Origin of the sequence: Vreelandella sedimenti, assembly GCF_013416325.1 — a bacterium.
Classification (GTDB): domain Bacteria; phylum Pseudomonadota; class Gammaproteobacteria; order Pseudomonadales; family Halomonadaceae; genus Vreelandella; species Vreelandella sedimenti.
Map to the genome: position 1 here is coordinate 1 of NZ_JACCGK010000010.1, position 115,343 is coordinate 115,343.

The 115,343-nt window shown below is 54.3% G+C and carries 80 protein-coding genes (1 of these 80 running past the window's edge); 35 read left to right on the plus strand and 45 right to left on the minus strand.

Features of this window, described 5'->3' with window-relative positions; all coding sequences use genetic code 11:
* Positions 1–82 precede the first annotated feature (82 nt).
* The 4 genes from HZU72_RS12235 (at position 83) to HZU72_RS12250 (ending at position 3,196) form a co-directional block, all read left to right on the plus strand.
* Positions 83–295, plus strand: coding sequence for a hypothetical protein (locus HZU72_RS12235; protein ID WP_138799460.1), 213 nt, complete (start codon positions 83–85; stop codon positions 293–295).
* Positions 292–648 (plus strand): IS66 family insertion sequence element accessory protein TnpB, encoded by a 357-nt coding sequence (tnpB, locus tag HZU72_RS12240; protein WP_138799459.1) that lies wholly within the window; start codon positions 292–294, stop codon positions 646–648. Before HZU72_RS12235 ends, tnpB begins: the two co-directional genes overlap by 4 nt.
* A 45-nt stretch (positions 649–693) precedes the next feature.
* The gene (gene tnpC / locus HZU72_RS12245) at positions 694–2,274 is read left to right on the plus strand and encodes an IS66 family transposase (protein ID WP_180092307.1); all 1,581 of its coding nucleotides are present in this window, start codon (positions 694–696) and stop codon (positions 2,272–2,274) included.
* 418 nt (positions 2,275–2,692) lie between these two features.
* Positions 2,693–3,196 (plus strand): 3'-5' exonuclease, encoded by a 504-nt coding sequence (locus HZU72_RS12250; RefSeq protein ID WP_180092309.1) that lies wholly within the window; start codon positions 2,693–2,695, stop codon positions 3,194–3,196.
* Positions 3,197–3,366: 170 nt separating this feature from the next.
* Here the strand turns inward: HZU72_RS12250 and HZU72_RS24205 are convergent, their stop codons facing one another.
* Positions 3,367–3,768: an antitoxin Xre/MbcA/ParS toxin-binding domain-containing protein gene (locus HZU72_RS24205; protein WP_180092311.1), complete on the minus strand. Its 402-nt coding sequence runs from the start codon at positions 3,766–3,768 to the stop codon at positions 3,367–3,369.
* Positions 3,769–3,828: 60 nt separating this feature from the next.
* On the opposite strand from HZU72_RS24205, the gene HZU72_RS12260 reads away from it, so the two are divergent.
* Entirely contained in the window at positions 3,829–5,286 is a 1,458-nt protein-coding gene (locus tag HZU72_RS12260) for a methyl-accepting chemotaxis protein (protein ID WP_235976099.1), read from the plus strand.
* A 168-nt stretch (positions 5,287–5,454) separates the two neighbouring features.
* On the opposite strand, the gene HZU72_RS12265 is transcribed toward HZU72_RS12260, so the two are convergent.
* On the minus strand, positions 5,455–6,009 hold the full coding sequence (locus HZU72_RS12265; RefSeq protein WP_180092318.1) for a DUF1415 domain-containing protein: 555 nt from the start codon (positions 6,007–6,009) through the stop codon (positions 5,455–5,457).
* A 61-nt stretch (positions 6,010–6,070) separates the two neighbouring features.
* Entirely contained in the window at positions 6,071–6,766 is a 696-nt protein-coding gene (locus HZU72_RS12270; protein ID WP_180092320.1) for a GntR family transcriptional regulator, read from the minus strand.
* A gap of 181 nt (positions 6,767–6,947) precedes the next feature.
* Between HZU72_RS12270 and HZU72_RS12275 the strand changes: the two genes are divergently transcribed.
* The 9 genes from HZU72_RS12275 (at position 6,948) to HZU72_RS12315 (ending at position 17,970) form a co-directional block, all read left to right on the plus strand.
* Complete coding sequence (locus HZU72_RS12275) at positions 6,948–7,517, plus strand: chromate transporter (protein WP_180092323.1); 570 nt, start codon at positions 6,948–6,950, stop codon at positions 7,515–7,517.
* Positions 7,514–8,044, plus strand: coding sequence for a chromate transporter (locus tag HZU72_RS12280; RefSeq protein ID WP_180092326.1), 531 nt, complete (start codon positions 7,514–7,516; stop codon positions 8,042–8,044). Before HZU72_RS12275 ends, HZU72_RS12280 begins: the two co-directional genes overlap by 4 nt.
* Positions 8,045–8,131: 87 nt before the next feature.
* Positions 8,132–9,082 carry a Bug family tripartite tricarboxylate transporter substrate binding protein gene (locus HZU72_RS12285; RefSeq protein ID WP_180092329.1) on the plus strand — a complete coding sequence of 317 codons (951 nt, stop codon included), beginning with the start codon at positions 8,132–8,134 and terminating at the stop codon, positions 9,080–9,082.
* A 27-nt stretch (positions 9,083–9,109) separates the two neighbouring features.
* The gene (locus HZU72_RS12290; RefSeq protein WP_180092332.1) at positions 9,110–9,607 is read left to right on the plus strand and encodes a tripartite tricarboxylate transporter TctB family protein; all 498 of its coding nucleotides are present in this window, start codon (positions 9,110–9,112) and stop codon (positions 9,605–9,607) included.
* Between the two features lie 8 nt (positions 9,608–9,615).
* The gene (locus HZU72_RS12295; RefSeq protein ID WP_141439741.1) at positions 9,616–11,142 is read left to right on the plus strand and encodes a tripartite tricarboxylate transporter permease; all 1,527 of its coding nucleotides are present in this window, start codon (positions 9,616–9,618) and stop codon (positions 11,140–11,142) included.
* 8 nt (positions 11,143–11,150) lie between these two features.
* A complete protein-coding gene (locus HZU72_RS12300) occupies positions 11,151–12,758 on the plus strand; it encodes a gamma-glutamyltransferase family protein (protein WP_180092335.1) in 1,608 nt (535 codons plus the stop codon).
* Positions 12,759–12,886: 128 nt separating this feature from the next.
* Positions 12,887–14,749: an ABC transporter ATP-binding protein gene (locus HZU72_RS12305; RefSeq protein ID WP_180092338.1), complete on the plus strand. Its 1,863-nt coding sequence runs from the start codon at positions 12,887–12,889 to the stop codon at positions 14,747–14,749.
* Between the two features lie 165 nt (positions 14,750–14,914).
* Positions 14,915–16,585, plus strand: coding sequence for a methyl-accepting chemotaxis protein (locus HZU72_RS12310; protein ID WP_180092341.1), 1,671 nt, complete (start codon positions 14,915–14,917; stop codon positions 16,583–16,585).
* A gap of 137 nt (positions 16,586–16,722) precedes the next feature.
* Complete coding sequence (locus tag HZU72_RS12315; RefSeq protein ID WP_180092343.1) at positions 16,723–17,970, plus strand: EAL domain-containing response regulator; 1,248 nt, start codon at positions 16,723–16,725, stop codon at positions 17,968–17,970.
* Here the strand turns inward: HZU72_RS12315 and HZU72_RS12320 are convergent.
* Together HZU72_RS12320 and HZU72_RS12325 are read right to left on the minus strand one after the other, a co-directional pair.
* The gene (locus tag HZU72_RS12320; RefSeq protein ID WP_180092346.1) at positions 17,895–20,138 is read right to left on the minus strand and encodes a response regulator; all 2,244 of its coding nucleotides are present in this window, start codon (positions 20,136–20,138) and stop codon (positions 17,895–17,897) included. The two genes, HZU72_RS12315 and HZU72_RS12320, sit on opposite strands and share 76 nt — an antisense overlap.
* Before the next feature lie 18 nt (positions 20,139–20,156).
* Positions 20,157–20,675, minus strand: coding sequence for a putative pterin-binding protein (locus tag HZU72_RS12325; protein WP_180092349.1), 519 nt, complete (start codon positions 20,673–20,675; stop codon positions 20,157–20,159).
* A gap of 166 nt (positions 20,676–20,841) precedes the next feature.
* Between HZU72_RS12325 and HZU72_RS12330 the strand changes: the two genes are divergently transcribed.
* Positions 20,842–21,555, plus strand: a complete 714-nt coding sequence (locus HZU72_RS12330) for a response regulator transcription factor (protein ID WP_180092352.1) — start codon at positions 20,842–20,844, stop codon at positions 21,553–21,555.
* A gap of 296 nt (positions 21,556–21,851) precedes the next feature.
* Positions 21,852–22,100: a hypothetical protein gene (locus HZU72_RS12335; protein WP_180092355.1), complete on the plus strand. Its 249-nt coding sequence runs from the start codon at positions 21,852–21,854 to the stop codon at positions 22,098–22,100.
* Between the two features lie 106 nt (positions 22,101–22,206).
* Here HZU72_RS12335 and arfA read toward each other — a convergent pair whose 3' ends face one another.
* From arfA to HZU72_RS12365, 6 genes are all read right to left on the minus strand, one after another.
* Positions 22,207–22,380 carry an alternative ribosome rescue factor ArfA gene (gene arfA, locus HZU72_RS12340; RefSeq protein ID WP_180092368.1) on the minus strand — a complete coding sequence of 58 codons (174 nt, stop codon included), beginning with the start codon at positions 22,378–22,380 and terminating at the stop codon, positions 22,207–22,209.
* Between the two features lie 124 nt (positions 22,381–22,504).
* Positions 22,505–23,314 (minus strand): 2,5-didehydrogluconate reductase DkgB, encoded by an 810-nt coding sequence (gene dkgB / locus HZU72_RS12345; protein WP_180092371.1) that lies wholly within the window; start codon positions 23,312–23,314, stop codon positions 22,505–22,507.
* A gap of 102 nt (positions 23,315–23,416) precedes the next feature.
* Positions 23,417–25,132, minus strand: a complete 1,716-nt coding sequence (locus HZU72_RS12350; protein ID WP_180092374.1) for a bifunctional protein-serine/threonine kinase/phosphatase — start codon at positions 25,130–25,132, stop codon at positions 23,417–23,419.
* A 233-nt stretch (positions 25,133–25,365) separates the two neighbouring features.
* Positions 25,366–26,175: a formate/nitrite transporter family protein gene (locus tag HZU72_RS12355; protein WP_008957727.1), complete on the minus strand. Its 810-nt coding sequence runs from the start codon at positions 26,173–26,175 to the stop codon at positions 25,366–25,368.
* A gap of 67 nt (positions 26,176–26,242) precedes the next feature.
* Complete coding sequence (gene cobA, locus HZU72_RS12360; RefSeq protein WP_180092377.1) at positions 26,243–27,142, minus strand: uroporphyrinogen-III C-methyltransferase; 900 nt, start codon at positions 27,140–27,142, stop codon at positions 26,243–26,245.
* The gene (locus tag HZU72_RS12365; RefSeq protein ID WP_180092380.1) at positions 27,102–29,867 is read right to left on the minus strand and encodes a nitrate reductase; all 2,766 of its coding nucleotides are present in this window, start codon (positions 29,865–29,867) and stop codon (positions 27,102–27,104) included. Before HZU72_RS12365 ends, cobA begins: the two co-directional genes overlap by 41 nt.
* Before the next feature lie 760 nt (positions 29,868–30,627).
* Here HZU72_RS12365 and HZU72_RS12370 point away from each other — a divergent pair.
* The 3 genes from HZU72_RS12370 to nirD are packed head-to-tail and all read left to right on the plus strand — an operon-like array spanning position 30,628 to position 34,982.
* Positions 30,628–31,977: an NAD(P)/FAD-dependent oxidoreductase gene (locus HZU72_RS12370; protein WP_180092383.1), complete on the plus strand. Its 1,350-nt coding sequence runs from the start codon at positions 30,628–30,630 to the stop codon at positions 31,975–31,977.
* A complete protein-coding gene (gene nirB / locus HZU72_RS12375) occupies positions 31,978–34,485 on the plus strand; it encodes a nitrite reductase large subunit NirB (RefSeq protein WP_180092386.1) in 2,508 nt (835 codons plus the stop codon).
* A 59-nt stretch (positions 34,486–34,544) separates the two neighbouring features.
* Positions 34,545–34,982: a nitrite reductase small subunit NirD gene (nirD, locus tag HZU72_RS12380; RefSeq protein WP_180092388.1), complete on the plus strand. Its 438-nt coding sequence runs from the start codon at positions 34,545–34,547 to the stop codon at positions 34,980–34,982.
* 79 nt (positions 34,983–35,061) lie between these two features.
* Here nirD and HZU72_RS12385 read toward each other — a convergent pair whose 3' ends face one another.
* The gene (locus HZU72_RS12385) at positions 35,062–35,898 is read right to left on the minus strand and encodes an alpha/beta fold hydrolase (RefSeq protein ID WP_180092390.1); all 837 of its coding nucleotides are present in this window, start codon (positions 35,896–35,898) and stop codon (positions 35,062–35,064) included.
* Positions 35,899–36,066: 168 nt separating this feature from the next.
* Here HZU72_RS12385 and HZU72_RS12390 point away from each other — a divergent pair, with 168 nt between their 5' ends.
* Complete coding sequence (locus HZU72_RS12390) at positions 36,067–36,999, plus strand: cation diffusion facilitator family transporter (RefSeq protein ID WP_180092392.1); 933 nt, start codon at positions 36,067–36,069, stop codon at positions 36,997–36,999.
* 14 nt (positions 37,000–37,013) lie between these two features.
* On the opposite strand, the gene HZU72_RS12395 is transcribed toward HZU72_RS12390, so the two are convergent.
* Entirely contained in the window at positions 37,014–38,183 is a 1,170-nt protein-coding gene (locus HZU72_RS12395) for an MFS transporter (protein ID WP_180092394.1), read from the minus strand.
* A gap of 137 nt (positions 38,184–38,320) precedes the next feature.
* Here HZU72_RS12395 and HZU72_RS12400 point away from each other — a divergent pair, with 137 nt between their 5' ends.
* Positions 38,321–39,709 carry an aminotransferase-like domain-containing protein gene (locus tag HZU72_RS12400; protein ID WP_180092396.1) on the plus strand — a complete coding sequence of 463 codons (1,389 nt, stop codon included), beginning with the start codon at positions 38,321–38,323 and terminating at the stop codon, positions 39,707–39,709.
* Between the two features lie 233 nt (positions 39,710–39,942).
* Here the strand turns inward: HZU72_RS12400 and HZU72_RS12405 are convergent, their stop codons facing one another.
* From HZU72_RS12405 to HZU72_RS12470, 14 genes are all read right to left on the minus strand, one after another.
* Positions 39,943–40,890, minus strand: coding sequence for an AEC family transporter (locus HZU72_RS12405; RefSeq protein WP_180092398.1), 948 nt, complete (start codon positions 40,888–40,890; stop codon positions 39,943–39,945).
* 117 nt (positions 40,891–41,007) lie between these two features.
* Positions 41,008–42,021 (minus strand): Ldh family oxidoreductase, encoded by a 1,014-nt coding sequence (locus HZU72_RS12410; RefSeq protein ID WP_180092400.1) that lies wholly within the window; start codon positions 42,019–42,021, stop codon positions 41,008–41,010.
* A gap of 117 nt (positions 42,022–42,138) precedes the next feature.
* Positions 42,139–43,713: an aldehyde dehydrogenase (NADP(+)) gene (locus tag HZU72_RS12415; protein WP_180092402.1), complete on the minus strand. Its 1,575-nt coding sequence runs from the start codon at positions 43,711–43,713 to the stop codon at positions 42,139–42,141.
* Positions 43,714–43,785: 72 nt separating this feature from the next.
* Positions 43,786–44,541, minus strand: coding sequence for a FadR/GntR family transcriptional regulator (locus HZU72_RS12420; RefSeq protein WP_180092405.1), 756 nt, complete (start codon positions 44,539–44,541; stop codon positions 43,786–43,788).
* A 65-nt stretch (positions 44,542–44,606) separates the two neighbouring features.
* Positions 44,607–45,407 carry an NAD-dependent epimerase/dehydratase family protein gene (locus tag HZU72_RS12425; RefSeq protein ID WP_180092408.1) on the minus strand — a complete coding sequence of 267 codons (801 nt, stop codon included), beginning with the start codon at positions 45,405–45,407 and terminating at the stop codon, positions 44,607–44,609.
* Between the two features lie 46 nt (positions 45,408–45,453).
* Positions 45,454–46,317: an amidohydrolase family protein gene (locus tag HZU72_RS12430; RefSeq protein ID WP_180092411.1), complete on the minus strand. Its 864-nt coding sequence runs from the start codon at positions 46,315–46,317 to the stop codon at positions 45,454–45,456.
* Positions 46,317–47,453, minus strand: a complete 1,137-nt coding sequence (locus HZU72_RS12435) for a mandelate racemase/muconate lactonizing enzyme family protein (RefSeq protein ID WP_180092414.1) — start codon at positions 47,451–47,453, stop codon at positions 46,317–46,319. The genes HZU72_RS12430 and HZU72_RS12435 overlap by 1 nt, the downstream gene beginning before the upstream one ends.
* A 39-nt stretch (positions 47,454–47,492) precedes the next feature.
* Complete coding sequence (locus HZU72_RS12440; RefSeq protein WP_180092417.1) at positions 47,493–48,773, minus strand: TRAP transporter large permease; 1,281 nt, start codon at positions 48,771–48,773, stop codon at positions 47,493–47,495.
* Between the two features lie 3 nt (positions 48,774–48,776).
* On the minus strand, positions 48,777–49,313 hold the full coding sequence (locus HZU72_RS12445; protein ID WP_180092420.1) for a TRAP transporter small permease: 537 nt from the start codon (positions 49,311–49,313) through the stop codon (positions 48,777–48,779).
* A 62-nt stretch (positions 49,314–49,375) separates the two neighbouring features.
* Positions 49,376–50,392 (minus strand): TRAP transporter substrate-binding protein, encoded by a 1,017-nt coding sequence (locus HZU72_RS12450; protein WP_371829544.1) that lies wholly within the window; start codon positions 50,390–50,392, stop codon positions 49,376–49,378.
* Positions 50,393–50,445: 53 nt separating this feature from the next.
* The gene (kdgD, locus tag HZU72_RS12455) at positions 50,446–51,363 is read right to left on the minus strand and encodes a 5-dehydro-4-deoxyglucarate dehydratase (RefSeq protein WP_180092423.1); all 918 of its coding nucleotides are present in this window, start codon (positions 51,361–51,363) and stop codon (positions 50,446–50,448) included.
* Positions 51,364–51,581: 218 nt separating this feature from the next.
* Positions 51,582–52,343 (minus strand): metallophosphoesterase, encoded by a 762-nt coding sequence (locus tag HZU72_RS12460; RefSeq protein WP_180092426.1) that lies wholly within the window; start codon positions 52,341–52,343, stop codon positions 51,582–51,584.
* Between the two features lie 784 nt (positions 52,344–53,127).
* Positions 53,128–53,679: a spermidine N1-acetyltransferase gene (speG, locus tag HZU72_RS12465; RefSeq protein WP_180092429.1), complete on the minus strand. Its 552-nt coding sequence runs from the start codon at positions 53,677–53,679 to the stop codon at positions 53,128–53,130.
* A 75-nt stretch (positions 53,680–53,754) separates the two neighbouring features.
* The gene (locus HZU72_RS12470; RefSeq protein ID WP_180092432.1) at positions 53,755–54,975 is read right to left on the minus strand and encodes an NAD(P)/FAD-dependent oxidoreductase; all 1,221 of its coding nucleotides are present in this window, start codon (positions 54,973–54,975) and stop codon (positions 53,755–53,757) included.
* Positions 54,976–55,124: 149 nt separating this feature from the next.
* Between HZU72_RS12470 and ltaE the strand changes: the two genes are divergently transcribed.
* Positions 55,125–56,132: a low-specificity L-threonine aldolase gene (gene ltaE / locus HZU72_RS12475; RefSeq protein WP_180092435.1), complete on the plus strand. Its 1,008-nt coding sequence runs from the start codon at positions 55,125–55,127 to the stop codon at positions 56,130–56,132.
* A gap of 29 nt (positions 56,133–56,161) precedes the next feature.
* Here the strand turns inward: ltaE and HZU72_RS12480 are convergent, their stop codons facing one another.
* From HZU72_RS12480 to fhuB, 3 genes are all read right to left on the minus strand, one after another.
* Entirely contained in the window at positions 56,162–56,776 is a 615-nt protein-coding gene (locus tag HZU72_RS12480) for a LysE/ArgO family amino acid transporter (protein ID WP_180092438.1), read from the minus strand.
* A 218-nt stretch (positions 56,777–56,994) separates the two neighbouring features.
* Entirely contained in the window at positions 56,995–58,659 is a 1,665-nt protein-coding gene (locus HZU72_RS12485) for a multidrug ABC transporter permease/ATP-binding protein (RefSeq protein ID WP_180092441.1), read from the minus strand.
* A 52-nt stretch (positions 58,660–58,711) separates the two neighbouring features.
* Complete coding sequence (gene fhuB / locus HZU72_RS12490) at positions 58,712–60,712, minus strand: Fe(3+)-hydroxamate ABC transporter permease FhuB (protein WP_180092444.1); 2,001 nt, start codon at positions 60,710–60,712, stop codon at positions 58,712–58,714.
* A 187-nt stretch (positions 60,713–60,899) separates the two neighbouring features.
* Here fhuB and HZU72_RS12495 point away from each other — a divergent pair, with 187 nt between their 5' ends.
* Together HZU72_RS12495 and HZU72_RS12500 are read left to right on the plus strand one after the other, a co-directional pair.
* On the plus strand, positions 60,900–61,844 hold the full coding sequence (locus tag HZU72_RS12495) for a siderophore-interacting protein (RefSeq protein WP_180092446.1): 945 nt from the start codon (positions 60,900–60,902) through the stop codon (positions 61,842–61,844).
* Entirely contained in the window at positions 61,837–62,460 is a 624-nt protein-coding gene (locus HZU72_RS12500; protein WP_180092449.1) for a cytochrome b, read from the plus strand. Before HZU72_RS12495 ends, HZU72_RS12500 begins: the two co-directional genes overlap by 8 nt.
* Here HZU72_RS12500 and HZU72_RS12505 read toward each other — a convergent pair.
* Positions 62,446–64,092 (minus strand): cyclic peptide export ABC transporter, encoded by a 1,647-nt coding sequence (locus tag HZU72_RS12505; protein ID WP_180092452.1) that lies wholly within the window; start codon positions 64,090–64,092, stop codon positions 62,446–62,448. The genes HZU72_RS12500 and HZU72_RS12505 overlap by 15 nt on opposite strands.
* Positions 64,093–64,301: 209 nt before the next feature.
* On the opposite strand from HZU72_RS12505, the gene HZU72_RS12510 reads away from it, so the two are divergent.
* From HZU72_RS12510 to HZU72_RS12525, 4 genes are all read left to right on the plus strand, one after another.
* Positions 64,302–65,414, plus strand: coding sequence for a GNAT family N-acetyltransferase (locus HZU72_RS12510; protein ID WP_286902346.1), 1,113 nt, complete (start codon positions 64,302–64,304; stop codon positions 65,412–65,414).
* Between the two features lie 23 nt (positions 65,415–65,437).
* Positions 65,438–66,730, plus strand: coding sequence for a lysine N(6)-hydroxylase/L-ornithine N(5)-oxygenase family protein (locus HZU72_RS12515; protein ID WP_180092455.1), 1,293 nt, complete (start codon positions 65,438–65,440; stop codon positions 66,728–66,730).
* A 119-nt stretch (positions 66,731–66,849) separates the two neighbouring features.
* Complete coding sequence (locus HZU72_RS12520; protein ID WP_286902345.1) at positions 66,850–69,018, plus strand: TonB-dependent siderophore receptor; 2,169 nt, start codon at positions 66,850–66,852, stop codon at positions 69,016–69,018.
* Positions 69,019–69,180: 162 nt separating this feature from the next.
* A complete protein-coding gene (locus tag HZU72_RS12525) occupies positions 69,181–70,068 on the plus strand; it encodes an ABC transporter substrate-binding protein (RefSeq protein ID WP_180092458.1) in 888 nt (295 codons plus the stop codon).
* Between the two features lie 136 nt (positions 70,069–70,204).
* Here HZU72_RS12525 and HZU72_RS12530 read toward each other — a convergent pair whose 3' ends face one another.
* From HZU72_RS12530 to HZU72_RS12570, 9 genes are all read right to left on the minus strand, one after another.
* On the minus strand, positions 70,205–84,028 hold the full coding sequence (locus tag HZU72_RS12530; protein WP_180092461.1) for a non-ribosomal peptide synthetase: 13,824 nt from the start codon (positions 84,026–84,028) through the stop codon (positions 70,205–70,207).
* A complete protein-coding gene (locus HZU72_RS12535) occupies positions 84,025–90,540 on the minus strand; it encodes a non-ribosomal peptide synthetase (protein ID WP_180092466.1) in 6,516 nt (2,171 codons plus the stop codon). Before HZU72_RS12535 ends, HZU72_RS12530 begins: the two co-directional genes overlap by 4 nt.
* 58 nt (positions 90,541–90,598) lie before the next feature.
* Positions 90,599–93,787 carry a non-ribosomal peptide synthetase gene (locus HZU72_RS12540; protein ID WP_180092469.1) on the minus strand — a complete coding sequence of 1,063 codons (3,189 nt, stop codon included), beginning with the start codon at positions 93,785–93,787 and terminating at the stop codon, positions 90,599–90,601.
* Positions 93,788–93,812: 25 nt separating this feature from the next.
* Positions 93,813–98,420: a condensation domain-containing protein gene (locus tag HZU72_RS12545; RefSeq protein ID WP_180092472.1), complete on the minus strand. Its 4,608-nt coding sequence runs from the start codon at positions 98,418–98,420 to the stop codon at positions 93,813–93,815.
* Between the two features lie 11 nt (positions 98,421–98,431).
* Positions 98,432–99,208 (minus strand): 4'-phosphopantetheinyl transferase family protein, encoded by a 777-nt coding sequence (locus tag HZU72_RS12550; RefSeq protein ID WP_180092475.1) that lies wholly within the window; start codon positions 99,206–99,208, stop codon positions 98,432–98,434.
* The gene (locus HZU72_RS12555) at positions 99,186–99,926 is read right to left on the minus strand and encodes a thioesterase II family protein (RefSeq protein WP_180092478.1); all 741 of its coding nucleotides are present in this window, start codon (positions 99,924–99,926) and stop codon (positions 99,186–99,188) included. Before HZU72_RS12555 ends, HZU72_RS12550 begins: the two co-directional genes overlap by 23 nt.
* Positions 99,916–100,161 (minus strand): MbtH family protein, encoded by a 246-nt coding sequence (locus tag HZU72_RS12560; RefSeq protein ID WP_022522944.1) that lies wholly within the window; start codon positions 100,159–100,161, stop codon positions 99,916–99,918. The genes HZU72_RS12555 and HZU72_RS12560 overlap by 11 nt, the downstream gene beginning before the upstream one ends.
* Before the next feature lie 254 nt (positions 100,162–100,415).
* Positions 100,416–100,622 (minus strand): FecR/PupR family sigma factor regulator, encoded by a 207-nt coding sequence (locus HZU72_RS12565; RefSeq protein WP_022522945.1) that lies wholly within the window; start codon positions 100,620–100,622, stop codon positions 100,416–100,418.
* Positions 100,623–100,745: 123 nt separating this feature from the next.
* Positions 100,746–101,273 (minus strand): RNA polymerase factor sigma-70, encoded by a 528-nt coding sequence (locus HZU72_RS12570; RefSeq protein WP_286902343.1) that lies wholly within the window; start codon positions 101,271–101,273, stop codon positions 100,746–100,748.
* Between the two features lie 304 nt (positions 101,274–101,577).
* Here HZU72_RS12570 and HZU72_RS12575 point away from each other — a divergent pair, with 304 nt between their 5' ends.
* From HZU72_RS12575 to HZU72_RS12585, 3 genes are all read left to right on the plus strand, one after another.
* Positions 101,578–102,378, plus strand: a complete 801-nt coding sequence (locus tag HZU72_RS12575; protein ID WP_180092481.1) for an inositol monophosphatase family protein — start codon at positions 101,578–101,580, stop codon at positions 102,376–102,378.
* 196 nt (positions 102,379–102,574) lie between these two features.
* On the plus strand, positions 102,575–103,342 hold the full coding sequence (locus HZU72_RS12580) for an ABC transporter ATP-binding protein (protein WP_027957190.1): 768 nt from the start codon (positions 102,575–102,577) through the stop codon (positions 103,340–103,342).
* Positions 103,339–104,196, plus strand: a complete 858-nt coding sequence (locus HZU72_RS12585; protein ID WP_180092484.1) for an ABC transporter substrate-binding protein — start codon at positions 103,339–103,341, stop codon at positions 104,194–104,196. The genes HZU72_RS12580 and HZU72_RS12585 overlap by 4 nt, the downstream gene beginning before the upstream one ends.
* A 21-nt stretch (positions 104,197–104,217) precedes the next feature.
* Here HZU72_RS12585 and HZU72_RS12590 read toward each other — a convergent pair whose 3' ends face one another.
* On the minus strand, positions 104,218–106,386 hold the full coding sequence (locus HZU72_RS12590) for a TonB-dependent receptor (RefSeq protein WP_180092487.1): 2,169 nt from the start codon (positions 106,384–106,386) through the stop codon (positions 104,218–104,220).
* A gap of 231 nt (positions 106,387–106,617) precedes the next feature.
* Between HZU72_RS12590 and fhuF the strand changes: the two genes are divergently transcribed.
* Entirely contained in the window at positions 106,618–107,406 is a 789-nt protein-coding gene (fhuF, locus tag HZU72_RS12595) for a siderophore-iron reductase FhuF (protein WP_180092490.1), read from the plus strand.
* A 24-nt stretch (positions 107,407–107,430) separates the two neighbouring features.
* On the opposite strand, the gene HZU72_RS12600 is transcribed toward fhuF, so the two are convergent.
* Complete coding sequence (locus tag HZU72_RS12600; RefSeq protein WP_180092493.1) at positions 107,431–109,083, minus strand: multidrug ABC transporter permease/ATP-binding protein; 1,653 nt, start codon at positions 109,081–109,083, stop codon at positions 107,431–107,433.
* Between the two features lie 153 nt (positions 109,084–109,236).
* Here HZU72_RS12600 and HZU72_RS12605 point away from each other — a divergent pair, with 153 nt between their 5' ends.
* The gene (locus tag HZU72_RS12605) at positions 109,237–110,103 is read left to right on the plus strand and encodes a LysR family transcriptional regulator ArgP (protein WP_180092496.1); all 867 of its coding nucleotides are present in this window, start codon (positions 109,237–109,239) and stop codon (positions 110,101–110,103) included.
* Between the two features lie 206 nt (positions 110,104–110,309).
* Positions 110,310–112,115, plus strand: a complete 1,806-nt coding sequence (locus HZU72_RS12610) for a sensor domain-containing diguanylate cyclase (RefSeq protein ID WP_180092499.1) — start codon at positions 110,310–110,312, stop codon at positions 112,113–112,115.
* 22 nt (positions 112,116–112,137) lie between these two features.
* Here the strand turns inward: HZU72_RS12610 and HZU72_RS12615 are convergent, their stop codons facing one another.
* Entirely contained in the window at positions 112,138–112,695 is a 558-nt protein-coding gene (locus HZU72_RS12615) for a cytochrome b (RefSeq protein WP_180092502.1), read from the minus strand.
* Between the two features lie 129 nt (positions 112,696–112,824).
* Positions 112,825–113,697: a LysR substrate-binding domain-containing protein gene (locus HZU72_RS12620; protein WP_180092505.1), complete on the minus strand. Its 873-nt coding sequence runs from the start codon at positions 113,695–113,697 to the stop codon at positions 112,825–112,827.
* 101 nt (positions 113,698–113,798) lie between these two features.
* Here HZU72_RS12620 and HZU72_RS12625 point away from each other — a divergent pair, with 101 nt between their 5' ends.
* Positions 113,799–114,677 carry a DMT family transporter gene (locus tag HZU72_RS12625; protein WP_180092508.1) on the plus strand — a complete coding sequence of 293 codons (879 nt, stop codon included), beginning with the start codon at positions 113,799–113,801 and terminating at the stop codon, positions 114,675–114,677.
* 117 nt (positions 114,678–114,794) lie between these two features.
* Here HZU72_RS12625 and HZU72_RS12630 read toward each other — a convergent pair whose 3' ends face one another.
* A protein-coding gene (locus HZU72_RS12630) for a hypothetical protein (protein WP_180092511.1) crosses the window boundary here: on the minus strand, positions 114,795–115,343 show its 3' portion. It continues 897 nt past the right edge of the window; the window shows 549 of its 1,446 coding nt (coding positions 898–1,446); the start codon falls outside the window, past its right edge; its stop codon occupies positions 114,795–114,797.

Below are 115,343 nucleotides of genomic sequence, written 5' to 3' on the forward strand. Positions count from 1 at the left end.
GTAAGCGAGCCACCAAACCCATCTACTCAAGCTAATTACGCCTCTTCACACTAATGATCTCTTGTTGGTTTTGGAGATCACCATGACCTGTGAACTCAACCCTACCCGCGCCTTTTGGCTGGGTCATCTTTACTGTGCCTCAGCGCAGAACATGCCGTTAAGTGACTACGCCGCTTCCCAGGCGTTAAGCCTCGCTGACCTGCTGGCATGGGAGAGGCGGCTAAGTGTACAAGGGGTGCCGGTACCACCGCGTTGTCGTCCCGCGCGGTTTGTGACAGTGGAGGTGGCGACATGATCCGCCCGAGTGCTGACCTGAAGGTGTACTTATGCCGCGAACCCGTGGATATGCGTAAGCAAATCGATGGATTGGCCTTGCTGGTTCAAGAAGCCATGGCGCTAAATCCGTTCGATAAGGCGCTGTTTGTGTTCGGTAACCGTCAACGCGACAAGGTGAAGTTACTGTTCTGGGAACGTAACGGCTTTGTGGTGTGGTACAAGCGTCTGGAGCGCGAGCGATTTAAGTGGCCAACCCACCTGGAAGGCGACACCGTCACGTTAACTGGCCAGGAACTTAACTGGCTGCTGGATGGCGTTAACTTAAAGGCCATGCAGCCCCACAAAGCGTTGGACTTTCAGCAGGTTGGTTAACTTTCTTACTCCTATTCTGTCGGCGTTTTTGGTAAAATAGGCGGCATGAAAAACGCTGCTGCTTCCTCAAATGCCGTCTCTCAACTGCAACGCCAAGTACAGGCGCAGCAGGAAGAGATCGCGCAGCTTCACCGCCTGATGGAGAAAAAGGAAGCCCAGTGGGCAGCCACCAAACAATCACTGTATGAGCAGTTCCGGCTGGCCCTGGAGCGCACGTTCGGCCCCTCCACCGAGAAGTACCGCGTCGATCAGCGCGACCTACTGATCAATGAAGCCGAAGTGGCGGTTGACGAAGAAGACGGCGATACAGGCACAGCAGGCAATGATGAAGCTGAATCCGCTGCACCGCCGAAACGCAGTAAACGGGGTGGCCGGGTCGCATTGCCCCCTGAACTCCCACGGGTTGAGGTGGTGCATGAACTACCTGAAGAGGCCCGCCACTGCCAGGACGATGGCACCGCACTCACGATGATCGGCGAAGAGGTCAGCGAAGAACTTCACGTGGTACCCGCCCGGGTCGAGGTGATCCGTCATGTGCGACGCAAGTATGCGTGCCGAACCTGCGAAGACGGCGTCAAGATCGCCCCGGCACCCGCCAAGTTACTGCCTAAAAGCAATGCCAGCGCCACGCTGCTGGCCTATGTCGCCACCGCCAAGTACCAAGATGCCTTGCCACTGTATCGGCAGAGCCAGATTTTTGCCCGCCATGGCGCGGCGATTCCCCGCAACACCTTGGCCCGCTGGATGGTGCAAGCAGGCGAGCGTGTCGCTCCGCTGATCGATACATTACGCAGGCACCTGCTCAGCGCCCCCTTGGTTCACATGGATGAAACAACGCTCCAGGTCAATCAAGAAGCCGACCGTAAAGCCAGCGCCCCCTCGTACATGTGGGTACAACGCGGCGGGCCGCCGGGCCAACAGGTGGTCTTGTTCGATTATGATGCCAGCCGCGCCGGACGAGTGCCCGTGCGCTTGCTGGGCGACTATGCGGGTTGTTTGGTCACCGATGGCTATGAAGGCTACGCTGAGGTGGTGCGCCGCAATGGGATCACCCATGTGGGCTGTTGGGCGCATGCACGGCGTAAGTTCGTCGAGGCGCAAAAAGTGCAGCCTAAAGGTAAAACCGGCAAGGCAGACTGGGCGCTGAACCAGATCCGTAAGCTGTACGGCGTGGAAAAACAGGCGAAGGGCCTTGAGCCCGAAGCGCGTCATGCACTGCGTGAGCAGAAGAGCCGACTATTAATCGATCAACTGCGCACCTGGCTCGATAAGTCACTGGCCCAGGTACTGCCCAAAAGTGCTCTGGGGAAAGCCCTGCACTACCTGAACAACCAGTGGCCACGCCTGACTCGGTTCCTGGACGATGGCGTGATACCGTTGGATAACAATCTGGCCGAGAACGCCATCCGTCCGTTCGTGGTGGGGCGTAAAAACTGGCTGTTCAGTCACACACCGAGCGGCGCTCAGGCCAGTGCGGCGATCTACAGCCTGATCGAAACCGCCAAAGCCAATGGCCTCTCGCCCTACGACTACTTACAGCACGTCTTTGAGACGCTACCCTCTCTCAACGACGATGACCTCAACACGCTACTGCCCTGGCAGTGGAAAGAGACCTTACCGGTCTAGGCAATGACTGCCTAGATGGGGTTATTGGAGCGCTTACCAAGTGAGTGCTGCTAATCGTGCANGAAAAAAAAAATAAAGGTATAGCCAACACGAAACAAGTTTATTCAGACGCACCTGTCCTACTGAGTTAAGGTTTTAATGCTTCGGCATCTCATCGATAGTAGCGGTGCGCTATAACTGAATAGCTACATGGTATGGGCGGTCATGGCCGGTCCTCAAACACTATTTAGTTAAAACTCAGTATATACTGCAACGAAGAGCGTTTGAGAAAATGACTAGAATCGATAATGTACGCACAGTAAAATCAATATGAAGAGCACATAGGGTTTAAAGCGCGAATGAATGTCTTAAAATTCTCTTGCTAGATAAATACATTGACGTAAGTTTTTTAAACCGAGCAAGGAGCGATGCAAATATAATGGATATACTAAGCACTAACATTCCGTTCATTACTTTTTTAGATATCGAAGCGTCTGGTCTAGAACAGCCATCTAGTTATCCAATAGAAATTGGCTGGGCTGATACTTTTGGAAATAATGAAGGATTTCTCATACGTCCTTTTCGGGGTTGGGATCATTGGGATCCATTGGCTGAAGCTATACATGGTATCACTCGTGACGAAATTATAGAACATGGTTTACACATCATTGATGCTGCTGAAAAGCTGAATGATATGTTAGGATTTGAAACTGTATTTTGTGACGCATTAGATACAGATTATTTCTGGTTAAAAAAACTTTATGAGGCATCCGGTAAGGAACCTTCTTTTAAGTTGGCAGACATTTATCAATTACATAAAATACTAAGCGACGAGCATATGGCTTCTATGAAAACTATACTCAAAGACTTACCAATACCACATCGTGCTCAATCAGATGCGGCTCGCTATGCGGAGGCAGTGGTAAGTAGTTACCAAATATGACCAAAATAATGGTTATCAAGATTTATCTTATTATTACTTTTTATTTAAAGTGTTATTTTTTATTTCCTTGAAATGTATGCAGACATTGTTTATTAAATTATTTATAAATTAAAAATACAAAATCTCAGTTTGTTATGCTGTAATCTTATAACACCAAAGCTAGCTAATTATTAAGCGGCAAACCCGTGGCGAAGTCGTTCAAGTAATACCTCAACAGCTTGTAAGCCCGGCGTAGTCTCGGTAGCCTGCAGCGCAGTTCTTCCACGCAGCGCTTTTCGAGGTTTTAGAAGCCAAATGCTCGCTTTTTTTTGATTTCCGAATACATAATTTGCAAGTAGGATTGCTAAACTAGCGCGATAAAGATGATCCCCCTCGTTAATAGTAAGATTTCTACCTTGAGCTAATCTACGCTTAATAACACTTGAACTTACAATGCCAAGTTCTTCAGCGCTAAACCCGTAGGTTTCGAGTTTATCGAGCGCAGATAGTGGGAGTCCTTGTCTAATAATTACATCTAAACTTATTCTATCGCTAGCGCCTAGCCTGGATTTCTCATAGTACCTCAGCCNCAAGTGAGTGCTGCTAATCGTGCAGAAACAAATCTAATGGAAATGCGGGTCAGGCTAGAGCGCATGTCACAGCACTACCGCAATGGCAACGAAAACTACGCTGAGCAGGCGCTGGGAGACGCACTGGCGAGTTTGGAGAAATCTGACCAGCGTATTGCAGAGCTCTCTCGCCTTGAACTCCCGGCTGGTTCCGAGCGTCGCCCACTGATCGATGCAATTGTCGATAGTTACCACCTTATTGTCACTGACACCTTAAGAAGTGATTTAGCCAACGAGCGCTATGAGACGCTGGACGAATACCGTGATCCCATGAATCAGAAGTTCTCCGGCTTTAGCACTGCGATCAGTAATTTTAATAATTATGCACTGAGCAGAGGCAACCAGGTTCTCTCGGAAGCACAGCGCGACAGCATCATTTTTGGTATTACCGTAGGCGTTCTCATTTTAACCGCGATTGTGCTCTATATTGTGGTACAAATAATGATTAATCGGCTCGTCATCAGCCCCCTACAGCGGGCAGTCAGCATTTGCGAAAACATTGCAAAGGGGGATTTGACCAGTCATATCGACGACCTAGGGCGTAACGAGATCGGCCGTCTTTATGGTGCCATGGAGGATATGCAGGGGCGCCTGGAAGAGATGATCGGTACGCTCAATCAAAGTAGCGAAGCCGTCGCCTCTAGTTCAAAGCAAATTGCCAGCGGCAGCCAAGACCTCGCCTCACGCACAGAACAACAAGCCGCAGCTTTGCAGCAAACCGCCGCGAGCATGGATGAAATTTCATCGATTGTGCGGCAAAACGCAGACACTGCCGGTCAAGCACAGCAATTGACCCAGGACGCCGCGCAACAGGCGAATAGTGGTAAGCAGGCATCTGAACGCACCAGCCTACTGATGCGGGAATTAGAAGAGACCTCGCACAAAGTCCATGACATTATTCAGGTGATTGACTCGATCGCCTTTCAAACCAATATCCTGGCGTTGAATGCATCGGTAGAAGCTGCCCGGGCTGGCGAGCACGGCAGAGGCTTTGCGGTGGTGGCCAGCGAAGTTCGTTCATTAGCAACAAAGACCTCCACCTCATCGAAAGAAATACGCACCATGATTGAAGATATCTCACAGCGTATTGTTGTCGGTGCGGAACAAGCAGCGAAAAATGGCCATGATATGGCAGAGATCAACGAAGCTATTCGTAAAGTGACGGAAATGATGCAAGAGCTTGCTCTCGCCGCAAAGGAGCAGGAGTCGGGCATTAGCCAAGTCAGCACAGCCGTATCCCAGATGGACTCGGCGACCCAGGAAAATGTATCGCTGGTTGAAGAGACCAGCACCGCGTCAGCCTCACTCCAGGATGAAGCTACTCGTTTGGCCGAGTTAGTCACGACCTTCAAACTTAAGCGCGTAGCGCACGGTGGCTCGGAAACCCCCAGCGCCTCTTCATCACCGCAGGCACTTGCAGCGTCTAACGCTTATTCAGCTAGAAAACTGCCCAACGCCACACCTGATTGGGAAGAGTTTTAATTCACGCTTTTGGGCCAGCTTGGCTGGCCCTTTTTCCATTGGCCTTCCGCTCCATGTCATAAAAATTAGCGGCTCGTTAAATGCAAATATCGACAGAATACAACTTGCGAATGACGCCCTGTATGCAGCTAAAAGCAAAGGCAAACATCAGCGAGTGGTTCACAAGCCTTAGTCGCTCACGTCAAAACAGTGCTGCAACTGCTGCTCAACGGCGTCGCTGCCCATCGCCGTTAACTTAGCGACATTGCGCTCAGGAATCGCGTCGGTATCGCCATAAAACTCAATCGCCTTTTCAACACTCTCTTCACGTAGCAGATGCACCATGGCATAGGGAGAGCGGTTGGTATAGTTGGCAGCGTCATCGGGCTCAGCCCCGTCGAAGCAGTAATCGGGATGAAAGGTGGCGAGCTGATAGACTCCTTCATATCCCTGATCAACAAGAATGCTTTCAGCCAGCTCAACAAAATCCAGGTAGTGATCAAAGCTTTTAAAAAGCGTTGGAAATACCAGCAGCGTCGTTTCAGTTTCAGGGTGTTCATCCAGCCACTCTACCTCGACCATCAATTCTTCAAGCGCCACTTCAATTTTTTTAGAGCGCACAACTTCAACGCGGATGGCTTCACGCGCTAGCTCCCGCTGAGCGAACGGGCAAATATCGTGGGCGACAATGAAGGTGCGCACCCAGTTCAGCGTTTGCGCAACTATTTGGTTATCTGCGTACATAGCACCCTCTTTACTTATCGGGTCGGCGATGACCGACACACTGTGCGCAGCAGTTTACCAACTACATATGCTCTTGGTAGCGCTTCAAGGCGACTTCATAGGATTTATGGATATGGTCGTCCATTAATTCACGCGCTGCTTTAGCATCCCGCTGCAGCGCCAGCTCCACCAGTTGATGATGCTGCTCGTCCAGCTCTTGGCGTATCGTCGGCATTTTTGGCCCCAAACGTCGGTAGCGATCAAACTGGTCATGTAACTGCTCAATAAAACGCAATAACCAGACTGACCCACACGGCGCCACTAGGGTGCGGTGGAACTGAGTATGCAGATGCTCCCACTCTTCGCCTTTATCCAGGGTTATATCGGCCCGTTTCAGGCGATGCGCAGCGGCAAGCAAATCGGCCTCCCAAAGCGAGTCACCGTTGGCAATAGCTCGCTCTAGCGCCATCCCTTCCATTTCCAGGCGCATTTGAGCAATATCATCCAATTCATCCCGCGATAGCTTTGGCACCCGAAAGCCGCGCTGGTTCTCCTGCACTAGCAACCCATAAGCCGCCAATCTATTGAGCGCTTCTCGCAGTGGGCTCAAACCGACTTGATAGCGCTCTTTGAGCGCATTGATAGCGAGCTTTTCACCGGCCACAAAACGCCCACCCACCAAATCCTTGCGTAAATGATCAAACACACGACTTGATGCGGTACCTGCTGGCCCCACTGGCCCTACTGACTTGGCTGACGTAGGTAGATAATTATTCATCACGATGTCCTTTGTTCATCTCAGCTCCCGCTGTCCATTCTGTTTTGACTGTTGACGTTGGGTCGGGCACTACCTATATTCTATTTTAGACAAGATAATCGATTTTTTAACCTACAAACGATAAATAAGGTCTAGGTATGCTTCTGATCTCCTCCTCCTTGGCTTCGCGGGATATGCATCAATGACACCACCCGCCACCTCCTGGCAACTTTTCTGGGCCTTTTTCCGCGTCGGCATCTTTGGTTTCGGTGGCGGCCCCGCCATGATCCCATTAGTGCGCGCCGAGGTCGTCACCCGTCACCACTGGCTCACCGATGAGGAATTCGCCGATGTATTGGCGATTGGTAATACCTTACCCGGCCCCATTGCCACCAAGATGCCCGGCTATATTGGCTATCGTGTAGGTGGAGTCGTCGGATGTATTGCGGCCGTCATTGCTATTATTGTCCCGATGATTGTGGCGATGATTGTCATGTTAGGCATTTTCAGTCGCTACCGCGATGTGACTTGGATTCGCGGCATGGGCCAAGCCGTGGTGCCGGTGGTCATGGTGATGATGGCGCAGCTCACCTGGGACTTTTTTGATAAATCCCAGGCCGCTCTTGGCTGGCTGGTCAGCATTGCAATGGCCATCATTGCCGCCGGGCTAATCTACTGGCTTGGCATTCACCCAGGCTGGGTGATTGGCGCCATTCTACTTGCTGCCCTCCTGCGCCCTACCGGTAAGAAAAAAGCGGAGGGGACGGCATGATTTATTGGGATCTCTTCTTAGCCTTTTTTATCCCGAACATTATCGGCTATGGCGGCGGCCCGGCCATTATTCCACTGATTGAGGCCGAAGTGGTTGGCCGTTATGGTTGGATGACCGCACAAACCTTCGCGGAAACATTAGCCCTCGGCAATGCTTTACCTAGCCCTATTGCTACCAAAATGGCCGGCTATGTGGGCTATGAAGTAGCCGGTATTGGTGGTGCCTTCATCGCAGTGGCTGCCACAGTGATCCCTACGCTGCTACTCATGTTAGGCGCGTTAGGGTTGCTCTACCGTCATCGTGATTCCCCTCGGGTGAAGCGCATGAGCCAATGGGTGCGCCCAGTCATCGCCATGATGATGGCCTGGCTTACCTTGGGATTTCTGCTCGAAAGCCTTGATACCAGCGGAGCGATTCATACCCTGATCATTGGCACAGCCGCCGCTATAGCACTGATTCGCTTTAACACGCACCCCGCCTTTGTGGTTATGGGCGCCCTGGTTTATGGAGGGCTTATTATTCCGTAAAGATAACTCAAACTTTACAAAAACTTATAAGTAACACCACTCAACACGCCAAAACTCACAACAATTCATGGATCAATGGGGTAAACAATGACACTTAAATCGCTATTCACTACCACCGCCTTAGCAGCAGCACTTTCTATACCCGCCTTTGCAACAGCTGCTGATAATTATCCTGAAAAGCCAATCGAATTTATTGTGCCCTGGGGGCCAGGTGGCGGCAGCGACTTGCTAATGCGTTTGGTAAGCAAACATCTTGAAACAGAGTTAGGCCAAGCGGTGCCTGTGATTAATATGCCTGGAGCAAGTGGAACGGTAGGACTGCGTGAAGCCTCCCGCCGAGATAGCGATGGATACACTATTTCGCAAATACATGAAGGTTTGCTGATCGCGCATCATTCGGGGGTGACAGACCTCAACTGGGACGATTTTGATGTCGTTTCCATGATGACCAGCGATAACTCGGCCATCGTAGTAAATGCCGATACTGGTTGGGAAACACTCGATGACATGCTCGAAGATGTCACCTCAAACCCAGGTGAGTATCGGATGGGCGTTACATTAGGTGGTATCCCACACTTATGGGCAGTGCAATTTGAAGAATCCACGGGCACTCAGTTCGGCTATGTGGGGTATGAAGGGACTGGAGAGAGGTTACGTGCGCTCGCAGGTGGGCATATCACAGTGGCTATAGAGGACTATTACTCAGCACGCGCCTTCGTAGAAAATGGCGATTTGAACGTGTTAGCAGCGGCTACTTCTGAACGCATTGAAGAGCTGCCTGATACACCTACACTTAAAGAACTGGGGCATGATCTTGAGTTTTTAGTTACTCGTGGGGTTGTTGTGCCCAAAGGAACACCCGAGTCGGTCGTTTCAACACTGGAAAGTGCGCTTAAAAATGTCGCTAATAGTGAAGGATTTAAAACCGACATTGGGAATGTAGGCGGCACAGTGCGTTACCTTAACAGAGAAGACTATACCGCTTATTTAGAGCGTAATAATGAGTTCATTGAAAACAACGCCCACCTCCTTAATTAAGGTAACGTTGTGCTTTAGGAGGTTTTTATGGAGCGCAGAAGCGCAGAGACAGCTCTAATCCCGGCGTTACAAGTGCTGTCTTACCTTTTCATCGCCCTCGGTGCTTTATTCATGGCCTTCAAGGCCGGCTCATTGCCGGCCTCTCGTTGGGAACCCATGAGTGCAGGTACTTTCCCACAAATTATCTTTTTCAGTATTGCAATTTTATGCGGCATGGCAGTTATCTTTGAACTCTCCAAACACGGCTTACCGCGTACAACCTTTTGCATTGCCTGGAGAAGACTAACCGCACTTAAAGCCGTCATCATCAACCTGGTGCTATTTACTGTGTATATGATAGCAATGCCTATTGCTGGATTTATTATCAGCACTTTTGTGTATCTGCTTACTACACAGCTTTACCTAGCCCCCAGGAAGGCTACTACCGTAGTGCTTGCCATTTTCGTCGCCATTCTCTTTTCTGCTGGGCCTTACTATTTATTTTCTGAGGCCTTCAACATCTACCTTCCTCGTGCTCAATGGTAATGTGATCTATGACTGATGCTTTCCTCGTAGCGCTAGGGGGCGTGACCGAGCCCTATACGCTATTACTCATGGCAGTAGCGACTTTTGCAGGTATTGTTGCCGCCGCAATACCCGGCTTTACGATTACCATGGCCATAGTCCTTACGTTGCCTCTTACATTTGCCATGCCTCCCATGCAGGGCATTGCGGTCATGCTATCTGTCTACGTAGGTGGACTAAGCGGTGGCTTATTTAGTGCCGCTCTGCTGGGCATCCCAGGCACGCCCTCATCAGTTGCAACCACCTTTGATGCCTTCCCTATGGCTCGACAAGGTCATCCTGGGAAAGCACTATCCTTGGGATTATTTGCTTCATTCGTGGGCTCTATTATTTCTATTGCTGTGCTGATCGTGGCTGCGCCTCCACTCGCGCTTCTAGCGGTTAAGTTAGGACCCTGGGAATATTTTGCGCTTATTATTTTTGCTTTGACTGTCATAGCAAGCCTAGTGGGTGACTCTCTTATCAGGGGACTAATCGCGGGTCTAATCGGGATCGGCATCGCCACTATTGGGCCTGACCCACTCATGGGGCGCGAGCGTTTTACCTTTGGCTATGAAATCCTGACCGCGGGCATACCGTTCCTGGTTGTATTAATAGGCATGTACGCCATGAGCCAGCTACTCTCCGAATTAGAGCCTGCCGCCGGAGACAAACAGCCCTCTTCTGGCGCATTAATCAGTGGAGATATGCGCCCTCACCTTTGGCAAACCATAAAAGACATCTTATTGAAGCCCGCCAATGTTATACGCTCATCATTGCTCGGTGTGTTTATTGGTGCAGTACCCGGTGCAGGTAGCTCAATTTCTAATCTATTAGCTTACGACCAAGCTAAACGAGCGTCTAAGCACCCAGAAACTTTTGGTAAGGGTGAACCACAGGGCGTTGTTGCTTCTGAGTCAGGCAACTCATCAACGGTAGGCGGCAGCTTAATACCATTGATAGCGTTAGGCATACCAGGGTCTCCCGCCGATGCAGTTCTCATGGCAGCCATCATGGTACACGGCATCAGCATTGGCCCGCGCTTAATACTTGATCATCCCGACTTGGTTTACAGCATGTTTATTGCCATGGCGATAGCTTCTGTCTTCATGCTGTTAATAGGCGTTATTTTAATGAGGGCTTTTTTACGCCTACTAAATGTACCTAAGTATATTGTTGTTCCCGTTGTATTAGCCTGCTGTGCAATTGGTACTTACACCCTGAACAACCGCTTATCCGACCTTTATCTACTTGCCTGCATTGGTGCAGTGGGATATCTGCTTAAAAAACTGGATTATCCGCTAGCACCTCTTGTACTTGGCGTTGTATTGGGCCCTATAGCAGAAACCAACTTAAGACGGGCCTTCCAGACAAGCACTGACTGGACGCTCTTCTTCACTCGGCCAATATCAGCGCTGCTGCTTACACTGGCGGTTGTTTCTGTGATTTACAGTATTTATAGCTATATGAAACAGCGCCGCCTAATGGCTCACCGTCTAGATGCTACATCTAAATAGGAATCACAATGCATACTGACCCACACTATTACCCTTCCGCCTCACGCCGTATGGTCACGTTTGGAAAACGTGGAATGATCGCTACGTCTCAGTCGCTTGCTGCACAAGTCGGCATAGATATGTTACGAAAAGGTGGCAATGCCATTGATGCTGCCATTGCTACAGCTGCTGCTTTAACCGTCGTTGAGCCAACCTCTAATGGTATTGGTAGCGATGCTTTTGCTCTTGTGTGGGTAAAAGGTGAGCTACATGGCCTCAATGCTAGCGGCCCTGCGCCAAAGAGTATTTCATGTGATGCCGTCAAGGCCCTGGGTCATGAGGAAATGCCCGCCCATGGATTAGTGCCAGTCACAGTACCCGGTGCGCCAGGCGCCTGGGCAGCGCTTTCAAAGCGTTTTGGTAAACTGCCTTTTGAGCAGCTGTTAGCGCCAGCAATAGAATTAGCTGACGAAGGTTTTGCTGTATCAGCAGTAGCCAGCCAACTCTGGAAAAGTGCAGAAGAGCGTTATGGAAAATACGGGACAGATGAATTTTCCTCCTGGTTTACGCACTTCACTCCCAATGGGCAGGCTCCCAAAGCAGGCGATATTTGGCGCTCTCCTGATATGGCAAAAACGCTGCGTGAAATTGCCAATAGCCATGCGGATGCGTTTTATCAAGGCAGCCTAGCGAATGCGATGGATGCCTTTTCACGTCAGCATGGCGGCTTCTTACGCAAAGAAGATTTACAAGCTTTCACACCAGAATGGGTCAAACCCATAAGTGTCCGATATCGCGGCCATGATATTTGGGAAATTCCTCCCAACGGCAGCGGATTAATTGTGCTTCAAGCCTTGGGTATTCTTGAATCTTTAGGCGAACAGTCAAATGATCAGATAGACACTATCCACCGCCGGATAGAGGCTACAAAACTTGGTTACGTAGACGGCTTAAACTACATTACTGAACGCTCATCTATGCAACCGAGCGTTGAGCAGATGCTATCGAATGAGTACCTTTCGCAACGCGCAGAGCTTATTGGCCAAGACGCCATTGACCCCATTCATGGCAATCCATTAAAGGGGGGCACCGTTTACCTGGCAACCGCTGATGATGAAGGTAATATGGTGTCATTCATTCAAAGCAACTTTGAAGGCTTTGGCTCTGGCATCGTAGTGCCGGGTACTGGCATTAGCCTGCAAAACCGTGGCTGGTCGTTCTCCCTCGACCCGCAGCACCCCAACGCACTAGCCCCCGGCAAGCGCACCTACCACACCATCATCCCAGGCTTTATTACTAAAGATAACCAAGCCGTTGGGCCGTTTGGCGTGATGGGTGGCTATATGCAGCCCCAGGGCCATGTGCAGGTGGTAACGGCGATGCTTGAGGATCAACTGAATCCTCAGGCGGCGCTGGATATGCCGCGTTGGAAATGGACCAAAGGCAAAACCATCGAAGTTGAAGCCGACTTCCCCAATCACTTAGCGCTTGCCCTGGCACGCCGCGGCCACGACATCGTTAAAGTCGCCGATTCAATCAGCTTTGGCCGTGGCCAAATCATTCTGCGCGATCCTGACACCGGCGTACTCCAAGGGGGCACCGAGCCACGCACCGATGGGGCTGTGCTCCCCTGGTAATATCTCACCACTAAACTGGGTCTCCGTCGCGTTGCCGTTGAAGGCAACCGGCGGCTGAGCTGGCTATCCACGCTCAACCACCGCATCATGGCACTCTTTTTTCGTCGGTACTTTTTGCCAGCCTAACTATGTCTCCACCACCTTCTGAATCGACTTCCTCACCACTAAGCGGCTTTTTTGGCGTATTTCGCTATAGCCGACGTGCACTTAGCTTAGTCTGGGAAACCTCGCGCTGGATGATGCTTGGGCTGGCCCTGTGCACGCTGGTCGCAGGGGTTCTGCCTGCCGTGGCGGCCTGGGTGGGTCAATTGATTGTGGATGGGGTGGTAAGTGCTATGGAGGCCCATCGATCAGCCACTGATCCCAACCTACTAGTATCCATTACGCCAGTGCTAACGCTGGTGGGGTTCGAAGCCGTGATCATTGCGCTCATTGCTCTGGCCCAGCGTGGCCTTTCGGCCCAACAGTCACTGCTGCGTGCGCTGCTGGGGCAGAAGGTCAATGTGATGATCCTGGAAAAAGCGGGCACGCTGTCACTCAGTCAATTCGAAGACTCAGAGCTTTACGACCAGCTCACGCGAGCACGGCGTGAAGCGTCTACGCGCCCGCTTGCGCTGGTGAATAAAACCTTTGGGCTGCTGCAAAATGCAATCTCGCTGGGCAGTTTCGGCGTACTGCTGGTGCAGTTTTCCCCTTGGGCACTGCTGATTTTAGTTGCTGGCGCCCTGCCGGTCTTTATCTCGGAGGCCAAATTCTCGGGTGATGCCTTCCGGCTGTTTCGCTGGCGCTCACCGCAAACCCGTATGCAGATCTATTTAGAGACAGTACTGGCCAGGGAAGACAGCATTAAAGAGGTCAAACTGTTTGGCCTTGAGGGGCTGTTTCTCAAGCGCTACCGGGATATTTTTACCAAATTGTTTGCTGAGGATCGCCGCCTCACACTACGCCGGGAAAGCTGGGGGTTTCTGCTCGGTTTGCTGGGCACCTTAGCCTTTTACTTAGCCTACGGCTGGGTGGTGATTGAAACGATTGCCGGGGCGCTTACCCTGGGTCAGATGACCATGTACCTGATGGTCTTCAAGCAAGGACAGGCCGCGCTCTCCGCAAGCCTCACCGCGATCAGCGGCATGTACGAGGATAACCTCTACCTCTCCAATCTTTATGAGTATCTGGAGCAACCAGTGGAGGGAGAGAACGGTACGCTAACTCAGGGGGCACTGCCCGGTGACGGGTTACGCTTTGAACACGTTAGCTTCTCCTACCCTGGCGGCGACTCTGTTCTCCAAGATCCGGTTCTTCACGATATCTCGCTGCATCTCTGCCCTGGGCAAAGCCTGGCTTTGGTAGGCGAAAACGGCTCGGGTAAGACTACTCTTATCAAACTACTCACGCGGCTCTACCACCCGACCCAAGGCCGGATTCTGTTAGATGGTAGCGACCTGCGGGATTGGAGTACCCAAGCACTACGCGAACGCACCGGGGTGATTTTTCAGGACTTCGTGCGCTATCAGTTGCAGGTGGGCGAAAACCTTGGTGTCGGCGATACTCATGCCTTTAACGACCAAGAAAGATGGCAGAACGCCGCTCGTCACGGTATGGCGGATGAGTTTATTACACGCATGGCCAGCGGCTATCAAACCCAGCTGGGCCGCTGGTTTAAAAATGGCCAAGAGCTCTCCGGTGGCCAGTGGCAGAAAATTGCCCTCTCCCGAGCGTATATGCGCGAAAACGCGGACATTTTGGTACTGGATGAACCTACCGCTGCCATGGATGCCGCCGCTGAAGCCGAAATATTCGCCCGCTTTCGCGAGCACAGCCGTGATAAAATGGCGATATTGATCTCCCACCGTTTTTCCACAGTACGCAGCGCTGATCTCATTCTGGTTATTGATCAAGGACATATTATTGAACGCGGCACCCATGAAGAACTCCTGGCCACTGCAGGCCGCTATGCGAAGCTATTTCAGCTCCAGGCGGCGGGTTATAAATAGTCACTTAAATATTAACAATTCTTACTATAGTCATTCTTAAATTATTATTACGCTAATTAAAACCTCGAACGTGAACAAAAGTCACAAGCGTTACAAAGCCGTCGACCTTTCTAATGCTTTAAAGGTAATGTGCTCTCATGGTTTTACACTACAGGAGTGGCACATATGAACCGTCTTCATCAGATAAAAGTTAAGTATGCTCTTGCCTTTATCAGCGTTGCATTAGCACTACTGGTTATTGTGGTAGCCGATGCACTGCTGGTTAACATGGTAAAAAGCCGTTTGGATACGTTTATCACCAACTATATTCCAGCGACTTCAGCCACACTCAACGGCGACCGTGACCTTTATCAAGCACGCGTTGCTGAGATTGAGTATCTGTTATCTGACCCCAGCTCCGAGCAAGCAACAGCGCTAATCGCCGAGTTTGAAGAGAATGCTCAACAGGCTTATGACCACATGAGTCATTATGCCGAACTGATGCAGAATCACCCAGAGCTAACCACGCAACTAGCTAACTTTGAAACGCTGTATAGCGATTGGAAACAAGAGGCAACGCATGTTTTTGAGCTGCACCAAAGCGGCAATACCGCAGCAGCATTAACGATGCTATCCAGTTCATCATTAGACGACTTTAATGCACTGCGTGATATATATGATGTATCGGGAATAAATATTGAGAAAGCCACTTATCAAGCAGAAGCAGCGGTGGTTGATAGAATTCAAGTGCAGCAAACATCCACTATTATTGTTGCATTAATCATCTTTATTGCGGCAACGCTTACTGCACTATTAGGGCCGTTAATGATGTCGCGGGCTATCCGCCAAATCAGTGGGCGTATTAAAGAGATTACCGAAGGCGATGGTGATTTAACCGCACGGATTGAGAGCCAACGCCGTGATGAAATTGGTGAATTGGCACAACAGTTCAATGCCTTTATTAAGCGCATTGACGATACGCTTCAGTCAGTTAGCAGCAGTACGATGAGTCTTCAACATGCGTCAAGTGAAATTGCTAAAGGCAGTCAGGAACTAGCAGCACGCACGGAACAAGCTGCTGCGAATTTACAGCAAACCTCTGCTTCGATGGAGCAAATTGCAGCAGTGGTCAACAACGCCTCTGACTCTGCCCAGCAGGCTGACCAACTGGCGCTTTCAACCCGGGATCTCGCTCAACAGGGTTTGCACTCAATGCACAGCGTTGAGCAGACAATGGATACGATTAACGACTCTTCCTCTGAAATCAGTAACATCGTCAGCCTTATTGATAGCATCGCGTTTCAAACCAATATCCTGGCGCTGAATGCGTCTGTAGAAGCCGCCCGCGCAGGCGAGCATGGCCGAGGCTTTGCGGTAGTTGCCCAAGAGGTACGTATATTGGCCAGCCGCTCAAGTGATGCATCTAAAAACATTGCCACTCTGATCAATACGTCGTTAAGTCGCACCAAGGTAGGCGTTGACCAAGTGAAACAAACCGGCGTCACCATGCAGGAGATGGTAAAAAGCATCGAGCGTGTGGCTGACGTGATTGCTGAGATCAGTGCCGGTGCTAAAGAGCAGAGTGTGGGTATCGGCCAAGTAAATGATGCAGTCAACGAACTGGATAGCATGACCCAACACAACGCCTCCATGGTGGAAGAGTCCAGCGCTGCGGCGGCGGAACTAAGAGAACAAGCCGACCGACTGGGCGCGCTAGTGGGAGCTTTTAAGCTAAGCAATGCTAACGAGCAACCAGTGCTTGTCCGAACAGCACTGGACTCTACTGCGAATAAGCCCTCGCCTGCATCTCCACGTCGGCTGGCGAGTCCCCAGCAGCCTGAGTGGGAGTCGTTCTAAGTAGCCTGCCTCTATGCTTCCTTGGGCTTATATGGGCCCAAGGAATTTAACCACTTAGCTTTAAAGCAATGTCCTTTCGAACTATCGCGCAAATCGATAACTAATCGTTAAGAGTATGGGGCATCAAAGGAACCTCTATGCTGTCGAATGCTTTAATTATTGATGATGATCTTGATGTGCAATTGCTGGGTAAGATGTTATTACGCCAGCAGGGGTATGATGTCGTTACAGCAGGGAGCCTAGGGCAACTCGCGCGACAGCCAGCGCTACTGAATGCCGAACTCATCCTACTTGATTTTGGGCTTGGCGAATTTACGGGCCTGGATATTCTCAATTATCTATACGATTTGCACCTAAAAGCATCAATTCTATTGATCAGCAGTTGCTCGGAAGAGACCGCAGCAAGTGTCATTACAGCAGGTAAGGCAATGGGCTTTCACATGCTTGGCTTTCTGCCCAAAGCCAAGCTACTCAACGACCTAGTACTCTTCCTTGAACCGTTACAATCAGCCCATAAATCGCCCACAAGCCGTGACTTAGCGAAGGCTATACGTGAAAAACAGCTGTTTCTCGCCTTTCAGCCCCAAGTCGATCTTCAATCCGCGCCTCATCCAGGCCAGGTAATTGGCGTTGAAGCGCTAGTTCGCTGGCAAGACCCTGAGCGTGGAGTACTGTACCCGGATTGCTTTATCCCCTTGGCAGAGCAGAGTGGGCTGTTGATCCCACTCACTTGGTATGTCATAGACCTTGCCCTACAGCAACAAGCCCAATGGCTATCCCAGGGGTGGAACTTAAACCTCTCGATCAATATAACGGCGGCCTTTATTCAAGAAGAAGGCATGCTCGAAGTGTTTGATCAGATCACCCAACAGCATCAAGCCGTACTTAGCCGTATTACTCTAGAGCTGACTGAAACGGTAGGCGTAGAGTGTTTGGGCTACGCAAGCTATGTGCTTAAAGCATTGCGAGAAAGGGGCTGTAAACTGGCGTTAGATGATTTTGGCACCGGCCACTCTTCGTTGACACAACTCTATCGGTTGCCTTTCAGCGAGCTCAAACTTGACCGCAGTTTTGTCTCTCGAATCGACCAGGACAAAGACGCCCTTGCGATAACCATATCGATTATCGAATTAGGCAAGCGGCTTGGACTAACGGTAGTCGCCGAGGGGATCGAAACAGCGGCACAACATGACATGTTGGTCGAAGCAGGTTGCGCGGTGGGTCAGGGGTACTTTATTTCTCGGCCACTCACCGCGGGTGCCTTTAGCGCCTGGATGTGTGAGCGTTCACAAACCCACGTAATGTCTGCTCAGAATGAGAGCATGCTTGCTCGCTGTAACGCCTGCCGTGTCGAGGTTTGCAGTACCGCCAATCGTTCCACATAAATGACTAGCTCATTCATTGGCGCTGCTAGCGCTGTTTGCTCCAATTGGCTTGCTTGCTCAGCAATCGCAGCACAGCCTAGAGAGGAAGCGGCGCCTTTTAGTGAATGGGCTTCTTGGCACAAGGCTTTTCGATCCTCTGATTGCCAGTAGGCGTTAAGGCGAGCGATACGCTCATCAAGCCGTGTTAAAAACGTGGTCAGCAGCGTATCCAGTGCCTTAGGTTCAAAGGTACTTTGCAGCTCTTCGCAAAGACGCTTATCGAGCACCTGCACTGCCCCAGCGCTACCGCCCAGCGATTCGGGGCTCTTAATAGAAACGGTAGCGTGAATGCTGACAGATTCAACGCTTTCATCATTTAACAGATAGCGGCAAATCACCTGATGCAACTCATCGCGCGTAAACGGCTTATGGATCATATCGTCCATGCCGCTTTGCATGCAGCGTTCGCGGTGCTCAGGCATTACATTGGCGGTCATTGCCACTATGGGCAACTTAGGCAGTTGATGCACAGCTTCATAATCACGCCAGCGCTGGGTGGTTTCCGTGCCATCGAGCTTAGGCATCTGCATATCCATTAACACCAAATCAAATCGACCATGGTCTGCTTTCAACTGATCGAGCGCTTCCTGGCCGTTCTCTGCAACCGTCACCTGTTGACCAAGACGCTCAAGCATGACGCGTGCCACCGTTTGATTTAGCGGGTTATCCTCTACCACCAAGATATGGTGATGGGGGGTCATTGCTCGCTGGTGTTCACCGCTTTTATATACGGCCAAAGGTTCGGTTTCCGGCAGGCTAACGGTGAACCAGAATCGACTGCCGAGCCCCTGTTGGCTGTTAACGCCTATCTCGCCCTGCATGGCCCCGACCAACCGCTTACAGATTGCGAGCCCAAGCCCTGTGCCTTCATGACGGCGTGCCATAGAGGTATCCACTTGCGAGAATGCCGAGAACAGCTGTGCTTGATCCGTCTCCGCGATACCACAGCCGGTATCGTGTACCTCCATAAGAATCTTATCGTCCCCAAGAGGTTTTATCTGGCATTTGACGAACCCCTCTTCCGTGAACTTCAAGGCATTATTGATTAAGTTCATCATGACTTGGCGCAGCCGCGCGATATCTCCCCGGACATAACGGGGCAGCGCCGGGTCGATAGCGTAACTAAAGGTGACCTTCGTCTTCGGTACTCGGAGGGTATAGCTTTCACAAAGCTGGTCGATGCATTGGTGAAGATCAAACGGCTGAATATCCAGGTCGAGGCGCCCCGACTCAATTTTGGTGTAGTCGAGAATATCGTTGATCACCGCGCGTAGACTCTCCGCACTACGCTTAAGGGCGGCTAAATACGTCTCCGCACTTGTTGTTTTAACCTCCTCGCTTAACAAATCCGCCATCCCCACGACGCCATTTAACGGGGTTCGAATTTCATGGCTCATCACCGCCATAAACTCAGATTTTGCCAGGCTCGCTTTCTCTGCTTGCTTGGCTGCCTCATTCAGCTCTTTGCCCTTGGCTTCTAATGCCTGAGCCTTCCGATCACTCGAGCGTCCTGCCAGAATCAATGCGCGAACCAACATTCCTCCTGAAAACATGAGCAGCGTTATCAGCAGCAGTGCCAGACCGTATAAGTTCGTCAGTATCCGGCGCTCCGCGCTGCGCATGTGCGAGACGTGAGCGTTGGTTTCAATAAGGATGGTGCTGGTGGACTGCTGGAGGCTTGTCGACTTCTCCAAGAGGGTAGCTATCAAGGCGCTATTTAATTCAGAAGGGTTCTCCCAGAGCGGCTCTAGCAACGCTTCCATTTCTAAAATCAATACTTCGCTCTGTCGAGCGACCTCCTCAACGCCTTCCAGTTTAGCCACGACCTTGCCGATTTCACCTTGAAAGAAAAGTGATTGCCGGCTAAATAGGATTTCATATCGTAGTAGCATGTCATCAACGGTGGCATTATCAGATCTTGCTTCAAGCAGCGTTAACCGAAACTCGCGTACCTCACGATCAAACTGGTAACCGGCCCAAAGCAGGTTTTCGAGCAGTCGATTCTCCAGCGCATGTTGACGGTTATAAATAACCCCACCGGTGGTTAGCGCGGAAAGAAAAAAAAGGATCGCTGAGAATGTAGCGACCCTGGCGCTGCGGGAAAAATAGAACTTCAAGAAGGCCAGCATGGCAAGTATCCGGTTATTTTATTCAACGTCGATGCGAGCCACCTGCCACACCGAGCGCATAAGAATCTCTTCGTTCAAAAGTTCAGGGTGCTGGTCAAAAGGGTAAATAACGAATAGCGGCCCCTGATCGCGGACACGCAGTGCCTGGCCGTTCGCCTGCATAGCAAGAATGACATCGTAATTCTCAAAGTCACTGACGGGTATCGTCGACGCATACTCATTGAGAGCCACTACTCGAATACTTTCGCCCTCAGCACCAGCGGCTTCCAATATGGCTCGCCCCAATGGGCCAGAGAAGCTTACTGCGCCATCGTACCAGGGCGTATGAGTAATTGTTTCGTGCTGCGCCAAGGCCTCCAACATCGCTTTGTCAAAATGGGCCTCATCCCCCACATTTGCCTGGCCTACATTACCACTTACCACCAATATCACAGTGCCTTTAGGTGGCTCGAGGGCGATAGCGTGGGTCGACAGCCAGGCAAGCCCCGCCGCGACGATGAAGACCGCGAATTTATCTACCAGAAGACGACGTATCATGCTTCACCTCAGTGCTAATCGTTAAGAGTGCAAGCATTGTATATCGGCCATCGGTGGGTTAACTGTGAACCTTTGTGTCAACGCATCATCATCAACTAAACTTAACGTATGAGTTTGCCGCTTCTGCGCGTGTGACGTTTATAAGACGATAATACGGGAAACCACCATGCATATTGGCGTACTTGAAGATGACCTCGATCAACAGGCTTTTATTGAGCAGTGTCTACTTACAGCAGAGCACCAAGTCTCGCTGTTTAGTCGCTCCAGCGAGCTCCGCCGCGCGACGCAGCAGAGCTCCTTTGACCTGTTGATTATCGATTGGCGACTTCCCGACAGCGACGGTATGGATGTGATTGCTCATCTCCGGCAGCACGAAAGTTGGCGCGGCCCAATCCTGTTTGTTACCGCCAGTCAGGGCGAAGACGATGTTGTTAAAGCCCTGGAGCAAGGCGCCGATGATTTTCTCGCCAAGCCCCTTCGCCCCAGTGAACTGATTGCCAGAGTGAGTGCGTTAGGTAGGCGCTCTGGCTATGCCACACCGCGCCCAGCACCGGCTTGCCCCAACACCTTTAGCCTGCATACCGAAGAGCACTACATCAGCGTGGCGGGTAACGCCATTGATTTAACCGAACGGGAATATAGGTTAGCTGCGCTGTTTTTCTCTAAAATTGGTGAGCTAATTACCCGTGCGCACTTACTAGAGCTGGTGTGGGGTATTAAAGGGGATGTATCGACACGTACCGTGGATACGCATGTAAGCCGCCTACGCCGCAAGCTGGAACTGGATGGGCGTCATGGTCTGCGCCTGCGTAGCGTTTACCAATCGGGATATCGAATGGAAGCCTGCCAAATCACCACACCCAAGGAAACGGTTAAATAGGTTGACGCTCATATAAGCATCGGTTAAAACATAAAAGCTCCCCTTTAAGGGGCAGTTCTTTTTTATTAACGAAACATTTTCAGAGTTATTCTCATGCACTGGCAAATCCCCGCGAAACGAATGAATAAGCTGCATCGCATTATTAATAATGCGGTATCAGTTTTTTATTGTCGCGCGCCAGAGATGTAGAGAAAAAACTGGCCGCGGCAGGTGTCGCGGCCATGTTGTTTTATCGTTACCTTCGAGACTCCCTGATCGCGATGTTGCCCGGCCTCCTAACCCAGGAGACCGACCCCATGGCAATCGCAACCATTACCCGCAAACTACTCAGCGCTTTCACTCACTATCGTAACCAGCGGCGCTTTTACGAAGATCCGCGCTTTCATGACCCGCACCTGTTAAAAGATATCGGCTTACGCTGGGAGCAGGGCCAGCTGGTATCCATTCACGGCGTAGAGGAACCAAGTCAGCGCAACCAACGCCATCAGGCTGAAACCCGCGACGCCTACGAAACGTGTCCACACTGTGGGAGTAGTTTGGTATAGCCAACGCCCCGGCCATAGGCAGTGGTCGGGGCGTTTTATTGAATTCAGGGCTTATAAGAATGTAATGACAGAGATATAGCCAAGCTGTTGAGCACAAAAACGTGTCTCATGCGGCTTGGCTATATCCCTGCCTATTTCCAACGTTAGCTTCTTGCTTAGTGATACGTCCTTTACGGGAGTAGCTGCCTTTGCCTTTTTTAGGTGTTTGTTGCTGCATTTTAAACATTGGCGTCCGCAACTGCGCTTTTAACGCATTGTCTTTTATCTTGCGCGGTTTCATCGTTTTCTCCATTCTTTTAAAGATGCCTGCCCAGGCAGGCATCCACTATGACACATGCTATTATTTGAAGTTCATCTAATAGCGTCCATCGTTTAACGTTTCAAGCCCTGGTTATGCATTCCCTTTACTCATCCCAGGCAGGCGCAATTTCCGGGTTGGCGATACGGTCTTCACGATCCAGCTTGGCGATTTCAGCCATTTCACTGTCGCTTAGCACCAAATCAAAGGCGGCAATGTTGCTTTGAATATTACGCGCCTTGGTCGATGAAGGAATCGTAATCATATTGCGCTGTTTTACCCAAGCAAGGGCAATTTGCGCGGGCGTGACGTTATATGCGTCGGCGATCTGCTTAAGGGTCGGGTCATCCATTACCTTGCCCACGGCCAGGGGCATAAAGGCAGTAACCTGAATGCCATGCTGCTCGCAGTGCTCGGCTAGCTTACGGTTCTGTAAGAAAGGATGAACCTCGATCTGGTTGGTGAGAATCTCACCTTTGCCCAGAATGCTAACCGCTTCGTCAACCTGTGCGATGGTAAAGTTGGAAATGCCGATATTGCGCGCCTTACCTTCGGCTTTGACCTCTTTTAGCGCCGTTAAATAATCGACCATCGACACTTCATTGTCTGGCGACGGCCAGTGGATTAACACCAAGTCGATATAATCGGTGTCTAATTTCTGTAGACTTTCGTCCACGCTAGCTTTAAGTGTTGCGGGCTCCAACTTATCAAACCACACCTTGGTGGTTAGGAAAATATCGCTGCGTGGCACGCTGCTGTCGCGAATTGCCTCCCCAACCCCTTTTTCATTGCCATAAAACTGTGCCGTGTCGATGTGCCGATACCCGGCCTCAAGCGCTGCGTGGATACTCTGCTTGAGCGTATCGCCTTCCAGGCGAAAGGTACCAAAGCCAGGGTTAGGCATCACATTTTGCATCATTAACGTCCTTTTCTATTGATAGCGTGTTAACTAACATGGGGTGGAGACCGCCCCACTTCAACCCCGTTGTTTATTGTTCCCTGATCAACAGTAGTGCCATTAACGCAATAAAAGAGCGATAACCACTACCGCCAACACTAGCGACACCCCCTTCCAGAACAGCACCGGGTCGCGCTCTAGCAGCGGTAATTGGGCACGTTTTAGCATTTCTTGGCTTGGCGAGCGTAGTTCGAAGATAAACTCAGAAAGTGCCGAAAAACGTTTGTGGGGATTGGGATGTAGTGCCTTTTTGAGCACCTCATCTACCCAAGCGGGCAGTTCACGGTTCTCGCTAAGCGCCGATTGGTAGGCAAGCTTATGCTGCGCTGCCCGAGTGCGGGTTTTGGCCACCTCGGTGCCATAGGGCAGCGTGTCGGTTAGCATCTGATAGGTAATCACTGCCAGTGAGTACTGATCCGAACGGGGCGTGCCACCTTCACCCAGAAAATACTCCGGCGCGGTGTACTGGGCAGTACCTAGAATGTCGTCGCTAGTCGCATTGACCTCTTCGGCAAGACCCGCCACCTTGGCAGCGCCAAAATCGATCAGCTTCACCGTTCCGTGGTTATCGATCATGACGTTATCGGGGCGTAAATCCTGATGCAGCATTTCCAGACGATGAAAAGCGCGCAGCCCCTTGGCAATCTGCTCGACGATGGGACGAACGCTGGCTAATTCGGCGTTGGGGTGGTCGCGCATCCACTGGATCAGGGTTTGCCCTTCGATATACGCCAGCACGGTATAAAGGTAGTGGCGAGGGCGCTCTTGGGCGGGGGCTTTAAGCACGTGCTGATTATCGATGCGCCGTGCAATCCACTCTTCGCGCACAAACCGCTCGATACTCGCCGAATCTTGGCTTAACTCGGTTGAGAGGGTTTTTAGTGCCACCTTCTCGCCACTCGCTACCTCTTCCGCCAGGTAGACATGGCTGCGACTGCTGGCATGCAGTTGACGCACAATGCGGTAGCCGTCCAGCTCGCTTCCTACGCGCAATTCAGACGGTGAAGGCAGTGTGCTCAGCGCCGCGTAGAGCTCATTAGCGTGGCGCTCAGGCAGCGAATCTATGCGCACAATTTGCACGGTGAGGTTGTCATCGCTGCCATGATCGATGGCAGCCGCGATTAGCGCCTCAGCCGCCGCATCGAGATCGCCCCAATGAGCATGAATCAGCGCGGCCATTTCAGCGCCGGTTAGCCACTCATAAACACCGTCGGTAGTGAGTACAAATACATCGCCCACACTCAGCGTTACCGAGGAATAATCCAACTCCAGGTGCTGGCTGGCCCCCATGGCGCGGCTTAAATGACTGACTTCCCGGGATGCCCAAAAGCGATGATCCTCGGTCAGTGGCTCCAGCGTATTGCCGGCGAGCTGATAGATGCGGCTATCACCAACGTGAAACAGGTGCGCAGTGGTGGATTTAATCACCATCGCGCTCAGAGTACACACATAGCCACGATCCAGGTTATAGCGATACTGGCTCTGCCGGGTTTGGGCATAAAGCCATGCATTGGTGGCCTGCAGCACCCGCTGGGCAGAGGTTTTAACCGCCCAGGTGGCCGGGGTGGCGTAGTAGTCTGTTAAAAACCCGCCCACTGCCGCTTCGCTCGCTTCTCGGCTCACTTCACTGCTGCTGATCCCATCCGCTAACGCGATCGCAATGCCTTTGGTGGCGCGCTGTGGGTCGCTGGGTAGATAAGCGCCATAAAAATCCTGATTGCTTGGCTTGCGCCCTTTATCAGAGTGCTGGCCGAGCGAAATGGTCAGCGCTGCCATTATGCTTCCCCTAAAAAAAGCCTCCGCCGGAGCGAACATTGCAAACGGTCGGAACAACCCTGCGCGGGGGCGCTGTAGACCCATCCATGGGCGCTACTTTCGCCATCCATGGCGAAAGACCCCCGCTACGGGTTGCTTCCGACCTCGGCTAACAATAGCTCCGATGTTTATCATCAACCTAGGGCTTCACAGTAGCGAAAGCTTGGCATTTAGTTTCTGTCACTACTATTCATCTATAAAGCTTTCTGGGGCGCGGTACGCACGTGAGTGGTGTAGAGCGTGAGGCCCGTTAATGCCAAGCCACCGATCAAGTTACCCAGCACTACCGGAATTTCGTTCCAGATCAGGTAATCCATAATCGAGAAGTTACCGCCCATCATCAGCCCGGATGGGAATAGGAACATGTTAACCACCGAGTGCTCAAAGCCCATACCGAAGAACAGCATAATCGGCATCCACATGGCAATCACCTTACCGCTCACCGTAGTTGAGATCATTGCCCCCACTACCCCAAGCGAGACCATCCAGTTGCACAATATGCCGCGAATAAAAATCGTCGCCATGCCGCCAGCGCCATACTCTTTGTAACCGACGGTGCGCCCTTCACCTACTTCACCAATGACCCGCCCTACTTCACTGGGTTCGGTGCTAAAGCCGTAGGTGAACACAATCGCCATGAGAAAGGCGACCGTTAATGCCCCACCAAAATTACCGATAAACACAATGCCCCAGTGCTTGAGAATACGATTAATCGTCACCCCAGGCCGTTTATCCAGCCACGCCAGGGGCGTTAACACAAATACCCCGGTCAACAGATCAAAGCCCATTAGATAGAGTATCGAGAAGCCCACCGGAAATAGGATGGCGCCGATAATCGGGTAGCCGGTTTGCACCGCTACGGTCACTGCAAACACCGCCGCGATGGCCAAAATAGCCCCCGCCATAAAGGCGCGAATCAGCGCATCACGGGTAGACATGTGCAGTTTGGCTTCGCCAGCATCGACCATCTTGGTAGCAAATTCAGCAGGCAATAAGTAGGACATAGAGAGCGTTTCCTTTGTTGTGGGTTTCTAGGTCATAAGAGCAAAACGCGCACAGCAAACCCTGCCGTTAAGGCGTGGTTTGCTGTACAGAGCAAAAATTGGTGGCTAGGGCAGCGGGCGACGTGGCGACTCTTTGCACCACACTGCCCACCACAATCAAGCAGGGGGATGGCAAGGGTGTGGCAGAGAGTTTTTCGGGCATATCCGCCAGCGAGCCCACCAGCGACTGCTGCTCACTCTGGCTGGCGTTAGCCACCAGCATGATCGGCCACTCATCCGGTAGGCCTGCCTGACGCAGGCCGTGGCAAATTGCACTCACTTTTGAAAGGCCCATATAAAACACCAGTGTTTCATCCTTGCGTGCCAGCGATGCCCAATCCGGTGTACCGTCTTCGCGGCAGAGCTGGGCAGTCACAAAGCGCAGTTGCTGCGCATGGCCGCGATCGGTGAGCGGAATGCCCATGCAGGCAGCGGCGGCAGAGGCCGCGGTAATCCCTGGCACAATGGCAGCGGGGATCTCGGCAGTGGCCAGGGCATCCAGCTCTTCGCCCATCCGCGCAAATACCGCCGGGTCGCCACCTTTCAAGCGCACCACCGATTTACCTTCCCGGGCAAGTTTTGCCATCAGCTCGCCGATCTCCGCTTGGGGTACGCTGTGGTGGCCGCGGGCTTTGCCCACGTAGTAGCGCTCGCTGCCGCTAGGAATCAGCGCCAGCACGTCATCACCTACCAAGCGGTCATACACCACGGCGTCTGCCTGCATAAGTAAGCGTGCAGCCTTGAGGGTTAGCAGCTCTGCATCGCCACTGCCTGCGCCGACCAAGTAAACCTGCCCGGCGCGACACTCTCCACGCAATGGCAAACGTATGTCTGGAGCATGCTGAACCAACGGCGTTAGCGCGCGGTGCGACAACCGCATAAAGGCGTTAAACCACTTCAGTAGCAAGGGATTGCTTAGTGCGGGCATTGGGCCGCTCCTCTTCAATAAGTGATTTCAATTCTGGAATACAGCTACCGCACTGGGTGCCGCAGGCGAGCCTGGCGCCCAACGCTTCTACGCTGGTGTCGCCCTCTCGGATAGCGTTGACGATGGTGGTTTGGCCCACTTGGTGGCAACTACATACCACCGGGCCGGTATCCGCGGCGCCGTCATCGCAGCCCGCCAATAGGCGGCGGCGGTGGGTATCGCTCAGCGTCGCCTCGTTAAAACGCGCTTCCAGCCACGCTAACCCTGGCAACTCGTTGGGCGGGCCGACCATCAGCCACCAGCGCAACTGACCGTTTTCCACGCAGGCGGCGCGCAGCCGTCCGTTAGTCGGGTCTTGGCTGACGACCGATACATCGCCGGGCAACCACATTTTCAACTGCGCCAACCAGTCATTAACTGATTGCGTATTGGCCAACTGCCAGCGTTGGCAGCCGCGCATGGGAATACGTGTCCAGTAGGCGCTGGTGCACCAAGGGGTTAATTCCGTTGCCCCATCGGCGACTAATAGGGTGGCCTGCCAATCAGTAGCCAGAGGCGCCAGCGCCACGGCGCCGTGCTTCGATTCCGGCTGCCCAGAGAGCGGATCAGTAATGCTGTCAATTAGCGCACTGCTTCTGGCCTGCTGGGTGAAGCAGTCAGTCCAGTGGATGGGTACGAAGACCTCACCGCGGCGCTGGGCATTGGAGACCCGCACCCGAGCGCGAAATTCGCCTTTCGCGGCGGTTAACACTGCCAATCCCTGATCGATTAAACCGGCGTTGTGGGCGTCGTCCGGATGCACATCCATAAAGGGTTCGGCGCGGTGATTCATTAACCGCGGTGAGCGAGCGGTGCGGGTCATGGTGTGCCACTGATCACGAATCCGGCCGGTGTTCAGACGCAGTGGGTAGGCGGCACTCAGCGCCTGCTCAGGCCCTTGGGGCTTGATCGCCAGCAGCTTGGCGCGACCATTGGCGGTGGCAAACTCGCCATCCTCAAACAGCCGAGCAGTGCCATGGGGTGCGGCCTTTGTGACCGGCCATTGAATGGGGGCTAAGGCGTCGTAGCCATCCCGGCCCAGGCCCATCAAACCCGATATATCAAACAACCGCTGCGGGCTGCCGGGCAACGAGCTGTTATCAAAACCGTTTTCAAACCCTGAGAGACGAGCGTGCTCGTCGAAAATCTCCCAGGGGTGCGTATAGTTAAACGCCTCGGCAAACCCCAACCGTTTCGCCACCTCACACATTATCCACCAGTCGTGGTGGGCTTCACCTGGGGGCGGCAGCATGCCCCGCTGGCGAGAAATGCGCCGCTCGGAATTAGTCACGGTGCCATCTTTTTCCGACCACCCCGAGGCAGGCAGCACGATATCGGCATAAGGCAGTAGATCGGTATGGGCAGCGCACTCGGAAACAATCACCAGCGGGCATTTTTCCAACGCAGCACGCACCCGCGCAGCATCGGGCAGGCTGATGGCGGGATTGGTGGCCATCACCCAGAGCGCTTTTATTTCGCCACGCTCAATGGCCTCAAACAGCTCCACTGCTTTATAACCCGGCCCTTCCGGCAGGATAGGCGTCAAGCTGTCGGTGGCCCAGAAACGGCTGACCAAATCCAGGGCGCCTGGGGTGTGGTAATCCATATGCGCGGCTAACTGGTTGGCCAACCCGCCCACTTCACGGCCCCCCATGGCGTTGGGTTGGCCGGTAATCGAGAACGGCCCAGCCCCCGGCAAACCGATTTTGCCGCCAGCCAAGTGGCAGTTAATAATGGCGTTGCACTTATCGGTTCCGCTGGCGGATTGATTAACGCCTTGTGAGTAGAGGGTGACCACATGCAGCTGGCTGGCAAACCAGTAGTAGAAAGTTTCCAGTCGTTCGGGGTCGACATCACAGGCCGCCGCTACCTCCGCCACCGAACCTGCGGTTTGCTGGGCCGCCGCCAGGGCATCGTCAAACCCTTCGGTGTGGCGTTCAAGGTAGAGGGTATCGAGCTTGCGGCGCTTTGCCATCCACGCCAATAGTCCGTTAAACAGGTAAGCATCGCTGCCTGGCTTAATCCCCAGGTAGAGGTCAGCGATTTCACAGCTGTCTGTCACGCGGGGGTCGATCACCACCAAACGCATCAATGGATTGCGCTCTTTGGCCACTTTGATGCGCTGGTAAAGTACCGGGTGATTCCAAGCCAAGTTGGATCCCACCAACACGATCAGTTCCGCCTCTTCCAAATCCTCGTAGTTACATGGCACCGCATCGGCACCGAAGGCGCGCTTGTAACCAACCACCGCCGAGGCCATACACAGCCTCGAGTTAGTATCTAAATGGGGCGTGCCTAAAAAGCCTTTAAACAGCTTATTGGCCACGTAATAGTCTTCCGTCAGCAGCTGACCGGAGAGGTACGCTGCCACACTGTGGTTGCCATGCTCGGCCCGCAGGGTGTTTAAGCGTTCGGCAGTGGTGCTTAGGGCGGTGTCCCAGGAGGCCTCAACACCATCAACGCGAGGATGAGTCAGCCGCCCCTGTTGTCCCAAGGTTTCATGTAGCGCAGACCCTTTGACACACAGCCGCCCGAAGTTCGCCGGATGCTCGCGGTCGCCCTCTACAGCGCTCAGCGTGCCCGCTTCAACGGTTGCTGTCACGCCACAGCCAACGCCGCAGTAGGGGCATGTGGTTTTGGCTTGCTGCGTCGTTTTGGACTGCTGCCCTGCTTTTGCCCCGCGCATAACACCTCCTCGGGTCGAACCTGAACGCCGTATATATGTATATAAATGGCGGGCATAAAAAAACGCCCAGTCCCATTCTCTAATGCGCTATATAAACGCATTAAGAGAAGAGGGCTGGACGTCGTTGCCACAGCGCACCTTCATCGGTGCATTACTCTTTACAGTATTCTCTTCAAACAAATGAAGACTTTCTAACAGCTACACATTTTCTAACGGTTACTTATTTTTCTAACGGCTTTGGAATTATTCGCTGCCATCGCCAAACAATGAGCGCTTATCCCTTGTTAACTTACTTATTGCCCTGGTAGCTGCAAGAGCCAAGCCGACAACCACGAAATTTAAATTTAACCATTTAAAAACAAATATTTAAAAAATAAAAAATCATCACGCAACGCTCTTTTTCGCACTGTGTACACGCTAAATGGTGTTTGAGAGTGCAGAGCACCTCCCGTTTCGCACCATCACCGTGCAGTCTATCCGAAGAGCCTGGCCACAGCTCATCTATCACCTACACATAAGCAGCTGAAGTTATTTGAAAAAATATGCTATACGGCCAGTTGGCTAGCTCCTTGCTTATTACGGAGTAAGGTTTTTAATCAGTTGGCAACCAATGGCGGTTGTCGCGTTTTTAAAACGACGCTATCGGGCAACGACGCCCCTGTTACGCACGCTTTTGCGATTTGTTGCAAAAGAGGTGCGAGACAGGGGCGTTTTTTTTGTTTGATGCTCAAGCAGCCGCAAAGACACAGAGGAGCCACCCATGGAAACCACTTCCCGGTGCTCACCCAACGACGATCTCAATAACCAGCTCAACGACCATCTGGTGATCATTGGCAATGGCATGGCATGCCACCGCCTAATTGAGGCGTTGGTAAAACAGCCCACACGCCCCAAGCGCATCACGGTGATTGGCGCAGAGCCAACCCCTGCCTACAACCGTATTCTGCTTTCGCCACTGCTGGCCGGTGAGATGCAGCAGGAGGCGCTTACCCTGCGCGATACCCAGTGGTACGCCGAACAGGGCGTTACGCTGATACTGGGTGAAAAGGTCGAGACGCTTGATCGCTCACGCCAAACATTGACCACCGATAGCGGCCGATCACTTGATTACGATCATTTGGTCATCGCCGCCGGCTCGCGCCCAGCGCTGCCCAATGTTCCAGGGATTGAGCTTGAGGGCGTACATGGCTTTCGCGACCTGCAAGATGCCGAATCACTAGAAGCCATTGCTCAAAAGGGCGGTGACGCTGTCGTGATTGGTGGCGGCCTGCTGGGTCTTGAAGCGGCTGAGGGGTTACGTAAACGCGGTAGCGACATCAACGTAAGCGTGCTCCAGCGCAGCGAGCGGTTGATGAACCGTCAGTTGGATACCACCGCCGCCCACCTGCTTAAAGACACCCTCACTCAACGCGGTCTACAGATCATAACCGGCGCGCAGTTAGCGAGGCTAGAGAGTGACGCCCTGGGCCGGGTAGCTAAGGTGCATCTTGCCGATGGCCGCCAGTTGAACGCCTCCAGTGTGATCGTTGCCGCGGGCATTACCCCTAATGCGGAACTTGGCCGCCAGGCAGGTCTGCACACGGATCGAGCTATTGTGGTGGACGAATGGCTCACCACCAGCGACCCGGCGATCTCAGCACTGGGCGAGTGCTGCCAGTTCGATGGCACCACCTACGGCCTGGTGGAGCCGATCTGGCGTCAGGTAGAAGTGCTCGCCGCGACGCTGTGCGGCACGCATACCCAAGGCTACGCGGATGCCCCCAGCGCCACCAAACTCAAAATCAGTGGTGTAGCGCTCTACGCTTTTGGCCCCACCGAGGCCAGCGCCGAGCATGAAGTGCTGAATTACCACGACCTTGAGCGCGGCGACTACCGCCGCCTGCTGTTGCGCGACGGCCAGATTGAAGGCGCGGTGCTTTACGGCGACACCAGCCAAGGCCCCTGGTACTTCGAGCAGGCGCTCGCGGGCACCGATCTCAACGCTTACCGCCAAGCCTTGTTGTTTGGTGGTGCTGATGTCGAGGTGCTACGCGAAGCATCTCAACACAGCCCTGATTATTCTGAACTCTCTTCAAAACACTCTTCTTCTACAACGTCGGAGGCGGCTTAAATGTCTACCCAACAGCAGCTTATTATTATTGGTAACGGCATGGTCGGCCACCACCTGGTCGAACAGTTAGTCGATAACGGCGCCCTTGAGCGCTATCAGGTCACCGTGTTTGGCGAAGAGCGCCACCGCGCCTACGACCGGGTGCATCTCTCTGAATACTTCAGCGGCCGCGATGCCGATTCGCTAGCGCTTTGCGAAGCGGGTTACTACGCCACCAGCGGCGTTGAACTGCGCACAAGCGAAGCCGTCATTGAGATCGACCGCAACTCACAAGAGGTGGTCACCGAACAAGGCCGTTACCCTTACGACCGCCTGGTGCTGGCTACCGGCTCGTTCCCCTTCGTGCCGCCGATTCCCGGTAACGACCGCGATGGTTGCTTGGTTTACCGCACCCTGGACGATTTAGACGCCATCCAGGCGGCCGCCGAAAACGCTACCACCGGCGTGGTGGTGGGTGGCGGTCTGCTTGGTTTGGAAGCAGCGAATGCCCTGCGCGGATTAAACCTGGATACTGCCGTGGTGGAGTTCGCCTCACGCCTAATGCCGATGCAGGTGGATAACGAAGGCGGCGAGCTACTGCGGGAAAAAATCGAAGCGCTGGGCGTACAGGTGCTTCTTGAACGGGCCACACAGCGTATTGAAGATGGCGAGGCAAGCCGCCACCGCATGGTCTTCCAAGACGACAAAGTGCTGGAAACCGACCTGATTGTGTTCTCAGCAGGCATCCGCCCCCGCGACCAGTTGGCCCGTGATTGCGGCCTGGAGATTGGTGAACGCGGCGGCGTGGTGGTGGATAACCAGTGCCTCACCAGCGACCCGGCCATTCTCGCAATTGGCGAAGTCGCGCTATGGAACCAGAGCATTTTTGGCCTGGTCGCCCCCGGCTACCAAATGGCCAAAGCAGCATTTTCGACGCTAACCGAAGGCGACACCCAGTTTGGCGGCGCGGATATGAGCACCAAGCTCAAGCTGCTGGGCGTGGATGTGGGCTCGATTGGTGATGCCCACGGCAACCAAAACCCCAGCGCACGCATGTTCCGCTACCTAGATCCCATCAAGCAAGAGTACCGCAAGCTGGTGGTCTCCAGCGACGGTAAAAAACTGCTCGGCGCCATGCTGGTGGGCAATAACAGCGTTTACGACACGCTGCTGCAGTACTACTCCAACGGCATTGAGTTGCCCGACGAGCCCGCCTCATTGATTTTGCCCCAAAGCAGCGGCGCCGCGCCCACCCTCGGCCCCGGTGCGCTGCCGGAAACCGCCTCCATCTGCTCTTGCCACAACGTCACCAAGGGCGATATTTGCGCCACCATTGATGCTGGCGCAGTAGATCTAGGCGGTGTCAAAGCGGCTACCAAAGCCAGCACCGGTTGCGGCGGCTGCACAGCGCTGCTCAAAAGCGTGGTTGATCATGAGCTGGAAGCCCGCGGCGTCGAAGTCGATAAATCGATTTGCGAGCACTTCGCCCATACCCGCCAAGAGCTTTACGATATTGTGCGCGTTGAAGGTATTAAAACCTTCACTGACTTAATTGAAAAACACGGCAACGCCGACACCCACCGCCTGGGCTGTGATATCTGCAAACCCGCCGTGGCGTCCATTCTGGCCTCCTGCTTCAATGAGCCGATCACCGACGCAGCGCATATTCCCCTGCAGGATACCAACGATACCTTTATGGCCAACATGCAGAAAAACGGCACCTACTCAGTAGTGCCGCGTGTTGCCGGTGGCGAGATTACCCCCGACAAACTCATCGTGCTGGGTGAAGTGGCAAAAAAATACAGCCTCTACTCCAAGGTCACCGGCGGCCAGCGTATCGACCTGTTCGGCGCCCGCCTGGAAGACCTGCCGGATATCTGGGGCGAGCTGATTGCTGCAGGTTTCGAGACCGGCCACGCCTACGGTAAATCGCTGCGCACGGTGAAATCCTGCGTAGGCAGCACCTGGTGCCGCTACGGCGTGCAGGACAGCGTTGGCATGGCGATTCAGTTAGAGAACCGCTACAAGGGCCTGCGCTCACCGCACAAGATCAAGTTCGGCGTTTCCGGCTGCACCCGCGAGTGCGCCGAAGCCCAGAGCAAAGACATCGGCATTATCGCTACCGAAAACGGCTGGAACCTCTACGTGTGCGGTAACGGCGGCATGCGTCCCCGCCACGCCGAACTGTTCGCCACCGATCTGGACGACGAGCAGCTCTACCGCACCATTGACCGCTTTTTGATGTTCTACGTGCGCACTGCCGACCGTTTGCAACGCACCGCGGTGTGGCGCGAAAACCTCGACGGCGGCCTGGAATACCTCAAAGAGGTAATTCTGGAAGACAGCTTAGGCATCAACGACGAGCTAGAGCGCCAGATGCAAACCGTGGTGGATACTTACCAATGCGAATGGGCCGACGCGATCAGCGACCCAGAGAAACTCAAGCGCTTCCGCAGCTTCGTCAACGACGACCGCCCGGATCCGTCAATTATCATGACCTCCGAGCGCGGCCAGCTACGCCCCGCTTAAGCAACGCTGGGCCCTGACACTGACAACGACACCGACACTGAATAAAAACGAGGCAACCCATGACCGGAACGGCACTGAAAAAAGAGATGGATATGGCGGATATTCAAAACAGTGAGGCTTTTGAAAACCACGCTTCTGAAAACAACACGGCGTGGCAAAAAGTCTGTACCAAAGCTGATCTAGTCGCGTTCTCAGGCGTCGCAGCTTGGCTGGAAACCGCCGATGGGCCCGCCCAGGTCGCTATTTTCTATTTGCCAGGACTGGGACAAGGTAAGGGCGATGAGCTTTTCGCCCTCGACCACCATGACCCCTTCTCAAACGCCAACGTGATCGCCCGAGGCATCGTTGGCGACCTTAAAGGCGCGGCGGTCGTCGCCTCGCCTATCTATAAGCAGCACTTCCGTCTTGAAGACGGCCAGTGTTTAGAGGATGAGGACGTTAAGCTACGTACCTGGAAGGTTAAATTTAAAGGTGATGAAGTATGGGTTGAAGGGTAACCACATTAATTAGCCTTAAAAAATCGACAACGCCGCCATGAGGGCGGCGTTGTTGTTAGCAGTCAGTCACACTCAAACGTTATTCATCTAAAAAGCTAATCAACGCCTGATTAAACTCATCAGGATGGGTAGCATTGAGACCATGAGGCCCGCCCTTGATCACTTGCGTTTGCGCATTGGGCAGTAGCTCCTGAGCCCGCTTACCGCTGACTTCATAGGGCACGATACCATCTGCATCACCGTGGAGGACTAGCGTGGGGATATCGATGCTGGGTAGATCTTTGCGGAAATCGGTATAGCTAAACGCCTTGATGCAGTCGTAGGTCGCTTGGGGTGACGCAAAGGCGGCAATATCGCGATGATACTGGCGGTTCGGCTCGCTGACTAAGTCGCTGCGTTCACCTGCCGTAAAGAAGCTCTTGGTAAACTCTTCCAGGAAGGCAAGGCGGTCGTCTTTTACGTCCTCAAGGAACTGATTGATGGTGGCATCATCAAGACCGCCTTCAGGGTTATCATCGGCTTTATACAGGTAAGGGGGCACCGCCGCGGCAAAAACGGCTTTGTGAACACGACTGGTGCCGTAGCTGGAGAGGTAGCGCGCCACTTCACCGCCGCCCATGGAAAAGCCCACCAGGGTGGCATCGTGCAAATCCAGCGCTTCAATCAGTTTCTTGAGGTCTGACGCTAGGGTGTCGTAGTCGTAGCCGCCATCGGCCTGGGTTGACCCGCCAAAACCCCGGCGGTCATAGGTAATCACCTTATAACCCGCATCGACTAACGCAGGCACCTGCTTTTCCCACGAGCGGCCACTCAGCGGCCAACCGTGAATCAGCACCACGGGCTTGCCCGCCCCGCGCACTTCGTAATAAAGCTCAACCGGCGTGCCCTGTTCCGTTCCTACGCTCAGCATTGGCATCGTCTCACCCTCCTGTTTGGCTTAACGTGAATCAAACAAACGCTCCATTAGGTTAGTAGAACTTACGATGCTTTCCAAAAGTGCGTAATACGTTGGCATTCGATAATTTGCTAACAAAGTTGCTATGCTTATTGGCTATTTTGACTATGTACACTGGAAGAAACCTTCGTGAAGACAGAATCGAGCACTTTAGCGTTCTCCGCTATTATGGCGCTGTTAATTGGTTGTGCAGGCATCGTGGCCACACTCGCCTCCAACTCCCAAGCGATCCTGCTGGATGGGCTGTTCAATCTGATCTATTTCAGCGTTGCCCTGGTAACGATCAAGGTGAGCAAATTAGCCAGCCGCCCAGATAGCGAGTCCTACCCGTTCGGCTATAGCTACTTTGAGTCGCTAGTAAATCTGTGCAAAGGGCTGCTTATTTTAGGCGTGTCTATTTTTGCTTTGGTCGATGCCATTGCCGCCCTACTCACCGGCGGCCGTGAGATCGCGGCAGGCTTGGCGGTGCTGTACGCGCTATTCGCCACCGCGGCTTGTTCACTCACCGCTTGGGTGATGCACCGCAGCCAGCGCCACGTAAGCAGTCCACTGGTGGCGGCAGACAAACTCAACTGGCTAGTCAACAGCGTTATCTCTGCCGCTGTACTCGTCGCCTTCTGCCTGGTGATGCTGTTTGAGCGCCTAGGCTGGCAGACTATTCTGCCTTACGTGGATTCGGTGTTGGTCATTGCGGTGGTGTTGCTGTGTTTAGGCGTGCCGGTGCGGATGGCCTCCCAAGCCTTGAAGGAGCTGCTCAACAGAACCCCGGAAGAGGCTATCGCGGTGCCCGTTCGCCAAGCCGTGGCGAGTGCCCTGGCGGATACCGACACCCAAGAGGTGCGGGTGCGCATGGTTCGCCCTGGGCGCCTGCTATATGTGATAGTGCATGTGGTACTGCCCGACGCATCCGATGTTGCGGTCTCCACCCAGGATTTACTCAGGGCACGTGTCGATGACGAGGTGCGCCGCTACTACTCTCCCGTGGTGTGTGACGTGGTGTTTACTGCCAACACCCGCTGGGCAGCGCCCTCTTGTGGTCTATTGGTAGAGAAGCAACCATAGATCAGTTGTCCAAGTTACCGAGCCTTGCGCAATAGAACTAGCGTGGCGATCACGCCCACCAGTAGCGCAAGGCCAAATAGCGTTAACGCCAAGGTATGCCCTACAGCATCAATGAGTACCCCAGTAGTGATCACCGGGATACTGAAGCCCAGATAGGCCATCAGGAAATAGCCCGCGCTGGCTTGGGTGGCTTGTTGACTAGCCGAGCCGTCCGCAATCGCCAACACGCCGCTTAATCCCCCCAGGTAGATAAACCCATAGCAAGCGCTACTGGCTGCTACCGTGCCCAGCAGCACCGCCGCAAGATAACCATGAACCGCTCCCCAGGCGATCAACCCATAGGCAATCGGCAAAATCACCAGCCCCAGTCGGGTAGCGCTGCGCGGCGCAAGCCTTCTCGCCCAGGGCTGAAACAGCACACCGCAGCTGCAGATACCGAAGGTGGCAAAGCCACTCCAGGCGGATAAACCGTGTTGGCTTAATGCCGAAGGCAGAATCGCAATCACTAGCCCCACCAACGCCCAGGCCAACAAAATCGCCAACCCATAGGAGATAGCCCCTTGGGGATAGCTGGGCAAACGTAGCATAGGACTTTTAGTGGCGCTCGGTGCACGATCCTTAAGCGTGGTGACCACCACCAGCGCCAACGAAGCGGTAGCCAAATAAATCCACAGGCTAGGTGGCGATACGCTTGGGGTGTGGAAAACAAACAGGCTAGTCACCGCGGCCCCTAGCCCGAACCCGAGCGCGGTACTGGCCGTTACGTAGTTAGTCGCCACACGGTTATCCTCACCCCCCAACAGCATTTGCATATAAGCGGGAGCCACTGCAGACGTTAACCCCGTACTAATGCCCAGCAGAAAGCGTGCAACACCCAGCGCCAGCAAACCGGGCGCTATCAGGGTGATCCCGGTCGCCAAGAGACATAACAGCAGAGCACTCATAATTAATGGCTTGCGCCCTACCCGATCGGCCAAGCCATTTAACCCCAGCAACACCGGTATAATGCCCACCACATAGCAGGCAAAAGCGATGCTGGTGGCGCCAACGCCCAAGCTATCCCGCGCCGCCAGCGCATCGTAAAGTGGAGCCTGTAAATTAACCGCCGTGGTAATCGTACATAGCGCAAACGCCAGGCAGGCTGCGCTCCTTTTATTGTTAGCGCGATTGACAGTGCGGCTCATGGCTAAGTCCTAAATAAGTAAGTCATTGAACCGCTACCCTCCCACGCTTACTGCACAGCGGTAAGGTACACTTAACCTCCACTTTCCAGACACTGTTCCGCCTTTTTAGTGAACAGTTGAAAGCCATAGGGCACGTTATGAAACTAGAGGTTAATCGGCACGCCACAACGCCCATCGCCCAGCAGCTCGAAGCGGGTATTCGCGCTTGGATTGCAACTCACGGTGCAGGCGGAGGCCGTCGTTTACCCTCTATTCGTCGCTTAGCCGCCACCCACCACATCAGCCGTAATGCGGTGATTGAAGCCTACGAACGGCTTGTCGCTTCTGGCTTAGTGCGTTCACGCCCCGGTTCAGGTTTTTATGTGGCGGATAGCGCGGCAGCACTGGTATCACAACCCGCAGCTACGAGCGGATTGGAAGAGGTCACCAACGGGCTATGGGGGCTTTTCAGTGCCAATGAGCACACGCTCAAGCTGGGCTGCGGCTGGCTGCCCAGCAATTGGCGCGAAGGTGATGACCTAACTCACGCCATTCGCCAAGTGGCACGTAAAAGCCGTTCGGGAATTTTCGAGTACAGTACCCCTCAAGGGCCGCAGGATTTACGCGGTTTAATCCAGGAACGCCTGCGCCCACTGGCGATTACTGCGGACGCCCAACAGATCGTGATGACCGGTGGCGGTAGCCATTCGCTGGATCTACTGGTGCGGATGCTGCTTGAGCCTGGCGATGTGGTCTTCGTGGAATCACCGGGCTATTACAATCTGTTCGGCCTGCTGCACTTACAGCGAATCCGCGTAATTGGCGTGCCGCGATTAGCCGATGGGCCTGATATCGAGCGCTTGGAGGTGTTGTTGGCCGAGCACCGCCCAAAGCTGTTCTACATTAACAGCGTTTTTCACAACCCCACGGGCAGCACGCTCACCCCAGCGGTGGCGCACCGTGTGTTACAGCTCGCCGAGCAACACGATTTTCAGATTATTGAAGACGATATCTACGCGGATTTTCAGCACACCCCCACCACCCGCTTGGCAGCGCTAGACGGTTTGAGCCGGGTGTTCTACCTGGGCAGCTTTTCGAAAAGCCTCTCCTCTTCACTGCGAGTAGGCTTTGTCGCCGCCCCCGTGGCTTGGGTGCAGCGCCTTGTGGATATCAAGATGTTGACCAGCATCTCCGCTTCGCGGTTTGCCGAGCAAGTGGTTACGACCCTGCTGCAAAACGGCAGCTACCGGAAGCTTACCGAACGGCTGTGCATCAAGCTCGCCAATCAAATGGCAATGGCACTAACGATGCTGAAAAATGCCGGCTGGGAGGTGTATACCCAACCGGCTGGTGGGATGTTTGTGTGGGCAAAACCACCGGTTGCCATCGCCCCTGAAACCCTGAGTGAACTGGCTAACCGGTGGGAAATCACGCTATCGCCGGGGCATCTGTTTTTCGCCGATCACCAGCCAACGGCCTGGCTCCGGCTTAATGTAGCCTATATACAAGATCCAAGAGCGAAAGCGTTTATTGAAGCAGCGAGTTAAATATCCCCCCCTCTCTTAGGGCCTGTTGACGTTTCACTCACGGCCGCGCTGGTACCCGTTTTTATTCGCGGCCAGGCAGGAGGAGAGACGTTTGGTGATTCCAAATGAACGACGACTAACCCCGCCGCGGATAAAAACGGGCCCAGCCCTTCGGGTTGCACCACAAAGCGGTTCGCGATGAAACGTCAACAGGCCCTAACAAAAGGCTCAAAAAGCGACGATCAAGCGAGTAACTATGAGAACACTCCGAAATAGCTCATCAATCCGATCACCACACTAAACGTCACAAACGAGGCCAGTGTAGCGGCCATTAAAGCACCTGCGGCCACGTCTGCCATGCCGTAACGCTGGCCTAACAACGGATAGATACTCGCCATGGGAGCAGCAGCGAAAAGAATCGCTCCGGCAAGCAGCAGTGGATCTGACGTGGGCATGATTAAAAAAGCCAGCACGATGGCCAGCGGATGGAGAATGAGTTTACCCACCACGATTTGACTGACATCCATGATCACGCCGCGCACGCGAAGGCCGTAGATCGCGCCCCCGATGACAAACAGCGCTGCGGGCCCCGCTGCGTTCGCCACCATACCAATCGCCTTGGTGACTGGACCCGGCAAGCTTATCCCCGACATAGCGATCATGACCCCGATGAAAATGGCCATCAAGACAGGATTTTTTATCAGTCGGCTAGCCGTTTGCTTAAGCGTACTAGACAGACCACCACCCGACTGTCGCCCCATCTCCGCCAGTATCAACGCACCAGGTATGATCAGCAGGTTCTCAATAATCATACTTAAGGTCATAAAGGTGACTGCTGGCGGCCCCAATACCATCGCCGCAACAGGATAGCCAGTGAAGGCACTATTGGAGGCCGACATCCCCAGGGCAAACATAGCCCCGTTTTGCAGCGATTTTTTCTTGATAAAAACGGCTAGCCATAAGGCCAGTGAGAAGATGATCACCGACCCTAACCCATAGGCCAATAAATAGTCTACATTAAACACCTCTTCGAGAGGGTTTTGCGTCAGGGCACGAATCACTAGGGCAGGTAGCGCAAAGTACATCACGAAGCTGCCAACCCCCTGCATCTGCTCTCGGCTAACGATCCTCAAGCGCATAGCCACAAAGCCCATACCGATAATTAAAAAGATCGGCGTGGTGATGGCTAATATTTCAAGCATGCTAGTTCCCTCTCACCTACGATCCCATCGACCGACTCAACAGCAGTCTAAAAAACACGCTCAACGACGGTGCCTCACGGTTTTGGTACCGCTATGGGGATTGTTGTACCGCTATGATTATGTGATAAGTGCGTTAAGCTCGTCATACAGCGCTTTGGGGAAAGTAATGCCATTAACCCGGCTTCGCTCCCTCGCCTCAAAGCGGCGCTGGGAAGGCAAGCGTGCACCTTGGCCCAGAATACCCTCGAAAAGAACTTCAGCATGCTCGAGATGACTCGCGGCGTCCTTACCTAGAAAAGCCTCAGGCGACATCGCGATAATCAGCTCGCCATGAAACGGCTTGCCGGTTTTCTCGGCATTCGCTGCCTGAGTTTCATGGCCCAGCAGGTCGCCAATCAGAGGGCCCGCCAGTAGCTCCACCATGGTGGAAAGCGCAGAGCCTTTATAGCTGCCAAAGGGCAGCATAGCGCCAGCGAGTGCTGCCACTGGATCAGTCGTCGAGTTTCCCTCACTATCAATCGCCCACCCTTCGGGAATCGATTTACCCGCTCGCCGATGTAGCTCTATCTCGCCACGGGCGACCACGCTGGTGGCAAAATCAAACGTATAGGGCGTCCTTCCTGGACGCGGCCAGGAGAAAGCGATGGGGTTGGTGCCAAAAAGGGGCGAAGTACCACCCGCCGGGGCCACAAAGGCGTGACTGGGTGTCATGGCCAACGCCACCAAGCCCTCTGCTGAAAGCGCTTCTACTTCGGGCCACAGCGCTGAAAAGTGGAAACTGTTATTAATAGCAAGCGCCGCAATCCCACTGCGTTTAGCTTTCTCGATCAGATGGGGTTTACCCCTTTCAAACGACAGCAGTGAGCATCCCTTATTCGCATTAACTTTGACGATACTTGCTGCTTGATCAGTGATAGTCGGCTCGGCTTGAGTATCAATACCACCGTTCAATGCGGTTTGGACACACCCGATTAACCGGTATAAACCGTGAGAATGGCACTCATCACGCTGAGCCGCCATAACGCTGCGCGTAATGGCATCCGCGTGGGCCTGGCTAAAGCCGTTATGGGTGAGCACTTGGTTACTCAGCGCTTCGGCTTCTTGTAGAGAAATGGTTATATCATCACTCATAGCTTCACCTAACACCCTCATGTTGTTACTTGTTTATTTACAATCATTTTAAAAATTGCACTAAAAAAAGCAGGCAATAAATGCCTGCTTTTAAACTGCAGTAGTGGCAGTTGACTTTTAAAGTTCGCGCTTACCGTCCACTAACCGCGATACCTTCAGCGGGTTGCCCTCTTTAAGTGCATCGGGCAACAAGCCTTCAGGCAGGGACTGGTAACAAACCGGCCGTAAGAAGCGGTGAATAGCCGCCGAACCGACAGAGGTCGTGCGCGAATCAGACGTAGCCGGGAACGGCCCACCGTGTACCATGGCATGGCAAACCTCGACACCAGTGGGCCAACCATTGGCAAGAATACGTCCTGCTTTACGTTCAAGGGTGGGCAGCAATGCTTTAGCAGCATCCAAATCGGCGTCGTCCATATGCAGTGTGGCGGTGAGCTGACCTTCAAGTTGCTCAGCAACGCGTTTTACATCCGCCGCATCTTCGCACTCGACAACCAGCGAGGTGGCGCCGAACACTTCCGCTTGCAGCGCTTTTGATGCAAGGAAATCGCTTGCTGATGCAGCAAACAGGCCTGTCTGGCACTGATAGTCGCTGCCGGTTTGGCCACGGGCGATTTCTCGTGCCTCGGCTGCGCCGCTTAGGCTGGTCACGCCCTCTTGATAAGCACGGTGGATACCCGGCGACAGCATGGTTTGTGCGCCGCTAGCTTCCACTGCACCACGTGCCGCCTCAATGAAGGCATCCAACTCAGGGCCTTTTACCGCAATCACCAGCCCCGGGTTGGTGCAGAACTGGCCCGCGCCCATATTGAGTGAGCCAACAAAAGCTTCGCCTAACTCTTTACCACGCGTTTTTAGCGCCGCCGGTAGCAAGAAAACAGGGTTGATACTGCTCATCTCGGCGTAGACAGGGATCGGCTGGGGGCGTGCTTGCGCCGTTTTCATCAGCGCCATACCACCGCTGCGCGAGCCGGTGAATCCAACCGCCTGAATGCGCGGATCATCAACCAGCGCCTGGCCGATTTCGTTACCGGCACCAAACAGCAGCGAGAAAACGCCTTCCGGTAAATTACAGGCTTTTACGGCTTTTTGGATCGCCTGACCCACCAGCTCAGAGGTACCTGGGTGCGCTGAGTGGCCTTTAACCACTACCGGGCAGCCAGCTGCTAGGGCCGAAGCGGTATCGCCCCCCGCGACTGAGAACGCCAACGGAAAGTTGCTGGCGCCGAATACCGCGACAGGCCCCAGGGCGATATGACGCTGACGCAGATCGGCACGTGGCAGCGGCTGGCGTTCGGGCATGGCCGGATCAATGCGAACATCAAGCCATTCACCTACACGCACTACTGAAGCGAACAATCGCAGTTGCCCGCAGGTTCTACCCCGCTCACCCTCGATACGTGCCTGGGGCAGGCCCGTTTCGGCCATGGCGCGCTCAATCAACTCGCTTCCGATGGCTTCTATTTCACTGGCGATAGTTTCAAGAAACGTAGCGCGCTCTTCGGGCGACGTTTCGCGGTAGGTGGCATATGCCGTTTCAGCCAGCTCGCAAGCCTGCTCTACATGCGCACGGCTGCCGCCGATATAGATGGGTTCTAGCTTTTCACCGGTAGCAGGGTTAACCGCTTGAATGTTGGCTTGGGTGCCGATCACTGATTGTTGACCAATCAGCATTTCGCCTCGCATTGTCATACGTCGCTCCTCATATGGTCAGTGGTATCACTGGTCGCAATATCACTTGTCACGTTGCTACTGTCTGCGATGCTACTTTTCAAGATACTGTGCATAGGTGTTACGCGCCCGATTAAGGTGCTGAAACATCGTTTCGCGAGCAGCTTGCGCATCGCGGGAAAGAATAGCTTCGAGAATATAGCTGTGCTCTTCCTGAACTCGCTCTAAATAGCGCTCAGAGGAGATCGGGTTAATATCAATACTCAGCAGCTTGGCACGGGGAATAACGCTCTGACTCCACTGCTTGTAAAAAGATTGGAAAAAGGGGTTTTTGGTCGCCGTGGCAATCGCAAAGTGAAACAGATAATCCTCTTCACGGGCTTGGGTTTTTGCAGCATACGCATTGCTAAAAGCAAGGTGCTGCGCTTCGAGCCGCTGACGATCTTCATCATCATGGCGTAAGGCAGCCAGTTCAGCCGCCGCTGGCTCTAAGGTTAGCCGCAGTTCAAGCAGGTGCAAAATATCTTCCACGGTGGTCGGGTTAATGCGCTCTGCAGGCCGCGCCTCAACCGTGGAAGAGCGCAGCACCGAGGTGCCTACGCCTCGCCGGGTCTCCACCAGGCCCAGGGATTTAAGGTGGGTAATCGCTTCACGGATAACTGTGCGGCTAACGCCAAAGGAGTCACACAGGCTGCTCTCAGTAGGTAGCTTCTCCCCTACCGCGACTTTTCCTTGAGTGATCAACGCTTCCAATTGGTCGGCCACGTGCACGGACAAGCTTCCCTGCTGCGTCACTTTACTTACTTGAAGCGGTTTTAGGGCAGATGCCGTAGCGCTAGGTTTGGCCATGAAAGCTATCCTTCGTTAAAGTTCTGGTTGTATTATATCGTACAACCTTGCTCTTTTAAGTGCCATCAAACGTCGTCAGGGTGGCCTGATTGGGTGAATTTACCGCCCTGATAGCGCACAGCTAGATCATTGCCATCAATATCACGATCAAGCTGCTCGGTCTCTTCTCGCCAAGGCTCAGAACTGTCTTTAGGTACCCAGCCTAAGAAGCCAGCATGGGAATTGTCCCACCACTTTTCAGCATTATCCGACGCGCCATAGATCACCGTATACCCTAAACGCGGTGTTACAAAAGCACGCTGCAATAGACTGACGAAATCCGCCAGACTCAGCCAAGTGGCCATCATGCGGGTATCGGCAGGCTTATCAAAGCAGGAGCCAATTCTAACGCTCAGGGTCTCTACCCCAAATTTGTCGTGATACAGGCTAGCGAGGTTTTCACCAAAACATTTTGACACGCCATACAGGGAATCAGGCTTTTGTACTACCTGATTGTCTATCAGTTGATTGCGCTCATAAAAACCGATGGTGTGGTTGGAACTAGCAAACACTATCCGCGGTTTACCCTGTTTTCGGGCCTCCTCATAGAGGTGGTAAGTCCCCATGATATTTGCCTGCAAAATCGACTCCCAAGGGCTCTCTACCGACATACCGCCTAAGTGAACAATACCATCGCAATCGCGCACTAGATCCGCCACCGCTTGCATATCGCTAAGATCAGCTTGAACCAGTTCCTCCCCCTCTCCCGCTTCTTCTAAGGGCGCCAAATCAGATAAGCGAACATGCTTGGCAAGTTTAGATAAATGAGGCCGCAAGCTTTTTCCCAGGCCACCGGCAGCGCCGGTCACGAGAATACGATTTAACATACTCACTCCTTACTATTATGTATAAGTCATTAAATGCAGAGCTGTTTTAAAAGCCGTATAGCGCGGCAGGGTTATCTACCAGAATTTTTTGACGAGCACTTTCATCCGCCCAGTGCAGTAATAGATCGAGCTGCTCAGCATCGTTGGGGTACTGCTCACGGGGAACCGCTACATGCGGCCAATTTGAGCCCCAGATCACCCGGTCAGGAGCATGCTGAATAAATCGCTTGGCAATAGGACTAATGTCAGCATACTCAGGCCCACCGCTAAGGCTGGTCTCGTAACCACCGCAAATTTTGATCCACGCATTACCACGATCTAACAAACTGAGTATTTGATCAACGCGGGGGTCATCAGCGGCCACAGGCGGCATAAACTTGCCTATGTGGTCGATGATGTAATCGGTTTTAATCGCTTTCAGCGTGGCCATGTAATCGTCTATCTCACGACCATTAAACTGCACCATCAAGTGCCAGCCGAACGCATGTATTCGCTCCTCAACCGCAGCCAGCCCACCTATTCCCACGGCGCCGCCAGGTAGTTGCATGATCCTGGCGCCACGAGCGCCTTGGGTGTGCATTGCTTCAATCTCTGATTCAGAGGTATCCGGCGCTACCGTCACGATCGCCCGTGCGCAATCCTGTCCAATTTCCGCAACACCTTTTAAAATCGCCCGGTTATCCAATTGGTAAGCGTTGGATTGTGTGACGACTACACGCTCTAGTGAGAGTCGCTGCTGCACCTCATGGTAATCGGCGACCGTTGCTAGCTCGGCAATCTTGGGGCCACCCGGCTGCGCTTCATAGCCGGGTAGATAGAGATGCATATGGCAATCAGTTGCCCCTGCAGGCGCTTTTAAGACGGGTGGAGCCCCTGTTAACGGGCGTGTATTCGCGGGGATAGACAACATTACTTCTCCCTAAGGGCGTAGGTGGATAGCGCATCGCGGTTAATTTCAATACCCAGCCCTGGACCATTGGGAATCGTCATTACGCCCTGGTTATGCTCAAGGGGTGTTTGAACAATAGCCTGACGGAAAGGGTTTTCGGTGCGGTCAAACTCCATAATGGGCTCGATAGGCTTGCGGCGTGGCGGGTTGGGCGGCAGCGCAGCCATAAACTGCAAGCTGGCTGCCAAGCATACCGCGGTACCCCACACATGGGGCACCAAACGAACACCGTGCATAGCCGCCATATCAGCGACCCGGCGCATTTCGCTAAAACCACCCACACCACAAATATCCGGTTGCACAATATCTACCGCTCGGCGTGCCAATGGCTCCTGCATGGCATAGCGACCATGCCAGTTTTCGCCACTGGCAACAGGAATCGGCTGACCAGCCCGAACGGCTTCGTAGGTAGAAATTTGCTCGGGCAACACAGGTTCTTCAAACCAGTCGATACCAAACGGCGCGGCGCGATGCCCTAGCTCAATCGCCTCCAGGTAGTCGTAACCGTGATTGGCGTCAATCATCATGCGCATATCGGGGCCGATGGCATCACGCACGGCGGCGATCACTTCCAGATCTTCTTCGACGTCGAAGCCGATTTTGATCTTGACGGCGTGAAAGCCTTCACTGCGATAGCCGGCCACTTCGGCGGCGATATCGGTTACCCGGTCAACACCTGCCCGGGCGAACGAACCGGTTGCGTAAGCACGCACGCTCTCGCGAAAGCGCCCACCCAACAACGTTGAGATCGGCACACCAAAGTGCTTGCCTTTGATATCCCACAGTGCAATATCAATGCCGCTCAAGGCCGTCACGGTTAAGCCACGCTGGCCTTGGTCGCGCAGTCGGTTATAGAGCGTTAGCCAAACTTTTTCTGTTTGCAGCGGATCTTCGCCTATCAGTGACCGAGCGTAGACCTCTACAATCGCTGCATTGGGCTTAGCTGGCCCTAAGCACTCGCCCCAGCCAATCGTGCCATCATCGCAGACGATTTCGACCAGGCAGTGTTGACGGCGCGAAAAGTGCATGGAGGCACTCTCAAACGCCGTCTCCAGTTGGTAATCGAGGATATGGGTATTTACGGCGACGACTTTCATAATTGATGTATCCTTTTCACGGCTTTATTCAAAGCGCCCTTATTGGAAAAAGCTAGGCAGCGTCAAAGAGATGGCGGGTACGTAAGTCACCAGCATCAAGGCCACAAACAGAGCTAAGAAGAATGGCCAAATAGTACGCACTGCTTCCTCGATTTTAATTTTGCCTATCACACAGCCGACAAACAGGCAGGCCCCTACGGGTGGCGTACACAGCCCTAGCCCCAGGTTCATCATCAAAATAATACCGAACTGAATGGGATCCATACCAAACTGCATGGCTACCGGCAAAAAGATCGGTGTACAGATAAGGATTAACGCCGCCATGTCCATAATCATGCCTAAAATCAACAGGATGATATTAAGCATGAGAAAAATAACCAGCGGCTTATCGGAAATAGCCATCAAGCCTGTCGTCAGCATTTCCGGGACATTGTAGAGCGCCAGCAGGTAAGAGAATGCCGATGCACACCCGACTAAAATCATCACCAGCGAGGTGGTTTTTACCGACTGGACGACAGCGGCTTTGAAAGAGGCCCAGGTCAATTCACGGTAAACCAAGCCGGTCACCACAATAGCGTAGATAGCCCCGAAGGCACCTGACTCAGTCACGGTTAGAATGCCCGAGAGCACCCCGCCGACGATAATCACTGCGGTCATCAGGCCAGGCAGGGAGGCAAAAAAGCTGATAAATAGCGCATTCCAACCAGGAAAGGCTTCGCCTTTATAGCCGCGCTTCACCGCCACGATATAGGCTGCAACGGCTAAGCTAATACACATCAAAATGCCTGGGACGATACCGGCGATAAACAGTTGGGTAACGGAGATACCACCACCCGCCGCAACTGCATAAAGAATCATGTTATGGCTAGGGGGAATCACTACGCCCGCGATCGATGAGGTCACGGTCACGTTGACGGCATAGTCAGCGTCATACCCCTTCTCTTTCATCACCGGGATTAGGATAGAACCTAACGCCGATGTGTCCGCCACTGCCGAACCGGAGATTCCTCCGAACAGCATGGAAGAACTAATATTCACCATTCCCAAACCGCCACGCACCTTACCCACCATCGCAGATGCCAAGCGCACAAGGCGAGTGGAGATACCACCGTGCATCATTAACTCACCAGCAAAGATAAAGAAGGGAATCGCAAGCAGTGAAAAAACGGAAATACCGGATAGGATACGTTGAAAGGCAACAAATAGCGGCAAGCCTTCATAAAGGAAGGTAACAACGGCGGCTAATCCGACGGCAAACGCAACCGGCGCGCCGACTATAAGGCCTAAGAAAAAGATCCCGAAAAGAATAATAAGACCCATCGTTTATACCCTCTTAACTTTTCGAGTCAGTAAGCGTTGCGCTATATCAGCGGCTGCAAAAAGCATGATTAACACACCACAAATCACTAAGGGGGCAGCACGCCAACTCTCCGACAGACCTATCATGGGAATAGCTCTTTCCAAGTTGGTCATGACTAATGTCCAGCCCTGAAAGGCCATAAAACCGCCAAAAGATAAGATAAAAAGATCAGAAAGGTGATGCATCACACCGCGCAATGGGCCAGCGAAGCTTTCACGGATAAAATCAATATTGAGATGACTATGGTGCCTAACCCCTGCCGCTGCGCCTAAGCAAGTAATATAGACAACCAGTACTAGCGAGGCTTGCTCAACCCAAGTAGGGGTATTGTTCAGCACATACCGCCCGAAAACTAACCAACCAAATATTAGAATAAGGGTAACTAACAAGATACCCGCAACAAGAATACATAAGCTGGCAACACCATCTAAGATCCGATTCAGCGAGCCGCTTTCTTCCGCGTCTTCCTTATCGACCTGCGATTCAAGTTCGATACTCACGGCACATTTCCTTTTCAACTTCCGGCAGCAGTTAACTGCCGGAAGCGTGTGGGTGATAAATATTACTCGGTGGCGCGAATTTCCTCGATCAGCTCACCCGTGCCAGGATTATTAGCAATGAATTCTTCATACATAGGTTCCATTAGTGTTTGGAATGCACCTTTATCGTCTACTTCATTAATCTCAACGCCGTGGTCGAGGACGATCTGACGACTCTCTTCAGAACTTTCCACCCATAGCTCACGCTGACGTTTAGAGGCCTCTTCAGCTACCTCACGAACAATTGCCTGATCTTCTTCCGAAAGTTCTTCCCAGCTGGATTTAGCTACACACAAGCACTCTGGGATAATCAAGTGCTCAGTTAACGAGTAATAACCCGTTACTTCATAGTGATTGCTAGACTCAAAAGAGGGGTAGTTATTTTCAGCGCCATCGAGCACGCCAGTGGTTAAGCTTTGATACACCTCACCATAAGACATAGGCGTGGCATTACCGCCCATCGCTGCGATCATATCGACGTAAAGATCATTATTCATTACCCGTATCTTTAAGCCTTCAACATCTCCAGGGGTTTTAATGGGGTGTTGGGTGTTATAGAGGCTGCGTGCCCCCGAATCGAACCAGGAAAGAACCACCAAGCCTTTATCCTCTAAGGCGTCGGCAAAACGTTCGCCAATTTCACCGTCCATTACCGTATGCATATGTTCGACGTCATTGAAAAGAAATGGTAACGAGAACACGTTAGTTTCTTGAACGATGGGCCCCATCGGTCCCATATTGAAATTGGCAAAATCCAGCGCCCCATTGCGGGTCTGCTCAATGGCATCTGACTGATCCCCCAGCACGGCGTTGTTATAAACGCGAGGGCTAACACGGCCTTCCGTTTGCTCCTCCACCGCTTCGGCAAACTCTTCTAACGCCACTGTATTGGGGTAGCCATCTGGATGGATATTCCAACCACGCCAATCCTCCGCTTGAGCCGGCAGCGCAAAAGCTATGAGAGCTATTACGCCAGCGGTGGGCAGCAATGAGCTGGTTTTTAAAGTGCTGGCGCTCATGCAATTATTGTGTGTGCGCATGTCTAACATCCTCTTATTATTGGTAATGTCGACTAATAATAATTAGTCGTAGATTAATACTTCTTCGCTACATCGATAAGGGCTTCAAGCTGCTGGCACTCATCTTTAGACGGCATCGACAGCGGTGCGCGAACACTACCGGCGGGCCTACCTACGATTTCAGCACCTGCTTTGATGAGGCTGACGGCATAGCCTGCTTTTCGATCCCTGAGATCAACGAAAGGAATAAAAAAGTCGCAGGTAATCTGCTTTACAACTTCTTTATTGCCTTTACGCAATTCCTTGTAAAACATAACAGCCATTTCTGGTACGAAGTTAAAAACGGCTGAAGAGTAGGTGTTCACGCCAATGGAGACATAGGCTTCAGCAAAAATCTCAGCGGTGGGCACACCGCCGATATACACCAGGCGATCACCAACGGTTTTGATGATTTTATTGAGCGCTTGAATATCACCTTTACCGTCTTTTAAACCCACCAAATTAGGACAGTGGTCGGCGAGTTGCTGAACCGATGAGGCATTCAAAATGCCGTTACCGCGGTTGTAATAAATCACATTGATTGAGGTGGCATCACAAATTTGGCGAGCATACTCAACTAAGCCATCCTGTGGGCACTCGGTGAGGTAAGGCGGCATCAGCAGAATGCCATCGGCGCCAGCCTCTTCAGCCGCTTTTGCAAAGGCTTTGCCTGTCTCCACGCTTAAGCCTGCGCTAGCGATCACCGGCAAACGTCCATCGACCACCTCGACCGCCACGCGAACAATCTCGCGATACTCCTCTAACGAAAGACTGAAAAACTCCCCTGTGCCACCCGCTACGAAGACCGCGGAAATCTCGTGGCTAATAAACCACTCAAGCCGATTGCGATAGCTCGCTTCATCAAAGCGGCCCTGGCTATCGAAGTCCGTAATGGGGAACGATAGCAAGCCATCGCCGATGGCATTGGTTACTGCTGCTCTTGAAAACGTCACTGTGCGCCCTCTTTAGGAATGCGTTGACCATTGGGTGAGGCACTATCAGCTGGCCAACATCTTATGTAATACATCATACAACATAGAAGATAAGTATCACCTCAGCATGGCGCAAGCAGAACTATCGCAATTTAAACCAAAGTAGCACTCCCTAGGATGTTAGGGAGGGCTAGATTAACCAACCAAAACCATGCAAAAACCATTTAAAAACAATGCTTTTATACGTCAACAACCCAATCTGGCTTAAACACCGCTGGAGTAAACTCATCAGGGTATCCACCTGGGTTGGCAATGATATGCGTGCCATTCCGAAGAATATCCACGGGTTCGTGAACATGTCCGTGTACCCATAGATCCATATTGCCCATTAAATGAGGCAAATTGGAGGCAAACGCGGGGGATAACGCATCGCCCAGATATTGATCAGGAATACAGTCATGCAGCGGAGCATGATGGCTAATCACTACCTTAGGGCCATCAAACGGCTGGGACAGCTCTTTTTCGAGCCAAGCAAGCGCTTCAGCATGCACCTGCTGGCTCGCCTGAGGTGTGAATGTCTCCCCTGGCGAGGTTTGAACGATTTTAAAGTCGGGCATGTAGCGCAACGCCTTAGACTCAGTATCGGCGGGGTGTTGAGTTTGGTCACCGGCGTACAACGCAAAGTCAGTCCATAGCGTTGTACCGTAAAAGCGTACGCCATTGAGGGTGACGGCACGATTATCCAGAAGCTCAATGTCGAGCCGCTCGGCTTCGAGCGCCAGCTCATCACGCAGCAGCGGCATGCAGGTACCGTAGAACTCATGGTTACCTGGCACATAGATAATCGGCGTGTATGGAAACTGGTGGCGCGCCCAGGCAAGGCCTTCGCACTTACGGTGAATATCCCCCGCCAGAACCACGACATCTGCCTCCACCTCAGGCAGCTCGCGTTTCCCGTCAAAAAATTCCAGGTGCAGGTCAGACAAAATACGCAGACGCATAGGGCTCCTCGTAGCAAATACCTATTTAACCGATCTTACCCGGACTAGGATACTTTGTCGCAGGGCATCGGTATCACGTCAAGATATGCTGCATTGCAACAAAAATAGGCTATAATAACGATGTTGTCCCAATAGGAGGACCGCACAATGACTTTTTTAATAACACCCCCTGCACGCGATAATGAAGTTCTAGAGTTCTGGAACTTGAATGCTCAGTGGCATCGTGCCGCAGCCGAAGCGCTGAAAGCCTATTTAGGCTAATTCAGGTGCTTTTGCACCTTTTTAGACCAAAAGATAATCACCGAAGCCGGAATAATTTCCGGCTTTTTTATGATTATGAAAACCTTTTCCATTCAAAGACCTAATATCCAAACATAAGCATTTGTAAGCCATAGCTTACGAAAAATGGCAAATCGCCTACACCGTTAGGACTAGCCCTGAGTAAAAAAAGCTCTTAGTATCCGACCACAGCTAAATTGCTGCCTTGCACAACACAGGCTGTGGACAACATAAGCTTTCTACAACTTGAAGGCTTTACAACATAAGTTTTACAACAAGGTCTCATCGCATTCCCTGTCCCCTGAAAGAGGAGTGAACGCCATGCAACACTTAGTCACCCCAACACAAACGTTGGAAGCAGATGTTATGGAAGTATGGGCACAGCGTGCCCGCCAACAACGTGCGGCACTTGACGCTATTAAAGCTTACCTGCGTTAAGTCCCCAAACGTCATATTGGTTCAATGCCGCTCAACGCCTCGTTTCAGCGAGGCGTATTTTGGCAATTTACGACCAGCTTGTTTCGGGGTCTTCGGTAGTGTCTAGCTGGCCAAGGTAAGTGTCCTGCAAGATATACATTCGCTTTACATCACGGTACTTGCCATTAATAAAGAACTCCTGCACCAAGTGGCCCTCTTCTATAAAGCCACTCTCCTCGTAAAGATGAATCGCTTTGACATTATCCACCGCCACAATGAGATATACCTTGTGCAGGTTTAGAATGGTGAACGAGTAATGCAGCGCTTGGCGAATTAATGTGCGCGCAAACCCTTTGCCCTGATGCTCAGGGGTAATAATGATTTGAAACTCGCCGCTGCGATGGATGTAGTCGATCTCAATCAGCTCTACCAGGCCGATGGCATTTCCATGGCTATCTTCAGCGACAAAGCGCCGTTCGGCGTTGTCATGGATATGCTTGTTATACAGCTCCTCTAGCTCATCAAATGACTCGTAAGGCTCTTCAAACCAGTACGACATAATGCTCTGGTTATTATTTAGCTCATGAACAAAGCGCAGGTCGTTGCGCTCCAGTGCACGCAAATAAAGTGTGTGGCCCATTGCCCGCTTTCCTTATGAATATCCATTAAGAATACTCGTTTTACACTTGCCCGCCACTCGGTTCATGCATTTAGGTTAGGACATCTTGGCTAGGCGTCTAAATGAAAACAGCTCCGCCAAGGGGTATTCTCTACCCTCTATAAGCGCGCGCAGCAGTTTGGCACCTATCATGCTATAGCTGATGCCGTTTCCGCCGTAGGCCATGGCAAAATGAACACGTGGGCCAAGGGCGTCATGTGGGCCGAAAAAAGGCAGGCCGTCGTCGGTTTCAGCAAAAGTGCCGCCCCAAGAGAACGTAGGATTGATATCTAGTTTAGGCCATAGCGTTTCTATTTTAGCTGCTAGCCCTTTGGCCTTCTCTTCTACCCGCGCATCGCGGCGCTTGGGAATATCTTCGTCGTCATCGTCGCCACCCACGAGGAGTCGTCCATCGCAGGTAGTGCGCATATACAGGTAGGGGCGCGATGATTCCCACATCATGGTGTGGCGCAGTTTGCCCAATGCCTCTGGCGGTAGTGGGTCGGTGATCAGCGCGTAGCTACTGCGATTGACGGCCACCTTTTCTGGCAGCCAGGCTTGCGACTCGTACCCTGCGGCCATCACCACGTACTGGCAACACAGCTTGGCACCATTGGCCAGGGTGAGCGAGACACCCTGACCGTCAGGTGTCATCGTCTCCATTTGTGTGCGGTCATATACTTCTCCCCCACGCTCGACCACCCTGGAAAACAGCTGATACGCCATGCGATATGGATCAATAGTGGCGGCTAGCTGTGTAAGAATAGCGCCGGGCGCCTCAAAGCCGTACTCCGCCAAAATAGCCTCGCGCTCAAGCCACTCGGCTTCAAAACCGTGTTTTTGGCGCAGCGCCAATTCCTCCTGAAGCGATGCGACATCCTCTTCACTACTGGCATAGTAAAGGCTTTGCTGACGCTCAAAATCCACGTCGCCCAACCCTGCCGCCAAGGACTCAAGCTCACCAATGGCCTCTGCACAGGCGCGGTAAGCACGCACTGCATCGGCTTCTCCATAGCGCTCGGCTAGCTCTGTCATATGGGTGTCAATTTCGTACTGCAGCAAAGCAGTGCTGGCGGCTGAACTGCCCCACCCCACATCCCGGCGCTCAAGCACCACCACATGGTGACCATTGCGGTTTAACTCATCAGCAATCAAAGCACCCGTTATACCGCCACCAATCACAACAACCTCGCATAGGTGATCGCGAGTCAGTTGAGGAAAGGTTTTCAACAGGCCATTTTTGACCGCCCAAAAGGGATAACCGCTTTTCAGATCCATCTGTTTGCCTATGCTGGGTTGCTCTAGAGTACTCTATGGGTGATAGAAGCATGCTGTTAACCATAGATGGTTCCTGACAACTTGCTCGATAAAGTGCCCCTGAATGGCTGCCCTTATTAGTTGAATTCAGGCTCAAAAAGGAGTTCCACATGATTGATCTACGCAGTGACACGGTGACTCGCCCTACCCCCGCCATGCTTGAAGCTATGGTGACCGCACCATTAGGTGATGATGTGTGGGGCGATGACCCAACGGTCAACGCGTTTCAAGAAAATCTGGCCGAACAGGCAGGCAAAGACGCGGCGCTGCTGTTTCCAAGCGGTACACAAAGCAACTTAGTGGCACTCATGGCCCATTGCGAGCGCGGCGATGAGTACATTGTTGGGCAGTCAGCCCACACTTATCGTTATGAAGGCGGCGGCGCAGCGGTGTTAGGCAGCATCCAGCCACAGCCCATTGAGAACGACGCCGATGGCACGCTGCCACTGGAAAAAATCAGAGCCGTGATTAAAGCCGACGACTTTCACTTTGCGCGTACAAAGCTGCTGGCATTAGAAAACACCATTGGCGGCAAAGTGCTGCCTGCAGACTACGTATTAAAAGCCACTGAGCTCGCCCGCGAGCGTGGTCTGGCAACGCATTTAGACGGCGCGCGCTTATTCAATGCCGCTGTCGCAACCGACACCTCGCTCAAGCAACTGTGCCTGCCGTTCGATAGCGTGTCGCTGTGCTTCTCAAAAGGCCTGGGTACGCCAATAGGGTCGGCACTGGTGGGCTCACAAGCATTTATCGACCGCGCTCGGCGCTGGCGTAAAGTGGTGGGTGGTGGCATGCGCCAATCAGGTATTATCGCCGCCGCTTGTCAGTATGCGTTAGATCACCACGTGGCAGACTTAGCCGACGATCACCGCCGTGCAGAGCGCCTTGCAGCGGGCTTAGCAAAGCTGCCGGGGGTCGAGATCAGCGCTCAGGCAACCAATATGGTGTTCGCGCATTTTCCCGACGAGCATGTAAAGCCACTCTCCGCCTGGCTAAAAGAGCACGGCATTTTGATTGAGCTGCTTTACGCCACGCGTTTCGTTACCCATCGTGATCTTGATGACGCAGATATCGACAAGGTCATCGCGGTGATGGAGGCCTACTTTAGTCGTCATTAAAAACGAGTCGTCATTAACCAGTAAATGGCTTAGCTAAGAGATGACGCCCCTAAAGCAAGATGTACAGCGATACCTGCCATCATCAAGCCAATCAGGCCATCGATAATGCGCCATGCGATGGGTTTTGAAAGCCAAGGCGAAAGCGCAGCGCCGCCCCAGGCCAGCAGGCTGAACCAGAGGATGGACGCAGTAGATGCCCCCGCCACAAAAACGCCGGCGCTCTCCTGCTGGGCGCCAATGGAGGGTATCAGCAGCAGCGTATCCAGATACACCTGGGGGTTAAGCACGGTGACGGCAAGGGTGGCGAAAATCACTTTGGTTAAGCTGCGCGCGCTGCCCGCTTCGGCGCTTAACCCTTGCCGCCCGCTAAAGGCTCTAAACAGCGCCTGAGCTGCCAGCCAGCTTAAAAACACTACACCCACCCAGCGCATTGCCTCCAACGCGCTGGGCATCGTCAGCAGAAAAGCACTCACCCCAAACATACCCGCTGTGAGCAGAATAATATCCGCACTCATGCACAACCCTGCCGACCACCAGTGGTATTCACGACGAATCGCCAGCCCAAGAATGTAGGCGTTTTGCGCCCCAATCGCCATGATAATCCCGCCGCACACCACCAGCCCGGTGATATAACTTTCCCACATTGCCCTGCCCCCATTGCCGGAATTAGCGTCGCGTTAATTAATCTGGCAATAAAGTAACTGGGAATGCTGATTGCTAAAAATCATCCTGCTAATGGGGTATTAGATTTACTTATAGAAGAGCCATTCATTAAATTTTAAAAATGGTTCAACATGTTAAGAATCATGGTTGTCCTAGAGCCCTACCCAACGAGATCCGCGCTCAAAGCTGACTACCCGCATCAGCGCAACTCAGCCACTCGGGCCACCGCATCGCGGCTGGCGGCTTCTCGCTGTTCGCCGGTGAGTTCTACCAACTGCCCCTGGCGCATTTCCAGCAGCCGGTCGGCCTGGTCGAAGTAGTGGTCGTCGTGGCTGATCACCACCAGCGTCTTGCCCAGCGCTCGCAACTGCGGCAAGAGCTCACGGTAAAAGACCCGGCGGAACTGCGGGTCTTGGTCGGCGGCCCACTCGTCTAGCAGCAATAGGTCGCGCTGTTCAGCGACCGCCAGCAGCATCGCCAGGCGTTTGCGCTGGCCCTGGGAGAGGTTGACGTTGGTGATGCGATCGCCGTCGAAGTCGAGCTTACTGCGCATGCCCAGCGCGGCAAGCCACTCCTCCACCAGCCCCGAGTCGGGTGACTCACCCGCAGGGCCCATCAGACGATCAAACAAATGCAGGTCAGTGTATATGGCCGAGAAGTGCTGGCGATAGCGTGTCCAGTCTTCCTCCTGCAGCGGCCTGCCATCGACGCGCACACAGCCGCTTTGAGGCTGGTAGAGCCCAGTCAGCAGCCTCGCCAAAGTCGATTTCCCGCTGCCGTTACCGCCGATCAGAAACACCACCTCGCCACGTTTCAAGGTCAGGTCGATAGGGCCGATGGCAAAACCCGCCCGAGATTCCTCATCCGGGTAGCGATAGCTGACCTGCTCAAGGGTTAGTTCCTGCCAGTCGTGGCGCAGCGCAGAGTGGCCGAACGCTTCGCGGTGCTCGGCCAAGTCTAAACTGCTGATTTTTTCAAACGCCACTCGGGCGTTAATCAGCGTCGGAAAGGCACCAATGGCCTGCATCAGCGGCGCGCGCAAAAATAGCAGCGTGAGTGAGAAGGTCGTGGCTACCTGCCCCGACGCCCAGCCCAGGCCGTTGGCCAAAAAGAACGCCACACCAATGGCGCCCAGCATCATAATGTTGAACCAGTTCACCGCGCTGAGATGGTAGGTATCTCCAAGAATAAAATGACGCCGACAATCCTTTGCGTTAGGCGTATAGACATCGCGATACAGCCATTCGGCACGGTCACGGTTGAGCGCCAGCTCTTTGCGCCCCTCGATCACCGACTGGTAATCCGCGTAAAGACGATCCTGTATTTCGCGCAGTTTGGCCATATGCCCATAGACCCGGGCCACCAAACGCATGCCAACCAACACCGTCACGATCACCCAGAGCGCGGTGACACCCAGCATGGCAGGCGAAAGCCACGCCAAGTAAAGCGTGGCACCTATCGTCAGCACCCCACCCTGCACCAGTTCCGGCAAGCGTATAAAGGCAACGGTCACTGAACTCACATCGGTGGAGAGACTCGCAAGCAAACGCGCACTGCCAATCTGTTCAGCGCGTTCGATATTGGTATCCAGAATTCGCTTGATCAACTGCCCTCGCAGCCGGTAGACGAAATGGTGACCCAGCGTGGTCAGGGCCAACTGTGATGCCAGGGTAATGACCAGCAGCAGCGCTATCAGCCCCAGGAATTCGGGTAGGATGCGCCAGGGGTAGGTAAAGGTGCCCAGCAGCCGTTGATTGATAAAGGCGATGACACCGATGCCCAAGCCAGCGCTTGTCAGGCTAAGCAGTACCACGGCCACAAACTGCCAACGATAATCACGCCATACAATCCTCAACAGCTCCATGACCACAACTCCCCGGCATTCTGTTTTCTTTAACAGCTAAAAGCGCTGGTGATTACAAACGCCGCAGCCCCCACATAAAGTAGGCACCGCCAATCAGTGAAGCGACCAAGCCCGCTGGTATCTCATAGGGGAAAATAATCTGGCGCCCCACCCAGTCGGCCAGCACCATCAATAGCATGCCGATCAACGCAGCACCCAGCAGATGCTGACCCGCCCGGGAGAAGCCCACCAAGCGCGCCATATGCGGCGCCAGCAGGCCTATAAACGAAAGCGGCCCCACCACTAGGGTGGCGCAGGCGGTTAGCAGCGCCACCAGTAGCAGCAACGCCAAGCGGGCACGGTTGAGCGTTACCCCGAGCGCCTTGGCCGTCGGCGCACCTAACGGCAAGATATCCAGCCAGCGGGTGAAGGGCAGCGTGACCAGCGCCAGCACGGCGGCAATCCCCCCTACCACCACCGCATTGGTGACATCCACGTAATAGGTAGAGCCCGCCAGCCAGGCGATCACCTGCTGGCCACGAGGGTCGCCGCCTGCCAGCATTACGCTTCGCACCGCATCAAACAGCGCACTGACCGCCACCCCGGTAAGCAGCAAGCGCTCGGGGAGATAACCACTCTTGCGGTTGATACCCACCAACACCAGCAGTGTCGCGAAAGCCCCTAAGGTTCCCACACCAATCAGCATCATATTGGTGGGCGCAGGCAGCAGGAAAATCCCCAGAATCAGCGCAATGGCACAGCCACCGCTGATACCCAGTACTTCGGGGCTGGCCATGGGGTTGGCGGAAAGGCGCTGAAGAATCGTCCCGGCAATCGCCAGCATCAACCCGCTGGCGGCTGCCGCCATCACCCGGGGCATGCGCCACTGCATGACATTCCAGTTATTGGGCGCCAGCCAATACCAGCCATCTACGCCCTGGCCAAACAGCAAACCGAGAACCGTTGCCCCCAGCAACGCGAGTAGTAATCCGGTGGCTAAACGTGACGGCGCTGGGTGACGGCGGGCGAAAACACCCGCCCCTTTCGGCGGCTGGTCGCCCTGCAGTTTCAGGCGCGGAATCAGCCACATTAACAGCGGCGCCCCCAGGGCACCGGTAATCGCCCCGGTAGGAATAAAGGCCGCCACCATGCCACCGAACTGCTGCAGCAGCAGATCCGTGGTGGCCAGCAGCACGGCCCCTAATAGCATCGACCAGATTAGCCGCGGCCCTAAGCGGCGCGCACCGGCCATGCGCACGATGTTGGGCGCTGCCAAGCCGATAAAACCGATGATGCCTACCACGCTGACAATGCTGCCGGTAATAAACACCGCCAAGCCCATCCCCGCAAAGCGCAGATAGGTCAGCGAGACCCCTAAGCTCTTGGCGCTGGCGTCGTCCAGCTCCAGCACCGCCAGAGGACGCAGCAAGAACCAGGCGGCCACACAGCTAATCGCCAGCCGTGGCCAGAGGATGGCAACGCCGTCCCAACCGTTTTGCGCCAGCGAGCCCGCGCCCCAAATCAGTAGTCCGGAGAGCGCCTCGTGGTTGAACAGCAGCAGCGCCGTAGACAGCGCCCCCAGGTACAGATTGACCACCAGGCCCGCCAGCACCACCACGATCGGCGCCAGCCCGCGCCGCCACGAGAGCAGAAAAACTAATCCAACCGCCAGCGCGCCACCCAATAAGGCGACCCATTCGCGCCCGGCGACAAGCAGCCCCGGCGCCAGCAAGGTGGCGGTCATCAACGCCAGGTTAGCGCCCGAGGCCACCCCGAGGGTGGTGGGCGAGGCCAGTGGGTTGCGCAGCACCTGCTGCATGAGCACGCCTGCCAACCCCAGGCCACCCCCGGCGAGCAGGGCGATAGAGAGGCGCGGCCACCAAGCGTAGTAAAGCAGCAGCTCGTCAACGTTCTCAAAAGAGGGGGCCACTAATGCCTGCAGGCCCAGCGCGAAACCGCCTTGGCCCTCAAGCCCCACCCAAAACAGCACCACCATGGGCAGGCTAAGTAATAGGCAGGCTTTAGCGGGCGACACTCCCCCCATTCTTTGAGCAAATTGCGCAGCGCCTAGCATAGCGAGCCCCCTTTTGTGATAACCGAACAGTTCGCCAAAAGAGACGTGATAGGCAACAGCGTCATTTTCTTAGCCTTACTATTTATGCAAACGAGTTTATGGAAATTAGCGATTGAATAACTAACAACGATTCTAAATGATAATAATTAGCACTACAATTGACTCCTTATATAAAGGAGACATCACAATGGCAGCCAAACCGAGCTACCAGCTTTTCGATATCACCCTAGCCCGGCGCACCCAAGTCAGCGCCTCATTAGTCAGGTTCACCTTTACTGGCCCAGAGGTCAGCCAAATGGCGACCTACGCACCGGATCAGCGCGTCAAGCTATTCTTTCCCGAAGGCGGTGGCAGTCTCGACCCGCTGTTTGAAATTGCCAAGCTGGAAGAACACGACTGGTACGGCGCCTACCGCGCATTGCCAGATGCGCAGCGGCCCTCTGCACGTACCTATACCATTCGCGCCCTGCGCCCGGAACAAGCTGAGGTGGACGTTGAATTCGTACTCCACGGCGACAACGGCCCCGCCTCACGCTGGGCAATGCACGCCCGCCCGGGTGACCGGCTAGCCATGACAGCCCCCGACGCCAGTGCCGAAGGCCCAAAGCTGGGCTACGAGTGGAAGCCACCCCAAGGCGTACGACGAATCCTGATTATCGCCGATGAAACCGCCCTTCCCGCTGCGGCTGGTATTCTGGAAACCCTCGATGACCTGCCGCTCAAACCCAGGGTCGAAGCGCTGTTCGAAGTACCCCGCAGCGACGACGCTCAGTCGCTGCCACAGGCCACCAAATTGCGCTGGCTGGCTCGCGACGCTGAGCCCGGCTGCCAACACGGTGAGCTGCTAATGAGAGCGCTACGCGATATTGATTTACATAAGGAAATTCAAGCGCTAGGCGGCACGCCTACTAACACCACTACCGGCGCCACGACCAACGACGAAAGCGACGATGAGGACGGCCCGCTTTGGGAACCCGCCACCCTGGATGACAGTGCGCCCTTCTACGCCTGGATTGCCGCTGAAACCAAGGTCGCCATGAAGCTGCGTCGCTATTTGGTCAACGAGTGCGGGCTACCCAAGCAGTACGTTACCAGCATGGGCTACTGGCGCCTGGGCAAGGCCAATGGTTAAGGGAACGGCAATCAACACGGCGTTAAACAGTAGCCACACAAGCAAGCAAGCTCAAACGCCTATTGGCTGGCGAGACAGCCCTGACGGCTATGGCCGGGTCAGCCGTGCGCTTCACTGGCTGACCGCAGCGCTAGTCACGCTGCAATTTACCGTGTTGCTGGCCTGGAGAGGAATGGGCGAAAACGCTATCACGCTGTTCTTGGCGAGCATCGGGCCTCACGGCTCATTAGGATTTATGATACTGATCGTGACGCTGGCGCGCCTTGGTTGGGCATGGATAAACCGCAAACAACGCCCGCCCCACACGCCAGGACTAGGTGGGTGCTTGGCGCGCTTTGTCCATATCACCTTTTATGGGCTACTAATGTGGTTGCCCGCTTTCGCTATTTTGCGCCAGTACGGCCGCGGCGGGGCGCTACTCTTTTATGGCATGGAGCTGCTGCCCGAAGCGGAACGCGAGATCACCTGGATGGTCGCCCCCGCCGAGCTCCTTCACGGCCCGCTCTCGTGGCTGCTATGTGGATTAGTCATCGGCCACATCATGATGGCGCTGACTCACCGCTTCTGGCTTAAAGACCGAGTACTGGCGCGTATGGTGGGGTCAAGTGGCCGATGAGGGTTCCGCTAGCGGCTCTTCGGCAGTCTCAGACTCAGCAGTCAACAGCTTGCCACTCTCTAGCCGCACCAATCGATCTGCGAGGTGGAAATAGCGGTCATCGTGGGTGATCACCAGCACCGCTTTGCCCATGCGTTTTAGCTCGGGCAACACCTCGCAGTAAAACACCTCTTTGAATAACGGATCCTGATCCGCCGCCCACTCGTCAAACACCAAGAAGGGCCGATCCTCAAGGTAGGCAACCACCAGCGCCAGACGCTTACGCTGGCCCTGGGAGAGTGCTTGGGTGGTGAACGCACCGTTTTCAACCCGCACCTTGTGCTGCAGGTGCAACTTGGCCAGCAGGCGGTTGCCTTCCTCGTCCAGACCATCACGCGGTGCCTCTAACAGGCGTTCAAAGAGATGGAAGTCCGAGAACACCACCGAGAAGAGCTGCCGGTAGGCATCCCAGCCATCCGCTTCGACCCGCTCGCCATTGAGCAATACCTCGCCACCTTCCGGCGGGTAAAGCCCCACCACTACTTTGGCCAGCGTGGTCTTACCGCTACCGTTGCCCCCCACCAGAAACACCACTTCCCCCGGCGTAAAGCTCAGATCAATCGGCCCCAACTCAAAGAAGTCATCGCTCTGCTCGTGGTAGTACTGATGGGTGACGTCGCGCAACTCAAGACGCTGCCAAGCAGGCACCTGAGGTGACGCTTGCCTCTCCTGCCCCTGGGGCATCTCTCGTGTGATGTCATCAATTCGGCTAGCGGCTACCCGCGCCATATTGATCCGCGGAATATTGATCAGCAACCCTTCCAAGGGCGTCACCATAAACACAAACACCAGCGCAAAACCGGTCATTACCTGGGTTTGAATAGGCCCATCGCCCGCCAACACAAACAATACCAGACCGATAAAGGCGTACATCAGGAACTGCCCCCAACTGGTCGAGATCACGAACAGCGACATGCCATAGGTGCGCAGCCGCCGCACGCCTTCAACCGACTCCCCCAGTATCTGATCCATAAAGACCCGGCTCTTGCGCTGGTGTAGGCGTAGCTCTTTTGCACCATCGGTCAGCGCGCGGAAATGACCAAACAGGCGATCCTGCTCTGACGAGGCATCCTGGAGGTAGTGAATAGCGCGTAAGTGCACCAAGTGGTAACCGACAGCACCCAGCCCAATCACCCCAAGTGCAAACAAAAACACCTGCCATGAAAGCATTGCCAGGTAGCCCAAGCACCCCACCACGATGACCGTATTGGTCAAAATCACCGGCAAGCTAACGAACAGTACCGCCACATTGTTGCTGTGCTCGGTGAGCGCTGACTGGATCCGCGCACTGCCCACACGCTCGAACTGAGCAAAGGGGGTCTCGGCCACACACTGGGCGACAAAACTGCGTAACTCAGCCAGAGCACGCTGCCCCAGCCGCTCAAACAGCGCCGTCGACACCATCCGACAGACCATTAGGGCCACAGCAATCCCCGCGAAGCCCCAAGCCGCATTGGCACGGCTGGCGGCATCGCTGTTTAACGCCGCATTGATTTGGGCAATCAGCAGCACGCTGAAAAGCCCCGAGAGAATGCTGGCCAGCGCAGCAGCGGTCATCAACCCGCGAGTTCGACGAATCAGATAGGGAAGCACATTCACCTCATTGGAAAGCCATTAGAAAAAGCGACTGGAAATCGGCACCTACCTCTAATGACGAACCGCTCGCGTAAAAAGTTAACCAATTTTATGTAAACAAGCCTCATTCTCATTCGTCCTTAAATAAGGAAGTCAGTAACGCCGCCCTCCGGCGGGGTGATTTTAATTCGTTTCTTTGATTCGTTCTTATTGATAGGAGCTTAGCGGTGTCCAGTTCTGTCCAGGCACAACCACAGGTACACGTACCCTCTGAAAGCCACGCGGTGGCCTCGCTGATCTCACGCCCCGAGGGCTACGCCTATCAAGTCAGCTACGAGGTCACCACGCAGTCGCTTTATGTGAAGGGTGATCAAGAGCGCCTTGAGTGGGCACTGGTGGATGACAACCACTGTTTGACGCTGCGCTGGCCGCAGCGCTCAGCACCACCGCTCCCAGCACTGCTTGCCGCTATCGAAGGCGCTTTTGCCTTTTACCCAGGCACTGTTGCATTACGCCTTCAGCTACCTAGTGCTTTGCACGCCAACCTTTGTGTCGCCGGCATCGCGGTTAAAGATAGCCATGGAGAGCTCTGGGTATATGCGGAGCTATTTTGGCAGTTACCCACGCTCTGGCTGACCTCAACGCGCATGCGCCCCTATCCGCAGCAGCCCATCCTGGAGAACGGAAAACGACACCCGCGCCGCCCTCCTCGCCCCAGCGGCACGGTATATCAGCGCCATATTGCCTGGCTGGATGCCACCCTGAGCTTTCGAGTGCTTGACCTGGAACTTGATCTGGAGCGCTTCAACCGCTGGATGAACGACCCGGTCGTCGCCCATTTCTGGGAAGAGCAGGGGGATTTGGAACAGCATCGCGAGCGGCTGGAAAGCACGCTCCAGACCCCCAGCGTCGTGCCGTTGATCGGCTGTATCGACGGTGAGCCCTTCGGTTATTTCGAGACCTACTGGGCCAAGGAGGATCGCATCGGCGCTTATTACGATGCCAGTGACTTTGACCGTGGCTGGCACGTACTGATCGGTGAAGCTGCATTTCGTGGGCAACCCTATGTCGCTGCCTGGATGCCCTCTATCTCGCACTACCTTTTTCTGGATGACTGCCGCACCCAACGCTTGGTGATTGAGCCCCGCGTAGATAACGCCAAGATGCTGCACAACCTTGCCCAGTGCGGTTATGCCCACGTTAAGGCGTTCGATTTTCCCCATAAGCGGGCCATGCTCGGCATGCAAATCCGCGAACACTTTTTTAACGAGCGCAGTTGGATTCCGCTGCCTCCGCACCCTGGGTCTGCGCCACGACCCGACCCACGCTTCACCACATAAATACGTCAGCCACGAGGACTCTTATGCATATTCACGACTTGATCGGCATCGGCTTCGGCCCCTCCAATATTGCACTGGCCATTGCGCTCGACGAACAGCGCCAGGCAGGGCAAGCGAAGGATGCCTTGTTTATTGAGCGTCAGCCCTGCTTTGCCTGGCACCCGCATATGCTGCTGGAAAATGCCCATATGCAGATCTCCTTCCTCAAAGACCTGGTCACGCCGCGTAACCCAGGGAGCCGTTTCAGCTTCCTCAATTACCTTCACAGCAAAGGCCGCCTGCAGGACTTTATCAACCTACAAACCTTCTTCCCCAGCCGCCATGAGTTCAATGACTACCTAAGCTGGACTGCCAGCCACTTTGAACACCAGTGCGCCTATGGAGAGGATGTGCTTGAAGTGCTGCCCGAAACTGATAACGACGAGGTCGCCTATCTCCGTGTTCGTTCACGAGATGAGAGTGGCGCGGTGCAGGAAAGGCTCACCCGTTCATTGGTAATTAGCGTGGGGGGTGCGCCCAATGTGCCTGAATGCTTCGCCGGGCTAAAAGACGACCCACGGGTCTTCCACTCCAGCCACTACCTCCGGGAGTTGGCGAAGCAAGACGCCCCCAAACGCATCGCGGTGATCGGTGCGGGCCAGAGCGCCGCTGAGATATTCCTGGATCTGCACGGCCGTGAAGGCATTCAGGTGGATCTTATTAGCCGGGCATGGGCCTTTAAACCCTCGGACGATAGCCCTTTCGTCAACGAAATCTTCAATCCCGAATACACCGACTACGTGTTCAACAACCCCACCGGCCAGCGGGAAGCACTGCTGCAGGAGTACAAAAGCACCAACTACTCAGCCCCTGACTTGGCGCTGATTCAGGAGATTTACGATGTGTTCTATCAGCAAAAAGTAACCGGCCAGGCCCGCCACCGCTTCCGCCGCCGCCATGAAGTTATTGGTAGTCAAGCAGGCCCCGAAGGTATTGAGCTAAATGTTCGCGATTTAGAGAGTGGTCATACGGAGTCCACTCGCTACGACGCAGTGGTATTAGCAACAGGCTATATACGCGACACCCATAAACAGCTATTGGCCCCCGTCGCGGACTACCTGCCTGACTTTGCCGTTAACCGCCACTATCAGCTCTACACCAAGCCTGCGTTCAAACCGGCTATTTTCCTGCAAGGCAGCTGCGAGCCCACCCATGGTTTAAGCGACACCCTGCTGTCGATTTTGGCAGCCAGGACAAGTGAGATCTGTGCTGCTCTAGAGCAGACAACGGCCTCTTATGCCCCCTCTCCCTGTAAACAAGAAGTCACCGCTCCATAACGTTCGGCCGCCCCGAGGCTCACACGATGTTGACTTCGGGGTTTATATACTCATAATACAAACAATAACAATTAGCATTTACATAAAATTAGAACGCCCCCTATTCAAGGAGAACATTCGTGAACCAACCCACTTTCCGCAAGCGGTGGCTAACGGCCGCCATTGCTATTGCTGCCTGCAGTACGTCGGCAGCTGTGCTTGCTCAGCAAAATGCTACGTCGACAAACCACTCGATTGACAATGATGGCAGCGAGCTGTCTACACTCACTGTCACCGGGGATCGCCTGCCCTATGGCATGACCGAAAACAGCAATTCCTACACTAGCGAAAGCACTAGCATTGGCTTAGTTTCACAATCTGTGCAGGAAACGCCGCAATCTATTAGCGTTGTTACACGAGATCGCCTCGATGATCAAGGGACTACCACGCTGTCTGAGGCCCTACGAAATGTCACAGGCATCACCGTAAATGAGTACGGTCCTAATCAGTATGTTATCAAGGCTCGAGGCTATAATATTGATTCCTTTCTCATGGATGGCAGTCCAGTTCAGAGCGCGGGCAGTGCCTGGGAAAGCGCCGGAGTATTTGACCCCGCATTGCTTGATCGAATTGAAGTATTGCGCGGGCCTACGGGCATTCTCCATGGATCCGGCGAACCTGGCGGCACTATCAACCTAGTTCGTAAGCGTGCTTTAGCTGAGAGCCAAGCCTCTGTATCTATTTCTGCAGGTACGGACGATGCCTATCGGGGTGTTGTTGATGTTACCGGCGCGTTAGACAGCGAAGGGCAAGTACGGGGCCGTTTCGTCGGTGTCTACGATGATCGAGACTCTTTTATTGATCACGTTTACTCAGAGAACCAAATCGGCTATGGCACGCTTGAGTTTGACTTGTCTCCCGAAACGACACTATCAATGGGAGTTACTGTACAAGATGAAGAGTTTCGACCGCACTCCGGATTACCAGCTTACAGTGATGGCACCCTCCCCAATGTAGACCGCTCTACCTATATCGGATCTGACTGGGATAAGCAGACAGGAGACGCACAACGCTATTTTATAGAACTTGAGCATCGCCTAGCTAATGGAGGCGAAATAGTCTTTAAAGCTAATCGTTTGGATCGCGATGCAAGCCTAAGAAAAAGTAGTGAAGGAGTTCTAGTCGCTGATCAAAATACCGGCGAGTTTGCGATTCGTCAGATCGCTTGGGATCTGGAGAAGCAGGACGATTATTTGGAGGCCCAGTTTAGCACCCCATTCCAACTAGCTGGAGCAACTCATGAAGCCGTATTCGGCACCAGCTATCAGAGTAGTGAGCTAAGTAATCAATGGGTCTATGGTGCTCCTCAATATCTTCCTCAGAATCTGTTTGACCCAATACATAACCGTACAGAACCAGATTTCGATGGCACACCTGGTAGGACTGAGCTTAATATCGAACAATATGCCTCTTACGGCCAGTTTCGATTCAATCTTATGGATGATTTTACACTTGCGCTTGGTGGCCGTATAAATTGGTGGGAAACCAATAACTTTCTTGGTGGTGAAACGTCCGGTGATGATGGCACTGAGTTTATCCCCTACGCAGGATTGATCTATCGCCTCAACGAAGGGCTCAACTTATACACAAGCTACACTGGCATTTTTGAGCCACAAACGGCTGTAGGAAGTGACGGCAACCCTATCAAGCCAAGAGAGGGTGAGCAATACGAGGCCGGTATTAAAGGCTCACATGCCGAGGGTAGCTTGAACTGGCATGCTGCAGTTTTCCGTATCGAAGACACCAATCGCGCATATTCTGATCCTAATAATCCTGGCTTCTCGATTCCTATCGGCGAAGCAAAAAGTGAAGGCTTCGAGCTAGAAGTTAGCGGCGAACTGTTGCCTCGCTGGGATCTCAGCGCTGGTTATGCCTATACACAGACAGAGTTCGTAAGAGATGCTAATTCGGAAGGACTCACACTCTCGCCGGACACGCCGGAGCATAACTTCAACCTATGGTCACGCTATCGATTCAGCGATAATCCAAATCAGGGCTGGCGCCTTGGTGCTGGCATAAATACAGTCAGCAGTGTTTATGCCGAAAGCGGAGATACGCGTATAGAGCAAGGAGGCTATACCACCGTGTCAGCCATGGTCGGCTATCGAGTCAATGAGAACTTGGATATCTCTTTTAACGGCAACAACCTAACCGACAAAGAGTATTACTCCTCAGTTCGGGGAGAAACCCGACATAACTATTACGGTGCACCACGCAATTTCATGATGACGATGAAATATGACTTTTAAAAAATCAGCATAGCACTCCCCAACATCTCGATTTACATGTATTTTATTCGGCCCTGCTTAGGTAGGGCTGAATTTTTGATAGTGAGTATCTATCATTTTTTATACACTAATATTTAATCAGTCTTTTTTTGGGAATTTTTATTTTTTCTAAAGGAGTTCGCTGTGAGTTTTTTACGATTTCTGCCTAGGTCTTGGCGTACCCCTGTTTATTTAGTTGGTTTTATTTTAACCACTAACCCAGCACTGGCAACTAAATTGCCTCCATCTGTTGCAGTCTTTGACTGGACAATTGCAGAAACACTTCTCTCTCTTGATCCTAGCGCTGTCTCATTGGGCAATATCGCAGCCTTCCATAAATGGACTGGCGATAACTACAAAGATGTCGATATCATGGATATTGGAACACAGACATTTCCAAACATGGAACTACTAAGCAGCATCGAACCTCATCATATCCTTCTGTCTCCTAGCCAAGTTCGCCTCGGGCAAAGGTTAGCTAACATTGCACCTTATACCATCATCCAATCTTATCCTTATGTCGGAAATAGGAGTGGCCGTCTGTGGTCAAGCTTTGATGCATTTGCTCTTGAAATTGGTGTATCAGTCGATCAAAAAGCTGTAGCGGAACAGCTAATTATGGACACACGATCTCATCTTGAAGAATTGCGAAGTAACCTAAGCTCACAGCCACCACTGCTAGTTATTCAACTAGTAAATGAGCACTATGTCCGAGTATATGGCGAGAATAGTATGTTTCAGGAGGTGCTTCGGCAGTTAAATTTAAGCAATGCATGGACAGAAAAAACCAATCAGTGGGGCTATTCACTAGTAAGCATCAGAGAGCTTTTCAATGTGGAAGAAGCGAGACTGATTGTCATCGAAAGTGCATTCCCCATAGGTATAGAAAATAATATCGAGACTAGCGGCATGTGGCGTTACCTCCCCAGTGTCCAGCAAGGAGATTCTGTTGTTTTGTCGTCTTCTTTCTGGATAGCGGGTGCCCTCCCCTCCGCTCAACGCTTTGCCAATGCCTTGGTGAAAGCCCTATGATAGACACAATTTTAATGAGCATACTTTTTTTACTTTCATCCTAACCAGTTCACGCAAGTAGAATACTATAGATGAAATAACTGTAGCGGCATGCCGCTACAGTTATTCTATAGGCAAGAGGTCATAAAACCTTTACTCAAGCTGGCACCTGCTCACCGATATACCGATGAGCACTTGCTTCCAGTAGCTCCTCCACCTGAGATATCAGATCCTCATCCCCAACAATTGAGAAGTGGTCATGGGGAGTCTCAATTGAGGTTCTCGGGATTCGATTTAACTGGTTCGCTAACGCCTGTCGCTCTTCCCAACCTCTTTTCGATTCCCACCAGCAGTCCACGTCACAGTCCAATGCAGGCAAGGCATCAAGCTGTAGTGAAAGGTACTTCAAATGCCGCGCCACGCAGAATATTCTAGCAAGCTCCTCGCTACCCAATGTTGCGTAACCCTCACGACCATATGCATCGAATGACGCCATTAGCTTCGACAGCTTAATGGCAATCTCCTCCTCACTCGGTTCCTCCTTGCTCTCCTCCTTACCATCCCGAGCTTCAAGCGAAACACTTGGCAGTATTACCGATGCAAAGTTTGCAAAATCTCGCTGCCAGCTATCCTCGCTGTGCAGTTCACCGCCAGGTATATAGGGATCTATCAAAGCCAGTTGGCTCACATCTTGCCCCAGCCCTTCAAGTCGAGCCGCGATCAGTGCTGCCAATGCTCCACCAAGAGACCATCCCAATAGGCGATAGGGTCCCACGGGTTGTATGCGACGTATCGTCTCCACATAGTCATCAGCCATTGTTTCAAGTGAGGTATCTCGATGCTTTGGGTCGGTCAACATTCGGCAAGACAGACCGTAAACCGTGCATACTCCCTGCAAGCGCCGAGCCAACGGTTGATAGTCAAAAACCGTTCCCATCACGGCATGAATGCAGAATAGCGGCGGCTGAGTGCGACACTCGCCATTGAGCATGAGAGCCCCTTTGGGCAGAACCTCAGTGTGATTCCTCACTTCCAGCAGATCAGCAATGGTCGGCTTCTGCATCAGGTCGAATAGCTTGAAGTCGAGTTTAGGTTCCCGCAGCGCTTGCACATGGTTCATTACTTTTAGGCTTAGCAAAGAATCACCACCTAATTCGAAGAAATTATCGGTTTCGCCGACCCGCTCAACGCCCAGCACTTGCTGCCAAATCTCGGCGAGTTGGTGTGCCTCTGGTGTGGAAGGTGCCACGTACTCCCGGGCTTCCCCTAGATGAGGCTCAGGCAATGCTTTGCGCTCCACCTTACCGTTAGCATTCAGCGGCAGTGCATCGATCGTGACTATTACTCTCGGCACCATATAGTCCGGCAACTGTTGACCCAGTCGCTCTCGTAATGCGCTCGTGTCAAGTTCGATGCCAGCTTGGGGAACCACATAAGCCACCAGTCTCGAACCGCCGGGGCCTTCTTGTGTTACTACTACTGCCTCGCGAATCTCCGGTTGCGATAGCAGTTCCGCTTCGATCTCACCTAGTTCTATGCGTAATCCTCGGATCTTAACTTGGTGATCAAGACGCCCCAAGTACTCGAGCTGGCCATCTTCCCGCCAGCGGACCAAGTCGCCGGTACGGTAGAGACGTTCTCCCGTTGTAAACGGATCAGCAACAAAACGATCTGCGGTTAAATCACTCCGGTTTAGATACCCACGAGCCAGACTTACCCCGCCCAGGTAAAGCTCACCCGCTACACCCTGTGGCACTAGGTTGAGCTCGCCATCTAACACATAGGTGCGGGTGCCGCTAATGGGCCGCCCAATAGGTATCTGGCGTTGAGCGTCATCACGACACCACCAGTGCGTGACATGAATCGTGGTTTCGGTGGGGCCATACAGATCATGCAGATTGGCGCCATCAAGACATTCAGCTACATCTTGCTGCAGCGACGCTGGAACGGCTTCGCCACCACACATAATATGTTTGAGGCGCGTTTTGGCTCTAACATCGGGATAGGCCAGGAAGGCCTTGAGCATTGAGGGCACAAAATTGAGCGTGGTGACTCCGTGCCGCTGAATTAGCTCAATGATGCGCTCTGGATCCCGGTGGTCGCCTGGCTGGGCAATCACCAAACGTGCCCCGACACTCAGCGGCCAGAAAATCTCCCATACCGAAACATCGAACCCAAACGGCGCCTTGTGCAGTACGGCATCGGTATCGGTGAGTTGATAGGTCTCCTGCATCCAGACCATGCAGTTGGTCAAGGCATCATGGCGGATGGCGGCGCCCTTGGGCCGCCCAGTGGAGCCCGAAGTGTAAATCACGTAGGCGAGGTGCTCGCCGTGCAGCTCCACCGCAGGATTGGAAGATGCATGATGCGCAACGTCCAGACGATCCAACTCAACAACGCTGAGTTTATCAGCTATCGGCAATGACTCGCGCAAGTGGTGCTGAGTCAGTAGCAGCTCAATGCCACTATCGTCGGCGATGAACGCCAGCCGCTCCGAGGGGTACTCAGGATCCAGCGGCACATAGGCGCCCCCCGCCTTGAGAATCGCCAACAGCCCCACCACCATTTCGATGGAGCGTTCCATGGCGATGCCCACTCGAGTTTCAGGACGAACACCCAAACCAATCAAATAGTGCGCCAAACGGTTCGAACGAGTATTAAGCTCGTCATATCTGAGTCGCTGCTCAGCGAAGATTAGTGCCGTGGCCTCAGGCGTCTTCATGGATTGGCGTTCAATCAGTTGGTGGATTGATTGACCACCGAGATGCAGGTGAGAGTTTTCTCCCCACTCACTCAACAGTTGCCGTTCGTTTTTTCCTAGCAGACTGATCTCGCTTAATAATTGCTCTGGCGCCGAGTGAAGGCTTTCCACAATGCCGACTACCGCCGCGCGCATGTAGTCACATAGCCGCTGAGCACCGACCGAACGGCTCACCTGCCCCACCAATTGAAAGCCTTCTCCCAAATCATCTACCGCCATACCGATGGGATAGTTAGTACGCTCCTGGCCGCCCAATACCTCCATGCCTTCCCAGGTATGAACGGAACTTTCATCTTGTTGAGGTGCGCTGTAACGATAGTTCAGTAAACTGGTAAAGAGTGGCGTCCCACCAGGCAATCCACTACAGCGCTGTGCTAGGCCGAGGCTGGCATGCTCGTGGTGCAGTAGTTCAGATAAAGCATTATGAGTATCGCGCAGGCACTGATCGACCCACTGTGAACCTGTTTTGATGCGCACCGGTAATGTATTGATAAACATCCCCAGCGCTCGTTCGGCCCCTTCCATGCCCTGCATACGCCCAAACAACACAGTGCCGAACACGACGTCGTCCTGCCCAGTAGTTTTACTCAGCACCAAGGCCCAGGCTAGGTGGAACAGGCTGGCCGTGCTGACACCATGCCGCTGCGCCTGTCGCCGCACCTGCCGGGCTAATTCCGATTCAAGAGGAACGCGCACTTCTTCGATATCGCTGCCATCGCCGCGCACTTCCAGCAGCCCAAAGGGCGCCGTGGGTTCCTTTACCTCACTCAGTTGCTCTCGGAAGAAATTCTCATGCGCTTCTGTACTTACACCCAGCCGGGCCTCCGCTACAAAGTTGCGGAATGGTAGCGGCTTGGGCAACGCGTCCTCACGCCCTTGCTGGATCAGGGCGATCTCTTTAACCAGTAGCTCAAGGGTGGTGTGATCCATCACTAGGTGGTGACTGGGTAACTGTAGCAACCACCGCTGTTGCTCGGCATCGTATGCAGCCACCGCCCGTAACATAGGTGCCTGGCGAACATCGAGGCGACGATATTCAGGATCCACCTGAGTGTATAACCATTCGGCTAAACGGCCGGTTGACTCATCCGGCACCACTGACCATTCGATTTCCAGCACAGCATGTCTGGAAACCACCTGCACCGGCTCTCGGAGCCCTTCCCAGAGTACGGCAGTACGCAGAATATCGTGTCGGGCAATAAGCTGGTTAAAACCGGCTATAAAGGCTTCCAGCCGTTCTCGGCTGTCGAAACCTAGCAAGCGAGGAGCCACGTAGGCATCACCCTTTTGCTGTAACCGGTGGTGAAAAAGGATCCCTTCCTGCAGCGGTACCAGAGGGTAGATATCCTGGATGTTAGCAGCACCACTCGGCACTGCTGCTTCAATCGTACTGATCTCCTCGGCGTTGAGTTCAATCAAGGTCAACATCTCAGGCTCAATAGCCTGGCACTCACGGGGGATCCGATTAGGCGGGATGACGATTTCCTGCCGCAATGGCTTTTGTGCAATGGCCTGGACAAAGGCCGCCAATGCTGGGAACTGAAACAGGGTTCGCACCTGCGTCGTCAGTCCCAGATGCCGCATTTGCTCCAGCACTTTTAGAGCCAACAGCGAATGGCCCCCCAATTCAAAAAAGTTGTCGTGACGGCCGACACGCTCAACGCCAAGGACTTCAGACCAGATTGCCGCTAATGCTTCTTCTACCTCGCCCTGAGGCGTCTCGTACTGCAAGCCACTGGCCAAATCCGGCTCGGGCAGCGCCTTGCGGTCTACTTTGCCGTTAGCATTCAGTGGCATTGCATTAAGGGTAACCACAACTCCTGGAACCATATAATCCGGGAGCTTTTGGCCCAGCGCTTCACGTAGTGAGCTGGTGTCGAGTTCACTGTCAGCTTGGGAAACCACATAAGCGACCAGCCTCGAACCGCCGGGGCTTTCCTGGGCGACCACCACCGCCTCGCGAACCGCCGGCTGAGCGAGTAGTTCGGCTTCGATCTCACCTAGCTCGATCCGCAAGCCACGGATTTTCACTTGATGATCAAGGCGGCCCAAGTACTCGAGCTGGCCACCCTCCCGCCAGCGCACCAGATCGCCCGTACGGTAGAGGCGCTCGCCCTGCGCAAACGGATCAGCGACAAAACGTTCTGCGGTAAGGTCAGGCCGGTGCAGGTAGCCCCGCGCCAAACCCATACCTCCGAGATAGAGTTCACCTTCGACTCCGGGCGGCGCCAAGTTAAGATCGCTATCCAATACGTAAGTGCGGATACCGGCGATAGGTTGGCCGATAGCTACCTGGTTGCGCCCATCGTCTTGGCAAGTCCAGTGGGTAACATCGATGGCGGCTTCGGTGGGGCCATAGAGGTTGTAGAGTGCCACTTGAGGTAAGCGGGCAAATACCTGATTCTGCAACTCTGCCGGTAGCGCTTCGCCGCTACACACCATGCGTGTCAGGCTGGTGCAGGCTTCTATCTCTCCATGCGCCAAGAAGGCCTGCAGCATTGAAGGTACAAAGTGCAGTGTAGTGATGTCATGGGTACGGATTAGCTCGACCAATTGTGACGGTTCGCGATGGGCTCCCGGCGGCGCCATCACCAGGCGCCCCCCCTGCATCAGCGGCCAGAAGAACTCCCACACCGAGACATCGAAGCTGAAGGGCGTCTTCTGCAGCACCGCATCGTCAGCCGTTAGGCCATAGGCATCCTGCATCCACCGTAAGCGATTAGTCAGTGCATGGTGACGGTTGGCCACTCCTTTGGGTCGCCCGGTGGAACCCGAGGTGTAAATCACGTAGGCGAGGTGCTCACCATGCAGGGCTACTCCGGGATTATTCGAGGCATAGTGCGCTACTTCTAGACGATCCAGCTCGATAACGCTCAGACTCTCAGCTATCGGCAACGTATCGCGAAGATGCTGCTGGGTGAGAAGCAACTCGATGCCGCTGTCTTCGACCATATAGGCCAGCCGCTCGGAGGGGTAATCCGGATCCAGTGGCACATAGGCGCCACCCGCCTTGAGAATCGCTAGTAGACCCACCACCATCTCGATGGAGCGTTCCATGGCGACACCCACCTGGGTTTCGGGCCTTACACCTAGGCCAATAAGATAATGAGCCAAGCGGTTGGCGCGGGTATTGAGTTCGGCGTAGCTAAGTGACTGATCTTCGAATACTACTGCCGTGACCTCGGAAGTTGCCAAAGCCTGCTGCTCAATCAGATAATGGACTGGAGAAGTGTCAGAATACTGTTGCTTATCCTCTCCCCACTCTCTCAACAACTGCTGCTCGTCTGTTCTGAGTAGGCTGATCTCACTTAATGATTGTTGAGATGCAGCTTGCAGACTTTCTACGATGCCTGCAATTGCTGTACTCAGATAGTCACACAGCCGCTGAGCACCGACTATACGGCTCACCTGCCCTACCAACTGGAAGCCGTTACCTAGATCGTCCACCGACATCGTGATCGGGTAGTTGGTGCGCTCCTGACTATCCAGCAAAATCATGCCCGAGCTAGGCTGAGAGTCTTCATCCTTTGTCGGGCTATAGCGGTAGTTAAATAGAGTTGTGAACAGCGGTGTTCTTCCAGGCAGACCGCTGCAGCGTTGCGCCAGGGCGAGGCTCGCATGCTCGTGTTGCAACAGCGCAGACAGGGCCTCGTGGGCCTGGCGTAGGGAGTTCTCGATGCCTTGGGAACCCGTCTTAATACATATGGGCAGCGTATTGATAAACATCCCCAAAGCCCGTTCGGCACCCTCGGCGCCTTGCATGCGCCCGAATAACAGGGTGCCAAACACCACATCGTCCCGCCCAGTGGTTTTGCTCAGCACCAACGCCCAGGCCAGATGGAACAGGCTAGCCGTGCTCACACCATAACGCTGTGACTGTTGCCTCATCTGCTGGGCCAGCTCCACTGGCAAAGGAAGGCGAACTTCCTCTATCTCACTGCCATCGCCGCGAACGTCTAACAGACCGAAGGGCGCGGTAGGTTCTTCAACATCGCCCAACCGCTCGCGGAAGAAGGCCTCATGCTCTTTCTGGCTTACCCCTAGTCGGGTCTGGGCAACGAAATTGCGGAATGGGAGCGGTTGGGGTAATTCATCTTCGCGGTCTTGCTGGATCAGGGTAATCTCTTCCACTAGTAGCTCAAGGGTAGTGTGATCCATCACCAAGTGATGACCAGGCAACTGCATTAGCCATCGATCCTGTCTAACATCGTACGCAGCCAGCGCCCGAAGCATCGGCGCTCGCCGCACATCAAGGCGATGATGCTCAGGATCCACTTTCGCATTCAGTTGTTCGGCAACGCTTTGTGATGAGGCGCCATCCACGTTTAGCCATTCGAGGGCTAATTCGGCATGCCGGTATACCACCTGTACCGGCTCGCGCAGGTTTTCCCACAACACCGCTGTACGTAAAATATCATGACGGGCAATCAGCTTATTGAAACAGGCTATAAAGGCTTCCAGTCGTTCTCGGCTGTCGAAGCCAAGCAGACGCGGGGTGACATAGGCATCGCCTTCTTCCTGCAGCCTATGGTGGAAGAGAATGCCCTCCTGCAGTGGTGCCAACGGATAAACATCCTGAATATTGCTAGTAACGCCGGGCACTGCCGCTTCGATGGCGCTGATCTCTTCGTCATCGAGTTCAATTAAGGGCAGCATCTCAGGCTGGAGAGCCTGACAATCTTGGGGGATCCGGTTGGGCGGGATGATTACCTCCTGCCGCTCTGATGTCTGCGTCAGTGCCTGGGCAAAGGTCGCCAATTCCGGGTATTGGAACAGCGTGCGTACCTGCGCCGTTAGTCCCCGATGCCGCATTTTCTCCAGCACTTTTAGAGCTAGCAGCGAATGCCCCCCCAGCTCAAAGAAGTTGTCATGACGGCCCACACATTTGACACCAATCACCTCTGACCAGACTTCCGCCATCGCTTCTTCCACTTCGCCCTGGGGCGGCTCATACTGCGAGCCACTGGCCAAATCCGGCACGGGCAGGGCCTTACGGTCTACCTTGCCATTGGCATTCAACGGAAGCGACTCCAATGGGATCACAACGCTCGGCACCATATAGTCCGGCAGTCGTTGCCCCAGCGCCTCACGTAGTGAGCTAGTGTCGAGCTTGATGTTAGCCTGGGGAACCACATAAGCGACTAACCTAGAGCCGCTAGAACCTTCCTGAGCTACCACTACCGCTTCGCGAACCTCTGGCTGGGATAATAGCTCGGCTTCGATCTCCCCCAGTTCGATACGTAGGCCACGTATTTTTACTTGATGGTCGAGGCGCCCCAGGTACTCGAGCTGGCCATCCTCCCGCCACCGCACCAGATCGCCGGTGCGGTAGAGGCGCTCGCCCTCTGTGAACGGATCAGCGATAAAGCGCTCCGCCGTAAGATCACTGCGATTGAGATAGCCACGGGCCAGACTGATCCCACCCAGGTATAACTCTCCAGCCACACCCGGTGGCGCCAGGTTGAGCTCACCATCCAAGACGTAGGTGCGGGTACCGCTAATGGGCCGCCCAATGGGGATCTGGCGATGAGCGTCATCACGACACCACCAGTAAGTGACATGAATGGTGGTTTCAGTGGGGCCATAAAGATCGTGGAGGTGGGCACTATCAAGACACTCAGCCACATCCTGCTGTAGCGTGGCTGGCACGGCCTCGCCACCGCACATGATATGTTTGAGACGCGTTTTGGCCTTAACATCGGGATAGGCCAGGAACGCCTTGAGCATAGAGGGCACGAAATTGAGCGTGGTCACGCCGTGCCGCTGGATCAGCTCAATGATGCGCTCAGGATCTCGATGGTCGCCCGGCTGGGCGATCACCAAACGTGCCCCAACACTTAGCGGCCAGAAAATCTCCCATACCGAGACGTCGAACCCAAATGGCGCCTTATGTAGTACGGCATCGGTATCGGTGAGTTGGTAGGTCTTCTGCATCCAGACCATGCAGTTGGTCAAGGCATCATGGCGGATGGCCGCGCCCTTAGGACGCCCGGTAGAGCCTGAGGTGTAAATCACATAGGCGAGGTGTTCGCCGTGTAGCGCCACCGCTGGATCGGTAGCGGCGTGATGTGCCACGTCCAGCCGATCCAACTCAACGACGCTTAGGCCATCAGCGACCGGCAATGACCTACGCAAGTGGTGCTGAGTCAGCAGCAACTCGATGCCACTATCGTCAGCGATGAACGCCAGCCGCGCCGAGGGGTACTCGGGATCCAGCGGCACATAGGCGCCGCCCGTTTTGAGAATCGCCAACAGCCCCACCACCATTTCGATGGAGCGTTCCATGGCGATGCCCACCCGGGTTTCGGGTACTACGCCTAGACCGATCAGATAGTGGGCCAGCCGGTTGGCACGTGTATTAAGCTCACCATAGTTGAGTAACTGCTCTTCAAATATTAAGGCAGTAGCCTCGGGCATTACTGCGGCCTGGCGCTCGATCAACTGATGAATTGGTGCAGCCTCGGAATACTGTTGAGTCTTCTCTCCCCAGTCGCTCAACAACTGCTGCTCGTTTTTTCCTAGCAGGCTGATCTCACTTATCGCTTGCCTCGGTACCGTTTGCAGACTTTCCACAATGCCGGCTACAGCGGCTTCCATGTAATCACATAACCTTTGTGCACCAATCGTGCGAATCACCTGCCCCACTAGCTGGAAGCCCTCTCCCAGATCATCTACCGCCATACCAATCGGATAGTTGGTACGCTCCTGGCCGCCCAGCACTTCCATCCCCTCCAAGGTATGAATGGAACGACCTTCGTGCTTAGGTGCGCTATAGCGATAGTTCAGCAAACTGGTGAAGAGCGGCATGCCACTCGGTAGCCCACTACAGCGCTGAGCAAGTCCAAGGCTAGCGTGCTCGTGATAAAGCAGTGCAGATAGGGACTCGTGGGTTTGGCGCAAGGACTGCTCGATACCTTGAGTGCCCATTTTGATACGCACAGGCAAAGTGTTGATAAACATCCCCAGTGCCCGCTCAGCTCCTTCAGTGCCCTGCATACGGCCGAACAAAACGGTGCCAAATACCACGTCATCCCGCCCGGTGGTTTTGCTTAGCACCAAGGCCCAGGCCAAGTGGAACAGGCTAGCCGTGCTCACACCATGGCGTTGTGCCTGCTGCCGCACCTGTTGAGCCAACTCTGGCTCTAGCGGCAGCCGCATTTCCTCGATATCGCTGCCATCGCCGCGGACCTCCAGTAGTCCGAAAGGCGCGGTCGGTTCTTCCACATCGCCCAACCGCTCGCGGAAGAAGGTTTCATGCTCTTCCTGGCTTACCCCTCGTCGGGTCTGAGCAACGAAGTTACGGAATGGGATAGGCTTGGGCAGTTCGTCTTCGCAGCCTTGCTGGATCAGGGTAATTTCATCCACCAGTAGCTCGAGAGTGGTGTGATCCATGACGAGATGGTGGCTAGGCAACTGCAGCAACCAGCGTCCCTGCTCAGCATCGTGGGCCGCCAGCGCCCGAAGCATCGGCGCTCGGCGTACATCGAGGCGGTGGCGCTCAGGATCCACCTCGGCATTCAGCCGTTCGACAACGCTTTGTGATGGGACGCCATCCACGATTAGCCACTCGAGGGCTAATTCGGCATGCCGGTATACCACCTGCACCGGCTCGCGCAGGTTTTCCCACAACACCGCGGTACGCAGAATATCGTGACGGGCAATCAGCTTATTGAAACAGGCTATAAAGGCTTCCAGCCGTTCTCGGCTGTCGAAACCAAGTAAGTGTTGGGTCACATAGGCATCTCCTTCTAGCTGCAGCCGGTGGTGGAAGAGAATACCCTCCTGTAACGGTGCTAGTGGGTAGATATCCTGGATATTGCTGGCCCCACCCGGCACGGCCGTTTCGATGGCGCTGATCTCTTCGGCATTGAGCTCGATGAGTGTCAACATCTCAGGTTGGAGAGTCTGACAATCGTGAGGGATCAGATTGGGCGGGATATTGATTTCCTGCTGTCCTGATGTCTGCGTCAATGCCCGGGCGAAGGCCGCTAGTTCCGGGCACTGGAACAGCGTGCGCACCTGCGCCGTCAAGCCCCGGTGCCGCATTTGCTCCAGCACTTTTAGAGCCAGAAGCGAATGCCCCCCCAGCTCAAAGAAGTTGTCATGACGGCCCACACGTTCGACGCCAATTACCTCTGACCAGATTCCCGCCAGCGCTTTTTCCACCTCTCCCTGAGGCGGCTCATAGTGCGTGTTACTGGCCAAGTCCGGCTTGGGCAGGGCCTTGCGATCCACCTTGCCATTAGCATTCAGCGGCAGTGCTTCGAGCATGACCACGACGCCCGGCACCATATAGTCTGGCAGTCGTTGCCCCAGCACCTCACGTAGTGAGGTGCTATCGAGTTCACTGCCAGCCTGGGGAACCACATAGGCCACCAGTCTCGAACCAGTGGAGCCTTCTTGCGCTACCACTACCGCCTCGTGAACTGTCGGCTGAGAGAGTAGTTCGGCTTCGATCTCACCTAGCTCAATACGTAGGCCGTGGATCTTAACCTGGTGATCGAGGCGGCCCAGGTACTCAAGCTGGCCATCCTCCCGCCAGCGCACTAGATCGCCGGTACGGTAGAGGCGTTCTCCCTGCGCAAACGGATCAGCGATAAAACGTTCTGCTGTAAGGTCGGTACGATTCAAATAGCCCCTCGCTAGACCAGCGCCGCCCAGGTAAAGCTCACCTGCTATGCCGACCGGTACAAGATTCAGATCGGCATCCAGCACCAGTGCCTTACGTGCCCCAATTGGCTGGCCGATCGGCACTTGAGGCGACTGCCCCAACCCAGCATCGTCTGACCATAGCGTCGGCGAGATAACGGTTTCGGCCGGACCATAGGCATTGAACAGTCGCTCTGGCTGGCAAATTCGACGAACTCCCTCAAACTCATCTCGCGACCAGGCTTCGCCACCGGCAATGCATAGGCGCACTGGCAAGGAACCTGCCGACAAGCTTTGATAGAGGTGGCGTAAATAAGCCGGCGGCAGATACAGCACGCTAACGGCATGCTGCCGCACCAGAGTGGCTAGCGTCTCGGTTCCTAGATGGCGTCCTTGTGGTAGCACAAGGGCTGCTCCTGCTAGCAGTGGAAGCAACCACTGTTCCCCAGCGGCGTCAAAACTGATCGAAGCGAACTGAAGCAGCCGGTCTTCGGGCGTCAGTCCATAGCGCGCGCCAATCGCTTGAAGATGCATCGACAGCGGGCCATGACTCACCCCAACGCCCTTGGGCCGCCCAGTGGAGCCCGAAGTGTAGATCAAATAGGCGAGGTGCTCGCCATGCAGCGTCACCTCAGGATTGGTCGAGGCATGCTGCGTGACGTCCAGCCGACCCAGCTCGATAACTCTCAGGCTCTCAGCCACAGGCAACGTATCGCGAAGATGCTTCTGGGTGAGCAACAGCTCGATGCCGCTGTCTTCGGCCATATAGGCCAGCCGCTCGGCGGGGTAGTCCGTATCCAGTGGCACATAGGCGCCACCCGCCTTGAGAATCGCCAGCAGTCCCACCACCATCTCGATGGAACGCTCAACAGCGATTCCCACCCGCGTCTCAGGTTTTACGCCTAGGCCAATTAGGTAGTGAGCCAACTGGTTGGCGCGGATATTGAGTTGGGCGTAGCTGAGTGTCTGATTTTTGAATACTAGTGCCGTAGCCTCTGGGGTTGCCTCAGCCTGCCGTTCAATTAGGTGATGGATTGGCTGGGCAGCGGGATGCCGTTGTGTGTTTACACCCCATTTCTGTAATTTTAGCTGTTCATCTTTATCTAGCAGTTCGATATCGCTCAACGCGCATTCAGGCACCTCTGCCAGTGCCTGAAGAATGACCGTATAGTGCTGAGCTAGACGTTTAATGGTGGTTGCATCAAATAGCTCTTCTGCATAAACGAAGCTTGCCTCCAGGCAGTCATCATTGCGTTCTACCACATTTAGCGTCAGTTCTAACTGCGCTCTTCCATGCTCCAGCGGCCAGTTTCTCAATTCCAGTCCTGGTAGCGTCTTCAGCGATCCATGATCTTGCCGCTGGTGGTTGAACATCACCTGGAACAGCGGCGTGTGGCTCAAGCTACGCTCGGGCTGCAGCGCTTCCACTAATTGCTCGAACGGCAGATCTTGATGCTCTTGTGCCCCCAGAGCTGCACGTTTGCTCTGTTCCAGCGCCTCAGCCAGGCTAAGGCGTCCACATAACGTATTGCGCAGTACCTGGGTGTTGACGAAAAGCCCCACCACGCCTTGGGTCTCCATCCGGTGGCGGTTGGCAATTGGCACGCCGACCCGGATATTTTCCTGTCCCGTATATCGATACAGCAGCGCTTGGAAACCGGTGAGTAACGTCATAAACAGGGTGGCGCCCTTCGCCTGAGCCTGATGACTCAATCCGCTCACCATCGAGCCAGGAAGCATTATTTCGTGGCTTGCTGCTTGATAGTGTCCATCGCTGCGACGTGGGCGATCGGTCGGCAACTTCAGTACCGGGTGTTCGTTGCCAAGTTCCACCTGCCAGTATGCGAGCTGGCGTTCTTTCTCGCCCGCTTCCATCCATTGACGCTGCCAGAGTGCATAATCAGCGTACTGTATCGGCAGGGCTGGCGGCTGCCACGTTTCACCCGTTACCCGAGCGGAGTAGTCCGCTGCAAATTCATCGATGATCAACTGCATCGACCAACCATCGGAGACGATGTGGTGCATTACCACTACTAACAGGTACTCCTCTTCAGCTAAACGCAGTATCCCCACGCGCAAAAGTGGCCCCTGCTCCAAATCGAAAGGATCGTTGCAAAGCCGATCAACCTGATTTTCTATTGCCCCTTCTCGTTCAGCCTTCGGCATATGACCTAGGTCGACCTCATGCAATGCGAAGTTGCTATCAGCCTGCACCACCTGCATCACACCACCCTCGCCATCGTCGCGGAACACCGTCCGCAATGTTTCATGACGAGATATTAAGGCGGAGAAGCTACCCCGGAGTGCTTCAGTATCCAGCGAGCCCTTAAGGGTCAGAGCACCAGTAATATGGTAAGCGCTGCTTTGAGGATCCATGCGCCACAGAAACCACTGGCGAAGTTGGGCATAAGAGGGTGAGCAAGCTGTCTGTTGTGATACAGGACGAGAAAGAATTGGGAACTGGCCAATGCCTAACCCCTGAGTGCGAATCTTGTCGTAAACTGCGCGACGCTGCTCAACAGGTAATCCGGCAAAGCGTTCCGCAATACGACGGGTATCTATGTTACTCATTGAACGGTATCCATGCTGTCGATAAAGGAATCAATATCGGAGAGCGACTGCTCTAAGGAGTGCCCGCTGCTTAGCGTGGCAATACACTCTGCCAGGTCGCGCAGCAGTGGTTTCCTAAACACCTCGGATAGTTGGAGCTCAACTTGCATATCAGCTTGAACGCGAGCCGCCATTTGCATCGCAAGTAGCGAGTGCCCCCCCAACTCGAAGAAATTGTCGTGACGCCCCACTTGATCCACGCCCAACACATCAGCCCAGATTTCCGCCAGCGCTTCTTCCACCTCGCCTTTAGGCGGCTCGTATTGCGAGCCACTGGCTAAATCCGGCGCAGGGAGTGCCTTACGATCCACCTTGCCGTTGGCATTCAGCGGCAGTGACTCAAGCGTAACCACAACGCCCGGCACCATATAGTCCGGTAGCTTTTTACCGAGTGCTTCACGTAATACGGCGGTATCGAGTTCACTGCCAGCTCGGGGCACCACATAAGCGACTAACCTAGAACCACCGGGTCCTTCTTGAGCGACTACTACTGACTCGCGAACCTCCGGCTGAGATAATAGCTCGGCTTCGATCTCACCCAGTTCGATACGCAGGCCGCGGATTTTCACCTGGTGGTCTAGGCGACCCAAGTACTCGAGCTGGCCATCCTCCCGCCAGCGCACTAGGTCGCCGGTGCGGTAGAGGCGCTCGCCCTTGGCAAACGGATCGGAGATAAAACGTTCTGCAGTAAGCTCTGGGCGGTGTAGGTAGCCCCGCGCCAACCCAATGCCTCCAAGATAAAGCTCACCCGCGACCCCGGGAGGCGCCATGCTGAGATCGCTGTCTAGTACGTAGGTGCGGATACCGGCGATCGGTTGGCCAATCGCTACCTGATTGCGCCCATCGTCTTGGCACGTCCAGTGGGTAACATCGATAGCTGCTTCTGTGGGGCCATAGAGGTTGTACAGTCCCGTTTGAGGTAACCGAGCCAATACTTGGTTCTGCAGTTCAGCCGATAACGCTTCGCCGCTACATACCAGGCGCGTCAGGCTGGCACAGGCATCTAACTCGCCATGCGCCAGAAAGACCTGCAGCATTGAAGGTACGAAGTGCAGCGTGGTGATCTTGTGGGTACGGATCAGCTCGACCAGTTGTGCCGGTTCGCGATGAGCACTTGGTGGCGCCATTACCAACCGCGCGCCCTGCATCAGCGGCCAGAAGAACTCCCACACGGAAACGTCAAAGCTGAAGGGCGTTTTCTGTAGCACCGCATCGTCGGTCGTTAGGCCATAGGCGTCTTGCATCCACTGCAGGCGATTGGACAGTGCATAGTGACGATTGGCCGCGCCCTTAGGCCGCCCGGTGGAGCCTGAGGTGTAAATGATATAGGCAAGGTGTTCACCATGCAGGGCCTCTTCAGGGTTGGTTGACGAATAAGGCGTCACATCCAACTGATCCAGCTCAATAACGTTCAAGCTTTCAGCTACTGGTAACGACTCGCGAAGATGTTGCTGAGTGAGCAGTAGCTCGATATCGCTGTCTTCGACCATATAGGCTAATCGATCGCTCGGATAATCTGGATCCAGCGGTACGTAAGCGCCACCTGCCTTGAGAATGCCCAGCAGCCCTACCACCATCTCGATGGAGCGTTCAACGGCAATGCCTACCCGAGTTTCGGGTTTTACACCTAGACCGATAAGGTAGTGGGCCAACTGGTTGGCGCGGTTATTGAGTTCGGTGTAGTTGAGCGACCGATCTCCGAGTACTAGTGCAGTAGCATCGGGGATTTCCGCAGCCTGCTTCTCAATCAGTTGATGGATTGGTGCAGCCTCGGAATAATGTTGGGTATTTTCTCCCCACTCGCTCAACAGTTGCTGTTCGTCTGTTCTGAGTAGGTTGATCTCACTTAATGGTTGTTGAGGCACCGCTTGCAGATTGTCTACAATACCTACAATGGCTGAGTTCAAATAATCACAAAGCCGCTGTGCTCCGATCGCACGGCTCACCTGCCCTACCAATTGGAAGCCGTTACCCAGATCGTCCACCGACATCGTGATCGGGTAGTTGGTACGCTCCTGGCCACCCAGTACCTCCATACCTTCCCAAATATGAATAGGATTTCCCTCTTGTTGAGGGGCGCTATAACGATAGTTCAGCAGACTCGTGAATAGTGGAGTTCCGCTTGGTAACCCGCTGCAGTGCTGTGCGAGGCCAAGACTGGCATGTTCATGGTGCATTAGCACAGATAGAGCGTCGTGGGTTTGGCGTAAGCACTTATCGACACCTTGAGCACCCACTTTGATACGCACCGGTAGCGTATTGATAAACATACCCAGCGCCCGCTCGGCCCCTCCAGTGCCTTGCATACGCCCAAACAGCACCGTTCCAAATACTACGTCGTCATGCCCTGTGGTCTTGCTTAGCACCAAGGCCCAAGCCAAGTGGAATAGACTAGCCGTGCTTACACCATAGCGCTGAGCCTGCTGCCGAACTTGCTGGGCTAGTTCCGTAGTCAAAGGAACGCGCACTTCTTCGATATCGCTGCCATCGCCACGAACGTCTAGCAGCCCGAAGGGCGCTGTCGGTTCTTCAACATCGTTCAACTGCTCTCTAAAGAAGACTTCGTGCTCTTCCAGGCTTACTCCTAGCCGGGCCTGCGCCACGAAGTTGCGGAAGGGTAGCGGTGGAGGTAACTCGCTCTCGCGGCCTTGCTGGATCAGGGAAATTTCTTCTACCAGCAGCTCAAGAGTGGTGTGATCCATGACTAGATGATGACTAGGTAACTGTAGCAACCAGCGTCCCTGCTCAGCATCGTGGGCAGCCAGCGCCCGAATCATAGGTGCTTGGCGCACATCAAGGCGATGGTGCTCAGGATCCACCTGGATATTCAGCCGTTCAGCGGCGCAGTGAGAACCACCACCATCCAAGTCTAGCCATTCGAGAGCTAATTTGGCATGCCGGTAAACCACCTGCGCCGGTTCGCGAAGCCCTTCCCAAAGAACCGCGGTACGTAAAATATCGTGACGGGCAATCAGCTTATTAAAACCGACAATAAAGGCTTCCAGCCTCTCCCTGCTATCAAAGCCCAGCAGGCGAGGCGTCACATAGGCATCGCCCTCTTCCTGCAACCGGTGGTGAAAGAGAATCCCCTCCTGCAACGGCGCCAGCGGGTAGATATCCTGAATATTGCTAGCACTGCCGGGCACTGCCGCTTCGATCTCACGAAGCTCTTCGGCATTGAGCTCGATGAGTGTCAACATCTCAGGCTGGAGAACCTCGCAATAGTGAGGGATCAGATTGGGCGGGATGTTTACCTCCGCTTGCTCGGGCGCTTGCATCAACGCGTGAGCAAAGGATGCCAGTTCCGGGTGTTGGAACAGAGTACGCACCTGCGCCGTCAGGCCCCGATGCCGCATTTGCTCCAACACCTTCAGAGCCAACAACGAATGGCCCCCCAGCTCGAAGAAGTTGTCGTATCGGCCCACACGTTCGACGCCAATTACCTCTGACCAGATTTCCGCCAGCGCTTCTTCCACTTCGCCCTGGGGCGGCTCATACTGCGAGTTACTGGCCAAGTCCGGCTTGGGCAGGGCCTTGCGATCTACCTTGCCATTGGCATTCAGCGGCAGCACATCGAGGGTGACCACGACGCCCGGAACCATGTAATCTGGCAACTGTTGACCCAGTCGATCGCGTAATTTACTGGTGTCAAGTTCACTGTCGCCTTGGGGAACCACATACGCCACCAGCCTCGAGCCACTATGGCTTTCTTGGGCAACCACCACCGCCTCGCGAATTTCCGGTTGCGATATCAGTTCAGCTTCGACCTCACCTAGCTCAATACGTAGGCCGCGTATTTTTACCTGGTGATCAAGGCGGCCTAGGTACTCGAGCTGGCCATCCTCCCGCCAGCGCACCAGATCGCCGGTGCGATAGAGGCGTTCGCCCTGCTCAAATGGATCCGCGACGAAACGCTCTGCCGTTAAGCCACTACGATTCAGATAACCGCGGGCCAACCCCATACCCCCCAGATACAGTTCACCCCCTATGCCAGTTGGCACAAGATTCAGATCGGGATCCAGCACTAGCGCCTTACGCGCCCCAATTGGCTGACCGATCGGCACTTGGGATGATTGTCCAAGGCCCGCATCATCCGACCATAGTGTCGGAGAAATAACCGCCTCGGCCGGGCCATAAGCGTTAAACAGGCGTTCCGGCTCACAAGTTCTACGTATGCCTTCGAAGTCTTCACGCGACCAAGCTTCGCCACCGGCGATACAAAGGCGCACCGGCAGGGAGCCTGCCTGCAAGCTTTGATGGAGATGGCGCAGATAGGCCGGCGGCAGGTAGAGCACGCTAACGGCATGCTGTCGCACTAATGTGGCTAGCGTCTCAATTTCCAAGTGTCGACCCTGAGGAAGCACGAGGGCTGCACCTGCCAAGAGTGGAAGCAGCCACTGTTCTCCAGAGGCGTCGAAACTGATCGAAGCAAACTGCAGCAGCCGGTCTTCGAGCGTCAGACCATAGAGCTTTCCAATCGCTTGGAGATGCATCGAAAGAGGGGCATGACTCACTCCAACTCCCTTAGGTCGACCAGTGGAACCAGAGGTATAAATTACATAGGCGAGATGTTCGCAGTACAGGGGCACCTCTGGATTGGCCGATGCATGGTGCGCGATATCCAACTGATCCAACTCAATAACGTTCAGGCTCCCTACCACCGGTAAGATGTCGTGCAGGTGCTGTTGGGTAAGCAGCAGTTCAATGCCGCTGTCTTTGACCATATAGGCCAACCGATCACTCGGATAATCTGGATCTAGTGGCACATAAGCGCCACCCGCCTTGAGAATACCCAAAAGCCCCACCACCATCTCGATGGAGCGCTCCATGGCGATGCCCACCCGGCTCTCTGGCTTTACGCCTAGACCGATCAGGTAGTGGGCCAACTGGTTGGCACGGGCATTGAGCTCGGTGTAGTTGAGCGAATGGTCTTTGAATACTAGTGCCGTAGCCTCTGGGGTTGCCGCAGCTTGGCGCTCTATGACGTGATGGATGGGTTCGACCGGACTATCGGTTGCTGCGTGGCTTCCCCAGTCGAGCAGCAATGCTTTTTCCGTATTCTCAGGTAGTTCGATAGAGGAGAGCTGTGTTTCCGGCTTTTCTAATAAAATTTTCAGTACTTTCTGGTAATAACCTATCAAACGTTGGATGGTATGTTCTTCAAACAGATCGGTATTGAATTCTAGAGCACCAACTACTTGCTCCTGTTCAATAAACATATCCAGGGATAGCTCAAACTTTGCACTCGTCTGAGGAAGATCGATTAGTTCGACAGACACATCATCTAACTGCAGCTGCTCGTCATCAGAGCTGAACTGGAGGCCAAACATGACCTGAAACAGCGGCTGTCGAACGGGATCCCGCTTTACTTTCCGTTGTTCGAGCAAGACCTCCAATGGCATATCAGCGTAATTGAGCGATCCCACTGCATCTTTTTTAACCTGTCGGCATACGTCACCCAGCGTCATAACTGAATTTACTCGTACTCGAAACGGCAGTGTCGTGATGAAAAAGCCCACGACCTCCTGAAACTTCTCCTGCTGGCGACCTGACGACGGCACACCAATGGCGAAATCTTGCTGTCCACAATAGCGGGCCAGCACTACTTGCCAGGCAGCGAAAAGTGGCACGAAAGGAGTAAAGCGCTGTTGTTGGCAAAAGGCTTTTAGGGAACTGGTGAGGCTGCTATCCAACACGAAACGCTTTGTGGCTCCCCGAAATTCTTGCTGTTTGGGATAGACTCGATCCGTGGTGATTTCCAGCGGCGGGACATCATCCCCTAGGTGTTCATTCCAATACTTAAGTTCCTTGTCAATATCGCCCGACGCCACTCTCTTCTGTTGCTGCAGAACATAGTCACCATACTGCATGGGCAAGCTTGGAAGCTGCGCATCTCCGTTTTGGCCCAACGCCTGACGATAGGCTTCACTCAGATCGGATTCGATGATGCGGTTAGACCATGCATCTGAAATGATGTGGTGAAGGCAGACAACCAGAACGTGTCGGCGCTCTTCCATCTTTATCAACCGAGCCACTAGCAACGGTGGCTCACCAAGATCGAAGACATGCTGCGCGACTTCCTCGATCGAGCGCGTCCGCCTTTCGTCCTGCGCTGGTGCAGCCAGCTCAGAGAGATCCTGTCTATGAATAGAAAAAGAGACGCCGGGGAGTACGACCTGCTGCGGTACGCCGTTGCTCTCAAAGAATCGTGTTCTTAATACGCTATGGCGTTGAATTAGTGCTTGAAAGGCTCGTTCTAGCGCCCCTGCGTCCACGTTTCCGGTAAGCCGGTAAGCACGCGGCTGGTTGTAGGCGGTAAGATCCGGCGAATAACGATGCAGGAACCAAAGCTGCTGCTGAGAATATGACAGAGGCAATGCCTCACCTTCACGAACTGCTTCCGGTACTCCAGCTTGCACTTCCCTGTCATCAATAGGTGCTGCCACATCTTGTGGATGAGCCAATTCCTTCATCGCTAAATCCTCTTCCTGTACCGCGTTACAAATGATGTTACTAGGCAAGTTTGTCTACTCAGTTGCTATCAAGCTCGGCTAGACCGCTCGTGCTGGCCTCAGCACAACTCTCGCGTAGAGCGGCACCCAGCTCAGCGGCAGTGGGGTGATCGAACACCACGCCGGGAGCTATCTCGATGCCGAACTGCTTACGAATGCGTGCCACCAGCTTGATCACCAGCAAGGAGTGCCCACCCAGCTCGAAGAAGTCGTCATCAATGCCTACCTCATCACGACCAAGCAGCTCAGCCATGGCCTGACACAGGTTGGCTTCCACGGCATCCCGGGGCTTCACCAAGGTTTTTCTTTCCGCTGTTTTTTGGGCCAAGGCTTCCAGCGCGGGGGTGTCTACCTTGCCGTTACCTAGGCGAGGGAAATGCTCAACAGGGATAAAACGAGAAGGACGCATGGGCTCAGGCAGTAGCACAGCCAGCTGCTCGCGAAGCTGGGCTTGGCCCTCAACGGACGTTACCTCGGAGTCAGCGATCAGGAACGCTACGAGTTCCTGGGTTTCACCGCCCCGACCCATCAGGCGAACCAGGCTCTGTTTAACCCCTGGCTGTGCTTGCAACATGCTTTCGATTTCCGCCGGTTCGATCCGGAAACCGCGCAGCTTGATCTGATCGTCGACTCGCCCAATAAGGCGTACGCCACCCTCGGGCAGCACGCACGCCAGATCGCCGGTGCGATAGAGACGCTCACCGGCAATAAAGGGATCTTCGACAAACGCGGAAGCATCGCTATTGAGATAGCCGCGCGCCAGTTGGGCGCCGCCCAGATACAGCTCACCTACGGCACCGGTGGGGGTCGCATGCAAGTTATCGTCAAGCACTCGATAGCGGCAATTCGGCAGCAACTGGGTTAACGGCAGCGGGCACTCAACGTCTTGCGACAGCGATACCGGGTGTACCATAACGCCCACCGTGGCTTCTGTGGGGCCATAGTGGTTGTATAGTTGGCACTCGGGCGAAATCCGCGCAATGCTCGAAAGTAAGGTAGATGAAGTTGCCTCACCGCCTAAAATCAGTGTTTTCGGCAACCGGGGAGCTTCGCACTCCAGCAGGGCCCCCAGATGGGACGGCACTATTTTGAGCGCTTCGATATCGGCCGCCGACATAAAATGCGCAAAGTGGTCGCCATCCTGCATATCGTCAGGTGCGGCGATCACCAGGCGAGCACCATTAAACAAGGCGCCGAACAGTGCCGTATTGCCCAGGTCAGTAGCCAGCGACCCGGTTAATGCCCAGCTCTGGCATGCCGATAGCCCCATGGCCTTTGTGGCACCGGCGACGTAATTGAGCAGTTGACCATGCTCGATTACCACACCTTTTGGCGTGCCCGTGGAGCCAGAAGTATAGAGAAGGTAAGCCACGTCGCCGAAGTCTGGCTCTGGAAACGACAAGGCACTACCCGCTTCATCCACTTCCTGTGGCAGCCTCACACTGCGGGTGCTCGGAAGGTTAAATGCTGCGGGTTCCGCCTCGGCGTTTTCAGCGCTCACTACTAGTACGGGCTGGGCATCCTCAAGCACCCGACGTTTACGGGCTACGGGCCACTCTGGATCAAGCGGCAGGTAGGCGGCACTTGCACGCCATACTGCCAGTAGCAGCACGACCAAATCGGTAGAACGGGGCAAATTAAGCGCTACGTAATCTCCAGGCTTGACGCCCTGACCATCCAGCCACCGAGCGATATCATTAACGCGGGCTTCCAGCTGAGCGTAACTCAGCGTACGGCCCTGCTCCTCAATGGCAATGGCATCCGGCATCGAAGCCGCCCAGGCAGCAATATGGGCCGCTACGCTACGCTCACCCACGTCAAGCACACTGTCCTCACACGACAGCAATTCCTGCTGTTGCTCAGGGGAGATAAGCGGCACCGAAAATAGTTTTTGCGCGGGGTCGGCTAGGCCCGCCTGTAGCAACGTATGGTACTGATCCAGCAGACACTCGGCCGCCGCGCGGCTATAGCAAGATGGGTCGGTGTAGAGGGCCGCCACTGCGCCGTTCTCGTTGCGGCTAACGTGTAAGGCAAGTTCAAATTCTGCCGATGGCCCAGGCAGTTCTCGCAAGCGCCACTGCAAACCCGCCGACTTTAACTCACTCACCCCCTCTGAAAATGCGAACCCCGCTGCGAGGTGGCGCTTATCGGGCAGCGCGTCAACCGACCAATACTCTTGAGCCTGGGTATGCGCCTCTAGCTGCTCTGCTAAACGGGCGATACAACTAGAGAAGTCGCTATCAGCAACACCTTCAACCAGCACCGGCAGCACCTTGTCGAAGAGACCGATCGCCCCCTGCATCACCTCGTAGTCGTGGCGGCAGTCGTGTTGCCAGCCGCCAATTACACTCTCATTGCCGCTAATCCTGGCGAGTAACGCCCACCAAGCCGCCTGCAGCACTGCCTCTGCGGATACTTGAAGCTCATCTGCTAGGCTATCGATACGCGCTACTAGGTCTGGTTCGAGCGGACAGGCCACATATTCATGCTCTGCCCGCACGTCATGGCGATGCGCTTGCCTTGCAGGTAAACGGCATGCGCCTGCCTGCTCGGCATGCTGCTGGTGGTTTTGCCAATACTCACGACCCTCTTCGGCGTCATCGTCGTTTTCGAGAGAAGCGCGCCACTCGATGAATTGGGAATACTGCAGCGCCGACTCATCATCGGCTCCTCCGCTCTGATCGTAAGCATCCGCCAACGCCGAGAGCAACGACTGCAGACTGCCGCGATCCGCCACCAACGCCGAAACAGCCAGTACTAATACCCAGGTTATTTCACCCGTTTGCAGCAGCGCTGGACGCAGCAGTTCGCCACTCTCGACGGCCATGGGCCGGTGTTTCAGTGACTCTCTATAGTTTTTGAGAGCGTCGTTGAGCAGTGGTTCCTGGTCATCGCTGCCGCGTAAGTCCTCATACCGCCACTCAATAGCAGGTAGTTCTTCAAGCGCCTGGTGTCGCAGCCCGCGATACCCCGCCACGCTCTTCAGAGCCGTCGATAGGGCTTCATGCTGTTGCCTAAGATTACTCAGTGCGCTCTCTAGCCGTGAGCTATCAAGCGCACCCTGAATATCTACCACCATGACGTTGATCTGCGTCGACGCTGCCTGCTGGGTGCCACCTTCATTAGTTTCCGCCGCTGTCAGTACCGCGCGCTGCTCAGGGCTAAGCGGCCAATGGGCAAGATCCTGCTGTTCCGTTATCGCATTCATTTATTGACTCCCAATACCCGTGACTTTATTGACCGACCAACTCGGCATCGGCACTTGCCCCTTGAGCCTCTTCCAGCGCCGAACGCTCATAGATGTCTCCCATCGCCACCACAATCTTGCGTGGCCCCTCGTAGGGATCCCGGGCATGGGCCGCTAACATATTGTCGACCATCACCACATCACCCCGGCGCCAGTCGAAGCGCACGGCACAGGCTTCGTAAGCATCACCGACAACCTTCATCATCTCGTCGCTAATCACGGAACCGTCGCCGAAATAGACATTGCGTGGCAGGCGCTCCTGGCCAACCATGCCAAGCAGGTCTTCTTTCACATCAGGCTCAAGGCAGCTGACGTGATGGAGCTGCACCTGATTGAAGAACACTCGGTCACCGGTCACGGGATGGGTGACTACCGCAGGACAGTGCGTACGCGTCTGCAGCTCATCATCACCCAACCACTGCCACTCGATTCCCGCTTCTTTGAGCCGCGCTTCCACCTCTTCCCTGCTATCGGTTTTGAAAAAGTCTCGCCAGCTCACGTCCAGGTTGCGGGTGAAGGTGCGCACATAAAGCAGCCCTTTGCGTTCGAACTCTTCCACCACATCGGCGGGCAGTTGGCGCAACATCTCCCGGCAGTCAACGATCGGGGTGGCGCCTCCCACGGGAGAGGGGAATTCGCAGAAGAACAGTTGCTTGCGCGGCCAGCGCTCCAAATGCGAACTTTCGTTGTGATAGAGAATCATCTGGCGCTCGGGATAGGGGGTTGAACGGTAGGTATTGCGCCCCCCTTCTTTCTTGGGCAGGTCACCATAATTACCGTAAAGGCCCGGCTGGATAGCCTCGGCAAAGGCTTCAAACTCTTGCGGTGTGGTCAGACCAAAATTACGGAACAGAATGCCTGCATGCGTGCGTAAGTGTTGCTCGATAAAGTCACGCTGGGAGGTTGCCCACGCCACCGCATCAAGGTCAGCGTCCGCCGCTTCGATCACCAGAGGAAAGACTCTTTTTTCGTCGAGCAGCGCCGTTCGTATCGGTGAGTCGCTATTGGTCGAGGGCCGCGCATTTGGCTGGGATTTCAGGCTGCCAAGCTTGTTGAGTTTGGAACCTTTTGAAAGCTTGTTTTGCATAGCGTGTTTCTCCATTTGGGGTAAGCGAAACTCCTCAACGGGCATGTTGGGAGCTTCCACGATCTGCGCTAGTAGCGACTGCCAGGCACCGGTTAAGTGCTCAATGGTTTCGCGTCGGTACAAGGCGGTGGCGTAGACCCACTCGACTGATAGTCCGGTGTCACTCTCATTGACGAATACCGCCATATCGAACTTCGACTCCTGCCTGGGCTGAGGCATTACCTCCACTTCCAAGCCCGGAATTGAGAACCGCTCGGTTGGCGTGTTTTGTAGTACGAAGAGGGTTTGTATCAGGGGGGAACGGTCGCGCTCACGACCAATCCCCGAAAGCTCGACAATTCTGTCGAAGGGAACATTTTGATGATCGAAGGCATCCAGCACGCTGGTCTGTACTTGCTCAAGCCAGTGGCCGAAATCAATCTGGCCATCAGACAAACGAGACCTCAGCGGGATTACATTGACAAAAAAGCCAATTAACGGCTCAACATCGGGATGGCTACGGCCAGCGACATCGGTTCCCACAATCAGGTCGTGTTGACGGGTCTGGCGATGCATCAATAGCTGAAAACTCGCCAATAGAAGCGTAAATAGCGTGGTGCCATGCTGTGCGGCAAGCTTGTTCAACGCTTGTGATAGGTCTGGACTCAGTGTCATGCTCAGGGCACTACCGGTATGCGATACTTGGCTAGGCCTAGCGAAATCCCCCGGTAGTGTTGAGAGCGGAGGAACATCACTTAGATAGCGGCGCCAGAAGGTTGCGCTTTGCTCGAAGGCCTCTCCCGACAGTGCTTTTTCATGCCAAGCGGCGTAGTCCACGTACTGAATACCAAGCTCGGGTAACCCAGATTCCTTCCCTTCCAGCAATTCCCCATACAGAGAGGCAAATTCCCGGATGAATACGCTCGTGGACCAGCCGTCGAAGACGATGTGGTGAATCACCAGGATCAGTGCGTGCTCTTGTGCACCAAAACGCAGTAACCCCGCCTTAATTAAAGGTCCAGTGGCAAGATCTAACGGTGTGTTCGCATACTCGGTAAAAGTATCTTGCAGATATCGCTGTTGCTCCGGCTCTGCAAGATCGCTGCAGTCCAAAACAGGAAGTTCGATGTTTCGCTGATCCTCTACAACCGCGATGGGATCACCGCTCTCGCTTTCAGGGTAGTGGGTACGCAATGCTTCATGCCGCGCAACGATGGCATTAACGGTTCTTTCTAGAACCTCTATATTCAACTCCCCTTTCAGGGAAAACAGCGCTGGAAGGTTATAGGCGGCACGCTCACGGTCGCCCGCCTGACTCGCCAAACGATCAACTAACCAGAGCCGGCGCTGGACAGGTGCCAAAGGTAGTTCCGAATTCCGGGGAATCGGCATCAGTGGATTTTGGATAGCTCCCTGACGAAAAGCCGAAGGCTTCGCTAACCGGCGCTCTACTTCATCAACCACATCACTAAAGCGCGGCTTTTCCATGACCGATCTGGTCGGGAAATCAATCGCCCAATGATCGCTAATGCGTGAAGCCAACTGCACCGCCGCCAGCGAATTACCCCCGCTGGCGAAGAAGTGAGCATTGCTCCCCAGTGGCGTTACCTTGTTGTCTCCCAGCACTTGGCGCCAGAGCGTCGCTAACGCCTGCTCCGTTTCGCTCCCTGCTTCCGCAGTAGATTGCGATGACTTTCCACCACCAGCATCCCCATCGCTGCCGCCACTGACAAAATGCCCAAAGGCGTGAATGGCGTAGGCATCCAGGCTACCCGCTTCCCAGCCTTGGCGGCAGGCGCTGCGCTGCAGTTTGCCGCTAGAGGTTTTGGGAAGGCCTCCAGAGTTAAGCAGTAACACTACCGAAAGCGGCTGATGGCAAGTGCTCCCCACTGTCTCGCTTAGCGCTTCGACCAACTTATCGGCGAGCACTAGTTTCTGCATACCGCGGGAGACTTCTGCCGCGACGCCAATCCCTTCAGCGCCTTCGGGGGTGGTCACTGCAAAGGCCGCCACGCGCCCTTTGCGCACTGCTTCCACCTCGGCTTCGATAGCGCTCTCGATATCCTGGGGGTAGACGTTATGGCCGCGCAGAATGATCAGGTCTTTAATACGCCCGGCGATATACAGCTGCCCTTCGTGCAGAAAGCCTAGATCGCCAGTGCGCAGCCAGCGATCATCGCGGGCATCGTGGTTCTGTGCATCAGTATCATCGGTTCGCTGCCAACTGACCCCATCGCGGGTGACAAAGGTTTGAGCTGTTGCTTCTGGGTTCTGCCAATACCCATGTGCCACGCTGGGCCCATTGACCCAGATCTCGCCGACGTCACCACTGGGCAGCGAGTGAAGCCCCTCAGGATCGACAATATCGATAGCGTGACCGGGTTCCGGTGTACCGCAGCCCACCAGGGTGTTGCCTTCAACCGCTGAGGCAGCCTTTCCCTCGGCCAGCGACTGTTGAGAAAAAGCCGTGCCCACCATGCCCGTACCGCGCGAATTACAGCTAACCAATAGCGTCGCTTCAGCCAAGCCATAACAGGGTGCTGCGGTATCAGCGGCAAAGCCCGCTGGGCGGAAGCGTTCAATAAAGCCAGTGAGGGTTGCGTGGCGTACCGGCTCGGCGCCTGAGAACGCGACCCGCCAGCTGGATAAATCGAGTGTCTCAATCTGTTCGTCGCGAATACGATCAAGGCACAGCCGGTAGGAGAAATCGGGGCCACCACTGATGGTACCCCGGAAGCGCGAGATCGCCTCTAGCCAGCGTACCGGCCGCTGCAGAAAGAAGGTCGGGCTCATCAGCACGGAGGGAATGCCACGATAGATGGGCTGCAGCAGGCCGCCAATCAGCCCCATATCGTGGTAAAGCGGTAGCCAACTAACGAAGACATCGTCAGCACCAATCGAGAAACCTGTCTCGATAGCGCGCTCGTTGGCCATTAGGTTGCCATGGCTCACCATCACCCCTTTGGGCGTGGCCGTGGAGCCTGAGGTGTACTGTAAAAAGGCGATATCACCACGCTTTGGGTGATGCTCAATCCAGTGTTCAGCGCGGCTCTCATCCACGGCATCCACGGGGATCAGTTCAGTGCTGCCGAAGCCTTCGCTTGCGGATGCGACCACATCGATAATCGTTGTAGAGGTAAGCACACAGGCAGCCTGGGAGTCGGCGGCAATGGCGAGCAGGCGCGCCAAGTGCTGCTGCTTAGCCGACTCCGGCGGAAAGACCGGCACGGCAATCATCCCGGCATATAGGCAGGCGAAGAACGCCACCACGTAGTGCTCATCATTATCCAGCAGGATCAAGGCACGCTCACCAGCCGGGAACCGCTGCTGTAGCTCGCTGGCCAAAGCACGCGAACGCTTCTCCAAGGTGGCGTAATCAAGGGTGGTATCACCTTGAGCGTTCACCACAATTAGCGCCCTGTCATGGGGCCTTTCCTGGGCTAAGCGAATTAAATGCTCTACAAAGTTGTTAGAAACACCGTTGTGGGGCGAGCTACTGCAAGTTGTCTGGGCGTGCCTTGTATCCATATGCGTACCTACTAAAAGTTCGAATCCTGGAGATAGTGAGTCAGTAAATGACGTTGGTAATTTGGCAGTGCCGCGGGGTACTCACGCTTTATAGCCCCAACCCCGCAGGCAACATGCGCCATATCGACATAACCCAGGGCAGCGGCATAGCCACTCGGCGCTGGCAGCGGCCATGCCTGCAAAGGTGATGACACGGGAAGTGAGTGCTTAAGGTGATAGGTGCCTGGCGGCCCTAAAGAGGAAGTGATCGAGAGCGACCGCAAATGATCAGCAATGCCCAGGCCCAAAGCTTTGAGCACCGCCTCTTTAACCACCCAGCGCTCCATGAAGGGCAGCGCGGAGCTGTCGCGTGCGTGGTCGAGCTGCTCACTCGGCGATTGCACCAGCCCTTGCAGCGGCGCCAGTTCGGCCTCGGGTCGGCAACGCTCAATATCGACCCCCACCGCGCCGCCGGGAGCAAGCGCGATCAGGGCGACATGGCCAGAGTGGGAGACATTGAAAGCAGGCCCATCAGTGTTTTCCAACGCTGGTTTGCCGTAAGCGTTCTGAGTGAACACCAACTTTTCAGGCGCCACGCCGGTGCGCGCTGATAGCAGTCGCCGCAGGGCAGCGCGTGTCGCCACGGCGCGTACGACATCGGCGTGATGGCGAAGCCGCTGGGCACGCTGCCACTCGGCTTGACTCAGCAACCGATCATCTTCGTCAGCCACCGGGGCGTTCAGGTCGAGCGCTAAGCGCCATACCTCAAGCCCCTCGGGCACCCCTTCAGCTAACCGCAGGCGCTGCATGAGGCACCTCCTCAAGCCGTCGGGCCAGTGCCCGCTTTATGGTTTCCAGCACTTGAGATTGCTGCTGGCGAATAAAGAAGTGCCCTCCTTCGAACCAGTCTAAAGAGAACGCCCCACCCGCTTCCCGCTGCCACGCTTCCAGGCGCTCTTGCTCAATATCGTCTTCACGCCCGGCGAGTACCTGTAGGGGGTAAGCAAGCGGCGACCCGCCGCGATAACGAAAACTGCGACAGAGGCGATAGTCCGCTGCCAACACATCAAGAGTGAGGCGCAGCAGTTCCGGGCTTTCGAACACTTCCTCTGGGGTGCCGCCCTGCTGGCGTAGATCCGCAATCAGGGCCTTATCGTTATCAAGCCCCGCCAAGCGCTCTGAGTCGCGCATTGAGGGCGCCGTGCTGCCTGAGGCGAACAGCATCCGCGGCTGAGGTCGCCCTACATCGCGCAAGCGAGCTGCCATGCCGTAGGCCAACAACGCCCCCATGCTGTGACCGAACAGGGCAAAGTCGCCGCGCATCCGTGTTGCCTGCTCTTCGCACAGCCGCACGACCTGGGTCTCGAAGTCGTCGATCAGCGGCTCGCCCAGGCGTTCGCCACGCCCAGGTAGTTCGACGGGATATACCTCGATCCAGGCGGGCAACTGACGCTTCCAGCGCAGATACATGGTGGCGCTAGCCCCGGCACAGGGCAGGCAGAGCAGCCTTAAACGCTTAACCTGCATCCACCTGCTCCGCCTCAGCGTTAGCCTGCTCATCCATCCACTGGCGCAGCGACAGTGGCCGCATGTCAGTCCAGGTCTTTTCGACGTAGTCGAGGCAGGTTGGCTTATCGCCGAGTACACCGGTATCGGTCCAGCCAGCGGGAATCGCTTTCCATTCTGGCCAGAGGGAGTACTGCTCTTCGTGGTTGACTAATACGCGGAAGACACCATCTTCACGATCAAAACAGCTTGTCATGGGACTAATCTCATCGTTGCCAAAGGAATGAGAAATAAGATGCAATTACTTCTCATTACTCAATGACGAGTGAGGCGTCAGAAAATTTAATGCTGGGGGAGGAAAATAGGAAAAATAAGGGGAGGGGCCGCTAGGGCGTCGGCATAGAATTACTTATGCCAGGCTAAGAATTGCACCAGTAGGAGGCAGCTTTAGCTCGCGACCATTTAGTTAGCCTGACAACCGAAGGAGGAGAGTAAAAAAACAGTGGCTGATCAGTTGCGCTCATCACCACTTGGAATCATCCCCGTTAGCAGCCATAGCTGTTCGGCTTCACGAAATACACGGCGGTGCTGAGAAGAAGCCGCTAACCACGCATGAAGCGCCTCGCGATCAGCGTCGCTCAACGTCTCTTCATGCTCACGCATCAGCCAGTCTAGCGCCGTTTGCCAAACGGCATCATCGCCGCTGTCGTTATCCATCGTTACTGTCAAACCTCGCTACTGCTGCCTGCTGAACACCTGTCTCGGGAAGCGTGTAATATTATCAACGCTATTTGCTGACAGTGTAACAAAGCGACAACAAAGAAGGGACGGAACGTGGGCTTACCGATCTGGCAACGTCTGACCTCGTAGCGATTGGCGGCAATGAGTTAGCGCATCGCGAATCATAAAATTAACTAACGTGGTGGAAATACCTAACAAGTGGGCCACTTCCCGCTGCGTATGACTTCCCGAACGATAGAGCTCAAAAGCGCGCCGCGTACGCTCGGGCAGCTCGCCCAAAGCGTTAACCACCTGGGCCAAGGCCTGGCGGTCAATCGCGATCACCTCTGGGGAGTGTGATGCGTAAGAGGCGGCCTCCCCCTCCTCTTCTTTTGCAAACAAAGTTGACTCAAACGCCGAACGGCGGCAGCGGTCAATGGCGAGGTTGCGCACCACACGTGACACGTAAGATATAGGCTGCTTCACCTCAAAAAGCCTGGTTGCTTCCGAAATTTTTAGATAGGCGTCCTGCACGACATCATCGGCTTGATCAGCATTGCCCAAGACTCTTGCGGCGACACAGCAGAGCCGGGGCCGCTGATTAACGAAGATATCTTCTAACTCAGCGCTCCAGGTCTGGGTATCCACAGCTCGGCCTCCTGCCTTGATTAACACCACGAAATAAATGGCAATAATTATTATTTGCGTTAGAGTCTGACAAGTCAACTGGTGAGAGCTAACTCACTTTTTATAACGATATGCTTGTTGATTTTTGTTGACTCAGTTAATAGCGACATATAGCGGGGGCATCTCTCATACGCCAAATGCATAGATGATTTACCATTAAACCAACTTGACTCCTGTCATCTCCGCGTCATGAATGGTTAGTTACATTGAATAGATACAGTTTTTGCCATTCACTAAGACACGATGCATGCCCAGGGGAAATACAATGCTCGATAGCAGTAATGACCTACTCGAAACGGTGAAGCAGGCGGCGTACGAGGCAGGTGCGCTGTTACGCGAGGGATATTCGCTAAAGGGAAGAATTGCCTTTGAGCAAAAGGGGGCGTCAGACTTTGTCAGCTACTACGATACGGCCGCCGAGAACATCATTATCGACTGTATCAACAGCGCTTTTCCCGATATCGCTTTCCTTGGTGAAGAGAGCGGGCTTACGCCCACCGATAGTGACTATACCGTCATCATTGACCCTCTCGATGGCACCAGCAACTTTCTGCATGGGGTGCCTCACTTCTCAGTCTCCATCGCGATTACTAAGGGCGATGAGCTGATCATCGGTGTTGTCTATCAACCGCTGCTTGATGAAATGCTTTGGGCCAGCCTTGGCACCGGCGTCTTCCTCAACGATACACCGCTCACTACGCCTGAACCGCGCCCACTGAACGAGATGCTGATAAGCACCTGCCTGCCCTACCACGCTAAAGGCGACTGTACGACGGCCCTAGATCAACTCGCTGCTCTAATGCCCCAGGTGGCCGGTATCCGCAGCCCAGGATCGGCGGCGCTGGAGATCGCCTACACCAGCCTGGGCCGGTTTGATGCTTTTTGGTCTCAAGGCGCTAAGCTCGACTTTTGGGATATCGCCGCCGGCATTGTGATTGCCAGAGAAGCTGGCTACACCGTCACGGATCTCACTGGCGAGCCGAATCCCTCTCAATGGAACAGTTTACTTGCGGCGCACCCCGAGAAGCATGGACAACTGCTAGCGTGTTTAGCGTCTTGCGGATAAACGATCAACGTCATCTCTAATCGCACCGGTTAGCCAATCAAGCAGAGGCTAACCGCCTGAGATCTACCCCTTGCCTGCTTTCCCCAAGCGGCGTTTACTCTCTATCACGGAAATCTTTTCATTTTTTTGTTAAAAATGAGAACCATTAGCACTAGAATGGAGGCATTATCATCAACCCTATCGCCAGGAGTCATTCATGTTCGAGGTCAAAGGCGCCACCTTTGAAATCAATGGTAAGCAGATTTTAAATCCCATTGACCACAGCTTTCATGAGGGCAAGGTTTACGGCCTGATTGGCCATAACGGCTCGGGTAAGTCGACGCTGATCAAGCTCATGGCCCAGCAGCAGCCGGTAAGCCAGGGGGAGGTTCACTTTGATCAGCGCCCGCTGAGTGACTGGGGAAATCGTGAGTTTGCCCGTCAGGTGGCTTACCTGCCCCAGCATTTACCGAGTGCAGAAAGTCTTACCGGGCGCGAGCTAGTCGCCTTTGGCCGCTACCCATGGCACGGGCTGCTGGGCCGCCACACCCAGAAAGACAAAGATGCCATTGATCGCGCCATTGCCCTGACCCACACAGAGGCCTTTGCCGACCGCTTGGTCGACACACTCTCTGGTGGTGAACGTCAAAGGGTGTGGTTGGCGATGTTGCTAGCCCAGGGCAGCCGATTCCTGCTGTTGGACGAGCCGTTAGCGGCGCTGGATATCGCCCACCAAATCGAAGTGCTGGCGCTGATCCGTAAGCTGTGCGATGAACTAAATCTTGGGGTCATTATTGTACTGCACGATATCAACATGGCCTCGCGCTACTGCGACGAGCTGATGGCACTGCACAGCGGTCGCTTACTGGCCCATGGCAGCCCGGGTGATTTGATGAGCTGCAGCACCTTAGAGGCGATTTATGGCCTACCGATGCAGGTCATGAAGCACCCCAATGGAGAGCACAATATCGCTGTTGCACAATGAGACGCTGCTTTCGCCGTGGCTTTTTAGCGTTGGCCTGCCTTGGCACACTAGCATCCAGTGGAGTCGCTGCTTCAGCAAAGGTAGTCACCCTGGATTGGGCAATAGCCGAAACGCTGATCGCTTTAGATAATCCGCCCGTTGGGTTAGCAGAGATTCCCCAGTACCAGCGATGGTCTGGTGCCGAGCGATTACCGTGTGGCGTTCTTGATATCGGCCTGCGCGCTCAGCCCAATCGCGAGCTTATTGCTCAGCAGGCACCCGATCACGTCCTTCTCTCACCGCTGTTTATGCGGCTGATCGACCAGTTAAATACCATTGCTCCCGTCACTGCGCTGGGCACTTACCAGCTTGGCGACCCACTCTGGCAACGTCTGCAGCGCACAACGCATACCCTGGCCGCACTGAGCGGCAATCACGAGCAGGCGGTTGCAATGCTCGACGCCATCGAAGCGGCCCTGGATCAACAAAAGGCGCAGTTAGAAGCGCAGCCGCCGCTAATGGTGGTGCAGTTTATCGATGCGCGGCACCTGCGAGTATATGGCGAAAACAGTCTATTTCAGTCGGTACTGGAACGCTTGGGGCTAATCAATGTTTGGCAACAGTCTACCAATCAATGGGGGTTTTCGACGGTGGCGCTGGAAGAGCTGTTGGCTTACTCCGATGCGACTATTGTCGTCGTTGAGCCGCTGCCTTTAGAAATGCGCGATGGGTTTGAGAGTAACGCGCTGTGGCAGCATTTGCCTGCGGTAAAAGAAAACCGCGTTGTTCGCCTACCGCCAGCGTGGAGTTTTGGTGGCTTTCCATCTGCAGCACGCTTCGCTGAATTACTCAGCGAAGCGCTATTAGCCCGTTAAAGAAAGCTCTGTAACGAAAACTTAGAAGTCCAGTGACGCCGAGAGTTTCACCGTGCGCGGCTCGCCTTGAGTTAAATAACCACCGGTTGCTGAGGCCCAATAGTTCTCATCGGTAATATTTTCGATATTAGCGCGCCAAGTAAGCGTATTGCTGTTGAGCGGCATGGCATAACGTACGCCGAGATCCCAGCGCGTCCAGGCGTCAACTTCAAGCTGATTGGCAGCGTCTAGATACTGGCTGCCATTACGCACCGCACGGCCACTGAGTGTCCAACCTGGTGCCTGGGGAATATCCCACTCGCTGCCTAAGACTAGCCGATAATCGGGCACCCCAACCGCATCGTTACCCTGGTTAGTGCCATCGTCAGTACGTGTCAGTTCAGGATCTATCCACATCGCACTGCTTAGCAAGCGCAAACCGTCTACCGGTTCACCATAAACGCTCAACTCCACACCACGATTCCGCTGTTGGCCGTAATAGCCATAAACGCCGGTTTCAGTGTTAATAAAGGCATTGGGTTGTTCAATTTCAAACAAGCTTAAGCTGCCACCCAGGCTACCCAGATCGAGTTTGGCACCGACCTCGTTCTGTTTAGCTTCGACCAAACCAATACTCTGCCCAGCATTTATCGCCGTGGTAGGAGCCGTATCACCCGGCTGTAATGCCTCAATATGGTTGGCGTATAGCGATAGGGATTGGGTCGGTTTTACTACAACGCCATACACAGGCGAAAGCCGCGTATCGCTGAAGTTGTTGTCAAAATCACCCTCATAGTCATAATTAGTGACGTCGACTTCCTGATAGCGGGCGCCCAGGGTAAACAGCAGTCGATCATCCAGAAAGCCCAGCGTATCGGAAAGCGATACACCACTGTTGCGGGTGCGGCTACGTAGATTAGGATCATTCATATCCCCCCCTGCAAATACAGGTTCGCGCACCGAGATGTCGGAAGGCTGATAAATATTGGTGGGTAAACCAGGCGAAGCCATTTCATAAGCCGAACGAGTGGTGCGATAAACGCTAGAGTAGCCAAGATCCAACTGATGGCTAACCGCGCCTGTATCGAATGCACCACGCAAACCAGCCTGCCCACCAATACTTTCAGCACGATAAGGCACTTCCATCTGGCCGATAGTGGATGAGCCGTCCACTGCATTAACCGTAGGCGTTGCATAAATGCCGCTTTCACGAGTGTCGTTACCACCCAGAGCCACATAGGCAGTCCAACTGTCGGCAATATCGTACTCGCCACGCAGCATCGCGAAGCTGGTCTCTAGCTCGGTATTGACCCACTCCGGCGCATGGTTGCTACTTGCTGAGGGGGCACCTGGCACCCGGCTTAATCCGGATCCTACGCGTACCACTGGACGGCCACCGTTCACAGTATGACTTTGGTGACCGATATCCAACGAGGCACGACCACGCTCACCGCGATAATCCAGCCCAATAACGGCGGAGGTCGCACGGCGTTCTTCATCGTCAATCGCTGTGTCGCCGCGCCCACGCATGACATTAGCGCGCACGCCAAACTGATTTTCATCACCAAAACGCCGCCCAAGCTCGATGCCGCTTTCGACATAGCCGCTATCCGACACCCCAGTAGTAAGCCGATTGAGGGGGGCATCGGCGGCGCGTTTAGGCTCAATGTTAATAGCACCACCAACGCCAGAACCACTGGGCGAAACACCATTAGCGAAGGCGTTGGCGCCCTTAAATAGCTCCACACGCTCGGCAATATTGGTCGCGACTATCTGGCGAGGTAGTACGCCATACAGACCGCCGTAAGCAATGTCTTCGCCATCGAGTTCAAAACCGCGGATCTGAAACTTTTCAGCGTAGTTGCCGAAGCCAAAACCGCTTTGTACCGATGCATCATTGATTAACACATCGGCCAACGTCTCAGCCTGCTGGTTTTCGATCAGCTCAGCGGTAAACCCAATCACATTGAACGGCACATCGGCCGCATTGCGCTGCCCCCAGGTGCCAACGCGGGCACCGGCAGCCACTTGGCCACCGGCAAATGCAGGCGCCGGAGTATCACCTCTCGCGGTAGCCTCCCCGATCACCGTTACGGTCTCCAGCGAAGCACTGTCGTTGGAAGATGCTTGCGCCCAGACAGAGCTGGGCAAAGGGAACGACCCCAGCAATACGAACGTGAGCGCACGCCAGGAGGGAGAAGGTAGTGACATAGAGGTTCCTCTTTAGATAAGAGCAAGCAGTAATATAAACAGCGATATGGGAACGTGAACTTTACATCAAAACACAATCATTTTCATTTAGCATAGAGACGCGTTTAATACACATAAGCTATTTTAGTGATATGCATTATCGTTTATGATGGTCTCAGCCTTATTTCTCAGTGCGCTGTGTCAAAACCTATGTGAAAGCCCTGTTTGAAAGCCCTGTGATGGAGCCTCGCGATGCCCTCTGCTCTGCGTCAGCCACAACTGTTCGAGCCTTCGTTAGCGTCCTGCTACATCGGGCCGTTGGCGAACTTTACGCCGCCGTTAATAGGTGGAACGCCACCGCTGGAAGCGTTCAAAACAGCCCGTTGGCGGAATGCCGATTGGCTCAAAGAGGATCTCTCCTGTTTCGCTGAACAGTACCCAGACGGAGACCAGCGGGCAGTGGTATCGATCTGGTCGAAGTGGCACTTAAGTGCGCTAACCGTTCCCACACTGACAGCCAACCTGCTGCTTAACCGTGACCTGCCGGTGGAACTGGACGACATGCAGGTTATCTTTAACGACAAGGGCGCCACCTCGCGGCTGTGGCTGCCCCACGAAGGTACGCCGATAACCACTCAAGATCCGTTTGAGCGTTTTGCTACCCTGATTGAGCAGCACTGGGCACCGTTGATTGAGCAATTAGCGGCTATCTCCGGCGCTGCACAGCGGGTGTTCTGGAGCAATGCCGGTGGCTATCTGGACTTTTATGTCAACGCGCTGGGCGAGCACCCGCTTGCTAATCGGCAGGCGTTTGAGGCCGCCAAGGCATTGCTGGAAGCGCGCAACCTGCCCAACGGCAAGCGCAACCCGCTGTTTCAGCCGGTGCGTTACTTTACGCCCAAGGGTAGTGAGGAAGTTAAGCGGGTGCGCAAGCTTTGCTGCCTGCGCTATTTACTGGATGAGTTTGATACCTGCGGCACCTGCCCGCTAGAGGGCTGCGACCTGGAAGCGCGAAAGCGCGCCAAACAGGTCGCCCGTTAAAACGTTAGCTATTTTTAACACTGTTTAGATATTAATTTGCGCAACTGCATCTTCGCTTGCCCGCGCACGCTGCTCGCCTTTCAGCTCGCTTAGTTGTCCCTTCGACATCTCCAGCAGCCGATCAGCGTGGACGAAGTAGCTGTCGTCATGGCTGATAGCAAACACGGTTTTACCCATTGCTTTCAAGTGCGGTAACAGCTCGCGGTAGAACAACCGCCGGAACTGCGGGTCTTGATCTGCCGCCCACTCGTCGAGCAGCAAGATATCGCGCTTTTCGGCAATTGCTAGTAGCAGTGCCAGGCGCTTACGTTGCCCTTGTGAGAGCTGGGTGTTGATGACGCGATCCCCCTCCCACTGCAATTTGTGCTGCATCTGCAGCCGCTCAAGCCAGGTATCAATGACCTGCGGATCAGCAGGCAGGCCTTCAGGGCCCATGGTCTGATCAAACTGATGGAAATCGGTAAACACGCTGGCAAAACGAGCGCGGAACGCTTCCCACTGAGCAGCAGTGACCACCTGCCCATCAATCTTAATGGTGCCGCTTTGGGGGCGGTATAACCCAGAGAGTAGCCTTGCCAGGGTCGACTTACCGCTGCCATTGCCACCAATCAAGAACACCTGCTCACCGCGCTCTAGGGTCATATTGAGTGGCCCCACCTGGAAGCCCTCGCCCTGGGCAGTGTCCGGGTAGTGATAAGTGACTTCCTCCAGCTCCAGACGCTGCCAATCAGCCAGTGTATCGTCGACGGCAAAGCTTGATTGGTATTCGGCTAGCTCCAGGCTGCTCAATTTATCAAAAGCGACCTGGGCACTGATCAGCGTTGGCCAAGCGCCCACCGCCTGAATCAGCGGCGTACGCAGGAATAGCAGCGTCAACGCAAAGGTGGAAGCCACCGTGGTATTCGCCCACCCCAATCCATTAGAGAGGAAAAACACCACCCCGATGGCGCCCAACATCATAATGTTAGACCAGTTGTTAGCGCTTAAATGGTAGGTATCGGCGCGGATGATATGGTGACGGTAGTCACGGGCATTGGCGGTATAGCGCTCATCATAAAAGCGCCGGGCACGGTCTCGGTTCAGCGCCAGCTCTTTGCGTCCTTCAATGGCCGCCTGGAAATCTTTATACAGACTGTCTTCGCTTTCACGCACGAGGCGAAAATGGCGATACACCCGCGACACCAGCACCCAGCCCACGCCCATGGTGAACGCGATCCACAATACGGTGATCACCACCATTTGCGGAGACAGCCATGCCAAATAGGCCACCGAGGCGAGCGTTAGCACCACGCCCTGAATCAGTTCCGGCAGACGCACAAAGCCAATGGTGATGTTGCGCACATCGCTGGACAGACTGGCCAGCAATGTGGCGTTGCCCAGCAGCTCCAAGCGCTCAATATCGGTGTCGAGAATACGCTTCACCAGCCGCGAGCGAAGATCAAACACAAAGTGGTGCCCCAGCACGGTCAGCGCCAATTGCGTACTGAGTGTGACCGCCAGTAGCACCGCCAGCAGGCCGAGAAATTGCGGCAGCGCCGCCATACTGCCTACCTCAATAAGCCGCTGATTGATAAAGGCAATCACCCCGACCCCTAAGCCAGCGCTCAATAGGCTCAAAGCAATAGCGCCTAAAAAGGGCCAGCGGTAGTGATGAAATACTAAGCGCAGCAGTTCCATTATTACCTTCCACCATTGTTGTATAAGCGCCGAATTGTGCCGCACTGCTGGGGCAAGTCAATAATGAATTGATTTTCATTTGCTTTAGTGTGCATTTGTTAAATTACCTCTTTTTAATTAACGTCATTACTCTTCTGGACTTGGAAAACCGTCATGTTGGATTACAAACTACTTCATGCCTTGGCGACCGTTGTGGAGTGCGACGGTTTTGAGCGCGCAGGCGATGTGCTGGGGCTTTCACAATCAGCTGTCTCCCAGCGCATTAAGTCACTGGAAGTTCGCCTTGGGCAGCCGGTGCTTATACGCCACCCTCATCTAGCGCCGACCCCTGCGGGTCAGCGGCTGTTGACCCATTACCAGCAAGTACAGCTATTAGAGCGCGACCTCCGCGGTTCTCTACCCACGCTGGATGACCAGGCGCCGCGTCTGCGGATCGCTATCAATGCGGATAGCTTGGTCACTTGGTGGGCCGAGGCCGTTGCCACGATCTGCCAAGAGGAGGGTTTACTGCTGGATTTGGTGATTGAAGACCAGGATGTCGGGCTCAAGCGCCTGCGCGATGGCGATGTGGCAGCCTGTCTATGCGCCACACCGCAGCCAATAGCCGGGGCACGCAGTGTTGCATTGGGAGAAATGCACTACCACCCTTTGGCGACTCCGACTTATATCGAACGTTACTTTCCAGAAGGCCCTTGCAAAGCGAGCTTTCAATCCGCGCCAGCCATCGTCTTCGGCCCTCACGATCAGTTGCAGCATCGCTTTCTTGCTCAGTGCGGCTACCACGGCCACTTTCCTTATCACCTCTGCCCATCTTCAGAAGGGTTTGTGCGCTTAGCCGCAGCCGGGATAGGTTACGGCATGATGCCCCAGTTGCAGGTCGGCGAATTAATGGCCAGTGGCCAACTAGCCAGTGTTGCTCCCGGTCATTTTTTAGCAGTGCCCTTATACTGGCATTTTTGGCGCCACAGCGGACAACTCATTCAACGGCTTACGCAACATTTAAGTCGTGTTATGACTTAAGCATGAGAGTTTTCAACGTTTCCTTTCACCAAAGCCAACTACACTCAAAGAGCTTATCGTACGGCGCAAGGAAATTTGAGCTGCTTTTGGGCGGGGCGGCATGCAAGCCGCGTCTGAGCGCTATGTCGACGAATTAGCGGCCCCCGGCGGGTAAGGGAACCCAGGGAACAGCGAACGGGGTAAAAAAACGAAAAAAGCGAGACCCTATGCATGCACAACGTTTAACAGCGGGTGTTTACACCGGCTTATTGCTGCTGATTGCGGTTTTATCTGTGCCATGGGCACAAGCAAGCTCCCCTCTATCCACATCGCCAGACCAGGCGAGTCACTCGCTTGCCCCCTATAGCGGATTTTGGCACGCCGATGAACCATCTCTAACGATTAACGACATACTCGCGCAGTCAATTACTTTTACGCCAACGCACCATGCCGAAGACCTGAACTTTGGCTACACCCGAGGTGACGTATGGCTGCGCACTCAAGTATACAACGACTCGCCGCAGCCCCAGCGTTGGATGGTGGAGTTTGAATACCCGTTTTTGGATTACGTTACCCTTTATACGCTTCGCCAACAGCTAAGCAGTGTGCAACGAAGCGGCAGCGCGGTTCCCGTTGAACAGCGTGCGCTTGCCCACCGTCAGGCAGTTTTCCCATTGGAGCTGGCCGCCTTTGAAACCGTCACGCTGTACACTCATGTGGCTGCCTCAGGCAGCAAGATGCTGAGCTACAACTTATTAACGCCAGAGAGATTTTATACCCAGAACGATCGCCATAATTTTTGGCTGGCGACTTACTTCGGCATGCTACTGGCGATGGGGTTATATAACTTACTGCTTTTTTTTGGTTTAAAAGAGCGCGTATTTCTTTACTACTCGCTTTTTGTTGCTGGCTTTGGGCTTGCCATTCTGGCGTTTAACGGCATTGGCACATTGATGTTTTGGAGTTTTTTAGCTGAGAATACATCACGGTTGGTGGCGCTCGGTTTCACGTTTGCTTCCGCCATGGCCACGCTGTTTGCGCAGAGTTTTCTTAATACAGAGGATTACTGTCCACGCTGGCACCAAGTATTAAATACCTTTCGCAGCTACTGTTGGCTCGCCGTCATTGCCTCGCTACTGCTGCCCATTCCTTCGGCGCTTCACATCATGGATGTGACGGGGTTTATGGCCGCCTTACTGCTCCTGATCTGTGGCAGCTACTGCAGTTTGCGACGCATACCCAGCGCTCGATTGTTCGTGTTTGCTTGGTCGCTATTCCTGCTGGGCGCAGGTGTCTTTGCACTGCGCAATCTGGGCATACTGCCAGCTAATTTTATTACCCTACACGGCATTCAAATTGGCTCAGCGCTAGAAATGTTATTGCTTTCGTTTGCGCTGGCGTCGCGCTTTAATAAACTTAAACGGCAAAAAGAGCGTGCTCAAGCTGCTATGTTAGCTGCGCTTAAAAAGCAGGAAGCCATGCTGGAACAAAAAGTCGCTGCCCGAACTAAAGCGCTAGAGCATTTAGCCAACTGCGACATGCTAACCGGTTTATTAAATCGTCATGGCCTAGCGCGCTGCACCGAAGAAGCTCTGGAGCGTAATCGTCGAAACGGCCATCGCTTGGCACTACTGATGCTTGACCTGGATCGTTTCAAACCCATTAACGACTGCTATGGCCATGAGGCAGGTGATTTTGTCTTACAACAAATTGCCAATCGTATTGCCCATATGGCGCGTACCGGTGACCACTGTGCACGCTTTGGAGGCGATGAGTTTATTATTATCATGGAGAACATTGAACCTCACGATACGCTTGAGAATATACAGGCACGTATCGACGAAGCCATTCGCTCACCCATCAAACTCCCCTGCGGCGAGCGGGTTAGTGTTAGCGTGAGCGTTGGGGTAAGCACTTGTCAGGGAACAGAGGACGCCACTCTTGAGAGTTTACTGCGTGAAGCCGATAGCCATATGTACGCCGTCAAATCACGCCAAGCAACAGCGTGCTATCGCTACGGCTCGACGAATTAATCTTTAGCAAATATCTTGGCTATTAATCAAACAGGCTCATACGCTTCATAACGTTATCGCGTTTGATTTTCCAATGGAACATAGCACCGGCGACGTGCAATACCACCAAGCCTAAAATGGCCCACCCCAGGCGCTCATGCCACATAAAGAGTTGTTCAGACAGTTGCTCGCGCTCGCCAATCAAACCGGGTAAATGCCAGTGAAAAAACTCCACTGGAAAACCGCCGCTTGCGGTAGCCGCCCAGCCCAATAAAGGCATAACGACCAACGCCAAGTAGAGCAAATGGTGAACGCTGGTACTCACTACCCTCTCGAAGGCATTTAGAGGCGGTTCATGGTCAGGCACCACAAAGGTCAAGCGGGTAATAATACGTAGCGTCATTAGCAACAGGATCAGCACGCCCAGCGTCTTATGGCTGGTATACAGCAAGTTCGTCAACATATTGCCGACTAGAGCGACGGTGCGTTCATAGCCCAAAAAGCCTAATGTCAAACCGCTGACCAAGGAGAGCAACACCGCGCCAGCTACCAGCCAGTGCAGCACCCGATGCGGGTAGATATAGTGATCCAGTTCGTGCATGTAGTGCTCCTAACAACCAATTCATTTGTTCTTCATTCTAGTCAGTAACGCTCCCATACGCTGATTAAAGCACTACACGGCCATCAACGCTAAACATTACTTAGGCTCTACTTGGGCTAAAAAACCACTTTATAGCGCTTGTTCGGGCACTGCCAACTGATCGCGTATTAACTCTGCCAAACGGCGCGCAGGCTCCGAAGGTCGGTGTGGCGCCCGGTGCAGCGCTAACTCAATCATCGGCAGCGCAGGCAGTCCACTGCTCTCATCCAGCGGCCTCAGTGCAGGGGTTAGCATACTGCGAGTCACCACCACGATAGCCAGACCGGCGGTCACAATAGGCGCCAGCCCCGCCATGGATTGGCTGGTATAGGCCACGCGCCAGCTGCGCCCCGCCGATTGCAGCGCCTGCTCGGCCACTTCACGGAATACGTCAGCCCCCGGTGAGTAGAGCGCCAATGGTAGCGGATCGCTTAGCAGCGGCTGCTGGTTCATACCGACTGCCCACAGCAGCGGTTCCCGGCGAATTACATCGCCTCCCGGCGAGTTACGCTGCCGGGTCACCAAGGCAAGATCCAGCTCTTTAGCCTTAACCTGCTCAACGAGATGTGCGCTGGTGCCGCAGATCACCTTTAACCCCACGGCGGGGTAGAGCTGATGAAAGTAGGCAAACACCGAGGGCAGCAGCGAGGCGTAATCTTCAGGTATGCCGAGGGTAAGATCGCCTGTTACCTGACGCGCCTGCATATCGCTCCACGCTTCATCGTTAAGCGCTAATAGTCGCCGGGCGTGGTTAAGCAAGCGTTCGCCTTCTGAGGTAAAGCGTATTCGCCGCCCTTCCCGCTCGTGCAGCGTGAGCGAGAGCTGCGCTTCTAACCGCTGGAGCTGCATGCTCACAGTGGACTGAGTATACGCCAACCGTTTAGCAGCTGCGGTCACACTGCCGGTGTCCGCAATCGCTACCAAGGTGCGTAGCAGGGTTAGGTCTAACGTGGGGGCACGCATATATCACCAAACTTGATGAAATCGATCATAAAAGATCGATATTGTGATGCATTGATGATGAGTATGCTGCTCGGCACATGCTCAAATCAAGGAGAACTCTTATGCATCCCGTTCACTCCCCCGCGTTATTTCCACGTTGGTACAGTGTTGGTGCGGCGCTGGTGGCCGTGATGCTTTGGAGTGGGGCACCGCTGCTGGCTGAGTTTGCCAAAGCAACACCGCCCTTGCAGCTTACCGCCGTTACCCTATTAGCGGGATCATTGGCGACGCTACCGTTAAGCCGCCGCGTTAATGTCGCTGCCTGCGGCGCGGGCTGGCAACTCAGCGTTTGGGTGGGTATCCCACTACTCATCTTTGGCGCCGTCAGCACCTACTTTATTGGCATGCGGTTAGCGCCCGCCGCCGAAGCGGCGCTAATTACCTACACCTGGCCCGTGCTGTTCGTGCTGCTCAGCCAATGGAGCCGTTTTGGCCGCTTACGCATCGCGGGGGTTGTCGGCGCCCTTATAGCGTTTTCAGGCGCGGCGCTATTGTTGGTTCCTCAAGCTATCAGCGGGGGATTGGGTGGTGCCACCACGGGCTACGCACTAGCACTGCTGGCTGCCTGCTGCTGGGCGATCTATTCATGGTTAAGCCAAGCTGCACCAGTGGCCCTAACATCATTGCTGCCGCGGCTACTGCTCATGGCCTGCGCTATTGCCGTGGCCGCCAGCTTAATACTGGAAGGCACCCTCGCCCTCCCCAGCGGTGAAGCGTTATTAGCGGGCATCGCGCTGGGCTTAGGGCCTTACGGAGTAGCCATGGTGGCGTGGGATAAAGCGCTACGCTGGGGGCACGCGAGCCTTGTGGGCAGCTTGGCGTATGGTGTGCCGATTCTGGCCGCCCTACTGCTGGTGCTGGCAGGCATGAGCGTGCTCGACTGGCGTCTACCCGCCGCGGCAACGCTGGTGGTGGTAGGCTGCCTCAAAGCGAGCCGTTAACCTCCTCACGCCTCACTATTTACACCTCACGCCTCACTATTTACACCTCACCATCGACCAACGCCCCTATCACGGTAAGCAACAGGGGCGCAGGGTATTATCGATTAACGCTAACAATTAAAGCTCTGGGGGAATATCCGCCGGCTCCATTTCAAGGCTCAGTTCAAATAAGCCGCTACCGGTAGCACTAAAGCCGCGTGCGCTTACCGTGTAAGTGCCGGGCAGCAACTGCTCTTGAAGCCGTGAGTCGGTACCGCCCGCGCCGTCGTCATCGCTGGCGACAAAACCTTGGCCACTGATCTCGATAAAGGTATCAAAATCGTCAGAGCGCATTTCCAGCGTCACTAACGAGCTCTCTTCTACCTCCAACTGATACGTCAGCAATTCACCACTATACCAACCGTTAAGCGCGTCACCAGGGGTAAGCGTGCCTTCATTGCGCAGATCAACATCTGGCATATCACGTGGCGCCATGGAGAGCGTAAACATACCACTGCTCTCGCCATAGGCAGTACGTGCCGTTAACTGATATTCACCGGGAGCAAGAAAATCAGCGATGCTAGCATCCAGGTTGCCGGCACTGTCATCATCTTCGCGGTAGTAACCGTTAGGCCCTTCAAGCACCAGGTAGGAATCGATGTCGCTGGAGCGCATCTCAATTTGGTA

Bases quoted from the DNA above. Each gene is read 5' to 3' on its own strand.
- HZU72_RS12235 (WP_138799460.1), top strand. From the start codon at position 83: ATGACCTGTGAACTCAACCCTACCCGCGCCTTTTGGCTGGGTCATCTT.
- tnpB (WP_138799459.1), top strand. From the start codon at position 292: ATGATCCGCCCGAGTGCTGACCTGAAGGTGTACTTATGCCGCGAACCC.
- tnpC (WP_180092307.1), top strand. From the start codon at position 694: ATGAAAAACGCTGCTGCTTCCTCAAATGCCGTCTCTCAACTGCAACGC.
- HZU72_RS12250 (WP_180092309.1), top strand. From the start codon at position 2,693: ATGGATATACTAAGCACTAACATTCCGTTCATTACTTTTTTAGATATC.
- HZU72_RS12260 (WP_235976099.1), top strand. From the start codon at position 3,829: ATGTCACAGCACTACCGCAATGGCAACGAAAACTACGCTGAGCAGGCG.
- HZU72_RS12265 (WP_180092318.1), bottom strand. From the start codon at position 6,009: ATGTACGCAGATAACCAAATAGTTGCGCAAACGCTGAACTGGGTGCGC.
- HZU72_RS12270 (WP_180092320.1), bottom strand. From the start codon at position 6,766: ATGAATAATTATCTACCTACGTCAGCCAAGTCAGTAGGGCCAGTGGGG.
- HZU72_RS12275 (WP_180092323.1), top strand. From the start codon at position 6,948: ATGACACCACCCGCCACCTCCTGGCAACTTTTCTGGGCCTTTTTCCGC.
- HZU72_RS12280 (WP_180092326.1), top strand. From the start codon at position 7,514: ATGATTTATTGGGATCTCTTCTTAGCCTTTTTTATCCCGAACATTATC.
- HZU72_RS12285 (WP_180092329.1), top strand. From the start codon at position 8,132: ATGACACTTAAATCGCTATTCACTACCACCGCCTTAGCAGCAGCACTT.
- HZU72_RS12290 (WP_180092332.1), top strand. From the start codon at position 9,110: ATGGAGCGCAGAAGCGCAGAGACAGCTCTAATCCCGGCGTTACAAGTG.
- HZU72_RS12295 (WP_141439741.1), top strand. From the start codon at position 9,616: ATGACTGATGCTTTCCTCGTAGCGCTAGGGGGCGTGACCGAGCCCTAT.
- HZU72_RS12300 (WP_180092335.1), top strand. From the start codon at position 11,151: ATGCATACTGACCCACACTATTACCCTTCCGCCTCACGCCGTATGGTC.
- HZU72_RS12305 (WP_180092338.1), top strand. From the start codon at position 12,887: ATGTCTCCACCACCTTCTGAATCGACTTCCTCACCACTAAGCGGCTTT.
- HZU72_RS12310 (WP_180092341.1), top strand. From the start codon at position 14,915: ATGAACCGTCTTCATCAGATAAAAGTTAAGTATGCTCTTGCCTTTATC.
- HZU72_RS12315 (WP_180092343.1), top strand. From the start codon at position 16,723: ATGCTGTCGAATGCTTTAATTATTGATGATGATCTTGATGTGCAATTG.
- HZU72_RS12320 (WP_180092346.1), bottom strand. From the start codon at position 20,138: ATGCTGGCCTTCTTGAAGTTCTATTTTTCCCGCAGCGCCAGGGTCGCT.
- HZU72_RS12325 (WP_180092349.1), bottom strand. From the start codon at position 20,675: ATGATACGTCGTCTTCTGGTAGATAAATTCGCGGTCTTCATCGTCGCG.
- HZU72_RS12330 (WP_180092352.1), top strand. From the start codon at position 20,842: ATGCATATTGGCGTACTTGAAGATGACCTCGATCAACAGGCTTTTATT.
- HZU72_RS12335 (WP_180092355.1), top strand. From the start codon at position 21,852: ATGGCAATCGCAACCATTACCCGCAAACTACTCAGCGCTTTCACTCAC.
- arfA (WP_180092368.1), bottom strand. From the start codon at position 22,380: ATGAAACCGCGCAAGATAAAAGACAATGCGTTAAAAGCGCAGTTGCGG.
- dkgB (WP_180092371.1), bottom strand. From the start codon at position 23,314: ATGCAAAATGTGATGCCTAACCCTGGCTTTGGTACCTTTCGCCTGGAA.
- HZU72_RS12350 (WP_180092374.1), bottom strand. From the start codon at position 25,132: ATGGCAGCGCTGACCATTTCGCTCGGCCAGCACTCTGATAAAGGGCGC.
- HZU72_RS12355 (WP_008957727.1), bottom strand. From the start codon at position 26,175: ATGTCCTACTTATTGCCTGCTGAATTTGCTACCAAGATGGTCGATGCT.
- cobA (WP_180092377.1), bottom strand. From the start codon at position 27,142: ATGCCCGCACTAAGCAATCCCTTGCTACTGAAGTGGTTTAACGCCTTT.
- HZU72_RS12365 (WP_180092380.1), bottom strand. From the start codon at position 29,867: ATGCGCGGGGCAAAAGCAGGGCAGCAGTCCAAAACGACGCAGCAAGCC.
- HZU72_RS12370 (WP_180092383.1), top strand. From the start codon at position 30,628: ATGGAAACCACTTCCCGGTGCTCACCCAACGACGATCTCAATAACCAG.
- nirB (WP_180092386.1), top strand. From the start codon at position 31,978: ATGTCTACCCAACAGCAGCTTATTATTATTGGTAACGGCATGGTCGGC.
- nirD (WP_180092388.1), top strand. From the start codon at position 34,545: ATGACCGGAACGGCACTGAAAAAAGAGATGGATATGGCGGATATTCAA.
- HZU72_RS12385 (WP_180092390.1), bottom strand. From the start codon at position 35,898: ATGCCAATGCTGAGCGTAGGAACGGAACAGGGCACGCCGGTTGAGCTT.
- HZU72_RS12395 (WP_180092394.1), bottom strand. From the start codon at position 38,183: ATGAGCCGCACTGTCAATCGCGCTAACAATAAAAGGAGCGCAGCCTGC.
- HZU72_RS12400 (WP_180092396.1), top strand. From the start codon at position 38,321: ATGAAACTAGAGGTTAATCGGCACGCCACAACGCCCATCGCCCAGCAG.
- HZU72_RS12405 (WP_180092398.1), bottom strand. From the start codon at position 40,890: ATGCTTGAAATATTAGCCATCACCACGCCGATCTTTTTAATTATCGGT.
- HZU72_RS12410 (WP_180092400.1), bottom strand. From the start codon at position 42,021: ATGAGTGATGATATAACCATTTCTCTACAAGAAGCCGAAGCGCTGAGT.
- HZU72_RS12415 (WP_180092402.1), bottom strand. From the start codon at position 43,713: ATGACAATGCGAGGCGAAATGCTGATTGGTCAACAATCAGTGATCGGC.
- HZU72_RS12420 (WP_180092405.1), bottom strand. From the start codon at position 44,541: ATGGCCAAACCTAGCGCTACGGCATCTGCCCTAAAACCGCTTCAAGTA.
- HZU72_RS12425 (WP_180092408.1), bottom strand. From the start codon at position 45,407: ATGTTAAATCGTATTCTCGTGACCGGCGCTGCCGGTGGCCTGGGAAAA.
- HZU72_RS12430 (WP_180092411.1), bottom strand. From the start codon at position 46,317: ATGTTGTCTATCCCCGCGAATACACGCCCGTTAACAGGGGCTCCACCC.
- HZU72_RS12435 (WP_180092414.1), bottom strand. From the start codon at position 47,453: ATGAAAGTCGTCGCCGTAAATACCCATATCCTCGATTACCAACTGGAG.
- HZU72_RS12440 (WP_180092417.1), bottom strand. From the start codon at position 48,773: ATGGGTCTTATTATTCTTTTCGGGATCTTTTTCTTAGGCCTTATAGTC.
- HZU72_RS12450 (WP_371829544.1), bottom strand. From the start codon at position 50,392: ATGCGCACACACAATAATTGCATGAGCGCCAGCACTTTAAAAACCAGC.
- HZU72_RS12460 (WP_180092426.1), bottom strand. From the start codon at position 52,343: ATGCGTCTGCGTATTTTGTCTGACCTGCACCTGGAATTTTTTGACGGG.
- speG (WP_180092429.1), bottom strand. From the start codon at position 53,679: ATGGGCCACACACTTTATTTGCGTGCACTGGAGCGCAACGACCTGCGC.
- HZU72_RS12470 (WP_180092432.1), bottom strand. From the start codon at position 54,975: ATGGATCTGAAAAGCGGTTATCCCTTTTGGGCGGTCAAAAATGGCCTG.
- ltaE (WP_180092435.1), top strand. From the start codon at position 55,125: ATGATTGATCTACGCAGTGACACGGTGACTCGCCCTACCCCCGCCATG.
- HZU72_RS12480 (WP_180092438.1), bottom strand. From the start codon at position 56,776: ATGTGGGAAAGTTATATCACCGGGCTGGTGGTGTGCGGCGGGATTATC.
- HZU72_RS12485 (WP_180092441.1), bottom strand. From the start codon at position 58,659: ATGGAGCTGTTGAGGATTGTATGGCGTGATTATCGTTGGCAGTTTGTG.
- fhuB (WP_180092444.1), bottom strand. From the start codon at position 60,712: ATGCTAGGCGCTGCGCAATTTGCTCAAAGAATGGGGGGAGTGTCGCCC.
- HZU72_RS12495 (WP_180092446.1), top strand. From the start codon at position 60,900: ATGGCAGCCAAACCGAGCTACCAGCTTTTCGATATCACCCTAGCCCGG.
- HZU72_RS12500 (WP_180092449.1), top strand. From the start codon at position 61,837: ATGGTTAAGGGAACGGCAATCAACACGGCGTTAAACAGTAGCCACACA.
- HZU72_RS12515 (WP_180092455.1), top strand. From the start codon at position 65,438: ATGCATATTCACGACTTGATCGGCATCGGCTTCGGCCCCTCCAATATT.
- HZU72_RS12530 (WP_180092461.1), bottom strand. From the start codon at position 84,028: ATGAGTAACATAGATACCCGTCGTATTGCGGAACGCTTTGCCGGATTA.
- HZU72_RS12535 (WP_180092466.1), bottom strand. From the start codon at position 90,540: ATGAAGGAATTGGCTCATCCACAAGATGTGGCAGCACCTATTGATGAC.
- HZU72_RS12540 (WP_180092469.1), bottom strand. From the start codon at position 93,787: ATGAATGCGATAACGGAACAGCAGGATCTTGCCCATTGGCCGCTTAGC.
- HZU72_RS12545 (WP_180092472.1), bottom strand. From the start codon at position 98,420: ATGGATACAAGGCACGCCCAGACAACTTGCAGTAGCTCGCCCCACAAC.
- HZU72_RS12550 (WP_180092475.1), bottom strand. From the start codon at position 99,208: ATGCAGCGCCTGCGGTTAGCTGAAGGGGTGCCCGAGGGGCTTGAGGTA.
- HZU72_RS12555 (WP_180092478.1), bottom strand. From the start codon at position 99,926: ATGCAGGTTAAGCGTTTAAGGCTGCTCTGCCTGCCCTGTGCCGGGGCT.
- HZU72_RS12560 (WP_022522944.1), bottom strand. From the start codon at position 100,161: ATGACAAGCTGTTTTGATCGTGAAGATGGTGTCTTCCGCGTATTAGTC.
- HZU72_RS12565 (WP_022522945.1), bottom strand. From the start codon at position 100,622: ATGGATAACGACAGCGGCGATGATGCCGTTTGGCAAACGGCGCTAGAC.
- HZU72_RS12575 (WP_180092481.1), top strand. From the start codon at position 101,578: ATGCTCGATAGCAGTAATGACCTACTCGAAACGGTGAAGCAGGCGGCG.
- HZU72_RS12580 (WP_027957190.1), top strand. From the start codon at position 102,575: ATGTTCGAGGTCAAAGGCGCCACCTTTGAAATCAATGGTAAGCAGATT.
- HZU72_RS12585 (WP_180092484.1), top strand. From the start codon at position 103,339: ATGAGACGCTGCTTTCGCCGTGGCTTTTTAGCGTTGGCCTGCCTTGGC.
- HZU72_RS12590 (WP_180092487.1), bottom strand. From the start codon at position 106,386: ATGTCACTACCTTCTCCCTCCTGGCGTGCGCTCACGTTCGTATTGCTG.
- fhuF (WP_180092490.1), top strand. From the start codon at position 106,618: ATGCCCTCTGCTCTGCGTCAGCCACAACTGTTCGAGCCTTCGTTAGCG.
- HZU72_RS12600 (WP_180092493.1), bottom strand. From the start codon at position 109,083: ATGGAACTGCTGCGCTTAGTATTTCATCACTACCGCTGGCCCTTTTTA.
- HZU72_RS12605 (WP_180092496.1), top strand. From the start codon at position 109,237: ATGTTGGATTACAAACTACTTCATGCCTTGGCGACCGTTGTGGAGTGC.
- HZU72_RS12610 (WP_180092499.1), top strand. From the start codon at position 110,310: ATGCATGCACAACGTTTAACAGCGGGTGTTTACACCGGCTTATTGCTG.
- HZU72_RS12615 (WP_180092502.1), bottom strand. From the start codon at position 112,695: ATGCACGAACTGGATCACTATATCTACCCGCATCGGGTGCTGCACTGG.
- HZU72_RS12620 (WP_180092505.1), bottom strand. From the start codon at position 113,697: ATGCGTGCCCCCACGTTAGACCTAACCCTGCTACGCACCTTGGTAGCG.
- HZU72_RS12625 (WP_180092508.1), top strand. From the start codon at position 113,799: ATGCATCCCGTTCACTCCCCCGCGTTATTTCCACGTTGGTACAGTGTT.